The sequence below is a fragment of the Mesorhizobium sp. B2-4-6 genome, assembly GCF_006442775.1.
GTDB lineage: Bacteria > Pseudomonadota > Alphaproteobacteria > Rhizobiales > Rhizobiaceae > Mesorhizobium.
This window is the reverse complement of sequence record NZ_VFVI01000012.1, coordinates 57,672-170,273: the sequence shown is the minus strand read 5'-3', so window position 1 is coordinate 170,273 and position 112,602 is coordinate 57,672. Positions and strand designations below refer to the sequence as shown.

Annotated in this window: 110 protein-coding genes and 1 tRNA gene (1 of these 111 cut by a window edge); 43 read left to right on the top strand and 68 right to left on the bottom strand. The window is 64.0% G+C overall.

The window, feature by feature from the left end; genetic code table 11:
• A protein-coding gene (locus FJ957_RS25535; RefSeq protein WP_140835562.1) for a glycerophosphodiester phosphodiesterase family protein crosses the window boundary here: on the bottom strand, positions 1-186 show its 5' end (the start). It extends 873 nt beyond the left edge of the window; the window shows 186 of its 1,059 coding nt (coding positions 1-186); it begins with the start codon at positions 184-186; the stop codon falls past the left edge of the window.
• A 142-nt stretch (positions 187-328) separates the two neighbouring features.
• On the bottom strand, positions 329-1,543 hold the full coding sequence (locus FJ957_RS25530; protein WP_140835561.1) for an acyltransferase: 1,215 nt from the start codon (positions 1,541-1,543) through the stop codon (positions 329-331).
• A gap of 128 nt (positions 1,544-1,671) precedes the next feature.
• On the opposite strand from FJ957_RS25530, the gene speB reads away from it, so the two are divergent.
• The 4 genes from speB (at position 1,672) to FJ957_RS25510 (ending at position 4,879) form a co-directional block, all read left to right on the top strand.
• Positions 1,672-2,670, top strand: coding sequence for an agmatinase (gene speB / locus FJ957_RS25525; RefSeq protein ID WP_140835560.1), 999 nt, complete (start codon positions 1,672-1,674; stop codon positions 2,668-2,670).
• Positions 2,671-2,699: 29 nt separating this feature from the next.
• Positions 2,700-3,632 (top strand): N-acetyl-gamma-glutamyl-phosphate reductase, encoded by a 933-nt coding sequence (gene argC / locus FJ957_RS25520; RefSeq protein ID WP_140835559.1) that lies wholly within the window; start codon positions 2,700-2,702, stop codon positions 3,630-3,632.
• A 6-nt stretch (positions 3,633-3,638) separates the two neighbouring features.
• Positions 3,639-4,472 carry an aminoglycoside phosphotransferase family protein gene (locus FJ957_RS25515; RefSeq protein ID WP_140835558.1) on the top strand — a complete coding sequence of 278 codons (834 nt, stop codon included), beginning with the start codon at positions 3,639-3,641 and terminating at the stop codon, positions 4,470-4,472.
• 83 nt (positions 4,473-4,555) lie between these two features.
• Entirely contained in the window at positions 4,556-4,879 is a 324-nt protein-coding gene (locus tag FJ957_RS25510; protein ID WP_140835557.1) for a hypothetical protein, read from the top strand.
• On the opposite strand, the gene FJ957_RS25505 is transcribed toward FJ957_RS25510, so the two are convergent.
• Entirely contained in the window at positions 4,869-5,954 is a 1,086-nt protein-coding gene (locus tag FJ957_RS25505; RefSeq protein WP_140835556.1) for a COX15/CtaA family protein, read from the bottom strand. The two genes, FJ957_RS25510 and FJ957_RS25505, sit on opposite strands and share 11 nt — an antisense overlap.
• A gap of 151 nt (positions 5,955-6,105) precedes the next feature.
• Here FJ957_RS25505 and FJ957_RS25500 point away from each other — a divergent pair, with 151 nt between their 5' ends.
• Positions 6,106-6,321 carry a DUF2842 domain-containing protein gene (locus FJ957_RS25500; RefSeq protein WP_040999884.1) on the top strand — a complete coding sequence of 72 codons (216 nt, stop codon included), beginning with the start codon at positions 6,106-6,108 and terminating at the stop codon, positions 6,319-6,321.
• Between the two features lie 211 nt (positions 6,322-6,532).
• Here the strand turns inward: FJ957_RS25500 and FJ957_RS25495 are convergent, their stop codons facing one another.
• Complete coding sequence (locus FJ957_RS25495; RefSeq protein WP_140835555.1) at positions 6,533-7,591, bottom strand: polysaccharide deacetylase family protein; 1,059 nt, start codon at positions 7,589-7,591, stop codon at positions 6,533-6,535.
• A 91-nt stretch (positions 7,592-7,682) separates the two neighbouring features.
• Here FJ957_RS25495 and FJ957_RS25490 point away from each other — a divergent pair, with 91 nt between their 5' ends.
• Together FJ957_RS25490 and FJ957_RS25485 are read left to right on the top strand one after the other, a co-directional pair.
• Complete coding sequence (locus tag FJ957_RS25490; RefSeq protein WP_140835554.1) at positions 7,683-8,912, top strand: GNAT family N-acetyltransferase; 1,230 nt, start codon at positions 7,683-7,685, stop codon at positions 8,910-8,912.
• Positions 8,913-9,036: 124 nt separating this feature from the next.
• Complete coding sequence (locus FJ957_RS25485; RefSeq protein ID WP_140641497.1) at positions 9,037-9,273, top strand: hypothetical protein; 237 nt, start codon at positions 9,037-9,039, stop codon at positions 9,271-9,273.
• A gap of 93 nt (positions 9,274-9,366) precedes the next feature.
• On the opposite strand, the gene FJ957_RS25480 is transcribed toward FJ957_RS25485, so the two are convergent.
• Positions 9,367-9,801, bottom strand: a complete 435-nt coding sequence (locus tag FJ957_RS25480; protein ID WP_140641495.1) for a peptidylprolyl isomerase — start codon at positions 9,799-9,801, stop codon at positions 9,367-9,369.
• Positions 9,802-10,075: 274 nt separating this feature from the next.
• Positions 10,076-12,313, bottom strand: a complete 2,238-nt coding sequence (locus tag FJ957_RS25475; RefSeq protein ID WP_140835553.1) for an exopolysaccharide transport family protein — start codon at positions 12,311-12,313, stop codon at positions 10,076-10,078.
• A gap of 261 nt (positions 12,314-12,574) precedes the next feature.
• Here FJ957_RS25475 and FJ957_RS25470 point away from each other — a divergent pair, with 261 nt between their 5' ends.
• From FJ957_RS25470 to FJ957_RS25445, 6 genes are all read left to right on the top strand, one after another.
• Complete coding sequence (locus FJ957_RS25470) at positions 12,575-13,138, top strand: polysaccharide biosynthesis/export family protein (RefSeq protein ID WP_140541319.1); 564 nt, start codon at positions 12,575-12,577, stop codon at positions 13,136-13,138.
• A 10-nt stretch (positions 13,139-13,148) separates the two neighbouring features.
• Positions 13,149-14,279 (top strand): glycosyltransferase, encoded by a 1,131-nt coding sequence (locus FJ957_RS25465; RefSeq protein WP_140835552.1) that lies wholly within the window; start codon positions 13,149-13,151, stop codon positions 14,277-14,279.
• Between the two features lie 96 nt (positions 14,280-14,375).
• Complete coding sequence (locus tag FJ957_RS25460) at positions 14,376-15,911, top strand: undecaprenyl-phosphate glucose phosphotransferase (protein ID WP_140835551.1); 1,536 nt, start codon at positions 14,376-14,378, stop codon at positions 15,909-15,911.
• A 65-nt stretch (positions 15,912-15,976) separates the two neighbouring features.
• A complete protein-coding gene (locus FJ957_RS25455) occupies positions 15,977-17,224 on the top strand; it encodes an O-antigen ligase family protein (protein WP_140835571.1) in 1,248 nt (415 codons plus the stop codon).
• Positions 17,225-17,278: 54 nt separating this feature from the next.
• Positions 17,279-17,355: transfer RNA gene (locus tag FJ957_RS25450), tRNA-Pro, on the top strand.
• Positions 17,356-17,616: 261 nt separating this feature from the next.
• Positions 17,617-18,684, top strand: a complete 1,068-nt coding sequence (locus FJ957_RS25445) for an acyltransferase (protein ID WP_140835550.1) — start codon at positions 17,617-17,619, stop codon at positions 18,682-18,684.
• 1 nt (position 18,685) lies between these two features.
• Here FJ957_RS25445 and FJ957_RS25440 read toward each other — a convergent pair whose 3' ends face one another.
• Positions 18,686-19,699, bottom strand: coding sequence for a sugar-binding transcriptional regulator (locus tag FJ957_RS25440; RefSeq protein WP_140835549.1), 1,014 nt, complete (start codon positions 19,697-19,699; stop codon positions 18,686-18,688).
• Between the two features lie 151 nt (positions 19,700-19,850).
• On the opposite strand from FJ957_RS25440, the gene FJ957_RS25435 reads away from it, so the two are divergent.
• Positions 19,851-20,633: a hypothetical protein gene (locus tag FJ957_RS25435; RefSeq protein ID WP_140835548.1), complete on the top strand. Its 783-nt coding sequence runs from the start codon at positions 19,851-19,853 to the stop codon at positions 20,631-20,633.
• Positions 20,634-20,650: 17 nt separating this feature from the next.
• Here the strand turns inward: FJ957_RS25435 and ptsP are convergent, their stop codons facing one another.
• From ptsP to FJ957_RS25410, 5 genes are read right to left on the bottom strand one after another with little or no spacing between them, the layout of a single operon-like run.
• Positions 20,651-22,636: a phosphoenolpyruvate--protein phosphotransferase gene (ptsP, locus tag FJ957_RS25430; protein WP_140835547.1), complete on the bottom strand. Its 1,986-nt coding sequence runs from the start codon at positions 22,634-22,636 to the stop codon at positions 20,651-20,653.
• Positions 22,637-22,685: 49 nt separating this feature from the next.
• Complete coding sequence (locus FJ957_RS25425; protein ID WP_140835546.1) at positions 22,686-23,066, bottom strand: PTS glucitol/sorbitol transporter subunit IIA; 381 nt, start codon at positions 23,064-23,066, stop codon at positions 22,686-22,688.
• Positions 23,067-23,092: 26 nt separating this feature from the next.
• Entirely contained in the window at positions 23,093-24,097 is a 1,005-nt protein-coding gene (locus FJ957_RS25420) for a PTS glucitol/sorbitol transporter subunit IIB (RefSeq protein WP_140835545.1), read from the bottom strand.
• Positions 24,098-24,112: 15 nt separating this feature from the next.
• Complete coding sequence (locus FJ957_RS25415) at positions 24,113-24,880, bottom strand: PTS glucitol/sorbitol transporter subunit IIC (RefSeq protein WP_127867858.1); 768 nt, start codon at positions 24,878-24,880, stop codon at positions 24,113-24,115.
• A gap of 53 nt (positions 24,881-24,933) precedes the next feature.
• Positions 24,934-25,371, bottom strand: a complete 438-nt coding sequence (locus tag FJ957_RS25410) for a transcriptional regulator GutM (RefSeq protein WP_140641475.1) — start codon at positions 25,369-25,371, stop codon at positions 24,934-24,936.
• Positions 25,372-25,561: 190 nt separating this feature from the next.
• Between FJ957_RS25410 and FJ957_RS25405 the strand changes: the two genes are divergently transcribed.
• Entirely contained in the window at positions 25,562-26,203 is a 642-nt protein-coding gene (locus FJ957_RS25405; protein ID WP_140658570.1) for a hypothetical protein, read from the top strand.
• Between the two features lie 89 nt (positions 26,204-26,292).
• The gene (locus FJ957_RS25400; protein ID WP_140835544.1) at positions 26,293-26,967 is read left to right on the top strand and encodes an HAD family phosphatase; all 675 of its coding nucleotides are present in this window, start codon (positions 26,293-26,295) and stop codon (positions 26,965-26,967) included.
• An 84-nt stretch (positions 26,968-27,051) separates the two neighbouring features.
• On the opposite strand, the gene FJ957_RS25395 is transcribed toward FJ957_RS25400, so the two are convergent.
• The 7 genes from FJ957_RS25395 to FJ957_RS25365 all read right to left on the bottom strand — a co-directional run bounded on the left by FJ957_RS25395 (position 27,052) and on the right by FJ957_RS25365 (position 34,184).
• Complete coding sequence (locus FJ957_RS25395) at positions 27,052-28,209, bottom strand: DUF930 domain-containing protein (RefSeq protein WP_140835543.1); 1,158 nt, start codon at positions 28,207-28,209, stop codon at positions 27,052-27,054.
• Positions 28,210-28,346: 137 nt separating this feature from the next.
• A complete protein-coding gene (locus FJ957_RS25390) occupies positions 28,347-29,696 on the bottom strand; it encodes a pyruvate dehydrogenase complex dihydrolipoamide acetyltransferase (protein ID WP_140835542.1) in 1,350 nt (449 codons plus the stop codon).
• Between the two features lie 3 nt (positions 29,697-29,699).
• The gene (locus FJ957_RS25385; RefSeq protein ID WP_140641599.1) at positions 29,700-30,698 is read right to left on the bottom strand and encodes an alpha-ketoacid dehydrogenase subunit beta; all 999 of its coding nucleotides are present in this window, start codon (positions 30,696-30,698) and stop codon (positions 29,700-29,702) included.
• Positions 30,698-31,726, bottom strand: a complete 1,029-nt coding sequence (locus FJ957_RS25380) for a thiamine pyrophosphate-dependent dehydrogenase E1 component subunit alpha (protein WP_140835541.1) — start codon at positions 31,724-31,726, stop codon at positions 30,698-30,700. The genes FJ957_RS25385 and FJ957_RS25380 overlap by 1 nt, the downstream gene beginning before the upstream one ends.
• 2 nt (positions 31,727-31,728) lie before the next feature.
• Positions 31,729-33,057, bottom strand: a complete 1,329-nt coding sequence (locus tag FJ957_RS25375) for an NAD(P)H-dependent oxidoreductase (RefSeq protein WP_140835540.1) — start codon at positions 33,055-33,057, stop codon at positions 31,729-31,731.
• A 247-nt stretch (positions 33,058-33,304) separates the two neighbouring features.
• Entirely contained in the window at positions 33,305-33,763 is a 459-nt protein-coding gene (locus FJ957_RS25370; protein WP_140835539.1) for a YbaK/EbsC family protein, read from the bottom strand.
• Between the two features lie 154 nt (positions 33,764-33,917).
• Positions 33,918-34,184: a helix-turn-helix transcriptional regulator gene (locus FJ957_RS25365; protein WP_140835538.1), complete on the bottom strand. Its 267-nt coding sequence runs from the start codon at positions 34,182-34,184 to the stop codon at positions 33,918-33,920.
• Between the two features lie 294 nt (positions 34,185-34,478).
• On the opposite strand from FJ957_RS25365, the gene FJ957_RS25360 reads away from it, so the two are divergent.
• From FJ957_RS25360 to FJ957_RS25350, 3 genes are all read left to right on the top strand, one after another.
• Positions 34,479-35,087 carry a hypothetical protein gene (locus FJ957_RS25360; RefSeq protein ID WP_140835537.1) on the top strand — a complete coding sequence of 203 codons (609 nt, stop codon included), beginning with the start codon at positions 34,479-34,481 and terminating at the stop codon, positions 35,085-35,087.
• Positions 35,088-35,309: 222 nt separating this feature from the next.
• The gene (locus FJ957_RS25355; RefSeq protein WP_140835536.1) at positions 35,310-35,504 is read left to right on the top strand and encodes a hypothetical protein; all 195 of its coding nucleotides are present in this window, start codon (positions 35,310-35,312) and stop codon (positions 35,502-35,504) included.
• 609 nt (positions 35,505-36,113) lie between these two features.
• Entirely contained in the window at positions 36,114-36,374 is a 261-nt protein-coding gene (locus FJ957_RS25350) for a hypothetical protein (RefSeq protein ID WP_140835535.1), read from the top strand.
• Between the two features lie 75 nt (positions 36,375-36,449).
• Here the strand turns inward: FJ957_RS25350 and FJ957_RS25345 are convergent, their stop codons facing one another.
• The 7 genes from FJ957_RS25345 to FJ957_RS25315 form a co-directional block, all read right to left on the bottom strand.
• Entirely contained in the window at positions 36,450-36,752 is a 303-nt protein-coding gene (locus tag FJ957_RS25345) for a DUF883 family protein (RefSeq protein ID WP_140835534.1), read from the bottom strand.
• Positions 36,753-36,846: 94 nt separating this feature from the next.
• Positions 36,847-37,386 (bottom strand): MerR family transcriptional regulator, encoded by a 540-nt coding sequence (locus FJ957_RS25340; protein WP_042640150.1) that lies wholly within the window; start codon positions 37,384-37,386, stop codon positions 36,847-36,849.
• A gap of 132 nt (positions 37,387-37,518) precedes the next feature.
• Positions 37,519-37,842, bottom strand: coding sequence for an integration host factor subunit alpha (locus FJ957_RS25335; protein WP_140835533.1), 324 nt, complete (start codon positions 37,840-37,842; stop codon positions 37,519-37,521).
• 104 nt (positions 37,843-37,946) lie between these two features.
• The gene (locus tag FJ957_RS25330) at positions 37,947-38,918 is read right to left on the bottom strand and encodes a beta-ketoacyl-ACP synthase III (RefSeq protein WP_140835532.1); all 972 of its coding nucleotides are present in this window, start codon (positions 38,916-38,918) and stop codon (positions 37,947-37,949) included.
• Positions 38,919-38,927: 9 nt separating this feature from the next.
• Positions 38,928-39,995, bottom strand: a complete 1,068-nt coding sequence (plsX, locus tag FJ957_RS25325; RefSeq protein ID WP_140682547.1) for a phosphate acyltransferase PlsX — start codon at positions 39,993-39,995, stop codon at positions 38,928-38,930.
• 130 nt (positions 39,996-40,125) lie between these two features.
• Positions 40,126-40,674 (bottom strand): YceD family protein, encoded by a 549-nt coding sequence (locus FJ957_RS25320; RefSeq protein WP_140835531.1) that lies wholly within the window; start codon positions 40,672-40,674, stop codon positions 40,126-40,128.
• 11 nt (positions 40,675-40,685) lie between these two features.
• Positions 40,686-41,228 (bottom strand): ubiquinol-cytochrome C chaperone family protein, encoded by a 543-nt coding sequence (locus FJ957_RS25315; RefSeq protein ID WP_140835530.1) that lies wholly within the window; start codon positions 41,226-41,228, stop codon positions 40,686-40,688.
• Positions 41,229-41,345: 117 nt separating this feature from the next.
• On the opposite strand from FJ957_RS25315, the gene FJ957_RS25310 reads away from it, so the two are divergent.
• The 3 genes from FJ957_RS25310 (at position 41,346) to FJ957_RS25300 (ending at position 43,537) form a co-directional block, all read left to right on the top strand.
• Positions 41,346-41,870 (top strand): outer membrane protein assembly factor BamE, encoded by a 525-nt coding sequence (locus FJ957_RS25310; protein WP_140835529.1) that lies wholly within the window; start codon positions 41,346-41,348, stop codon positions 41,868-41,870.
• Positions 41,871-42,000: 130 nt separating this feature from the next.
• Positions 42,001-42,546: a dTDP-4-dehydrorhamnose 3,5-epimerase family protein gene (locus FJ957_RS25305; protein WP_246674225.1), complete on the top strand. Its 546-nt coding sequence runs from the start codon at positions 42,001-42,003 to the stop codon at positions 42,544-42,546.
• Position 42,547: 1 nt separating this feature from the next.
• Positions 42,548-43,537 (top strand): glycosyltransferase family 2 protein, encoded by a 990-nt coding sequence (locus FJ957_RS25300; protein WP_246685960.1) that lies wholly within the window; start codon positions 42,548-42,550, stop codon positions 43,535-43,537.
• A gap of 96 nt (positions 43,538-43,633) precedes the next feature.
• Here FJ957_RS25300 and FJ957_RS25295 read toward each other — a convergent pair whose 3' ends face one another.
• The 5 genes from FJ957_RS25295 to FJ957_RS25270 form a co-directional block, all read right to left on the bottom strand.
• Positions 43,634-45,775, bottom strand: coding sequence for a sodium-translocating pyrophosphatase (locus tag FJ957_RS25295; RefSeq protein ID WP_140835527.1), 2,142 nt, complete (start codon positions 45,773-45,775; stop codon positions 43,634-43,636).
• A gap of 255 nt (positions 45,776-46,030) precedes the next feature.
• Positions 46,031-46,780 carry an ABC transporter permease gene (locus FJ957_RS25290; protein ID WP_140835526.1) on the bottom strand — a complete coding sequence of 250 codons (750 nt, stop codon included), beginning with the start codon at positions 46,778-46,780 and terminating at the stop codon, positions 46,031-46,033.
• Positions 46,777-47,715 (bottom strand): ABC transporter ATP-binding protein, encoded by a 939-nt coding sequence (locus FJ957_RS25285; protein ID WP_140835525.1) that lies wholly within the window; start codon positions 47,713-47,715, stop codon positions 46,777-46,779. Before FJ957_RS25285 ends, FJ957_RS25290 begins: the two co-directional genes overlap by 4 nt.
• Positions 47,712-48,878 carry an ABC transporter permease gene (locus FJ957_RS25280; protein WP_140835524.1) on the bottom strand — a complete coding sequence of 389 codons (1,167 nt, stop codon included), beginning with the start codon at positions 48,876-48,878 and terminating at the stop codon, positions 47,712-47,714. The genes FJ957_RS25285 and FJ957_RS25280 overlap by 4 nt, the downstream gene beginning before the upstream one ends.
• 279 nt (positions 48,879-49,157) lie before the next feature.
• The gene (locus tag FJ957_RS25270; RefSeq protein ID WP_140835522.1) at positions 49,158-50,069 is read right to left on the bottom strand and encodes an ABC transporter substrate-binding protein; all 912 of its coding nucleotides are present in this window, start codon (positions 50,067-50,069) and stop codon (positions 49,158-49,160) included.
• Between the two features lie 236 nt (positions 50,070-50,305).
• Between FJ957_RS25270 and FJ957_RS25265 the strand changes: the two genes are divergently transcribed.
• Positions 50,306-50,878, top strand: coding sequence for an NADPH-dependent FMN reductase (locus tag FJ957_RS25265; protein WP_140835521.1), 573 nt, complete (start codon positions 50,306-50,308; stop codon positions 50,876-50,878).
• 165 nt (positions 50,879-51,043) lie between these two features.
• Here the strand turns inward: FJ957_RS25265 and FJ957_RS25260 are convergent, their stop codons facing one another.
• The 23 genes from FJ957_RS25260 to FJ957_RS25150 all read right to left on the bottom strand — a co-directional run bounded on the left by FJ957_RS25260 (position 51,044) and on the right by FJ957_RS25150 (position 74,205).
• Positions 51,044-52,264 carry an MFS transporter gene (locus FJ957_RS25260; protein WP_140835520.1) on the bottom strand — a complete coding sequence of 407 codons (1,221 nt, stop codon included), beginning with the start codon at positions 52,262-52,264 and terminating at the stop codon, positions 51,044-51,046.
• Positions 52,261-52,755 (bottom strand): transcription antitermination factor NusB, encoded by a 495-nt coding sequence (gene nusB / locus FJ957_RS25255; protein WP_140785261.1) that lies wholly within the window; start codon positions 52,753-52,755, stop codon positions 52,261-52,263. Before nusB ends, FJ957_RS25260 begins: the two co-directional genes overlap by 4 nt.
• On the bottom strand, positions 52,752-53,246 hold the full coding sequence (gene ribH, locus FJ957_RS25250; RefSeq protein WP_140641425.1) for a 6,7-dimethyl-8-ribityllumazine synthase: 495 nt from the start codon (positions 53,244-53,246) through the stop codon (positions 52,752-52,754). Before ribH ends, nusB begins: the two co-directional genes overlap by 4 nt.
• A 140-nt stretch (positions 53,247-53,386) precedes the next feature.
• Positions 53,387-54,205 (bottom strand): methyltransferase, encoded by an 819-nt coding sequence (locus FJ957_RS25245; RefSeq protein ID WP_246685959.1) that lies wholly within the window; start codon positions 54,203-54,205, stop codon positions 53,387-53,389.
• 265 nt (positions 54,206-54,470) lie between these two features.
• Positions 54,471-55,088, bottom strand: coding sequence for a riboflavin synthase (locus FJ957_RS25240; protein WP_112129919.1), 618 nt, complete (start codon positions 55,086-55,088; stop codon positions 54,471-54,473).
• Positions 55,088-56,218 carry a bifunctional diaminohydroxyphosphoribosylaminopyrimidine deaminase/5-amino-6-(5-phosphoribosylamino)uracil reductase RibD gene (gene ribD / locus FJ957_RS25235; RefSeq protein WP_181180706.1) on the bottom strand — a complete coding sequence of 377 codons (1,131 nt, stop codon included), beginning with the start codon at positions 56,216-56,218 and terminating at the stop codon, positions 55,088-55,090. Before ribD ends, FJ957_RS25240 begins: the two co-directional genes overlap by 1 nt.
• Before the next feature lie 2 nt (positions 56,219-56,220).
• Entirely contained in the window at positions 56,221-56,700 is a 480-nt protein-coding gene (gene nrdR, locus FJ957_RS25230; RefSeq protein WP_140835518.1) for a transcriptional regulator NrdR, read from the bottom strand.
• Between the two features lie 113 nt (positions 56,701-56,813).
• Positions 56,814-57,404, bottom strand: a complete 591-nt coding sequence (locus FJ957_RS25225) for a hypothetical protein (RefSeq protein WP_140835569.1) — start codon at positions 57,402-57,404, stop codon at positions 56,814-56,816.
• A 110-nt stretch (positions 57,405-57,514) separates the two neighbouring features.
• Positions 57,515-58,828: a serine hydroxymethyltransferase gene (glyA, locus tag FJ957_RS25220; RefSeq protein WP_140835517.1), complete on the bottom strand. Its 1,314-nt coding sequence runs from the start codon at positions 58,826-58,828 to the stop codon at positions 57,515-57,517.
• Positions 58,829-58,954: 126 nt separating this feature from the next.
• Positions 58,955-60,595 (bottom strand): Na+/H+ antiporter, encoded by a 1,641-nt coding sequence (locus FJ957_RS25215; RefSeq protein ID WP_140835516.1) that lies wholly within the window; start codon positions 60,593-60,595, stop codon positions 58,955-58,957.
• Positions 60,596-60,724: 129 nt separating this feature from the next.
• Entirely contained in the window at positions 60,725-61,663 is a 939-nt protein-coding gene (locus FJ957_RS25210) for an acetamidase/formamidase family protein (protein WP_181180705.1), read from the bottom strand.
• Entirely contained in the window at positions 61,648-62,409 is a 762-nt protein-coding gene (locus FJ957_RS25205) for an alpha/beta hydrolase (protein WP_140835514.1), read from the bottom strand. The genes FJ957_RS25210 and FJ957_RS25205 overlap by 16 nt, the downstream gene beginning before the upstream one ends.
• 1 nt (position 62,410) lies before the next feature.
• A complete protein-coding gene (locus tag FJ957_RS25200) occupies positions 62,411-63,166 on the bottom strand; it encodes a glutamine amidotransferase (protein ID WP_140835513.1) in 756 nt (251 codons plus the stop codon).
• Positions 63,163-64,122, bottom strand: coding sequence for a nucleoside hydrolase (locus FJ957_RS25195; protein ID WP_140835512.1), 960 nt, complete (start codon positions 64,120-64,122; stop codon positions 63,163-63,165). Before FJ957_RS25195 ends, FJ957_RS25200 begins: the two co-directional genes overlap by 4 nt.
• Entirely contained in the window at positions 64,119-65,036 is a 918-nt protein-coding gene (locus FJ957_RS25190) for an ABC transporter permease (protein WP_140835511.1), read from the bottom strand. The genes FJ957_RS25195 and FJ957_RS25190 overlap by 4 nt, the downstream gene beginning before the upstream one ends.
• Before the next feature lie 10 nt (positions 65,037-65,046).
• Positions 65,047-66,075 carry an ABC transporter permease gene (locus FJ957_RS25185; protein WP_140835510.1) on the bottom strand — a complete coding sequence of 343 codons (1,029 nt, stop codon included), beginning with the start codon at positions 66,073-66,075 and terminating at the stop codon, positions 65,047-65,049.
• Entirely contained in the window at positions 66,075-67,610 is a 1,536-nt protein-coding gene (locus FJ957_RS25180; protein WP_140835509.1) for an ABC transporter ATP-binding protein, read from the bottom strand. The genes FJ957_RS25185 and FJ957_RS25180 overlap by 1 nt, the downstream gene beginning before the upstream one ends.
• Before the next feature lie 68 nt (positions 67,611-67,678).
• Positions 67,679-68,668 carry a BMP family ABC transporter substrate-binding protein gene (locus FJ957_RS25175; protein ID WP_181180704.1) on the bottom strand — a complete coding sequence of 330 codons (990 nt, stop codon included), beginning with the start codon at positions 68,666-68,668 and terminating at the stop codon, positions 67,679-67,681.
• A 53-nt stretch (positions 68,669-68,721) separates the two neighbouring features.
• Positions 68,722-69,723, bottom strand: coding sequence for a LacI family DNA-binding transcriptional regulator (locus FJ957_RS25170; protein ID WP_140835507.1), 1,002 nt, complete (start codon positions 69,721-69,723; stop codon positions 68,722-68,724).
• Positions 69,724-70,187: 464 nt separating this feature from the next.
• Positions 70,188-71,441, bottom strand: coding sequence for a L,D-transpeptidase family protein (locus tag FJ957_RS25165; RefSeq protein ID WP_140835506.1), 1,254 nt, complete (start codon positions 71,439-71,441; stop codon positions 70,188-70,190).
• Positions 71,442-71,924: 483 nt separating this feature from the next.
• Positions 71,925-72,440 (bottom strand): MarR family winged helix-turn-helix transcriptional regulator, encoded by a 516-nt coding sequence (locus FJ957_RS25160; protein WP_040983294.1) that lies wholly within the window; start codon positions 72,438-72,440, stop codon positions 71,925-71,927.
• Between the two features lie 302 nt (positions 72,441-72,742).
• On the bottom strand, positions 72,743-73,165 hold the full coding sequence (locus FJ957_RS25155) for a DUF6163 family protein (protein WP_140835505.1): 423 nt from the start codon (positions 73,163-73,165) through the stop codon (positions 72,743-72,745).
• A complete protein-coding gene (locus tag FJ957_RS25150) occupies positions 73,162-74,205 on the bottom strand; it encodes an enoyl-CoA hydratase/isomerase family protein (RefSeq protein WP_140835504.1) in 1,044 nt (347 codons plus the stop codon). Before FJ957_RS25150 ends, FJ957_RS25155 begins: the two co-directional genes overlap by 4 nt.
• A 283-nt stretch (positions 74,206-74,488) precedes the next feature.
• On the opposite strand from FJ957_RS25150, the gene FJ957_RS25145 reads away from it, so the two are divergent.
• The 3 genes from FJ957_RS25145 to FJ957_RS25135 all read left to right on the top strand — a co-directional run bounded on the left by FJ957_RS25145 (position 74,489) and on the right by FJ957_RS25135 (position 77,315).
• Positions 74,489-75,310 (top strand): DUF2066 domain-containing protein, encoded by an 822-nt coding sequence (locus tag FJ957_RS25145; RefSeq protein ID WP_140835503.1) that lies wholly within the window; start codon positions 74,489-74,491, stop codon positions 75,308-75,310.
• A gap of 121 nt (positions 75,311-75,431) precedes the next feature.
• On the top strand, positions 75,432-76,463 hold the full coding sequence (gene hemB, locus FJ957_RS25140) for a porphobilinogen synthase (protein ID WP_140835502.1): 1,032 nt from the start codon (positions 75,432-75,434) through the stop codon (positions 76,461-76,463).
• A gap of 207 nt (positions 76,464-76,670) precedes the next feature.
• Positions 76,671-77,315 (top strand): dihydrofolate reductase family protein, encoded by a 645-nt coding sequence (locus FJ957_RS25135; RefSeq protein ID WP_140835501.1) that lies wholly within the window; start codon positions 76,671-76,673, stop codon positions 77,313-77,315.
• 243 nt (positions 77,316-77,558) lie between these two features.
• On the opposite strand, the gene ppk2 is transcribed toward FJ957_RS25135, so the two are convergent.
• Positions 77,559-78,479, bottom strand: coding sequence for a polyphosphate kinase 2 (gene ppk2 / locus FJ957_RS25130; RefSeq protein ID WP_140835500.1), 921 nt, complete (start codon positions 78,477-78,479; stop codon positions 77,559-77,561).
• 261 nt (positions 78,480-78,740) lie between these two features.
• Here ppk2 and FJ957_RS25125 point away from each other — a divergent pair, with 261 nt between their 5' ends.
• On the top strand, positions 78,741-79,784 hold the full coding sequence (locus tag FJ957_RS25125) for an aldo/keto reductase (protein ID WP_140835499.1): 1,044 nt from the start codon (positions 78,741-78,743) through the stop codon (positions 79,782-79,784).
• Here FJ957_RS25125 and FJ957_RS25120 read toward each other — a convergent pair.
• Entirely contained in the window at positions 79,781-80,752 is a 972-nt protein-coding gene (locus tag FJ957_RS25120; RefSeq protein ID WP_140835498.1) for a glycosyl transferase family 90, read from the bottom strand. The genes FJ957_RS25125 and FJ957_RS25120 overlap by 4 nt on opposite strands.
• Before the next feature lie 116 nt (positions 80,753-80,868).
• Entirely contained in the window at positions 80,869-81,534 is a 666-nt protein-coding gene (locus tag FJ957_RS25115; RefSeq protein WP_140835497.1) for a GntR family transcriptional regulator, read from the bottom strand.
• Positions 81,535-81,598: 64 nt separating this feature from the next.
• Here FJ957_RS25115 and FJ957_RS25110 point away from each other — a divergent pair, with 64 nt between their 5' ends.
• Both FJ957_RS25110 and FJ957_RS25105 read left to right on the top strand, forming a co-directional pair.
• Complete coding sequence (locus FJ957_RS25110) at positions 81,599-82,915, top strand: MFS transporter (protein WP_348642571.1); 1,317 nt, start codon at positions 81,599-81,601, stop codon at positions 82,913-82,915.
• Positions 82,916-82,953: 38 nt separating this feature from the next.
• The gene (locus FJ957_RS25105) at positions 82,954-83,328 is read left to right on the top strand and encodes a DUF423 domain-containing protein (protein ID WP_140835495.1); all 375 of its coding nucleotides are present in this window, start codon (positions 82,954-82,956) and stop codon (positions 83,326-83,328) included.
• Between the two features lie 18 nt (positions 83,329-83,346).
• Here the strand turns inward: FJ957_RS25105 and FJ957_RS31925 are convergent, their stop codons facing one another.
• Positions 83,347-83,484 carry a hypothetical protein gene (locus FJ957_RS31925; protein WP_181177507.1) on the bottom strand — a complete coding sequence of 46 codons (138 nt, stop codon included), beginning with the start codon at positions 83,482-83,484 and terminating at the stop codon, positions 83,347-83,349.
• A 376-nt stretch (positions 83,485-83,860) separates the two neighbouring features.
• On the opposite strand from FJ957_RS31925, the gene FJ957_RS25100 reads away from it, so the two are divergent.
• Positions 83,861-84,940 carry a LacI family DNA-binding transcriptional regulator gene (locus FJ957_RS25100; protein WP_140835494.1) on the top strand — a complete coding sequence of 360 codons (1,080 nt, stop codon included), beginning with the start codon at positions 83,861-83,863 and terminating at the stop codon, positions 84,938-84,940.
• A gap of 56 nt (positions 84,941-84,996) precedes the next feature.
• Here the strand turns inward: FJ957_RS25100 and opgC are convergent, their stop codons facing one another.
• Positions 84,997-86,214, bottom strand: a complete 1,218-nt coding sequence (gene opgC, locus FJ957_RS25095; protein ID WP_140835493.1) for an OpgC domain-containing protein — start codon at positions 86,212-86,214, stop codon at positions 84,997-84,999.
• On the opposite strand from opgC, the gene FJ957_RS25090 reads away from it, so the two are divergent.
• From FJ957_RS25090 to FJ957_RS25070, 5 genes are all read left to right on the top strand, one after another.
• Positions 86,207-87,079, top strand: a complete 873-nt coding sequence (locus tag FJ957_RS25090) for an alpha/beta hydrolase (protein ID WP_348642570.1) — start codon at positions 86,207-86,209, stop codon at positions 87,077-87,079. The genes opgC and FJ957_RS25090 overlap by 8 nt on opposite strands.
• 377 nt (positions 87,080-87,456) lie before the next feature.
• A complete protein-coding gene (locus FJ957_RS25085) occupies positions 87,457-88,536 on the top strand; it encodes a toxic anion resistance protein (protein ID WP_140835492.1) in 1,080 nt (359 codons plus the stop codon).
• Between the two features lie 8 nt (positions 88,537-88,544).
• The gene (locus tag FJ957_RS25080) at positions 88,545-90,116 is read left to right on the top strand and encodes a substrate-binding domain-containing protein (protein ID WP_140835491.1); all 1,572 of its coding nucleotides are present in this window, start codon (positions 88,545-88,547) and stop codon (positions 90,114-90,116) included.
• Positions 90,117-90,123: 7 nt separating this feature from the next.
• Positions 90,124-90,741, top strand: coding sequence for a 5-bromo-4-chloroindolyl phosphate hydrolysis family protein (locus FJ957_RS25075; RefSeq protein WP_140835490.1), 618 nt, complete (start codon positions 90,124-90,126; stop codon positions 90,739-90,741).
• The gene (locus FJ957_RS25070) at positions 90,741-91,847 is read left to right on the top strand and encodes a hypothetical protein (RefSeq protein WP_140835489.1); all 1,107 of its coding nucleotides are present in this window, start codon (positions 90,741-90,743) and stop codon (positions 91,845-91,847) included. The genes FJ957_RS25075 and FJ957_RS25070 overlap by 1 nt, the downstream gene beginning before the upstream one ends.
• A gap of 37 nt (positions 91,848-91,884) precedes the next feature.
• On the opposite strand, the gene sthA is transcribed toward FJ957_RS25070, so the two are convergent.
• Positions 91,885-93,273, bottom strand: coding sequence for a Si-specific NAD(P)(+) transhydrogenase (gene sthA / locus FJ957_RS25065; RefSeq protein WP_140541258.1), 1,389 nt, complete (start codon positions 93,271-93,273; stop codon positions 91,885-91,887).
• A 178-nt stretch (positions 93,274-93,451) separates the two neighbouring features.
• On the opposite strand from sthA, the gene FJ957_RS25060 reads away from it, so the two are divergent.
• The 4 genes from FJ957_RS25060 (at position 93,452) to FJ957_RS25045 (ending at position 96,649) form a co-directional block, all read left to right on the top strand.
• On the top strand, positions 93,452-94,135 hold the full coding sequence (locus FJ957_RS25060) for an isoprenylcysteine carboxylmethyltransferase family protein (RefSeq protein ID WP_246685958.1): 684 nt from the start codon (positions 93,452-93,454) through the stop codon (positions 94,133-94,135).
• Positions 94,136-94,243: 108 nt separating this feature from the next.
• The gene (locus FJ957_RS25055; RefSeq protein ID WP_140835487.1) at positions 94,244-94,714 is read left to right on the top strand and encodes an RDD family protein; all 471 of its coding nucleotides are present in this window, start codon (positions 94,244-94,246) and stop codon (positions 94,712-94,714) included.
• Positions 94,715-94,863: 149 nt separating this feature from the next.
• Positions 94,864-95,628, top strand: a complete 765-nt coding sequence (locus FJ957_RS25050; protein ID WP_140835486.1) for an arginyltransferase — start codon at positions 94,864-94,866, stop codon at positions 95,626-95,628.
• A 124-nt stretch (positions 95,629-95,752) separates the two neighbouring features.
• Positions 95,753-96,649, top strand: coding sequence for a DMT family transporter (locus tag FJ957_RS25045; RefSeq protein ID WP_140835485.1), 897 nt, complete (start codon positions 95,753-95,755; stop codon positions 96,647-96,649).
• Here FJ957_RS25045 and FJ957_RS25040 read toward each other — a convergent pair.
• Both FJ957_RS25040 and parC read right to left on the bottom strand, forming a co-directional pair.
• Complete coding sequence (locus tag FJ957_RS25040) at positions 96,637-97,836, bottom strand: AI-2E family transporter (protein WP_140835484.1); 1,200 nt, start codon at positions 97,834-97,836, stop codon at positions 96,637-96,639. The genes FJ957_RS25045 and FJ957_RS25040 overlap by 13 nt on opposite strands.
• Before the next feature lie 121 nt (positions 97,837-97,957).
• Positions 97,958-100,213: a DNA topoisomerase IV subunit A gene (gene parC, locus FJ957_RS25035; protein ID WP_140835483.1), complete on the bottom strand. Its 2,256-nt coding sequence runs from the start codon at positions 100,211-100,213 to the stop codon at positions 97,958-97,960.
• Positions 100,214-100,627: 414 nt separating this feature from the next.
• On the opposite strand from parC, the gene FJ957_RS25030 reads away from it, so the two are divergent.
• The gene (locus tag FJ957_RS25030; protein WP_140835482.1) at positions 100,628-101,818 is read left to right on the top strand and encodes a hypothetical protein; all 1,191 of its coding nucleotides are present in this window, start codon (positions 100,628-100,630) and stop codon (positions 101,816-101,818) included.
• 234 nt (positions 101,819-102,052) lie between these two features.
• On the opposite strand, the gene aspS is transcribed toward FJ957_RS25030, so the two are convergent.
• Both aspS and FJ957_RS25020 read right to left on the bottom strand, forming a co-directional pair.
• Complete coding sequence (gene aspS, locus FJ957_RS25025) at positions 102,053-103,840, bottom strand: aspartate--tRNA ligase (RefSeq protein ID WP_181180707.1); 1,788 nt, start codon at positions 103,838-103,840, stop codon at positions 102,053-102,055.
• Between the two features lie 120 nt (positions 103,841-103,960).
• A complete protein-coding gene (locus FJ957_RS25020) occupies positions 103,961-104,719 on the bottom strand; it encodes a DeoR/GlpR family DNA-binding transcription regulator (RefSeq protein WP_140835480.1) in 759 nt (252 codons plus the stop codon).
• A 117-nt stretch (positions 104,720-104,836) separates the two neighbouring features.
• Here FJ957_RS25020 and FJ957_RS25015 point away from each other — a divergent pair, with 117 nt between their 5' ends.
• Both FJ957_RS25015 and rnd read left to right on the top strand, forming a co-directional pair.
• Positions 104,837-106,045, top strand: coding sequence for an MFS transporter (locus tag FJ957_RS25015; RefSeq protein WP_140835479.1), 1,209 nt, complete (start codon positions 104,837-104,839; stop codon positions 106,043-106,045).
• A gap of 128 nt (positions 106,046-106,173) precedes the next feature.
• A complete protein-coding gene (gene rnd / locus FJ957_RS25010; protein ID WP_140835478.1) occupies positions 106,174-107,325 on the top strand; it encodes a ribonuclease D in 1,152 nt (383 codons plus the stop codon).
• Positions 107,326-107,420: 95 nt separating this feature from the next.
• On the opposite strand, the gene FJ957_RS25005 is transcribed toward rnd, so the two are convergent.
• The 3 genes from FJ957_RS25005 to guaB are packed head-to-tail and all read right to left on the bottom strand — an operon-like array spanning position 107,421 to position 109,954.
• The gene (locus FJ957_RS25005; RefSeq protein ID WP_140707423.1) at positions 107,421-107,840 is read right to left on the bottom strand and encodes an MAPEG family protein; all 420 of its coding nucleotides are present in this window, start codon (positions 107,838-107,840) and stop codon (positions 107,421-107,423) included.
• Between the two features lie 19 nt (positions 107,841-107,859).
• Positions 107,860-108,408: a hypothetical protein gene (locus tag FJ957_RS25000; RefSeq protein ID WP_246674232.1), complete on the bottom strand. Its 549-nt coding sequence runs from the start codon at positions 108,406-108,408 to the stop codon at positions 107,860-107,862.
• Between the two features lie 43 nt (positions 108,409-108,451).
• The gene (gene guaB, locus FJ957_RS24995) at positions 108,452-109,954 is read right to left on the bottom strand and encodes an IMP dehydrogenase (RefSeq protein WP_140835477.1); all 1,503 of its coding nucleotides are present in this window, start codon (positions 109,952-109,954) and stop codon (positions 108,452-108,454) included.
• Positions 109,955-110,430: 476 nt separating this feature from the next.
• On the opposite strand from guaB, the gene FJ957_RS24985 reads away from it, so the two are divergent.
• Complete coding sequence (locus FJ957_RS24985) at positions 110,431-111,852, top strand: MFS transporter (RefSeq protein ID WP_140835476.1); 1,422 nt, start codon at positions 110,431-110,433, stop codon at positions 111,850-111,852.
• A gap of 43 nt (positions 111,853-111,895) precedes the next feature.
• Here the strand turns inward: FJ957_RS24985 and FJ957_RS24980 are convergent, their stop codons facing one another.
• Entirely contained in the window at positions 111,896-112,591 is a 696-nt protein-coding gene (locus FJ957_RS24980; protein WP_140835475.1) for an RlmE family RNA methyltransferase, read from the bottom strand.
• Between the last annotated feature and the right edge of the window lie 11 nt (positions 112,592-112,602).

Sequence of the window (112,602 nt, the reverse complement as noted above, 5' to 3'; positions counted from 1 at the left end):
GTAAAGCGTCTTGCCGGCCTGCATGCTGCCGGCGCGATGCGCGGCGATCATCACATGATCGCGCCACTGGTTGGCATGTTCGAAGCGGTCGAGGATTTGGGCGGCGCGCGTCTCGCCGGCTAAGCTTTGGCCGGAGATTGCGGCAAGCGCGACGGACAGGATAAGGCTCAGCCAGAGTGTTCGCATCGGGGAATCGCTCCGTTCCGGGTCGGAACCCGGTTAGGCGATGCCCATGACAGGGCGGTGAACGAAGCCGGCTAGTTGTTTCCTTGTTTGGCGCAATTCCGGACGGAAAACCGCTTCACACCTTTTCCTGGAATTGCTCGGGTCAAATCCGCTTGGAAAGGCGGCGGAACCAGGCGAGCGCGGGCATCTCGACGAAACGCCAGGTGAACCACGACGCGACGATGACGGCGATCAACATGGCGATCAAAGCCGTGAAGCCGATCCAGGGCGAGCCGGCGCCGAAGCCCGTCGCATGGTCGCCGCGCAGCATCAGGTCACCGACGATGCCGAGCCCGAACTTGCGCTCGATCAGGCCGCCGGCATTGATCATGCGCGCCTGGACGAAGATGTGGACCATGTAGATCGAATAGGAGAGCGAGCCGAGCAGCAGCATCGGCCGGCTGCGCAGCAGGGCGCTGACCGATCCGCCCTCATGGGCAAAGAGATAAAGCGCCAGCGCGAAGACGACCGGCGCCGCAACACCAAGGTCGTTGGCGCCGGCAATGGAGACGAACAGCGCGATCCCAGCGATCATCGCCAACTCGGCCAGCGTCCAGGCGAGGCGCCCTGCCCCGCCGCTCAAGGCCTGTCGCGCCTCTGCAATGGAATCGTGCTGAAACCAGGCAAGCAACGCACCGAGCGAGAAGCCGTAAAGGCAGCGGATGAAGCCAAAATCGAAGGACACGTCCATATGACGCGTCGAGACCGCAAGCAGGAAAAGGGGCGCCGTCACCGCGGCGGCAACGAACCATATCCAGGCGCGCTGCCCGACAGTGAAGACGACGGCGGCAAACAGCAGATAGGTGAAGAACTCGGCCGAAATGCTCCAGCTCGGCGCATTCCAGCTCAGATGATCCTCAACGCCCATGCCCTGCAGGAGGAAAAGGTTGGCGACGAGGCTTTTCAGGTCGAAGCCTCCGGTGAAGGGCGCAGGCCCCGTTCCGTGCAGCGCCGGCAGGACGAGCCGCAGCGCCTCGAAGCCGGCGAAAGCGGCAAGCATCAGAAGATGCAGCGGATAGATGCGGCCGATGCGCACGAGCGCGAACCGTGCAAGGTCGTCCTGACCGGCGAGCCGGCCGCCGTAGGCGCTGGCGATGACGAAGCCGGAGAGCACGAAGAAGAAATCGACGAACAGATAGGAGCCGCCGACAAAAGCGCTCTGCGAAATCATCGAGGTCGTCGGGAAGTGGAACAGCGCCACCAGCAGCGCGCAGATGCCGCGCCAGGAATCCAGCACCAGGAAGCGCTCGCGGGCCGCCGTGCCGACACGGGTCGCCGCGGGCGCGGGCGCAAGGTTGAGCAGAGCCGTCTCAGCCATAATGATACAGATCCTGTGCTGGCGTGGCACTCGCCGAGCGCCGCTTCCTTTCCGCATGCTGTGACTGGCATGTTGCGTGCCGGTTCTGTAGTTGTGGCTGCCCCGATGAAAACCGAGGACCCGTAAAGGTGAATAGAGAGATCGACCATGCCTTCACCGCCCGCTCCAAGACGGGCGCGTCGTTCGAGCCGACCTATGCCGGCGCGCTGTCTTTCATGCGGCGCAAATACACGAAGGACGTGAAGGGCGCGGACGCCGTCGTGTGGGGCATTCCCTTCGACGCCGCGGTCACCAACCGGCCGGGCGCGCGCTTCGGGCCGCAGGCGATCCGCCGCGCCTCGGCGATCCTCGACAACGATCCGCAATATCCGTTCTCGCGCGATCTCTTCGAGCACCTCTCGGTGGTCGACTATGGCGATTGCCTGCTCGACAGCGGCAATCACCAGAAGACCCCTGGCACGATCGAGCGCGAGGCGGCCAAGATCCTGAAATCAGGCGCGTTCCTTTTGACGCTCGGCGGCGATCATTTCATCACCTGGCCGCTGCTCAAGGCGCATGCCGCGATCCACGGGCCGCTGGCGCTCGTGCAGTTCGACGCGCATCAGGACACCTGGCCGGATGACGGCAAGCGCATCGACCACGGCTCCTTCGTCGCCCGCGCGGTGAATGAAGGCATCATCGACCCCGATCGCTCGATCCAGATCGGCATCCGCACTCATGCACCGGACACGTTCGGCATAAAAATCCTCTATGGCCACGAGGTCGAGGAAATGCGCGCCTCCGATATCGCCTATGCGATCGTCGAGCGCACCGGCGGCAAGAAGACCTATCTCACCTTCGACATCGACTGCCTCGATCCGGCCTTCGCGCCGGGCACCGGAACGCCGGTGGCGGGCGGCCCCTCCTCGGCCAAGATGCTGTCGACGCTGCGCCAACTCGGCCAGATCGACATCGTCGGCGCCGACGTCGTCGAGGTTGCGCCGGCCTATGATCATGCCGATATAACGGCGATCGCCGGATCGATCATCGCCATGCACTATCTCGGCCTGTTGGCGGAACGAAAGGCACGGCTCGACGAACTGAGCAACGGCAATCATGCCGCGATAAATCACGCCCACGGCATATGACATTGGAATCGCGGGGAATTTAGTAAGCGATGAAACCGAAAATCTTCATTGACGGCGAACACGGCACGACGGGTTTGCAGATCAGGGCGCTGCTGGCTGACCGCGGCGACCTGGAGATCATCTCCATCCCGACGGAACGCCGCAAAGAGGCCGCCGCCCGCGCCGAATTCCTCAACGCGGCCGACGTCGCGATCCTTTGCCTGCCGGATGCGGCGGCCAAGGAAAGCGTGTCGCTGATTACGAACGACACCACGAAGGTGATCGATGCCTCGACTGCGCACCGGGTGGCCGAGGGCTGGGAATATGGCTTCGCGGAAATGGACAAGGACCAGGCGAAACGGATCGCGGACGCGAAACGCGTCGCCAATCCCGGCTGCTGGCCGCAGGGGCCGATCGCGACGCTGCGGCCGCTGGTTGCCGCCGGGCTGCTGCCCGCCGACTTCCCGATCACCGTCAACGGCATCTCCGGCTATTCCGGCGGCGGCCGGCCGATGATCGAGGACTATGTCGGCAAGGGCGAGGACGCGCCCGAATTCCTGCCCTACGGGCTGACGCTGCAGCACAAACATGTGCCGGAGCTCCGCACCTTTGCAAAGCTGTCGCACGACCCGATCATGCAGCCGGCGGTCGGCAATTTCGCGCAAGGCATGATCACGGTGGTGCCGCTTCAGCTCGGGGGTCTCGACCGGGTGCCGACAGGCGCGGAGCTTCACGCGGCGATCGCCGATCACTATGCGTCGATTGACGGCGGCGTGGTCGAGGTCGCGCCCTACACGCATATGGAGCGCGTGCCGGAAATCGATCCGGAGGTCTATAACGGCACTAACCGGATGAAGGTCTACGTCTTCGCCAATGACGAGCGGGCGCAGGCGCTGCTGATGGCTGTCTACGACAATCTCGGCAAGGGCGCGTCGGGTGCCGCGGTGCAGAATCTCGACCTGATGCTCGGCATCAAGCACTGAGCGGTCATGCAGGCATTCCCTGGGCGCTGGAAGGTCAGCGCTCCCGAACTCATTGCCGAGACGTTTTCCAGCCGGATCTGGAAGGTGACGCGCGAGGATGGTTCGCCGGCAATCGTCAAGGATCTGAAACCCTTCGACGACGTCGCGGACGAGTTGCGCGGCGAACATTACCTCGCCTGGCGGCGCGGCGAAGGCGCGGTGCGGCTGCTCGGCCGCGACGGCAATCGCATGCTGCTCGAATATGCCGGCGACAGGCTGCTTTCCGAACATCTCGCGGAGCATGGCGACGCTGCCGCGACGGCGATTGCCGCCGAGGTCATGACCAGGCTTTTCTCGCCTTCCGAGCACGCGCCTCCATCGGACCTGCAGCCGCTGCGGGAAAGGTTCGCAAGCCTTTTCAAGGCGGCAAGGGCCGACCGCGATGCCAACCGGGAGACCCTTTATGTCGAGGCGGCGGCGGTCGCCGAGCGGCTGCTTGCCGATCCGCACGCAGTCCGCCCGCTGCATGGCGACCTTCACCACGACAACATCCTGTTCGGGCCGCGCGGCTGGCTGGCGATCGACCCCAAGGGCGTGCTTGGCGATCCCGGCTTCGACGCGGCGAACATGTTCTACAATCCGCTGGACCGTGACGATCTCTGCCTCGGTCCACAGCGGATCGCGCATATGGCCGAAGTGTTTGGCAAAACGCTCGGACAGTCGCCGCGCGCTATCCTCGACCATGCGATCGCTTATGGCTGCCTGTCGGCTGCGTGGCATCGCGAGGACAAAAACGCGGTTGACGAGGACCGCGAGTTGGCCGTGGCCGAAGCCGTTCGAAAGGTTCGGTCGCAATTCTGATCACCGAGGCAGGACCGGCCACGGTAACCGCCGATTCACCATGATCGGCTATTGAGGAGTCGGCCCTCCTCAAAGGAATTCCCATGGTCAGCGCGATCTCCAGCTCCGTCCAGGCGGTGCAATACTCTTCGTCCGCCTCGTCCGACAGCGAGGCCCAGGAGGCCGACCTCGAAAAGCAGATCCAGGCTCTGGAAGATCAAGCCAAGGCGGCTCAGGATCAGGTCGACGCCGCCAGGCTGCAGCAGCAGATCGCTGCGCTTGAAGCAAAGCTCGCCACGCTCAAGGCCGCTGAAAAAGGCCGATCAGGACCAGTCGACGACGTCCGCCGCCGCTGCGCGCCAGGCGGAATTCGACAACGAGCCGACGACGCAGTCGCATTTGTTCTCGATGTGACCGTCAGCTCTTGACGGTAATCTCGGTCGGAAGCGGGTAAGCGCCCTTGGTGCCTCGCCAATGCGCGGCGGCGAAGCCGAGCAGGACCAGCGCGATCGCCTGATGCGTCAACGCCATGTGCAGCGGCACCTGCATTACGAGCGTGCCGATGCCGATCGAGGCCTGGACCACCACCAGCGCGAACAGGAGTGTAGCCCGGCGAGCATGGGTGGTGCCGGGTTGGCGCCGCCACGTCGCGATCATATGCCAGAGCGCCACGGCAAAGACCGTATAGGCGCCCAGCCGGTGGACGAACTGAACCGTCTTCGGATTTTCGAAGAAGTTCAGCCAGGCGGGCTTCAGAAGAAGCAGATCGGACGGGATCACCTTTCCATCCATCAGCGGCCATGTGTTGTAGGAAAGGCCGGCGTGCAGCCCGGCGACCAACCCACCAAGATAGATCTGGATCAGCGCCAGAAGCACGATGAAGCCGGCGAGCCGCTGCGTCGACCGGTCGGCGGCAGGTTCGGAGTGCGGCGCCAGCCCGCGCGCGACCACCATGGTGGCGGTGAAGATCAGCGCGGCAAGCGTCAGGTGCGTCGCCAGCCGGTATTGACTGACCGAGACGCGGTCGGCCAGACCGGAAGCCACCATCCACCAGCCGATTGCCCCCTGCAGTCCGCCCAGCAGAAGGATGCCGACGAGCTTCAGTCCAAGGCCTCGTTCGATGCGGCGCGTCGCCCAGAAGAACAGCAACGGCAAGGCAAAGACCGCGCCGACGCTGCGCGCCAGGATGCGATGTGCCCACTCCCACCAGAAGATCGACTTGAAGTCCTCGACGCTCATGCCCTTGTTGATCTCGGTATATTGCGGGATCTGCTGGTAGCGCTGGAACTCTTCCTGCCATTCGGCGTCGTTGAGCGGCGGGATGACGCCGTGAATCGGCTGCCACTCAGTGATCGACAGCCCCGAGCCAGTGAGCCGAGTGGAGCCGCCGACAAGCACCAGCGCGAACAGCACGAGCAGCACGACGTAAAGCCAGCCGCGCACCAAGGCGCGGTTGTGCCGATCGCGGTCGGCATAGGGGGCCGTGGCGGTGATGGCAGCCATCTCGTTTTCCCGGCGGTTGAAACGCGCGATTGGTGGACCAAGGCCGCCCAACTGGCAAGACCGGACAGCGCGGCACGCCGTCGCGCCGGGCCGCGACGGTTGCGCGCTTTCTTCATTCGGCCTAAGCGGAGCGGGTCAACGGAACCGCGACATGCCCATTCGCCTGAAAAAGCTGATCGGAACCATATTGCTGGTGGCGCTGGTCGTCATCTACGCGCTGATCGCGTCGGCCGTCGCTGTCACCAGGCTCGCCGAATACGGGCCGACGGCGCATCTCCTCTTCTTCCTGCTCAGCGGCTTTCTCTGGGTTCTGCCGGCCATGGCCATCATCAAATGGCTGATCATCGAGCCGCGCCCGAAGGGCTGAGCATCGCCGGCGCCGGGCAAGCAAAACACGAATGTGATTCAGACGCGATCGCGTGCGCGCCTACCCTGCCTCGTTCATAGCTCGGCAGGTAGGCTCGACATGCTGATGACCATGTTCGCGGGGCTGATCGTTCTGACCGGCTCGCTCGCCGCTTCGATCGCGACAGGGGAAACCATCAATGTCTCGGACGCTCACGGCGGCAGGCGCAGGCCTATATCGTAACGACCATCTTGCCCGCATTGGCGAGCGGCGTGGTGATGCCGGACAGCATCGTGCGGATATGCGCCACGCTCTGGTAGCGGCCATTGACGGAGATGCGCGGCAGCGCGTGCAGGAAGCCGGCATGCTCGGGGCGCAGCACGCCATGCCGCGTGGTCACCGCCGAGGCATAGCCTGCGTCGCGGGCAAAGCCAACCTCGCGGCAACCGACGGCGCTGGCATAGCCATAGGGGTAAGCCAGATGACGCGGCTCCTCGCCAAGCCTTTCGGCGAGGATGCGGCGGACGTCGCCGATCTCATGTCGCGCATCGGCTTCGGACAGCCGCTTCAAGTTCCGATGATTGACGGTGTGGGCGCCGATGGTCACCAGCGGGTGGGCGGCCATGATGCGAAGCTCATCCCAGTTCATCAAGGTGCATGGGCGGCCCGAGCCGAATTTGAACCCATTGGAACGGGCGAGCTCGCGCAGCGCGGCGCCCTGCTCTTCCTCGGAGACGTCCAAGGTCAGCCAGGCGTTCAGCCGCGCGACGGCCTGGATCTGCCTGCCGGCTGTCGAGCAATCGATCACCGTCGGCTTACCCGCCATAGTCAGCGTCAGGCGCGAACTGGTGTCGACGATATCCTCGATCACGTCCCACCAGAGATCGACGGCGCCGTCGATCAGGCCGGGGGCGACGTAGATGGCGATCGGCGCGGCGTGCTTTTCCAGCACCGGAAGCGCCTCGGTCATGTTGTCGCGATAGGCGTCGTCGGCGGTGATCGTGGCGAACTGGCCGCCTTTGCCACCCGTCTTGATGCGTTCGATCGCTTCATCAAGGGAAACAAAGGTATAACCCTGCCCCTTCATGTCCGAGATCAACCTGTCGAGGAAGGCGGGAGCGATGTTCAGATGCCGGTTGACGCTGTTCGGCTTCTCCGGCGTCGCCGTGACGCGGTGCAGCATCAGGATAGCGCCGATGCCGCCGACAAACGGCCGCACCAGGGGCGCGAGACCGGAGTAGCGGGCAAGGTTCAACGCCAGTTTCCGGATTGCCTCGCCCCCGTCGATCATTCCTTCACCTTTTTCGCCTAGGCTCATCCAAGCACCAATTGCGCCTATGCGAACCCCCAAGTCGGAACCAATACGTCTTAAGGATTGAGGGATGGTTGACGCCACCGCGTCATTTGACGGCAACCGGGTCGCGGCCAACGAGACTTCCGCGCGACCCATGCGAGCCGATCAGGGTCGGTGGACTGCGACCGCAAGGGACGGCGCTGGGCTTGCCGACTACGTTCAATTCTGCGCCTCGGCGCTGTTCGCGCCGGCGCAAAGTGCATCCTGGGTAAACAACTGGGCAACCGCGACCGGCGCCGACATGGTTGTCGCGACGCTGTCCTGCGATGGCCGGCCGGCGCTTTCGCTTGCGCTGGAAGTCGTACGACGCGGCCCGTTCAAGGTTGCCTGTTTCGCCGGCGGGCGCCATGCCAACGGCAATTTCGCCGCCGCCGATCCACGTTTCCTGCCTGCTATCGACGGCCAGGCGATCCGCTCGATGTTCAAGGCAATCGCGCGGACTCGGCCGGACATCGACCTGATCTCTCTGGAAAGGCTGCTGCCAGACCTCGACGGCGTAGCTAACCCGCTCGCCGCGCTGTCCGGCTTTCCAAGTCCGAACCTTGCGCTCGCGGTCGATCTCGACGGCGGGTTCGACGCGCTCTTGTCGCGCGCGAGCGGCAAGCGCAAGCGCAAGAAACATCGCTCGCAGACGCGCAAGTTCGAGGCGGTAGGCACCTTCCGCCGCATCGAGGCAGGCACCCGCGAGGAAGTCGACAGATTGCTAGACGCCTTCCTCGATATGAAGGAAGCGCGTTTCGCCAAGATGGGCATCGCCAATGTCTTCGGCGACAGGCAAGTGCGCGACTTCTTCCGGACGCTGTTTGCCGATGCGCTGACGGAGGAAAACCCGTCCTTCCTGTTGCACGGCCTGGATGTGGCGGGGAAACTGCGCGCGGTTACCGGCTCCAGCCGCTCCGGCAAGCGGCTGATCTGCGAGTTCGGCGCTATCGCCGAGGACGATCTCGCCTTCACCAGCCCCGGCGACTTCCTGTTCTTCGACAACATCCAGGAAGCCTGCGAGCTCGGCTTCAAGGTGTACGACTTCTCGGTCGGCGACGAGCCCTACAAACGGCTCTGGTGTGATCTCGAGATCCAGCATTTCGAGGTGCTTGCGCCGCTGACATTGAAAGGCTGCGCATTGGCGACGACGATGCGGCAAGGCGCGCGGGCCAAGGCCTTCATCAAGAACAACCCGACGATCTGGAAGTTGACCAAGATGCTGCGCCGCAAGGCTGCCGGACACGCTGCCCCTGCCGCAGCCGAGGACGACAGCTAGGCCTGGTAAGAGGCGCACAGTCGCCGTCGTTCCGGGGCGATGCGGCAAGCGGGCCGAGACCCTGAGGGACTCGACGGAACCTATCGAGTGCCGAGAGGTTTTCGCACCCAGAAGGAGAACGGCCATGGCTAAGTGCGACCAGTGCGGCAACGACTATGACAAGGCATTCCTAGTGAGCTTGAGCGGGCAAACCTACACGTTTGACAGCTTCGAGTGCGCGATCCAGAAGCTTGCGCCGATCTGCCCTCATTGCAGGGTGCGGATCATGGGACATGGCGTCGAGCAGGGCGATATCATCTATTGCTGCGCGCATTGCGCCGGGCAGGAAGGGGCCAACGCCCTGACCGATCGCGCACCATGACAATCGCGATTCCTCTGCCTCTCCCTTGGAGGGACACGCGGAAATAACTTTAGCGCTCTCGACCGCGATCCTGGGGCAGTTGTTCAGTTCTAACTACGCCGCCTGAACGATCTCGACCAATTCAACGTCGAACACCAGGTCCTTTCCGGCCAACGGATGATTGCCGTCGAGCTTGACGCTGGCGTCGTCCGCGCCGATGACCGTTACTTGCATGGGACGTCCCTCGCGGGTGCGGGCCTGCAATCGGGTGCCAATATCGACGTTGATGTTTTCCGGCACGCTGGCGCGGTCGATGACTACGACCGCTTCGGGGCGATGGGGGCCATAAGCGGCGTCAGCGGGAACGGTGACGGTGCTTTTCGTGCCGACCTCCATGCCTTCGACATGCGTTTCGAGACCAGGAATTACCTGTCCTTCGCCCAGTGTAAACTGCAACGGTTCACTGCCGGAAGAATCGAATTGGGTGCCGTCGACCAGACGCCCAGTGTAGTTGATACGTACAGTGTCGCCATTCTTGGCCTGTGTCATAACAGCTATCCTTTGGGAGTTTCGAGGGACCGGCCTAGGGTTCACGGTCCGCTCTTGATCATCCACGCACCAAAGTGCGCAGCGCGAAACATCAAAACTAGGTGCAATGTCGCCGATGTAAAGTGCGGGGGCCGCCGAGAAATGCCCCGGCTCGGTCTTGCACCTAAGGACTGTCATGCCCCCGACTGAGCCGGGCTCGATTCGCTGCGGTCTCGGCCTCCAGTACCTCGCGGTTATCCTTATCAAGCGCCGCGGCAGCGCACGACAGCCAGCCTTATGCAGCCGACCGGCGTCCGGACAATGGATCTCCCGGTTCGTGGCCGACCGGCGTGACCAGCGTCAGGTTGGGATAGCCGTTCTCGATCAGCTTGACCGCAGCCTGCGTCACCTGGTCGTCGGCCTCCAGCATCGACAGGAAGACTTCGGTGCCGTCGCCGACCAGGCGGCCGATGCCCTGCGCGTCGGCCGGGCCGCATTCGACCACGACAAGATCATAGGCAGTGGTGAGCGACTGCATGATGATCGGCAGCCGGTCGGCGGCGCGCATGGCGCGGACAGGGTCGGCGGTGCCGACCGGAATGACATGCGCATCCGAATAGAGATCGGGGTGGATGACGTCGCTGAACTGCGCTTCGGAAGCGAGCAGATTGGTGATGCCGGGGAAGAGGCTCGAATCCAGCATCGGCCGCGACGCCGCGCCCGATGCGGTGAGATCGAGCAGCAGCACACGCAGGCCGGCATCCGATACCTCGCGCGCCACCAGCACGGCGGACGCGGCCGCTTCATCGCCTTCCGGCGACACGAAGATCGCGCGCGCGGCGCCGGAAGCAATCAGCTTCTCCGCGGCCGTGTCGACATCGATCTCGCCCAGCCTGGATTGCGTTGGCTCCGGGGCCGATTCGCTGGGCTCGGCCTGCTTGACAGCCGCAGCGCGAACCTCCGCCAGATCGCGCTCGGCCGGCCTCGGGAGTTCCGATTCCGCAATCGAATGCCCCGCCGCAGCTTCCTCGTAAGGCGCAAAGGCCCGACCTTCGCCATGTGCTTCAGCGACCATCGGTTCCACCCTGGCCGCGGGCATCGCCACCTGCTCGATATCGGCGAAGCGGGCGCCGGCGGCCGGACGCATGGCGCGGCCCGAGAACAGCTCGCCAAGCAGCGTGCCGATCGCCATCAGCAGCAGCGAAGCAGCGGCGGCGGCGCCGGTGATGGGCCCGATCTTCGGGAAATAGGGCTGGGACGGCACCTGGGCCTGCGCGATCAGGCTCGCCGCGACAGGCGAGTATCTGCGATCCTTGCGCGAAGCCACCGCATTGTAACTTGCCATATAGGATTCAAGCTGTTGGCGCTGAACATTCGCGTCGCGCTGCAAGGCGTCCAGCTGCACCTGCTGCTCGCCGGCCCGCGCCGAGGCGGCTTTCAGCGTGTTGACGTCCGCGATCAGCTGATCCTCGCGGGCCTTGGCCGTCTGGGCCTGGGCCGACAGGCCGCGGATGATCTTTTGCGCCTCATTGCGAATCTGACCGTCGAGATCTGCCAGCTGCGATTTCAGCGCCCGGATGCGCGGATGGTTGTCGAGCAGGGTCGTGGAAAGATCGGCGATGTTGGCCCTGAGCTCCACCTGGCGCTCGCGCAGGCGCTGGATCAGATCTGAGGACAGGACTTCCGGCACGCTATCCAGCGAACCGCCATTCTGCAGCGCCCGGCGCACGCTCTCGGCGCTCGCCTCGGCGGCGGCCCGGCTGGCGCGCACGCGCGACAACTCGCTCGACAGTTCCGAGAGCTGCTGCGTCGGAAGCACCGCATTGTTGCCGCCCATCAAGAGGTCGGACTGTGCACGGAAGGCCGCGACCTTGGCCTCCGCGTCCTTGACGCGATTCTGCAGGTCGGCGATTTCCGGCGCCAGGAAGTCGGTGGCGGCGGCGTTCGATTCGAGCTTGGCGTCGCCCTTCGAAGCGATATAGGCGTTGGCGATGCCGTTCGCGATGTCGGCGGCGAGCTTGGGATCCTTCGAGGCGAACTCGATCGCGATCGCTCGCGTCTTTTCAACGGCGTAGACATTGAGCTTGTCGTGCATGGCACTCAGCACGCGTTCTTCCGGCGGGATATCGAAGGGATCGCTTTTCAAGCCGACGAGCACGAGCATGCGCCCGAGCGTCGACATCTTCAGCGTTTCGTCGAACTCCGGCAACTTGTCCAGATTGAGCTTGGTCGCCACCTGCTTGAGGATGTCGGGCGAGGAAATGATCTGGACCTGGGTCGCAACGCCCTGTTCGTCGAGCATCGGCTTTTCGTCGTCGTTGGTGCCGGGCGGCCGGGTGTATTCCGATTCGCGCGAGCCGATTTCCAGCTTGGCTGTCGCCTTATAGTAGGGAGTCGCGAGCCAGGCGAAAGCGAAGGCCAGCCCGGTGGCCAGAAGCGTCACAAAGAGAATGCGCAGCCAGTTCCTCGCCAGGCTGGCGAAGAGCTGCCTCAGATCGACATCGACGTCTGCGGCCGCGGACTGAACGGACATGCATCCTGCTCCGAACTTTGAGTCGAGGACGGACCGTAAACAACTATGGTAACTCACCCGTTAAGATCAGAACGAGAGCTTATTAGAGAGCACTCAAAGAAGATTGCGCGAAAGCAATAGAACGATTGGGCTTTTTGCCGATCTCCGCTCCCCCGGACCGATCTCCTTTACCACCCATTAACCCTAACAGGATGATAACGGTCGCACTTCCCGGGGTTGGCCGCGACTTGCGGCAAGAGCGATGAAGGTTCCTGGCCGGTCATGAAAAGCACTGCTTCCCTCTTTCGCGCTTTGCTTGCCCTGTCGCTGCTGACCGGCTGTTCGAGCTACCGCCCGACACCCGCCGCCTTCCATGAAGTGCTCGACCAGCCCTACCGACTCGGCGCCGGCGACCGCGTCCGTGTCACGGTGTTCGAGCAGGATGGGTTGACCAACACCTACAGCGTCGACCAGTCCGGCTACCTCTCCTTCCCGTTGGTCGGCGCGGTGCCGGCGCGCGGCCACACCGCGCAGCAGTTGGAAAAGGCGATCGCCGACAAGCTGCGCCAAGGCTATTTGCGCGATCCCGACGTTTCGGTCGAAATCGACCGCTACCGGCCGATCTTCGTCATGGGCGAAGTGGGTGCCGCCGGCCAGTATTCCTACGTGCCGGGACTCACCGTGCAAAAGGCGGTCGCCATCGCCGGCGGCTTCACGCCGCGCGCCAATCAGGGGAGCGTCGACATCACCCGCGACATCAACGGCAAGGTGATGACCGGACGGGTTCTGACATCCGATCCGCTCCTGCCCGGCGACACCGTCTACGTCCGCGAACGCCTGTTCTGAAAAACCCGTCGTGGCGGTGAATCTCAGGATCGTCCACTGCTTTCGCTCACCTGTCGGAGGAATCTTCCGGCACGTGCGCGACCTGACAGAGGCGCAAGTCGCCGCCGGCCATGCGGTGGGAATCGTCTGCGACTCGACCACCGGCGGCGACTATGAGGAGCGCTTGTTCGAGGCTATGAAGGACAGCCTGGCGCTCGGCATCCATCGCACGCCGATGCAGCGCCATGTCGGGCCGGGCGACCTCGCCTCGGCCTGGCGCACCTATCGAATCATCCAGGAATTGCGGCCGGACGTGCTGCACGGGCATGGCGCCAAGGGGGGCGCCTATGCCCGACTGTTCGGCTCACTGTTGCGGGTATCAAGGTTTCGCGTTGCCCGCCTCTATTCGCCGCATGGCGGCTCCCTCCACTATGACGAAACGACGGCGACGGGGAAGCTGTTCTTCGGCCTGGAGCGCTTCATGGCGCGCTTCACCGACTGCCTGCTGTTCGTTTCCGACTACGAGCGGAAAACCTATCGCCGCAAGGTCGGCGAGCCGCCGATACCCAACCGGCTGGTCTATAACGGCCTGCGCGCCGCCGAATTCGAACCGGTGACGACGGCGGCGGATGCCGCCGATTTCCTGTACATCGGGATGATGCGCGACCTGAAGGGTCCGGATATCTTCATCGATGCGCTGGCCTTGGCTGGCAACGAGGTCGGACGCCCCCTAAGCGCAGTTATGGTCGGCGACGGCGACGACCTGCCGCGCTACCACGCGCGGGTCGAGCGGCTCGGCCTGGAGAGCCACGTCCGTTTCCTGCCGCCGATGCCGGCGAAGGACGCTTTCGCGCTGGCCGATTTGATCGTCGTGCCGTCCCGCGCGGAGGCGATGCCCTATATCGTGCTCGAGGCCTTGGCCGCCGGCATGCCGATGATCGCGACCGCGGTCGGCGGCATTCCGGAAATCTTCGGCGAAAACTCCCCTGCCCTGATCCGGCCCGACGCATCCAAGCTCGCCGCCAAAATGGGGACGGCGCTCAGCGACTTCGACGGTTATCGAAAACTGATGCCGCAAGCCGATGAGCTGAAGGCCCGATTCGGCGCCGACGTCATGGCCGCCGATATCGAGAAGGCCTATTTCGCGGCACTGCACAAATAGGCCGCGAGCCGCAACAACTCCAAAACCACCGGTTGTTTCAAGGCTTTCTTAGCTCTCTTTTGCTATGCAGTTGCGCGAAGCTCGCGGACAGTTCCCATGAATGAGATCGACCCCGCGCACCGCTTTTCCATGGATGCGGTGCGCAACTACGACACTCCCGCCGGGGGCGAAAAGCCGGGCGGCATCAACGATGTGGCGCGCCAGGTCGCCTCACAATACCGGCGCGATACCATGTCGCCGATCATGGTCAGCGGCGTGCTGCGCATGGTCGAGTTCGCGATGCTGTTCCTGTCTGGGCTCTGCGTCTATTTCTACTATGTCGGCTTCTTCAGCTATCTGGCCTGGCAGTATCCGCTGGCGATCGCGGCGACGTCATTCCTGGCCGTGGTACTGCTCGACGTGACCGACTGCTACCAGATCGTGGCTTTGATGCGCCCGCTGGCCAATTTCGGCCGCGTGCTGCTGGTCTGGGCCGGCAGCTTCGCGCTGATGGCGCTCACCGCGTTCGCCATCAAGGCGTCGGAAGACTATTCGCGCCTGCTGTTCGGCATCTGGTTCGTGGTCGGCTTCATGCTGATCTTCGGCCTGAGACTCGTGATGTCCAGCCTCATCCGGCGCTGGGCGCGCGACGGCCGCATGGAGCGCCGCGCGCTCATCGTCGGCGGCGGCAAGGCGGCCGAGCAGCTGATCCGCTCGGTCGAGAAGCAGCCCTACAACGACATCCGCATCTGCGGCATCTTCGACGACCGCAATGACAAGCGTTCGCCGCCGATCGTCGCCGGCTATCCGAAGCTCGGCACCATCTCCGAGCTCATCGAATTCGCCCGCATCGCGCGCATCGACATGCTGATCGTGTCGCTGCCGCTGACCGCCGAATCGCGCGTCTTGCAGCTTCTGAAGAAACTCTGGGTGCTGCCGGTCGACATCCGGCTCTCGGCGCATTCGAACGCGCTGCAGTTCCGGCCCCGCGCCTATTCCTATATCGGCTCGGTGCCGATGCTCGACATCTTCGACAAGCCGATCAATGACTGGGATTCCGTCGCCAAGCGCGCCTTCGACATCGTCTTTTCACTCATCGGGATCATCGTCTTCTCGCCGGTGATGCTTGCCACCGCGATCGCCATCAAGCTCGACAGCAAGGGCCCCGTGCTGTTCAAACAGAAGCGGCACGGCTTCAACAACGAGATCATCGAGGTCTACAAGTTCCGCTCGATGTACACCGACCGGTCCGACCCGACCGCCAAGCAGACGGTGACCAAGAACGACCCGCGCGTCACCCGTGTCGGCCGCTTCATCCGCAAGACCTCGATCGACGAGCTGCCGCAGTTCTTCAACTCGCTGTTTGGCTCGCTGTCGCTTGTCGGGCCGCGCCCGCATGCCATCGCAGCGCAGTCGCACAACCTTCTCTATAACGAGGTGGTCGACGGCTACTTCGCCCGCCACAAGGTCAAGCCCGGCGTCACCGGCTGGGCGCAGATCAACGGCTGGCGCGGCGAGATGGACACCAACGAAAAGATCCGCATGCGCACCGAATACGACCTCTATTACATCGAGAACTGGTCGATGCTGTTCGACCTGCGCATCCTGTTCCTGACGCCGATCCGCCTGCTCAACACGGAAAACGCCTATTGAGCGCAATCGCCCATCCGTTGCAGCCGCAGGCTGTCAACAAATTGCCGGCGTCGGCGGTCAACAAGTTGCAGCCGCAGGCTGTCAACGCCAAGCTGATTTCGCTGATCGCGTCGGCAGCGATCGGTGTCGGCATCCTGCTCTCCGGCTTCGTCATCAGCGAGCCGGCGCCCTATGAAATCTACATGGCCGGGCTGATCGCGGTCTGGGCGCTGTTCGGCCTTCGAATCTCGCGCGCGATCGTTCCGTTGCTGGTGCTGCTGGTGGCGATGAACATCGGCGGCATGATCGCCATGACGCAGATGGCGGACCTCGCCAACACGCCGCTCTATCTCGCCGTCTCGCTGTTTTTGGCCTTCAGCGCGGTGTTCTTCGCCTCGGTGACCTCGGTCCAGGCCAGCCTCTACCGGCTTATCTTCGTCGCCTATGTCGTCTCGGCGGTGGCGACGTCGCTGCTTGGCATCGCCGGCTATTTCCATGCCTTCCCCGGCGCGGAGATGTTCACCAAATACGACCGAGCGGCCGGCGCCTTCCAGGATCCGAACGTGTTCGGGCCGTTCCTGGTGCTGCCCGGCACCTATCTGCTCTATCTGCTCTTGACCGGCCCGGTGTCGCGCATGCCGCTTCTGGCGGTGCCGCTGCTCATCGTCACCGCCGGCATCTTCTTCTCCTTCTCGCGCGGTGCCTGGGGCATGTTCGCCGTGTCGGCGGTGCTGCTCACCGCGTGCCTCTTTCTGCAGAGCGCCAGCGGCAGGTTCCGGCTGCGGGTCGTGGTGATGACGATCGCGGCCGTGGCGCTGCTGGTCATCGCTTTCATCGTCATCCTGCAGTTGCCCGGCGTGTCTGACATGTTCACCCAACGCGCGCAGCTGGAGCAGAGCTATGACTCAGCGCGGCTTGGCCGCTTCGCCCGCTATTCGATCGGCTTCCAGCTGGCGATGGAGCACCCGTTCGGCATCGGTCCGCTGGTCTTCGGCACGATCTATGGCGAGGACACGCACGACATCTGGCTGAAGGCGCTGATGGATTATGGCTGGCTCGGCTTCGTCTCGTTCCTGACGCTCACGCTATGGACGATCGGGGCCGGCTTCCGCATCCTTTTGCGCGACCGGCCGTGGCAGCCTTATCTGCTTTGCGCCTATGTCGCCTATCTCGGCAATATCGGCCTCGGCACCTTCATCGACATCGACCACTGGCGCCATCTCTACCTGTTGCTCGGATTGATCTGGGGCGCGATCGCGCTAGAGTACCGGCACCAGCGGGAATTGCGGCTGGCGCGACCTGAACCCCTCCTTGCAATTTCAGCTGCGCGATAGGCTTCGAATTCGGTTGACCCGCACCGCCTTATCACGATACATCGCCTCCCGGTCCGGAGTGTAGCGCAGCCCGGTAGCGCACTTGACTGGGGGTCAAGGGGTCGTCGGTTCGAATCCGGCCACTCCGACCATTTGAAACAAAGGACTTCCCCCAAGTTCTTAGGCTGAAGCCCAAGCCTTCCGCTCTTCACGCAACCGCTTACTGACAAGAGCAGCGTATCCATCACGCGACCGTGGCTTTGGCTGCCGGGTCCTGCTCGGACGAGCGCGCCGAGCGCTGCCACCGGCATAGAGTGTTAACAGGTTTGTTAATGCGGCTCGGCGTATAGAATCTTCCGGGCAGCATCGAGAGTTCCGAGCACCGCTTCACGCTCACAGCCGCGGCATTCTGCATGAAACCGAAGCCTTCTTCAGCCGGATCGAACCTGGCGCAGCTGACCAGCTTGCGGTTTTTCGCCGCTCTCTATGTGCTTGCCTATCATTCGGCAAACATCGACGGAGCGCCACACCTCGTCGCTAGTTTCGTGCAGAATGGCTATCTCGGCGTCTCGTTCTTCTTTCTGCTTTCCGGGTTCATCCTCACCCATTCCTACGTCGACAAGATGTCCGATTGGGACGACGTCCGACGATTTGCCGTAGCGAGATTTGCCAGAATTTATCCGGTTTATGTCCTTGCTCTTGTCGTGGCTTTGCCGCTGTCAAGCCTGCCTTTCGATCTCCCGCTTGCGTCACTGGCGACACTTGGCCTTATTCAAGCCTGGGGCGCACCGACGTCAATGCTCGGATTCTTCTGGAATTCTCCGAGTTGGACGCTTTCGATCGAGTTCTTTTTCTATCTCATGTTCCCATTGCTGCTTCCCGTCCTTTCGAGGCTTACAACTGGAGCCCTGTGGATCAGCCTGGCAATCGCAGTGCTGATTTTCATGGTTATGTGTCTGCCGAGTCTCGGACCGACCGGCTACCTTGCGTTCGACTGGATGGGGCTGGTGCCTCTCCCGCTGCTGACGCTGCCCGAATTCATGACCGACATCGTCTGCGCCCTGCTATTCGGCGCCGGTGCTTTCAATCGCTTCCGCAGTGACCTGGCCGCCTTTGTGGCCATGGCGTTCACGGTAACCACGCTTGTCTCGACATACACGGTGACAGGAGCGTTCGCGGTGATCGGCTTTGTTGCCCTGATTGCGACATGCGCCGTGAATGACGGCAAGACCCGACGCGCACTGTCGTACAAGCCGCTCGTGCTGCTGGGCAATGCAAGCTATGCCCTCTACATCCTGCAAATTCCGGTTCGGAAGTGGATTTCGGTGATGTTCACCGGAGAATGGGATTGGGTCGGAAGTCTTTTGTATCAGCCTTTGCTGATCATCATCTCGGTCGTCGTCTTCATTCTGGTGGAGGAACCTGCCCGCAAGCTCCTACGCTCCTCAATTCCGCAGCGGGCGGGCCCTTCCGTCGCATGATTCAAACCCCATGCGCCGCGAGCATGCGGCGCGCGCTTTCCTCGTCGGTGATCAGGATAGTCGGCGCGATCAGGTTCATGGCGCCGAGCAGCGCCTCGGTCTTCTCGGCGCCGCCGGAGGTGAGGATGCGGATCGGCGCCTTGCGCAGGCGGTCGACATCCACCGACATCACGTGGCTGTTGACGGGATGGTCGACCAGATCGCCGTTGCGGTCGTAGAAATGGAACAGAAGGTCGCCGACGGCGCCGCGCGCCAACAGGGCTTCGCGGTCCGCTTCCTTGAGAAAGCCGCCGCGCGAGAAGGTGGTGGCCGAAGCGATGCCGCCGACGCTCAGCAGAACGGCATCGAGCGCATCCGCCATCTCAAAGATCTCCTGCAGGCCGCAACGCTCGACCAGCGCTATCTTGGTCTCGACGCTGTCGACGACGGCCGGCGTCGGCATCAGATAGCCGTCGCCCTGGAATATCTGTGCAAAGCGCCAGGCGAACTCGGCCGGGTTGACCCGGCGCGCGACACCGACGCCGCCAAGCAGCGAAATCACGCTGAAATCGGTCAGCGATTTGGCGCTTATGAAGGGCAAGGTATGGAATAGCGTCACGCCCCAGCCGACGCCGACCCGCATGCCGGATTTCATCGCGTCGGACAGGAACATGCCGGTCTTGGCGGCGATTGCCGGGATTGGATCGGCGTTGGGATCTGTGAGCGGCGCGACCAGCGCCTGCTGCAGCCCAAAGGTCTTCTCCAGCGCCCGCTCCAGCCGCACGATCTCCAAAAGCTCGCTCTCGATGGTGATCTTCACCTCGTTGCGCGCCCTCGCCTCCGCCAGCATGCGCACGATGGTGACGCGGCCGACGCCGAGCACGTCGGCAATTTCGTTTTGCGTCATCTGCTCGACGAAATACATCCAGGCGGCGCGGATCCTGAGGCGGTCGGTCCGGCTTTCGCTAACGACCTGCTCGGAGGCCTCAGCCGCCGCCCTGCCGTTTTCGGATTCGCCCTGCCGCCGCCTGCCCAATTTCCCCTCCAAGCCGGCGATGATGCTGCCTCGCCGATTCTGCATGCTGGTTAAATATCGCCTATTGATCTACCAATCGAGACGAACAATCTAGAGAGGGCGACTGGCGCCCCAAGCCGTGACCGGCTTCAGCGTTTCGAGGCAATTGGCGATGCTGCGACAAATTTCCGAAGACGTCCGCGCCAACCTGAAGGACCGGCTTCGGGAACTGCGCGACGCGATCCGCCAGAACCGCCACGACAGCGCCGGCGAAGCCTCGCACGATATCGCCGGCAATTTGCCGCCCTTCCCGGGCCGCAGCCTGCTTGGCCATGCCGCGAGTGCTGTCGACGAGGCGCTGACGATCGCCGAATCCTTCGTTCCGCACTCCCGGCCGCTCAAGGTCGACGGCACGACCGTCAAAAGCCTGCGGAGCTATTTCCCGGAAGGCAATGAAGACCGGCAGATCGGCGGCGAACGCCAGTTCAGGCGTGACATGTATTATCTGACCCGCGCGGTTCTCGCCGGCTACGGCATCGACAATCCGCGCGTTCACGAGGCGAGCTTTTCCGCCGTGCACGCAGCGATGCGCAAGCGCCACGCCGATCTTCTGGCTGCCGCGACGGGCGACGCGGCATCCACGGATGAGGTCGCGGCGGCCTGCGCGGCTCTTCTCGTCGAATGCCTCAACCACCGGCCTGTTCAGCCTGGGGAGGTCGGGACCGGCCCGGCGATCGCCGGCGACCGGTCTCTCGACATCAGATGCCTTGCACCGGTGGTGCTTGCCTGCGGACTGGCGACCAAGGCCGACGGCACGCCCGAGCCCGACATTCTCGAGATCGCGGTGCTGGCGGCCGAAGTGCGGGAGGATCGCATCCGGCAGGCCTGCGCCCAGGCCAATGCCGTCCAGGAACTGACACCGGTTCTCGCCACGCTGCTCGCGCATCTGACGTAACCGCCGCGAGGGATCCGCTACCGCCCGGCCGCCATGGCCGCGATCGTCTTCTTGGCGCGCTGGATCGAGGCCGGGCTCATGCTGAGTTCGGTCAGGCCCATCCCGATGAAGGTCGGGATCAGGTCCGGACGACCGGCGGCCTCGCCGCACATGCCCACCATGATGCCGGCGGCGACACCCGCCCTGGCCGTCAGCTCGATCGCCGACATCACCGCCGGATTGGTGACGTCATTGAGCTTGGCGACCGTCGGATTGAGGCGGTCGGCGGCCATGACGTACTGGGTGAGGTCGTTGGTGCCGATCGAGAAGAACGCCACTTCCCTTGCCAGCGCCGGCGCGATCAGCACGGCGGCGGGCGTCTCGATCATCACGCCGAGGTCGAAGCTTGCATGCGCCACGCCCTCGGCCTTCAATTCCGCCGCGCATTCCTCGACCAGCGCGCGGGTGCGCGTCACCTCGGCAATCTCCGAAACCATCGGCAGCATCACCTTGATGTTGCCGTGGACGGCGGCACGCAGCAGCGCCCGCAGCTGGCGCTTGAAGATGTCGGGCCGGTCCAGGCACATGCGAATGCCGCGCCAGCCGAGGAAGGGATTTTCCTCGTCGGGAAATTCGATGCCGGCGATCGGCTTGTCGCCGCCGATGTCGAGCGTGCGCACGATGACCGAGTGCGGCGCAAAGGCCTTGGCCAAGGCGCTGTAGGTCTCGGCCTGCATGTCCTCCGATGGCAGATGCATGTGGCGCATGAAGAGCAGCTCGGTGCGGAACAGCCCGACGCCCATGGCGCCGGCTTCCTGCGCCGCCTCGATCTCCTCCAGCGAGCCGATATTGGCCGCGACCTCGATCACGGTGCCGTCGGCGCGCTTCGGGGTCACGCCCTTGAACACCTTGAGGCCCGCGCGCTCCTGCGCCGCCGCCTCGATGCGCCTGTTGAAATCAGCACGCGTGGCCTCGTCGGGGTCGACGAGAACGTGCCCCGCATTGCCGTCGATGGCGACCTCCTTGGCGGCACGCAACTCGTTGATCTTATCCCCCAGACCCAGCACCGCCGGAATGCCGTGCGAGCGGGCGATGATGGCGATGTGCGAGGTGGCGCCGCCATGGCCGCAGATCACGCCGCCGATGCGCTTCAGCGGCGCGCGCGCCAGATCCCAGGCGCCGATGTCGTCGGCAATGAGGATCGCACCCTGCGGTATCGTCTCCAGGCTGACTTCGTCCTGGCCGAGCAGAACCAGGCATATCTGCCGGCCAACGGCATGGACGTCGTCGGCCCGGGCGTTGAGATAGTGGTCGTCGACCGCGCTGAAATCGGCGGCGATGGTGGCCGCGGCCGCAATGACCGCCGAGACCGCGTCGTCACCGCCCCGGATCAGCCTTTCGACCTCGCCGGTCAGGCTGTCGTCGGCGGCTATGTCGCGCAGCGCCGCGACGATGCCACGGTCGCCGGCGGAGAGGTTGTTCTCGGCGAGCGTGCGGTCCATGCGCGCCTGGACGCTGGCGACAGCGCCGCGGAAGCGCTCGAGCTCACTGTCGATCTCATCGGCCTGCAGGCGCCGGCCAGGTCCTTCGATCTCGGGCGGGAAATGGGCAAAGGCCGGTCCGATGGCCACGCCCTCGCTGGCGGCGACACCCTGGAGTTTCGGTGCTCCATCCGGCAACGCGGCGGTCTGCGGCGTAGCCTGCGGGACGGACACGACGGCTGTGGCTTCGGAGCCTCCCTCGGCAGCCTCGCCCTCGTCGTCGAGGCCGGCGCGCGGGTTCTCCAGATAGCCTATCAGCGCCTCGATAGCCTCGATCGCGTCGGCGCCGTTGGCGCGCACGGTGACTTCCTGGTTTTCCTTGACCGCCAGCAGCATCAGCTTGACCGAGCTCTTGGCGCTGACCGCCTTGCCGTCCTTGACCAGCTCGACATCGGATTCGAAACCCTTTGCGAGTTTCACGAACCGCGTGGCGGGACGGGCGTGCAAACCTTCATGCACTCTGACGATGGTCGAGCGTTCCATGGCAATAACTCTAGGTTTGTGGCGCCGTCGACAGACAGCGCGGATATTATCAGGCGGCGATGGTGATGACAGCGCCCGGCGTAAGCGCCGCCACGAGCGCTCCGGTGTCGACCTCGGATGCGCAGACTTCGCCAGGCCTTTCGGCCTCGGTCGCTCCGTTGAAGGAGATGACGACGTGGCCCATCTCGCGAACCTTGCTCCACGCGGTGGAGCCGACCGCCGTTATCGTCGCCGAGACCGATCCGAGCGTGATCGAGGCGCCTGTCGCCGGCGCATCGTCGCTCGGACCTTCCTCCGTCTTGTGCAGCACGGAGACCTCGGCCAGTTCGGGAGGCGAGCCATCCGCGAACAGGATGACCACGCCGCCCTCGGCGAGGTCCGCCACTTCGGGTCCAATTGCCGTGACCCGTGTCTTGAGAAGAACCGACATATGGCGAACCTCGTTTTACTAGTGTTTTAGAACACGATCAGGGACACGATCCATGCGATCAGCACGGAGACCGGGCCCATGATCTGACGGCTGATGAGCACCGCCGGCACGCCGATTTCGATCGTCTTCGGCTTGGCCTCACCGAGCGCCAGACCGACAGGTACGAAGTCGCAGCCCACCTGGGTGTTGTAGGCAAACAGCGCCGGCAGCGCCATCGCGGGCGAGATGGTGCCGTTGGCGATCTGCGGCCCGATGATGGCGACGCCGATGACCTGCGCGATGACCGCGCCCGGTCCCAGGATGGGCGACAGGAACGGCAGGCCGCAGATGGCCGAGATGACCAGCAGGCCGACGATGTTGTTGGCCAGTGGACCCATCGGCTGCGCCAGCACGTCACCGATGCCGGTATAGAGGATCAGGCCGATCAGCATGGTCACGAAGGCCATGAAGGGCAGCACGTTGCGGATAACCTGATCGATGGTGCGGCGGCCGGAATTGAAGAAGATGCCGACCACCCGGCCCATGACGCGGCCGATCGAGCTGATCAGGCCGATAAGCCCGCCCTCGCTCGGCAGCGGCTCGGCCGCCCTTGATGCAGTGTTGTTGCTTGAACTCATCGATGCTGCTCCCCCCGCAGTGGTGACCGCTTCGGATCCGTCCGCCATTGTGACATTGGCCGGCTTCACGCCCGAAACGTAGATGTCTTCCGTGATGAACTGGGCGAGCGGACCCGCCTGGCCGACCGGCGTCAGATTGACGGTCGGGATACGCTTGCGCGGATAGACGCCGCAGCGCGCGGTGCCGCCGCAGTCGACGACGACGACCGCCATCTCGCTTTCGATCGGCGGCGCCTTGAAGCCGTCGACCGCCTCGGCGCCGGTCATATCGGCGATAAGCTGCGCCACCGGATGAATGCCGCCACCGGTTACCGACACGACCTTGCTGCGCTGTTCGGTCGGCTCGATGACCAGCGGACCGCCCCAGCCGGTGGACCCCTTCGAGATCTTTACTGCCTTGTATGTCTTGGCCATGGTGTCCTCCCGCCCTTAGAGCTCGACGCCCTGGCGGCGTGCCATGATGGCCGTGATGCGCTCGGTCAGCATGCCCTTGAGCAGGATGACGACGAGGCCGACGATGGCGTACCAGATGGCCACCTTGACATGGTAGCCGTTGGCGATGACGCCCCGCTTCTCGAGGTCGAGCAGCGCGACCAGCATGCCGCCCCAGACGAAATATTCGCCGGGGTTGATATGCGGGAACAGGCCGAGCGGCGGATGCACATAGGATACGGCCGCGTCGTAGAAGGCGGGCTTGTGCTTTTCTTCCAGGAAAGAACCGAAGGTGTAAGCCATCGGGTTGGTGAGGAAGAACACCGACAGGACCGGCAGCACCGTATAACGGGTCAGCGCGATGCGGCCGGCGCCGCGCGCCAGGCCGTGAACGCGCTCTTCGCCGACCAGTTCGGTGACGGCGTAGAAGGCGGTCATCAGCACCACCAGCGTCGGGATGATGCCGGTGACGAAGCCGGCGAACACTTCGCCGCCCTTCTGGAAGATGCCGATGAAATACTTGCCGATCGCGGTCAGCCAGCCGAGCTGCTCTTCCTGCTGCACGTTCTTCAGCTGTTCCTTCAGCTGATCGGCGGTGACCGGCGCGTTGTCGGTCGTCGCCTGCGCCAGGACAACAAGGTGATCGGTGGCATGCTCGACGCCGAGCTTGCCGTGCCAGGCAGCGTCCGAGACCATGGTGCCTGCGACATGCAGGTTATGCACCGCCAAGTCGGCATGCTGCGCCAATAACGAAATTACAGACATTTCTCCTCCTTATGACCCCTGCCGGTCATTCCCAGCCGGCTGCCGGCGTCCGTTTATGCCCTTGCTACGTTCAAGCCGGACAGGCCCGGCTTCTTCCCCGGCTCCGACCGCGCGCGGTCGATCTGCTCGATCGCCCGTTTCACGGCCTCGGCCACACCGGGTTCCCCCTCCCCCATGATCGCAGGGTTGGACCGGAGTCGATCGAGGGGGACACCCTCGAATTCTTCATGTCGCTTGAACTTGGTCAGCACCGAGCGGCCGCTCATGACCATCATGCGGCGCACGATCAGATCCGGCGTCACGACGATCAGCGCGATGGTGCCCTTGGCAAGCCGGCCGCGGAAATTGCCGGCGCCGACGAAGCCGTCCTTGAACTCTCCGGTGACGCCTTTGAAGACGTCCGAATAATGCCGCATCTGCAGCCAGACGCCCAGCGATTGCAGCGCCCAGACAACAAACAGCAGAAGCAGCGCCCACTGCCAGATCGCCATTCGGTACTCCTCCCGACTCTCGTTCCTCCGACGCATATTGGACGGAGGTGAGATGACCCGAAAGTGAGAACATTTGTTTCCTCGAATGTCAACATGTATTATATTAGCCGTCATAACGCTCCACAGGCGGCTGACCGATTTCGGCATCGGCAACGCCTGTGCTAGCCTGCCGTCAAACGGGAAATGAGACATGGACCTGCCTTTCAGGCACGAACTCGCGCTTATGCCGGACCTTCGCCACCGGCTGCGGCAGCTGCGCTGGTTCCGCGCCACCTTCCGCAGCAGCGCGAAGGTGGTGTCCGAAACGTTCGGCGTGCGCTTCGAGATCGACGAGGCCAAGTTGACCCGCGCTTTCCTCGACTGGATCGAAGTCATGGAAGCGCAGAAACGATTCGCTGCCGTCGACCGCGCGGACTTCATCGTCTTCGCCGCCGGGCTTGTGCTGCGCGAGCTGATCCGGCAGGCGCCGGCGCGGGAGATTTCCGGCCTCACCGACATGATCGAGACCGAGGCCAATGCCGGCACGGCGGAAATCGTGCGCTTCTGGCCGGAAGGCTTCCTCTATACCAACTATTGCGTATCGGCGATCCTGGCCGTGCACGAGCAGGAGTTCGGCACGGCGCCCAGCATCGACAAATGCGCCGACGACCTGCGAACCTGGTGGTCCTACCGCGAGAACGCAACGGAAATGCCCGCCTATGCCGTGGCCTTTCTCGACCGCTTCCTCGGCGCCGAGCCCAACTGGATCACGCCCGACCGCGCGCAGTCGCGCCAGGCCATGCAGCGCGCGCTTGGATCCACGCCGGTCAGCGAGGCGCTGCGCCAGCTTTGAAGCGTTGGGGACGTAGCCGCCCGACTATTGAACATCTGACTTTTTATCGATAGCGATGTGCGCATTGGCACAGGAGCCGGGAGAAGCGCGTGGCGCAACCTAGACTGATGATTTTCGATTGCGACGGCGTTCTCGTCGACAGCGAGCCGCTGGCCGCCAAAGCCTATGAGCGCGTCTACGAGAAACACGGCATGCCCGGCGTCCACGGCGGCATCATCGCCCAATGCATCGGCATGAAGCAGTCCGACATCATCGTCAAAATCAGGGAACTGACCGGCCATCAGTTTCCGGCCGCCGCGGACGGCGATATCTGGGCCGAGACCAAGCTGCTGTTTTCCGAGGAACTGAAGCCGACGCCGGGCATCGCGCCATTCCTGAGCGCGCTTGCCGGCGACCGCTGCGTCGCCTCGTCATCCTCGGTCGAACGCATCAACCACAGCCTGTCGGTGACCGGGCTGTCACGCTTCTTCGGCGAAGCGATCTTTTCCTCCTCGATGGTGAAGAACGGCAAGCCGGCGCCCGATATCTTCCTCTACGCCGCCGAGAAAATGGGGGCGAAGCCAGCCGACTGCATCGTGGTCGAGGATTCGCCGCTCGGCGTCCAGGGCGCGGTCGCGGCCGGCATGATCGCGATCGGCTATACCGGCGGCGGGCACACTTATCCCGAGCACGGTGCGCGGCTGAAGGCTGCCGGCGCCGATTTCATCTGCGCCGACTGGCACGAAGTCGGCCGGCAATTGGCGGGGCTTGGTGTTCCGGCCTGATGCAACTCTTTGTTGGAGCATGACCTTCTCCGAAAACCGGTTCCCACTTTTTGCATTCGCTGGCTTTCGGTTCGGGATCACGCTCTAGCGGAGACTGGGGAAACGACGCCGGGTCCACTCACCGGGCGGGACCAGTCCCCCCACACGGAAGTTGAAGGACAGGACCCTCGTTGCATCGGCGTCGACCTCGCAGCGGAAGCTCAGATCGTACCATTGCGTTGTCGTGCTGAAGGCAGCCTGCGTAGGGTTAAGAACATTGCCCTGCTTCAGGGGAATAGTCGGCAGCCATTTGGGCGAGTAATCGGCACTTTGCAATTCCTGGTTCAGAACGTTGGCGCAAAGATTGGCAACGCGCTGATCGCGCGGCACGCTTTCCATCGAGCTTGTGGCCAGTGCGTTGCCGGTCGCACCCGGCGAGTAAAGCTTTCTGACGCCCGGCAGACCGGAATAGATCGGCGATCCCGCAACCTCGGCGTCGGCGGGGTTTGACCTTCCTGGGTTACCGCTTGGCGATCTCAAGGCTCTTGCCGATTTGAACTTCATCGCCTTGGAAGGTTTAGGCTTTGCTTTTTCGGTTGACGATGGAGGTGCGGGCTTGTCGCCGGCTTCGGCCGTCAACGGCTTTGGCGCTTCGGCCGCTTGGTTCTCGGCGGGTTGCGACGCCTTGTCCGGCTGCTGCTTGTCAGTGTCCTCGGTCGCCTGCTTCTCCTCGCTTTGCGCGGGTTTTTCGTCCGGTGGGGCGGTTGCCGGCTTCTCTTGGACCTTGCTGGCCTGCTGCTCGGGCGTTGCAGCGGCTGGCTGGTCGGGCGCCGGCTTCGGTGCGACCGGCGGCTTCGCTGGTTCATTTTGGGCTGGCGACGGCGCGTTGGCTGGAGCGCTGCCTCCGTTCAGAGATTTCTCCGGGCCGGTATCCTTCTCGCCATACTGGAAAACGCGCTTCAGAACCGGAATGTCCTGCGGTTTCGGTGGCTGCGGAGGCGGCGGCTTTTGCGCGGCCTGCTCAGGCGGCTTTTCAGCCTTCTTTTCAGGCGTCGGCTCCGGCGGCTTTGGAGCGGGCTTCGGCTTGGGCTGATCGGGCGGCGGCACGATCGCGACATTGACCGGCTGTTCCTGCTGATCCGGCTGTTGGTCGGGTCTCGGCAGGCCAAAAAGCAGGAACGCTGCGATCAGGGCATGCAGGAATAGCGATGCGGCCAAGGCCCACCGCCAATTCCGAAACCATTCCCGCATCTTGCCGTTCATAGCGCCCGATGTGGAACGAAATAGCGGCGGCTTCAAGCGCTAGGCCGGGTTTCCTACGAGCTGCCGGCCTGACAAGTCGGTGATCGGAGGGTCCGCGGCGTTAAGAGCAAGCCGGATCAAGTGCCTGCAGGGTTGGCTTACACCAGCATGCCCATCGGGTTTTCGATCAAGCGCTTGAACGCGCCGAGCAATTCCGCTCCAAGCGCGCCGTCGACGGCACGATGATCGGTCGAGAGCGTCACCGACATCACTGTGGCTATTCTGATCTCGCCCTTCTTCACCACCGCCCGCTCCTCGCCGGCGCCGACCGCCAAAATCGTCGCATGCGGCGGGTTGATGACGGCGGCAAAGTCCTTGATGCCGAACATGCCCAGATTGGAAACAGCGGTGGTGCCGCCCTGATACTCTTCCGGCTTCAGCTTGCGGCTCCTGGCGCGGCTCGCCAGGTCCTTCATCTCGTTGGAGATCACCGACAGCGTCTTTTCGTCCGCATGCCGGATGATCGGCGTGATCAGGCCGCCGGGGATCGACACCGCAACGCCGACATCGGCGTGCTTGTGCTTGACCATGGCGCTCTCGGTCCACGACGCATTGGCGTCCGGCACCGCCATCAGCGCCATCGCCATCGCCTTGATGACCATGTCGTTGACGGAGAGCTTGTAGGCCGGCGCCTCGCCCTTGTCGGTCTTCCTCATCGGCGCTGCGGCATTCAACTGCGTGCGCAGCGCCAGGAGCGCGTCGAGCTCGCAGTCGAGCGTCAGGTAGAAATGCGGAATGGTGGACTTCGCCTCGACCAGGCGGCGCGCAATCGTCTTGCGCATATTGTCATGCGGCACGAGCTCGTAGGAGCCTTCGGCGAACAGCTTCAGCACCTGGTCGTCCGACATCGGCCTGGGTGCTGGGGACGGAGCGGATGGAAGTTCCGCCGGAATCTCGGCGGCCGTCTGAGCAGGGGTGGCCGCGCCTTTGCCGGCAACTGCGGCCTCAACGTCGGCGCGCACAACACGGCCGCGCGGACCGCTGCCTGCTATAGCCGAGAGGTCCAGATTTGCCTCACGGGCCAAGCGTCGAGCCAAAGGCGTGGCTCGGGCGGGCCCTTGCGATTGGCTGATCTCCCCCCTGGTGGGGGAGATGGCCGGCAGGCCAGACGGGGGCGCGACAGAGTGAGAGGTTGGCGGGACAGCGCCCCCCTCTGTCGGCTTCGCCGACATCTCCCCCACGAGGGGGGAGATTGGCGCGTAGACTTCGTCATCAGCATAAATCCACGCCACCGGCTCGCCAACGGGAATGTCGACGCGCTCCTTGCCGGTGACGTCGCGCAGCGTGCCGCTGGCCGGCGCATCGATCTCCATCGCCGCCTTGTCGGTCTCGATCTCGAAGAGCACGTCGCCCTTCTTGACCTTGGCGCCTTCTTCGGCGAACCAGCGCGAGATCTGTCCGGTCGCCATGTCCATGTCGACCTTGGGAAGAATGACTTCGGTCGGCATCGCTCAGCGGACCCCTTTCACGAGGTCGCGGGCGGCGGCGATGATGTCGGGAACCTGCGGCACCGTCGCCTTTTCCAGATCCGGATTGTAGGGGATCGGCGTCTCGGCGCCGCCGAGCCGCACGATCGGCGCGTCGAGATAGTCGAACGCCTCGCTTTCGGCGACGAGCGCGCTCACTTCCGCGCCGATGCCGAGCGTCTTCACGGCCTCATAGACGCAGAGCAGGCGCGAGGTCTTCTTCACACTGTCGATGACGGTCTGCCTGTCGAGCGGACGGATCGTGCGCAGATCGACCACTTCGATGTCGATGCCCTCGCCCTCCAGCACGGCCGCGGCATCGAGCGCCTTCTGCACCATGATCGAGGTGGCGACGATGGTGAGGTCGCGGCCTTCGCGGCGGATCTCGGCCTTGCCGATAGGAACGGTGTAATGGCCTTCCGGCACATGGCCCTTCATCTTGTAGAGCAGCTTGTGCTCGAAGATCATGACCGGGTCCGGATCGGCGACCGCGGCAAGCAGCATGCCCTTGGCATCGTGCGGCGTTGCCGGCTGGATGACTTTGAGGCCGGGTACATGGCCGAGCCAGGCCTCGAGGCTCTGGCTATGCTGGGCGGCGGCGCCCGTGCCGGAGCCGGCCGGGAAGCGCATCACCAGGGGCACCGAGACCTCGCCGCCGAGCATGAAGCGCATCTTGGCCGCCTGGTTGACGATCTGCTCCATGCCGAGCGTGGCGAAATCCGAGAACTGGAATTCGAAGATCGGCCGCATGCCGGTGACGGCGGCGCCCACCGCGACGCCGGCGCCGCCCAGTTCCGAGATCGGCGTGTCGATGACACGGTCGCTGCCGTAGCGCTCGACAAGATCGCCCGTCACCTGGAAGGCGCCGCCATAGACGCCGATGTCCTCGCCCATCAGGAAGACGCGCTCGTCCATGTCCATGGCGATGGCCATGGCTTCCTGGATCGCCTGGGCGTAGCTCAGTTCACGCACCACGGCGTCCATCACGCATGCTCCGTGTAAACGTAGTCCGCAAGGGCGGCGATCTCGGGCGCCGGGCTCGCCTTGGCGAACTCGATGCCATCGGCGATCTCCTTGGCGACCGCGTCGCGGATCGCCTGGATGCCCTGGTCGTCGATGAAGCCGAAGTCACGCAGTTCGGTCTCGAACAGCGTGATCGGATCTCGGTTCGCCATCCAATCCTCGATCTCTTCCTTGGTGCGGTAGCGGTTGCGGTCGCTCTTGGAATGGCCTCGATGGCGATAGGTCTTGGATTCGATCAGCGTCGGCCCCTCGCCCGCACGCGCCCGCTCCACTGCCTTGAAGGACGCCTCGGCCACCTCGGAGAAGATATTGCCGTTGACGATGACGCCGGGCATCGAATAGGCGGCCGCCCGCTCGGCGATGTTCTTCACCGCGGTCGAGCGCGCCGTCGAGGTCGACATGCCGTAGCCGTTGTTCTCGCACACGAAGATCACCGGCAGCTTCCAGATCGCCGCCATGTTCAGCGCCTCATGAAAGGCGCCCTCGTTGTTGGCGCCGTCGCCGAAGAAGGAGACAACGACCTTGCCGGTCTTCATCATCTTGGACGAGAGCCCAGCACCCACCGCGATCGGAATGCCGCCGGCAACGATGCCGTTGGCGCCGAGATTGCCCTTGGCGACATCGGCGATATGCATGGAGCCGCCGCGGCCCTTGCAGTAGCCGGTGGTCTTGCCGAAGAACTCGGCGAACATCCGGCTGACTTCGGCGCCCTTGGCGATGCAATGGCCATGGCCGCGATGCGTCGAGGTGATCTGGTCATCCTCGGCGAGCGGCATGCAGATGCCCATGGCGCTGGCTTCCTGGCCGATCGACAGGTGCATGGTGCCATGGATGAGGCCGCGCATGTAGCACTCTTCGGCGCCCTCTTCGAAGCGGCGGATGAGGTACATCTTATGAAGCACCTCCCTGAGCTGCTCCGGACTGTACTGGCGATAGACGAAAGGCAGGTTGGCCCGGCTGTCCACGACGGCTTTGCTGGCTCCAGCCATGATCACGCCTCCACAGCGCCGTAAACGAGCTTGTCCTGGCGGGCGCGCAGTTCGGCGATCTTCGAGCCCGGCGCGGGCGCCGCGTTGGCATAGGTGATGAGCTCGCCCTTCTTGATGGGCTGGGTGACGGAGCCGCCCTGCAGCAGGCCGCAGGGAACGGCGCGCGCCGCATGGGCCTCCGGGGCCGTCATGATCCAGGCGCGATAGCAATACTCACCGATGGCATCGAGCTTGTCGCCGGGCTTCAGATCCTTCTTGGCGACCGCGCAGACCTCGGCCACGGGCTTGGCCAGCGGCACCATGTCGGCCTTGCCGTAAAGCACGACCCGGGCGCAAGTCAGCGGCACTTCCAGCGAGGTCAGGTGATAGGGGCGATGGAAGGTGAAATACGGGCCCTTGCCCATCTTCAGGTCTTCCATGCGCTCCGAGATGCGCGGATGCGACATGTCGGCGACGACGAAGACGCCGGGCGCGACACCCTTGCCGATCGAGTAGTCGACGACGCCGACCTTCGACAGCACGCCGCCGTCCTTCTCGGGCACCAGCACCTTCGACAATTCGCCCAGCGTCGCCGCCGGACCGTGCATGCCCGGCTTGTCGGGGACCAGCCCGGTCGCGTTGGCGATCGCCGCCATCTCGACCATGGTCTTCGAACCATCGACGAATTCGACCAGCATGCGCACATTCATATGCCGGCGCTTTGCCTCCTCCTCATAATCCGGAGGCGTGGCGTCGATGTTGAGCGGGTTGTTCTTGCCCTTGCCCGCGGCAACGATCGGATGCCCCATGGCGGAGACGAATTCGATCAGTTCCATGCAGGAAGACGGCTCGTCGCCGGCGCCCAGCGAATAGGTGACGCCGAGGCGGTCGGCTTCGCTCTTGAGATAGGCGCCGATGGTGACGTCTGCCTCGACATTCATCATCACCAGATGCTTGCCATGCTCCATGGCGCGCAGGCCGATCTCGGCGCCGACGGCCGGAACGCCGGTCGCGTCGATGACGACGTCGATGAGGTCATTGCCGATGACGAGGCTGGAATCGCTGGTGACGGCGATCTTGCCGGCCTCCATGGCCGAGGTCATCGCCGAAGCGTTGGACACCTCGCGCGCATGGCCGGTTTCCTGGAAAGCGATATCGACGGCCTTGCTGGCCGCCGGCAGGTTCAGTTCCGAAATAGCGCCGATCTCGATGCCGGACATGTGGGCGACGCGGGTGACGATGTCGGTGCCCATTTCGCCGGAACCGATCAGGCCGATGCGGATGGGCTTGCCCGACTTGGCTCGTTCCTCAAGATCGCGGGCAAGGCCCGTCAACGAAATATTGGATGCCATGTATTCCTCCCATATCGCATGCTGTTCGGTTGCTTGACCGGTATTGAACATATGTATTTCTGTCAAGACTAATGTCCAGAATTTGGCCATTGGTCGACGCTTTTCCAATGGCTCGAGGCGCAACGGCTAAAGGCACGGGCAGCGGCGCCCGTACCAAACCAAATGGAGCGAGCGGTCGGCCGAACGTCGGTCAAAAACCGCGCTACGGCCCTCGACGAACCATGAAAAGATATCTAGGCGGCAATTGTTACTGGCAAACGTCGACCCATACGGCGCCGACCAGATCGGCCATGCGCTGCGGCGTGATGCGCACCGCGGCATTGGTGGCGCCGGCTGCCGGAACGACCTCGCCGAAGGCTTTGAGCGACAGATCGCAATAAACGGGCAGCGGCGCCGGCAGGCCGAACGGACAGACGCCGCCCGGCGGATGGCTGGTGGCTGCCAGCACCTCTTCGCCGCCCAGCATGCGTGGCTTGCCGCCCATCCTGTCCTTGAATTTGCGGTTGTCGAGCCTGGCGATGCCGCTGGTCACGACCAGCATGGTCTCGTCAGCGACGCGCAGGCAGATCGTCTTGGCGATCTGCGCCGGCGTGACGCCATGCGCCTCCGCCGCCAGCGCCACTGTTGCGGAACTTGCCTCGGTGACGATGACTTCGACATCGGGCGCGTGCTCGGCAAGAAAGGCGCGGACCGATTCCAAGCTCATGGTGAATCCCTCGTCAGGTCTGTCGAACAGCAGCGCTCGGCGAATCGCATGGCATGGCGGTTATTGGCAAGAGCCAGCGCCTGCGCTTTGCAGGCACTAAAAAGCCCGCCGGGCCAACCCGCGGCGGGCTCCTGGATGGACGCTTCTGGCGTCCCTATTGCTGTGTGGGCCGATTCTCTGCGGACGGCACCCTGATCAATTCCTCTTCCGGCACTTGCAGCGCGGAAGCGATGCGCCGGAGCTTGGCGGGGTCGGCGTCCTTGCCATCCTCGATGTCGACGATCTCGCCCACGGCCAGACCGCAGGTCAAGGAGAGTTCCTCGATCGTGTATCCCCTCGTTTCGCGAGCGGCTTTCAACGGATTGAGGCCGGGCGCGGCAATGATGTCGTTTGAAACAGCGTTTCGTGCGGTGTTGGGCATGGCAACTCCTTAAAGATGAAACAGGTCGGATGAAAAGCGGCGTTGCCTGAGACGGCGGGAGAATGCTCGTTAACAAATGATTTGCCAAGAGCACCGATGCGGCGTCACGCCATCGTGAAAAGCGTTTTGGCCGAATGCCTCGGGCTTCGTACATGTAAGGCCGCGCGGCGCTCAATCAAGTTCTTTTGAAGGTCGGCGGCCCGATTCGCCGGCATTTTCGACGCCTCGATTCGTTAGCTTACCCGTCACCGGCAGCCAAACCCGCGCGCCGGGCGTTTCACGGAATCGAATGCCATGAATTTGAAATCGTTCGCAATTGTGCTTGGCGCCATGTCGAGCGTCGTCGGCTCGACGGAAGCGCAGGCGGCGGACGCCACACGCGTTCGAGGCACCGTCGTCAGCGTTGCCGGATCGACGCTGACGGTGAAGGATCGCAACGGCAAGACCGATGCGATCGCGCTTGCCGACGGCTGGAAGATTTCGGGCGTCGCCAAGGCATCGGCAGCCGATATCAAGCAAGGCGATTTTCTTGGCATCGCCTCGATTTCCAAGGCCGATGGCGGCAACGGCGCGCTGGAAGTCGTGATCTTCCCGGCGGCCCTGAAGGGCACGGGCGAAGGCGACCGCGACTGGGATCTGCAGCCCAACAGCCGCATGACCAACGGCACCGTCGCCGATGTCACCGAGATCGAAGGCCGCACGGTCACGCTCACCTATGACAACGGCCAGAAGAAACAGATCGCGATTCCGCAGACGACACCGATCGTGACATTCGCCGCCGCCACGCCGGCGGATCTCACGCCGGGCATCGCGGTGTTCGTCAACGCCGAGCGCGGCGGCGACGGCAAGCTCGTGGCCAACCGGGTCGTGGTCGGGAATCACGGCATCGCGCCGCCTATGTGAGGCCAGGCGGCCGCATCCTTGGATTTCCGAGGAGCGCGCAATCTCGTCGGCCAGGGCGGGCGCGCGGCGCAAGAGGGCTCCTCAGAAACAATCCAGAAACAAAAATCTACATTTGGGAAAAATTGTCGAAAAAAACCAGGAGGATAGTCCCTATCGCGAGGCTTGGGTCACCGATTTGCTCCGGTGAATCTCGGAAGGCCCGCGTAAAAAGGAAACGAAGTCATGAAGAAGTCCCTCCTCTCCGCGCTTGGGCTGGCTCTGGCCCTGGCGTTGACCATGCCGATCCTCGGCGCCACCAGCGCCGACGCGGCTCCGATGAAGAAGCATCACCATCATCGTCATCACCACAGGCATCATCACCGCCACCATCACCACCATCATCACCACCACAAGAAGATGGCTCCGAAGAAGGCCTGATCCTTCCCTTCTGCCGATGGGAAGGCAGGCCTTCGCTGCCAGAGCGGACCAGTCTTCCCATCGGACTTTTCGGCTTAAACATCCGGTGATGTCGAACCGCGCTCCGGACTACGTCTAACGGGGGCCTGCGCCGATCTTTCGGCCAGACACTGCCTGGTGCCGGCGGTCGCCCGTGTCGTCCTCACGCTTCCGCCATCCGGCTCTCGTTGCCCGCTTCGCCGTGAAGCTCGGCTATTGGCCAAATCCCACCGCCCCGACGCGCTACAACGAGCTGATGCGGTGGCGGAAACGCTGTGGGCCGGGCGGAATCCCGAAGATATCCCTGCCGGGTTGCTTGCCGGCGGCGAAGACTCGGCCATCTCAGGCGACGGCATCGCGGAATGAGCCGCTTCTATGCCGAAGCGCTGCGTGCCAGATGCGCGATGCGGGGCACCGATAAGTTTGACGGCTGAACGCAGACGTCGCCGACCAAACGAAAAAAATCGCGCGGCATATGAACCTTTCCATTGGAGCCAACACTAAGCGGTCATGGGCACCGCGAAGGTGCTCCTCATCCCAACGGGGACGCCAGGACGGCGATCCCAACAACCGATGGAAGGAAATGCTCAAATGACCAACTTCAAGCGTATCGGCCTCGCCGCGGCTCTCGTCTTTTCGGCTTTCGGTTCGGTTTCGGCTCCGGCATTTGCCGGCACGCATCCGACCGGCGACGGCGGCGCGGTCTGTAAGGGCCATGGCTCCTGCCTGGTGCTGCAGCTGGATTGCAAAGGCACCTATACCGATGCCACCGACAAGAACGGCACCGTCTACGGCAAGTGCAGCCAGGTCATGAAGGTCGATCCGAAGGCGCGGCTCAAGCTCGCGAACTGATCGCTGTAGCCAAATGGCACGGAAATGGCGACCGTCGAGGACGGCCGCCATTTCTGTTTCAATCACGTCGATCGATCAGCGCCGGCTGATAAGAAGGCCGGCAAGCAATCCGACCACGACCAGCCCGACGGCGGCGGCCGTCGCCGGGTGATCTCGCGCCGTACGCTCGATGGCCCTGCCCTTGCGCCTTATTGCGGGCAGCGCCTCGTGGAGGCGATCGGCAAGTTGCGAATAATAATCGGACGCCGCCTCGCGGCCATCCTCGTAATAGGCGTCGCCGCGCCTGGCCAAAACCTTCTTGAGATCGTGCAATTGTCGTGAAAGCGCCGCGACCTGCTTGTCGATATCGACGTCGGAGAGGGTCGAAAACGATGCCATGCTTGTTGTCCTTCTCTTCGAGAAGGCCTAACGCATGGACGCAGAGCCAGTTCCGGCAGGTCGAGCGCGCGGCATCAAGTCGAATGACGACCGTTCAACGAACCTGGTCGAGCAGGCGCTTGCATTCCAGCAGATCGAACAGCGCCTCCTGCAGCAAGGCGCGATTGTCACGCGACAATTTCGAGGCGTCTGGTTGTACCGGACCTTCGTCGTCGCTCTTGCCGAGGCCGAAGAAACGCCGGCTGGGCTTCACCTTCGGCTGGCCGACCAGCGCGTCTTCGTCGCCGCGCGGCTGCGCGGCGGCCGTCAGCGGCACCTGCTCGGCCTGGCGGCGCTGGGCGATCGCCTCCACGGCGGCCATGTCACCATTGCCGATGGCGACCAGGAAATGGTTGCCGTTTTCGCGCAACAGTTTCTGCACGCCTTTGATCGTATAGCCCTGATCGTAGAGCATATGCCTGATGCCCTTGATCAGTTCGACATCCTGCGGCCGGTAGTAGCGCCGGCCGCCGCCACGCTTCATCGGCTTGATCTGGGTGAAGCGCGTCTCCCAGAACCGCAGCACATGCTGCGGCAGATCGAGATCTTCCGCGACTTCGCTGATGGTGCGGAAAGCGTCGGGGCTCTTGTCCATGGGCCAATCCTCCACACTGGACCGCGACCCGGCTCATAATGCCGAATCGCGCCTTATTTCAGCGATTTATGAAACGATATTCAAGCCCGACGTCAAAACGGCCGGCGGTTTTCAACCACATTCGCCAGCAAACTATTTGCCGCCCTTGCCCTTGCTGTTCTGATGCGAGCGCAGGATCCGGCTCTTGAGCACGTTCGACGATTTGAACGTCATCACCCGGCGCGGCAGGATCGGCACTTCCTCACCCGTCTTGGGGTTGCGGCCGATGCGCTCGTTCTTGGAACGGACATGGAAGGTGGCGAAGGACGACAGCTTGACCGTCTCGCCGCGGACGATTGCCTCGCAGATCTCATCGAGGACGGCCTCGACCAGCTCCGCCGATTCAGTTCGCGACAAGCCAACCTTCCGGTAAACGGCTTCAGCAAGGTCGGCACGCGTAAGTGTCTTTGCCCCCATGCGACCGTCCCATCTGCTCGCAAAAACGTAAATCGATACAGGTAAAGGCTGAGCCTAAGTAATTGATCCGGCAAGGTCAAGAACCGAACCGGCGAGTTCGGCACTTACCAGCGGAGCAATACCGCGCCCCAGGTGAAACCTCCACCCATCGCCTCGAGAAGCACGAGGTCGCCCTTCTTGATGCGGCCGTCGGCGACGGCCACCGACAAAGCGAGCGGCACCGACGCAGCCGAGGTGTTACCGTGTAAATCGACGGTGACCACCACTTTCTGCTCGGCAATCCCGAGCTTCTTGGCGGAAGCGTCAATAATCCGTTTATTGGCCTGATGCGGCACGAACCAATCGAGGTCCTCGGCCGTTATGCCGGCCTCGCCGAAGGTCGCCTCGATGACATCGGTGATCATGCCGACGGCATGCTTGAACACTTCGCGGCCTTCCATCCTCAGATGACCGACGGTTCCCGTGGTAGAAGGACCGCCGTCGACGAAGAGTTTGTCCTTGTGCGCGCCATCGGAACGCAGGCTCGCCGCCAGCACGCCGCGATCGGTAATCGCGCCGGCTCCGTCTTCCGCTTCCAGAACCAGCGCGCCGGCGCCGTCGCCGAACAGCACGCAGGTCGAGCGGTCGCTCCAGTCGAGGATGCGCGAGAATGTTTCCGAACCGATCACCAGGACGCGTTTGGCCAGGCCGCCACGGATATAAAGGTCGGCGGTGGCGATCGCATAAACGAAGCCCGAGCACACCGCCTGCATGTCGAAGGCAAAGCCGTGATGCATGCCGAGCCGGTTCTGGATTTCGACAGCGGTCGCCGGGAACGTGTTGTTGGGCGTCGAGGTCGCCAGGATGATGAGGTCGATATCGGCGGGCGTCATGCCGGCGCTGTCCAGCGCCGCGCGCGCCGCCGCCTCACCAAGCGAGGCTGTCGTCTCGTCGTCGGCCGCGACGTGGCGTTGGCGAATGCCGGTGCGCTGGGCGATCCACTCGTCGGAGGTTTCGACCATGCCTTCGAAGTCGGCATTCTTCATGATGCGGCGGGGCAGCGCGGCACCGTTGCCGCGCACGACTGATCTGATCAAGGCTCTTTCCTATTCCTCGGCGTCGGCGACGCCGGATTTCCTGTTTGCCTGCGCGGTCGGGTTGCGCGCATGGAACAGATCGAGGTCAGCCTCGATCCGGTCAAGCAGATTGTTGCGCACCATGTCGTAGCCGAGTTCGATGGCGGCCGCGAAGCCGTCCGAATCGGCGCCACCATGGCTCTTCACCACGATGCCGTTCAATCCCAGGAAGACGCCGCCGTTGGAGCGTCCGACATCCATCTTCTCGCGCAGCCTGTCGAAGGCGCCCTTGGCGAAGACGTAGCCGATCTTGGCCATGAGCGTGCGGCTCATGGCGGCGCGCAGATAGCCGGCGATCTGCCTTGCGGTGCCCTCGGCGGTCTTGAGCGCGATGTTGCCGGCAAAACCCTCCGTAACCACCACGTCGACCGTGCCCTTGCCGATATCGTCGCCCTCGACGAAGCCGCGATAATTCATTGAAGCCATGTTGGCCTCGCGCAGCATGCGGCCGGCTTCCTTGACCTCTTCCTGGCCCTTGATCTCCTCGACGCCGACATTGAGCAGGCCGACGCTCGGCCGCTCGATGCCGAACACCGAGCGCGCCATGCCGGTGCCCAGAATGGCAAAATCGATAAGCTGGTGCGCATCCGCGCCGATGGTGGCGCCGACATCGAGCACCACGCTTTCGCCGCGGGTCGTCGGCCAGAGCGCCGCGATCGCCGGGCGGTCGATGGTGGCCATGGTGCGCAGGCAGAATTTCGACATCGCCATCAGCGCGCCGGTATTGCCAGCCGAGATGCAGGCTTGCGCGCCGCCGTTCTTGACCGCCTCGACGGCCTTCCACATCGACGACTTCCAGCGGCCATGGCGCAGCGCCTGGCTCGGCTTGTCGTCCATGCGCACCGCGATCTCGCAATGGACGAACTCGCTTATCTCGGCGAGTTTCGGGAACTTGGCGAGTTCGGGACGCACCACGTCCTCGCGGCCATAGATGACGAAGCGGATGTCAGGGCGGCGGATGGCGACCGTCATCAGCGCCGGGATGACCACGCTCGGTCCGTGATCGCCGCCCATGGCATCGATGGAAATCCTGATCACGTAGTGCTTTTCTCACGGGTTGCCTGGCTTGCGGCGGACGCCTGCCAAGGTAAGGGGGCTCGCGAAGGTTCGGCGAAAATAGCGGTTTTGCGCCTACGCACAACCAACTTTTCCAAAATCCGGACCACTCTCAGGATTTTCCGAGCAGCGAACGCAGCTTTTTCTGGAATTCGCTTTCTTCGGGTTGATCGTCGCCGGCGACGTCGAGCGAGGCTCCCGGCTTGCGCGGATAAGGGTTGATCGCCAGGCCGAAAAACTGTTCGGCCAGCGCGCCGACATCGATGGTGTCGCCGGAAAATGTTTCCGGACTGTCCGGTCCGTCGGCGTCGAGGATGATCTCGCCGCCGCCCTCGAAACCCTCGCGCCCAAGCTTAGACTGCTCGGGCAGAAACAGCGCCTCGACGGGCCCGTCAATATGCGCGGTCACCGGATCGAGCGTGACGATGCAGGCCTGCGTGATGTCGGCCTCGACGCGACCGGTGACCTTGACGCCATTGCGCCTCCAGGAGGCCACGAGCAGTTCGGCGCGATAGTGCTCGACCGAAAGCAGTTCGTATTCGGCGGCAAGCGCCTCACGCTGGCGCTCATCGGCCTCGATCAGGACAGGCAGGCCCTTTTGCGGCAGCCGCGCGACATTGGCGACAAAGGATACAGGGCTGCGCAATTCGTCGCCTTTCATCTCGGCCTCCTTCACGCGGCCCCGGCGGCCGGGAACGCGGCGATGCCGGCGACGATCGATTCGGTCGGCTGCGCGGCAAGCTTCTGGCTAGCCTCGCAGACATAGTCCGCAAGCAGCGGCGCCTGCGGCCAGGGACCGGAGTCCGGCCTGACGTTGCGGGCGAGCGCCGCCGCAAGCGCCACCCGGTCGTCTTCCTTGAGCGCGTCGTCATAAGCGGCCGTACGACCGTAAAACATCTTTGCCAGCTTCTTCATGCGTTTGGGCACGCCGACATCGCTGATGCCAAGTTCGCGCAGCGAATGCTCGACATCGAGGAAGAACTCATCAATCAGCACCTGCGCGACCTCGGCGGCCACACCTTGCTCGCCACGCAGCCGGTGCTGGACGAGATACATGTGCAGCGACAGCATCTCGAAGCGGCCGAGCGGCGTATCGGGCACATTCCAGTCGGAATAAAACACCGTTTGCCGCGCCGCCGCCACGATTTGTGCGTAGAGCGCGTCGGTGATAGCGCGGTTGGCACTGCGTTCGCGGCCAAAAAGGCGCTGGAACATTGAGGGCGGTCTCCCGGGGACCTGTTGTTTGATTTGGCCTTGTTGCATCGGCATGCAAGCTGGTTTACCGGTTTTGCGGCCCAGCGCAAGTTGCGGGGATGTGATGGAGAATTGTTGTTGGGTGCGCTGAAATTCAAGTCGTTCTTTGCGCCCGCCCCTGTGGGCGTGGCTTCGCTGCTGGTAGTGGTGTCAGTGCTTTCCGCCTGCAATTCGTCCAAGATGTTCGGCGATCTCCATCCGAGCGAAACCCTGACGAAAGGCTACGTCATCGACCAGCAGGCGATCGATTCGGTGCCGGTCGGGTCGAGCCGCGAACAGGTGCTTTTGGCGCTGGGCACGCCGTCGACGACGGCGACCTTCGACAACGAGGCCTTCTACTACATCTCGCAAACGCGCAAGCGCTATGTCGCCTTCGACAACCCCCGCATCATCGACCAGCATGTGCTGGCGGTCTATTTCGGCGCCGACGGCCGCGTCACCCAGATCGCCAACTACGGCCTCAAGGACGGCAAGGTCTTCGACTTCATCTCGAGGACGACGCCGACCGGCGGCAAGGACCAGAACTTCCTCAGCCAGATCATCAGCGGCGCCAGCAAGCTGGCGCCCGGCATCCCCGGCGGCGGCAGCGGCGGTACGCCTTAAGTCTATCGACGGCCTGCGGAACAATCAAACCCGCCGCCTCGCCGGCGGGTTTTGTTTAGGTGCGGCCAAGACGCATACTTGCTTATATTCCGGCGTCCCCCTATCAATTTTCTGGGGATGGGGACCGGTCATGGGCAACAGCGATCGTACTGTGCCGCAAGGTTGGATGGCGACAGGCACGCCTGACCGGCAAACCGTGACACCTGACTGGCTTGTCGTCGAAGCGCCGACAATCGACGGCGTCGCGCTCAAGGAAATCCGACCTGTCGCGACTTCGACCGGCTACCTCACCGAGGTTTTTCGCGAGGAATGGGATCTCGACGGACTTCCGGTCGGACAGGTGTTTCAGCGCACGCTTTATCCCGGCGCGGTGACGGGATGGCATGCCCATGGCGTCACAACCGACCGGCTTTTTTGCTCGGTGGGCAGCGTTCGAATCTCGCTGTTCGACGGGCGCAAGGCCTCGCCGACATTCGGCACGGTTTGGCACAAGATTGTTGGAGCGGTCAGGCCCGCTATCGTCATCATTCCGCCCGGCGTCTGGCACGGTGTCGTCGCGCTCGGAGCGGAGACTGCTTTGGTGCTCAACCTCGTCGACAAGGCCTACGCCTATGACGCGCCCGACCATTGGCGCCTGCCGCCGGACACCGAACAGATCCCCTACAAGCTGGTGTAGCGTGGAACAGGCGGGTCAAGGCGCGCCGATCGGACCGATCGAACCGCTGGTCTCGGTCGTGATAGCGACGCACAATCGTCCGGCGGTGCTGCATCAAACGCTGAAGAGCCTCGTTGGTCAGACCCTGCAGGACTGGGAAGCCATGGTGATTGGTGATGCGTGCCGGCCGAACACAGCGACAACGGTTGCCGCTTTCGGCGACGCCCGCATCTCCTATATCGATCTTCCTGTGAACTTCGGCGAGCAGTCGGGGCCTAACAATATCGGCTTTGCCAGAGCACGCGGCCGTTTCGTTGCCATATTGAACCATGACGACCTATGGTTTCCCGACCATCTGACGTCCATGAGCGGCTGGATCGACGCCACCGGCGCCGATGTGGTGATCGCCCGGGGTGCGGTCATCGAGTCGGCCGCGAGCAAAGGTTCCAGGCATATGATCCTCGGGACGGGGCGGCACGGCTTCTATGACCCGGTCACCACAGTCGGCTTCGGCTCCGCGCAAATGGTCCGGAGAACGTCGCTGCCAAGACTTGGGCCATGGCACCCGGCCAGCCAGTGCGTCTGCGAGAGTTCCCAGGACTGGCTGTTCCGTGCATGGCGCAACGGTGCGGTGATTGCGACAATGCCGCATCTGACCGTGCTCATGCTGCATTCGGGCAAGCGCGAAGGCAGCTATGCGCGTGATACGGCGCAGGAGCAGGAAGAACTGATGAACGCGATGAGTTCGCCAGACGCGTTGCGCGTCAGGATTCTTGGCAACGCCGAGGAACCGGCTCCCCTCAAGCGCTTCCGCTACCTCAAACGCAGGCTGCTGGCTGCCCTCGGCATACATCCGCGAGCGCGTTCCTTCCGCCGCCAATTTCGCCACGGCGCGTTCATTGCCATGCTGCGCCAGACACGCGGCTTACCGCCAATGCCCGAACGCGAACCGGATGCCGAAGCGTTGCTGGCCCGCTATCGCCATGACAGCGAAAGGCCAGAGGCCGGTTGAGTGCCCCCCCGGGCGGAAAGCATGAAGGATGTCATGCCGAAAAACAAAGCCCGCGGGATCGCTCCCGCGGGCTTTGTCATGGAATAGCCGCCGCGATCAGCCGTGCGCGAGCACGGCGAGCAGGAGCAGCGCGACGATGTTGGTGATCTTGATCGCCGGGTTGACGGCCGGGCCGGCGGTGTCCTTGTAGGGATCGCCGACGGTGTCGCCGGTGACCGATGCCTTATGCGCCTCGGAGCCCTTCAGGTGCTTGACGCCGTCCTTGTCGGTGAAGCCGTCCTCGAACGACTTCTTGGCGTTGTCCCAGGCGCCGCCGCCGGAGGTCATCGAGATGGCGACGAAGAGGCCGTTGACGATGACGCCGAGCAGCGAGGCGCCGAGCGCCGCGAAGGCCGAGGCCTTGGAGCCCGAGATCAGCAGCACGCCGAAATAGACGACGAGCGGCGCCAGCACGGGCAGCAGCGACGGGATGATCATTTCCCTGATCGCCGCCCTGGTCAGGATGTCGACGGCGCGCGCATAGTTCGGCTTCGAGGTGCCGGCCATGATGCCCTTGTCCTCGCGGAACTGCTTGCGCACTTCCTCGACGATGGAGCCCGCGGCGCGACCGACGGCGGTCATCGCGATGCCGCCGAAGAGGTAGGGGATCAGGCCGCCGAAGATCAGGCCGGCGACGACATACGGGTTGGAGAGGTCGAAGGAGACCTCGCCCATGCCCTGGAAGTAAGGATACTTGTCGCCATTGGCGGCAAAGAATTTCAGGTCGTTCGAATAGGCCGCGAACAGCACCAGCGCGCCGAGGCCGGCGGAGCCGATGGCATAGCCCTTGGTGACGGCCTTGGTGGTGTTGCCGACGGCGTCGAGCGCGTCGGTGGAGTGGCGCACCTCCTTGGGCAGGCCGGCCATTTCGGCAATGCCGCCGGCATTGTCGGTGACAGGGCCGAAGGCATCGAGCGCCACGATCATGCCGGCAAGTCCGAGCATGGTGGTGACGGCGATCGCGGTGCCGAAGAGGCCGCCGAGCTGGTAGGTGGCGATGATGCCGCCGACGATGACGATGGCAGGCAGCGCGGTCGATTCCAGCGAGACCGCGAGGCCCTGGATGACGTTGGTGCCGTGGCCGGTCACGGAAGCCTGGGCGATCGAGTTGACCGGGCGCTTGTTGGTACCAGTGTAGTATTCGGTGATCACCACGATGAGGCCGGTCACCAGGAGGCCGATGAGGCCACAGATGAACAGGTTCTTGCCGGTGATGGCGATGCCGGCGACATTGCCGACCTCGCCCCAGCCGACGGTGGCCGAAGTGGCGATGGCGAGGCCGACGATCGACAAGAGCCCGGTGACGATCAGGCCCTTGTAGAGGGCGCCCATGATCGAGCCGTTCGAGCCAAGCTTGACGAAGAAGGTGCCGACGATAGAGGTCAGGATGCAGGCGCCGCAGATGGCGAGCGGATAGAGCATCGACGCACCCAGCGCGGCCGTGCCGCCGAAGAAGATGGCGGCGAGCACCATGGTGGCGACGACGGTCACCGCATAGGTTTCGAACAGGTCGGCGGCCATGCCGGCGCAGTCGCCGACATTGTCGCCGACATTGTCGGCGATGGTGGCCGGGTTGCGCGGATCGTCTTCCGGAATGCCGGCCTCGACCTTGCCGACGAGGTCGCCGCCGACGTCCGCACCCTTGGTGAAGATGCCGCCGCCGAGACGGGCGAAGATCGAGATCAGCGAAGCGCCGAAGCCGAGCGAAACCAGCGAGTCGATGACGACGCGGTCATTCGGCTGCAGGCCCATCGGGCCGGTCAATACGGCGTAGTAGATCGAGACGCCGAGCAGCGCCAGACCCGCCACCAGCATGCCGGTGATGGCGCCCGACTTGAAGGCGATGTCGAGGCCGGCAGCAAGGCTGTTCGAAGCGGCTTGCGCAGTCCGCACATTGGCGCGCACCGAGACATGCATGCCGATGAAGCCGGCGGCACCCGAGAGCACCGCGCCGATCAGGAAGCCGATAGCGGCGGTGATCGAAAGCAGCCACCAGGCAAGCAGGAGAACGACGATACCGACGACCGCGATGGTCGTGTACTGGCGCGCCAGATAGGCCTGGGCGCCTTCGCGGATGGCGGCGGAGATTTCCTGCATGCGCTGATTGCCCTGATCGGACGCAAGGACCGAACGTGTCGCCCAGATGGCGTACAGAACTGACAGCAAGCCGCAGGCGATGACGGCGGTAATGATGGTCATTGCCGGATTTTCCTCGATTGTTGGCCCAAAAGAACCCCTCCCTGGGCCGTTGGAACGGAGATGGATGCCGCGCACGGATTCCACCCCTTGGCTGGGGTGTATGCGAAACAGGGCTTGGAACGTCAAGATATTGTTCGGTTTTTGCCCGGCTTTCGCCCAAAAGAAGAGGGCAGGAATTGTTGTGCCAAGCGCAAGCCTGGAATTAGATCGATTGAAATGACGCTGGGGCACATTCGCCAATCCTAAGACGTAGCGTTATTCCGCCCCCTGCCCCATGCGTCGCGCGGCGTAGCGCTCAACCGCCGACAGGCCGTCATAGATCAGCACGGCAAGCGCCGCGACGATCAGGCCGCCCTGCAGCACGAAGGCAAGGTTGTTCGAGATCAGGCCGGCGATGATCACCTCGCCAAGCGTCTTGGCGGCAACGGTCGATCCGATGGTCGCGGTGGCGAGGCTGATGACGACCGAGAGCCGGATGCCGCCGAGGATCACCGGGGCGCTCAGCGGCAGTTCGACCTTCATCAGCCTTTGCCAACCGGTCATACCGGCGCCACGCGCCGCTTCCATGACGTTGCCGGGCAACGTGGTGAGCGCCGTCAGCGCGTTTTCGAAGATCGGCAGCAATCCGTAGAGGAAGAGTGCGATCAGCGTCGGCTTCTCGCCGAAACCGACGGCCGGCACGGCAAGCGCCAGCACGGCAACCGGCGGAAAGGTCTGGCCGATATTGACCAGGCTGCGCGACAAGGGCAGGAACTCGGCGCCGGCCGGCCTGGTGACCAGGATGGCGAGCGCCACCGCGACGATCGTCGCGGCCACCGTCGCGACCAGGACCGTCCGCAGATGCTGCAAGGTCAGCGTCAGCAGGCTGCCCTGGTTGTAGATTGCCGGCGCGCCATTCTCGGTCAGGGGCTTCAGCAGCGGCTCGAACCAGTTGGGGCTGGTGATGAAGACCACCAACAGCACCAGAACGGCCAGCCTCAGCAGCGCGGGCAGCCAGGCTTTCATTGCGGCCTCGCCGCGCGTTTCACCAAGCCTTCGACGGTGACGCGGCCAATGAGCTTGCCGTCGGCGTCCTTCACCGGCAGCGCGGGGCGGCCCGACCACAACAGCTCGGCCAGCGCGTCGCGCTGCGTGGCCTCGCCGGGGATCGCCTCGCCTTCGGCGCCGCCAGGCTCCACGGCATCGCGCACCGGCCCAAGCGACAGCAGCCGGAACGGCCTTTCGCTGGCGCCGACCAGTGTCTCGACGAAATCGCTTGCGGGCCTCGCCAGGATTTCGGCCGGCTTGGCGTATTGCACCAGCTTGCCGGCATCCATGACGGCGATCTTGTCGCCCAAGTGCACAGCCTCTTCCATGTCGTGGGTGACGAGGATGATGGTGGTGCCGAAACGCTTCTGGATCGCCAGCAGATCCTCTTGCGCCTTGGTGCGGATGATCGGGTCGAGCGCGCCGAAGGGCTCGTCCATCAAAAGCACGTTGGGCTCGGCGGCCAAAGCGCGGGCGACGCCGACGCGCTGCTGCTGGCCGCCGGAAAGCTCGTGCGGATAGCGCGGGCCGTAGGCCTGGGGGTCGAGCTGGTAGAGTGTCATCAACTCGTCGACACGCGCCTTGATGCGATCCCTGTCCCAGCCGACCAGCAATGGCACGGTAGCGATGTTCTGCGCCACCGTGCGATGCGGAAACAGGCCATGCCCCTGGATGGCGTAGCCGATGCTGCGGCGCAGCTGATAGCCGGGCACCGAGCGGTTGTCGGCGCCGTCGAGCTTGATGACCCCGGAGGTCGGCTCGACCAGCCGGTTGATCATCCTGAGCAGCGTCGTCTTGCCGGATCCCGACGTACCGACAATGGTCGCGATGGTTCGGGGTTCGATGATCATCGAAACATTGTCGACCACCGTCGTTTGGTCATAGCGCTTGGTGATGCCTTCGATCTCGATCATGCCGTCTCAACTGCCCTGCGCCTGGTGGCGGCCATTTCGATGACCGCGTCGAGGATAATGGCCGCGGCAAAGGCCAGCGCCACGGTCGGCAGCGCGCCGAGCAGCACCAGATCCATCGCCGTCTGGCCGACACCCTGGAAAACGAACACGCCGAAGCCGCCGCCGCCGATCAGCGCGGCGATGGTGGCGAGGCCGATATTCTGCACCAGCACGATACGAATACCGGTCAGGATCACCGGAAAGGCGAGCGGGAACTCGACATCGAAGAGGCGCTGGCGGTCGGTCATGCCCATGCCGCGCGCGGCATCGTTGGCCGCGCGGGGCACGCCAGCCAGCCCAACCACGGTATTGGCCACCACCGGCAGCAAGGAATAGAGAAAAAGGGCGACAAAAGCCGGCGCCGTGCCGATGCCCCTGATGCCGATCGCGGCGGCGCCTGGCACGTGCACGGCAACCCAGCCGAGCGGAGCGATCAGCAGCCCGAAGAGCGCGATCGACGGAATAGTCTGGATGATGTTGAGCACATTCAGCACGCCCGCCCGCAGTTTCTCGACGCGATGGCAAAGGACGCCGAGCGGTATGCCGACGATCACCGCGCCGGCCAGAGAACCAAGCGCCAGCGTGACGTGCTTGGAAGCTTCGGCCCAGAAACTGTCGGCGCGGCCGGTATATTCCTTGAGGATGGAAAGACTGTCCCAGCTTCCCGAGACAAGCAGCACAGCAATGGCAAGCGCTGCAAGCACGAGCACGCCGACGCGTGACCAGGGCGACAGGTTCAGCCTGGTCAGCACATCGGCCAGGAGCAAGGTGAAGGCAAAGACGAGTAGCCAGAAACCGGACGCCGGGGCGATGCGGGCGAACGTGTTGCCGGCCGGTGTCAGGAAACCGCCGGCGACGCCGATGAGGATTGCAAGAGCGACCAGCGCGACGATGCTGGCGGCCAGCCTGAGGATGAGCGGCGTCCGCAGCAAGGCAATGATGCCACCAACAATGACGATGGCGAGCAACAGCATACCAAGCGTCGGCGGCAGCGCTTCGAGGATCGGGCGCGCCTGTCCGGGCACGATGCGGTTGGCGCGGAACGTGGCAAAGGGGGCCAGGAAAGCGGCGTAGGCGACGATCGCGGCGACGACCACGCCGAGCTTGTCGAAACGCAGGGTCATGGCCTCCCCCTTGCGGCCTTGGCGGTTGGCGAAAGCCGGCGGGAGAACCGATCTCCCCCCTTGCGGGGGAGATGGCCGGCAGGCCAGAGAGGGGTGTGAAGGAACCTTGGAATACGAGCTCGTTCAAAAGGAAACCCATCGAAAGGCTTGCCTTTGATTGGCTGACAGGTCGGCGGGACAGCACCCCCCTCTGTCCTGCCGGACATCTCCCCCACAAGGGGGGAGATCAGCAGTTCCGCCAACCGCACCTCTCCAGCCCGCACTTAATTATGCCGCGATCTACTTCAAGAACCCGTTTTTCTTCAAAAAGTCCTCCGCCACGCCCTTCGCTGGCTCACCGCCCAGCTGCACGCGGCCGTTGAGCTCCTGCAGCGTGACCAGATCGAGCTTGGCGAAAACCGGCTTCAGCAGCGCCTCGATTTCCGGGTGCTGCTTCAAGACCTCTTCGCGGATGATCGGCGCCGGCTGGTAGACGGGCTGAACGCCCTTGTCGTCCTCGAGCACGACGAGGCCCGAGGGCTGGATGCCGCCATCGGTGCCGTAGACCATGGCGGCGTTGGCGCCGTTGGTCTGGTTGGCGGCGGCGGCGATGGTCGCGGCGGTATCGCCACCGGAGAGGGTGATCAACTGATCGGGCTTCAGCGTGAAGCCGTAGGTCGTCTGGAAGGCCGGAAGCGCGGCGGCCGAATTGACGAACTCGGCCGAAGCCGCGAGCACCACCTTGCCGCCGCCCGCGACGTATTTGCCGAAGTCCGAGAGCGTGACGAGCTTGTTCTCGTCGGTCATTTCCTTGCGCAGCGCGATCGCCCAAGTGTTGTTGGCCGGCGACGGCGACAGCCAGACGATCTTGTTGGCGTCGTAGTCCAGCTTCTTGGCGGTTTCGTAAGCCTTGGCGGCGTCCTTCCAGACCGGATCGTCGGCCTTCTGGAAGAAGAACGCGGCATTGCCGGTATATTCGGGATAGATGTCGATCTCGCCGGCGGTGATCGCCTTGCGCACCACTGGCGTCGCGCCGAGCTGGATGCGGTCCGTCGTCTTGATGTTGTTGGCGTTAAGCACGAGCTGGATGATGTTGCCCAGCACCCCGCCTTCCGTGTCGATCTTCGAGGAGACGACCACCTGGGCGTTGGCCGAGGCGGTGGCAAGGCCGAGCGCGATGGCCGCAACTGCGAGCTTTCCGATTGAAAACATTGTGAAAATCCCTTGCTATGAACCGAGGATCCGGTGGCCGCATATGAGCACGGCTATAACGGCCAGTCGGGGCACACGGTTTCATAAGTAGGGGGACGCGCGCAATAATTTTGTTCGGCGGGCCCAGCCTTACCACCCGGCATAACGCAATGCCGACCTAAGGTCGGCTGGCGGCCTGCGCTGTTCTGGTGAATATTAGGAACTGCGGGGTCGGCGGCCAACACGGGAGTTATGTCATGGCCAAGCACCAAGTCGGCTACCTCATCGGCAGCCTCGCCAAGGGCTCCATCAACCGCAGGCTCGCGAACGCCCTCGTAAAACTGGCGCCGCCGGAACTTGAAATGACGGAAATCCCCTTCAGGGACCTGCCGCTCTACAGCTACGACTATGACGCCAACTTTCCACCGGTCGCGCTGGAGTTCAAGAAAGCCATCGCGTCCGTCCAGGCGGTGCTTTTCGTCACGCCGGAATACAACCGCTCGATCCCCGGCGGCCTGAAGAATGCGATCGACTGGGCCAGCCGCCCATACGGCAAGAACTCCTTTGCCCGCAAACCGACTGCCGTCATCGGGACGTCACCCGGCGCGATCGCGACCGCGGTCGCCCAGCAGAGCCTGCGCAGTGTCTTGAGCTTCTGCAACGCACCCCAGATGAACTCTCCTGAAGCCTATATTCAGTTTACCCCGGGATTGATCACCGACGATGGCGAGGTGACGGTAGAGTCGACCGAAACATTCCTGCGCAACTACATGCAAGAGTTCCACATGTTCATCGCGCGGGTCCTGCAGGTACTCCCGCCGGATGCATGACACTTGCCGCTTAAAGCGCATCACGCTGAAACGGATTCAGGCGACGCGCTTTTAAGTCTTTGTTTGGATGCATGTCGTTCTCCCAGAACCGCCGCGCACTTCTGGGCGACATGCATCAGGGGCAGGCTGTTCGAGCGGGCTGGAAGAACTGATCCAGCGCCTTCTTCAAAGTTTGGGGGCGCCCACCATCTTCAACGTGCCGAGCGCGACAAAACAAAGCACTACGACCGGGAACACGATCCAGTTCAGCATGGTCCAGCCCCAGGCGTTGTAGATCGCGCCCGACATCAGCGAGGCAAAGGCGACGGAGCCGAACAGGACGAAGTCGTGGAAGCCCTGGACCTTGCTCTTCTCTGAAGGCCGGTAGCTGGCGGCGACCATCGCCGTGGCACCGATGAAACCGAAATTCCAACCGAGTCCCAGAAGGATCAGCGCCGTCCAGAACTGCCACAGCGCCAGGCCGGAAAGCGCCACGGCGCCGCAGCCGATCAGCAGGACAAGGCCGGTCGCCACGATGCGTTCGGCGCCGAAGCGGTGGACCAGCGAACCGGTGAAAAAGCTCGGCGCGAACATCGCCATGACATGCCAGGAAATGCCAAGCGTCGCATTGTCTTCCGACAGGCCGCAGCCGACCATGGCGAGCGGCGCGCCGGTCATGACGAAGCTCATCAGCGCGTAGCTGCCGACGGTGCAGAACAGCGCGGCGACGAAACGCGGCTGGGTGACGATTTCGATCAGGGGGCGGGCGTCGCTTGCAGCGATTTCAGAGACAGCGTCAGTCCGCGAGGAAACCCGCAGGAACGACAGGATGAGCGCGCCGGCCGCCGCCAGGGGCAGGATCGAGATGAAGGACCCGGCAAACATCACCGGAGCCAGCAGTTCGCGCGTGTAGATGACGATCTGCGGCCCGAGGATGGCGGTGATGATGCCGCCCGCCAGCACGAAGGAGATGGCGCGCGCCTTGAATTCGGGTGGCGCATTGTCGGCGGCGGCGAAACGGAACTGCTGGACGAAGGCGCCGCCGACACCGATGACGCAGAGGCCGAAGGCAAACAGCCAGAAGCTCGACTGATAGAGCGCGAGCGTCGCGATCAGGCCGCCGAGCGCGGTGACGATGGTGCCTATCATGAAGCCGCCGCGATGGCCGAGGCTGCGGATGATGGCGGCGGCTGGCAAGGCACCGAGCGCCACGCCGATGTTGAAGCCGGTGACCGGCGCGGTGGCCAGGGATTTGTCGGGACCGAGCAGATATTGCCCGGCCAGCGCGCCGAGCGAAATGGCGATCGGCGCGGCCGAACCGACGATTGCCTGCGCCGCGGCAAGCAGCACCGCGGTTCGACGCCCTTCCCTGCCGGCCTCGGCGACCGCGGCCGTTACGGTTGTCACGAAGCGTCCTTGCCACGGCCCTCGCCGCGAACCCGGCGCGAGACGCGATCAAGAACGGCGTTGACCAGCTTCGGCTCGTCTTCCTCGTAGAACGCCTTGGCGATGTCGACATATTCGGAGACGATGACGGCCACCGGCACATCCTCGCGCTTCATCAGTTCATAGACGCCGGCGCGCAGAATGGCGCGCAGCGTCGAATCCAGCCGCGACAGCGGCCAGTCCTCGGTCAGCGCCTGGCGGATGACGGGGTCGATGGTCTTCTGGTTCTCGACGACGCCGGTCAGGATGGCGCGGAACCATTGCGCATCGGCCTCGCGATAGAGCGCGCCGTCGACTTCCTTGCCGAGGCGAAAGGTCTCGTATTCGGCCGTGATCTCGAAGACACCGCTGCCGGCCACATCCATTTGATAGAGCGCCTGGACGGCGGCAAGACGGGCGGCGCCGCGCTTGTTGGCGTGGCGTACCGCTCCGGTCGAGGCGGGCTCGGTCACGATTGGGCTCCGAATTTCTCTTTGAGCGCGATCATGGTCAGCGCCGCGCGCGCGGCGAAGCCGCCCTTGTCGCCTTCCGTCTTTCGCGCACGCGCCCATGCCTGCGCGTCGTTTTCTGTGGTCAGAATGCCATTGCCGATCGCGATCGCCTCCTGCACCGAAAGGTCCATGAGCGCGCGGCTCGATTCATTGGCGACGATGTCGAAATGGTAGGTGTCGCCGCGGACGACGGTTCCTAGCGCGACAAAACCGTCGTAATGCGTGCCGCCTTCGGCCGCGCCATCGAGCGCGAAGGTGATGACAGCAGGTATTTCGAGCGAGCCAGGAACCGTGACGACGTCATATGTGGCGCCAGCCTCGTCGAGCGCGCCGGTCGCACCTTCGAGGAGCGCGTCGGCGAGATCGTCGTGAAAGCGCGCTTCGACAATGAGCAGATGCGCCTTCGCCTTCGGGCGAATGAACGCTTTGCCGTGTTGGGATGTGCCTGCCATAAAAGTCTCCGGGGGGTTGCCGGTGACTTAGGCCGAAGCCGGGTTTATCGCAAGCGGAAGATTGGCGGACCGACACCAACGCTGTATCTCTCGAAGGATTCAGATCCCGGGGCAGCGCGATGTTTCGGTACTTTGTTTGGCTAGGCAGGCGAAGCCTCAAGGATCGAGATCGGCGCGGTGGTGTCGATCACTCGCTCGAGCTTCAGCCCTGCGGCCTCGAACAGCCTGGCGTATTGCGCCTCGGTCCGCTCGAAGCCGCCGGTGACCGCGAGCATGACCACATCGATGGCCTTGATCTGGGCTGGTTCGTCGCCCGCAGGGACGAGCGTCTCGGCCACAAGCACCCTGCCATGCGTTTGCATAGCCTCGCGGCAACGGCGCAAGATCAACTCCGCGCGTTCATCGTCCCAATCGTGGATCACCTTCTTGATTACATAGACGTCGCCGACGGGGACGCTGTCGAAGAAGTCGCCGACGACGAAGTCGGTGCGCGACGGATCGCTCCCGGCCTCCTGGCGCGCCGCCGCCACTCCGGAGGCGAGATCGAGAAGAACCCCGCTCAAATGGGGATTGCGGGCAAGGATGGCCGAGAGAAGCTGGCCATGCCCGCCGCCGACATCGACGACCCGCGTATATCGGCTGAAATCATAGGCGTCGGCGACCGCCTCGTTACTGCCTTGGCCCTGGGCAATCATAGCTCGCTGAAACAGGGCAGCCTGTTCCGGGTGGGCCGAAAGCCAATCGAACCTCGGACTTCCGAACACCTTGTCGAAGGCCGGCTTTCCGGTGCGGACGGAATGCAGAAGCTGCTCGAACGCAAGATAGGCCTCGCCGTTGACCATCCGGATGAAGTCGCGTGGTCCGGGTCGATCGGAACGAAGCGCCGCGCCCACCTCCATCAAGGCAAAATGACGAGGGCGAACTTCAGTGAAGACCCCCTCCGGCGCCAGAAGCCGCATGACGCGATAGAGCGATTCCTCATCCGTCTTCGTGGCGGCCGCCAAATCTTCAACTGACTGCTCGCCGGAAGCCAGAAGATCAGGAATGCCGAGTTCGATGACGACGCGCAGCGCCTGTGACACGGCAAATCCGAAACCCAGCCTCATGACTTGTTGCGACGGGTTGGTCATGGCTTTCCCCTCCGGACAGGTGAAAAGCTTACGAGGGGCGCGAGCAGAAGTGAAGCGGGACGCAGTGTTGAACGGCGCGGCCTCGCGACTTTAGTCAAAGCCCTTCTTTCGCTGCCTCCGCTAGGCGCGCGGCGTAACGGGCCATGGTGTCGATCTCGATGTTGACGCGGTCGCCGGCCTGTCGCTCGCCCCAGGTGGTGACGCTCAGCGAGTGATGGATGAGCAGCACGTCGAAGCGTGTGCCTTCGACCTTGTTGACGGTGAGTGAGGTGCCGTCGAGCGCGACCGACCCTTTCGGCGCGATGAACTTCGCCAGATGCCGCGGCGCCTCCAGCGTGAAGCGCACGGCATCGCCCTCCTCCTTGCGTTCGACGATTTCGGCGGTGCCGTCGACATGGCCGGAGACGATGTGGCCGCCGAGCTCGTCGCCGATCTTCAGCGCCCGTTCGAGATTGATCCGGGTACCGGATTTCCAGCTGGATGCCGTGGTGAGCCTCAGCGCTTCCTCCCAAGCCTCGACCTCGAACCAGCGTGCGTTGGAGCCATGTTCCGGGAGCGCCGTGACGGTCAGGCAGACGCCGCCGCATGAAATCGAGGCGCCGATGGCGATGGTCTCCGGATCATAGGCCGTATCGATGCGCAAGCCGACGCCCTCGGCAAGTGGCTTCACCGCGGCCACGGTGCCGACATCGGTCACAATTCCTGTGAACATTAAAGGTCCCTCACCCATTCGGAGTAGCTGTCTTCGCCGAAGCGCATGTCACGCAGTTTGCGAAAACCTGTCGGGATATGGTCGGCGTCGATGGGCGATGCAATGCCATCCTCGCCGATCGCCTCAGGTCCCTGGAAGAGGACGATGCGGTCTACCAGGTCTTCCTCGAGGAAGGCCTTGGCCACCTTGGCGCCGCCTTCGACCAAAACGCTTGCCATGCCAAGCGCGGCAAGGTCTTCGAGCAATTCCGGCAAGGCGACGACGCCGTCATGGGTTTCAGTGCCGATGAAGCGCACGCCGGCACGCTCGAGCGCCGCCCGCCGGTGCGGGTCGGCTTCCAGACACGCGGCGACATAGAGCGGCACGCGATCTACGCCGGAAACGAGCTTGGATGTCTCCGGCAGTTGGATCTGCCGATCGAGGATGATGCGCGCCGGCGAGCGGTTCTCAAGCCCCGGCAGGCGCACGGTCAGCGCTGGGTCGTCCTCCAGCGCCGTGCCGATGCCGACGAGGATGGCGTCGGACTCGGCGCGCATCAAATAGACATCGCGCCGCGCGATCTCGCCGGTGATGGCGACCTGGCCCGCGCCTTTGCGGCCGATCTTGCCGTCGCTCGAAAGCGCAAGCTTCAGAGTTACTTCCGGGCGCTTCTTCAGAGAGCGAGTCAGATAGCCGGCCATCTGTTCGGCGGCCTCGGCGGCCAGCACTTTCTCCACCACATCGACGCCGGCGGCGCGCAGGATGGCGTAGCCCTTGCCGGAGACGCGCGGGTCGGGATCGCTCGCCGCGCCGACGACGCGCGCGATGCCGGCATTGACCAGCGCGTTGGCGCAAGGCGGCGTGCGGCCGTGATGGGCGCAAGGCTCCAAAGTAACGTAAGCCGTAGCACCACGCGCAAGCTCGCCGGCCTCGGCCAGAGCTTCGGTCTCGGCATGCGGGCGGCCGCCGACGGCCGTCACGCCGGTACCGACGATCATTGGGCCAGCGCCGCCGTCGCGCACGATGATGGTGCCGACGGAAGGGTTGGTCGAGGTGCGCCCGGCATTGCGGCGCGACAACCTGATGGCCGCGGCCATGAAACGGCGATCAAGAGCCGCCTGCGCGGCCTCGTCCAGTCGCTGTCCCGCCATGATCAGCCAGCGTCCTCTTCGGTCTTTTCCTCGTCGCCCTTCAGTTCGCCCAGCAGCTCATGAAAATCCTTGGCCTCGCGGAAATTGCGATAGACCGAGGCGAAGCGGACATAGGCGACGTCATCCAGCGATTTCAGCGCATCCATGACCAGCCGGCCGACTTCGCCCGAAGCAACCTCGGTTTCGCCGGAGCTTTCGAGCTGGCGCACGATGCCGGTGACGGCGCGGTCGATGCGCTCGGGGTCGACATTGCGCTTGCGCACGGCGATCTCGACGGAGCGCAGCAGCTTGTCACGGTCGAAAGGCACCTTGCGGCCGGACTTCTTGATGACGACGAGGTCGCGCAGTTGGACGCGCTCGAAAGTCGTGAAACGGCCGCCGCAATCGGGGCACACCCGCCGCCTGCGGATCGCCGCGCCATCCTCGGCGGGACGCGAATCCTTCACCTGCGTATCTTCGGACTGGCAATAGGGGCAGCGCATGGAGAGCCTTGGGTTCGCGATTCTGTGGGCGAAAGGCTTAGAGCCTTTTATGCCTCAGAGATAGCGAGGCATAAGCAAGATTGCCAGCGCCCCACCCCGCTGGCCGACAGGTGTCAGGGCGCGACGTCCTTGGTCGAGAAACCGCAGGACGTTCCGAGATTGCGATAGGCCTTGGTGAAGCCGTCCATCGGAATGCTGGTGACCTTCTGTTTGCCGAAGGTCACATCAAGCGAGGTGACCTTGCGCATGGCGCGCAGCAGGGCGAGGCTGGTCTTGGCCTGGTTGTCAACCATCCAGCTGGGACGACCACCCGCGGCGCCGTTGGAGGTCACGGTCGCAGCGACCTTCACGCCAGGGTCGCCGAAGGTCGCGGCGATCCTGTCGCCGGTCGGCAGGTTCCCGTTGTCGATGATGAACATGATGGCCGGATACGCGTCAGGCGGCAGCGCGTCGCCGGTCGAGATCGACAGCGTCAGGGAACCGGCGTTGCCGTTGCCGTCGAGGAAAGCCGTCGAGGCGGCACAGGTCTTGTGCGCATCCTGCCCGGTATCGAGCGTATCGATGATGGTGGTCCACTTGCCGAAGGTATTGGTGGCCGGCATGTCGGATCCGGGCTGCGCTTGTTCCTGCGCAACCGCGCCGGACAGGGCGAAAACGGCCAGCGAGCCAGACAGGGCCAGGGCGGCAAGACGGAAAGTGCGCATCATCAGGTCTCCGGTAGGCCGCGCCGCCGGATCAAGGAGCGGCGCGAAGCGCAGGGATAAAAGATGACGTATGTCGCGCGGTCAACCGACGGAGGGCAACCGACCGATGATCAACCGAGATAGGGATAGAGCGGGAAACGATCGGTAAGCGCCATGACCTTGGCCTTGACGGCGGCCTCGACCGCCGCATTGCCGTCGTCGGAATTCGCCACCTTCAGCCCGTCCAGCACCTCGGCGATCAGCTTGCCGATCTCGCGGAATTCGGCCTGGCCGAAGCCGCGCGTGGTGCCGGCCGGCGTGCCGAGGCGTACGCCCGACGTCACGAACGGCTTTTCCGGATCGAACGGGATGCCGTTCTTGTTGCAGGTGATGTTGGCGCGGCCGAGGGCTGCTTCCGCGCGCTTGCCTGTGGCGTTCTTCGGACGAAGGTCGACCAGCATCAAATGATTGTCGGTGCCGCCCGAGACGATGTCGAGGCCGGTCTCCTGCAGGCTGGAGGCCAGCGCCTTGGCATTGGCGACGATGCTTTCGGCATAGGTCTTGAAGCTCGGCTTCAGCGCTTCGCCCAGCGCCACCGCCTTGGCGGCAATGACATGCATCAGCGGGCCGCCCTGCAGGCCCGGAAACACCGCCGAGTTCATCTTCTTGGCGATGTCCTCGTCGTTGCACAGGATCATGCCTCCGCGCGGACCGCGCAGCGATTTGTGGGTCGTCGTGGTCACGACATGGGCATGAGGCAGCGGCGACGGATGCATGCCGCCGGCAACGAGGCCAGCGATATGCGCCATGTCGACCATCAGATAGGCGCCGATCGAATCGGCGATCTCGCGGAAGCGCTTCCAGTCCCAGATGCGCGAATAGGCGGTGCCGCCGGCCAGGATCAGCTTCGGCTTGGTCTCGTGCGCGGTCTTCTCGATCGCGTCCATGTCGAGCAGGTGATCGTCCTTGCGCACGCCGTAGGAGACGACCTTGAACCACTTGCCGCTCATGTTGACCGGCGAGCCGTGGGTGAGATGGCCGCCCGAATTCAGGTCGAGGCCCATGAAGGTGTCGCCGGGCTGCAGCAGCGCCAGGAACACGGCCTGGTTCATCTGGCTGCCCGAATTCGGCTGGACGTTGGCGAAGTTACAGCCAAAGAGCTTTTTCGCGCGCTCGATGGCCAGTTCCTCGGCCACGTCGACGAACTGGCAGCCGCCATAGTAGCGCTTGCCCGGATAACCCTCGGCATATTTGTTGGTCATGATCGAGCCCTGCGCTTCGAGCACGGCGCGCGACACGATGTTTTCCGACGCGATCAGCTCGATCTCGTGGCGCTGGCGGCCAAGCTCGTTGCGGATGGCACCGAAGATTTCCGGATCGGCGTCGGCAAGCGTGGTCTCGAAGAAGGATTCGAATTTGCTGGAGGCTGCCGCTGCGTTTGACATGGCTTGCTTTCCCTTGGGGCCGGAGGTCTGCGAGGTCGCCGCGCATTAACACAGTTGTTTTCGGGCCGCCACGTTTGCGGCGCGAAATTTGCTGGCCGGTTTGCGCCAAGACAAACCCGTCCAGTTCTAATCCCGCGGTTCGCGGCCCTTGAGGATCGCTTCCGAGAAGGTGATCTCGGTGAACAGCTTGCGCGCCGTATGGTCATTGATGTCGCCACGGCGAAGCATCGCCTGCAGTTCGGCCCGCTCGGCCTCGATGCCGGCAAGTCTGAATCCGAGCTCGATCCGCCCGGATTCACGAGCCTCGGCACGCGCGTCGTCGGCGCCGTCGGAGAGCGAGATGCGCCGCCGGTAGATGGATGCGACACTCTCGGCGATGGCAAGCTTGATGTCCGCCGCCTCTCCTTCGTTGCCGTCGCTGGCGAGGCCTTCGATCCTGGCGATGGCCGCGTTGGCGGCGCCGACACGGGCCCGGCGCTCTTCGGCCGCACCTGGATGCTCGCCGGGTTCGACGAGACCGCGCGCGACCGTAGGCAGGGTAAGGCTCGCAATCGCCAGCGAGCATATGATGACGCCGGCGGCGAGGAAGATCACGAGGTCGCGAGCCGGAAAGGGCGAGCCGTCCTGCAAGGTAAGCGGCAGGGACAGGATGCCGGCCAGCGTCACCGCGCCGCGCACGCCTGCGATGGAGCCGGCGAGCCTGACGCGAAAGCCAAAGGGTTCGGCCTTGCGCTTGCCGAGCCGCGCGGCAAGCACGGCGCCCATGTCGCCGATCCAGATCCAGACATAGCGCAGCCCGATCAGGCAGAGCGTGAGCAACAGCACGGTCAATGCCGGCTCGAACAGCCAATGCCGGGCCGTCAGTTCCGGCGGCACCTTGCGGATGATGTCGGGCAGTTGCAGGCCAAGCAGGATGAACAGCGAGCCGTTGAACATGAAGATCAGCATCGACCAGAGCGAGATCGTCTGGATGCGCGCCGAGACCGCCATGTGGCGGACGATGCCGGAATATCCGGTCAACAGGCCGGCGGTGACAGCCGCCAGAACGCCCGACGCGTTCAAATGCTCGGCGATCAGATAGGCGACGAAGGGCAACAGCACCATGACCAGCACCTGCGCCTCGGCCGGTGTGCTGGTGATGCGGCCGAGGATCTGCAACGACTTCGCGGCGATGAACAGCGCCGCGACGCCGGCGAGAATGCCGATCGCCACTGCCAAGAGGAAACTCAGGGATGCCGCGGCGAACGAAAAGCTGCCGGTCAGCGCCGCCGCGACCGTGAAGCGGAACATCACCAGGCCCGAGGCATCGTTGAGCAGGGATTCGCCTTCCAATATGTGCATCAGCCGCGCCGGGACGACATTGCGGTCGACGATCGAGGACACGGCGACCGCATCAGTCGGCGACAGCACGGCGGCCAGGGCGAAGGCGACCACCAGCGGAATGCTCGGCACCAGCCAGTGCAAGGCGTAACCGAAGCCGACGATGGTGAAGAAGACGAGCCCGATGGCGAGGTCGAGGATCGGGCTGCGCAGCGCTATCAGCTCGCGCTTCGGCGCCGAGAACGCATCGCCGAACAGAAGCGGCGGAATGAATACCAGGAGGAACAGCTCCGGGTCGATCTCGACATGCAGTCCGCGTGCCGGCCAGGCCAGGCCGGCGCCGATCGCGATCTGCAGTACCGGCAGCGGCACGCGCACCAGCCGCACCAGCGCACCGGAAACGGTTACGAAGGCGAGCACGACGAGAATGAAGACGGCGACGTCCATGGCGCGATTCCGGCTAGTCGACCGACCATGGCCAATTGCCGGCCCCGCGTCCAGCCGGCCGGACGTCACCTGGCGTATCATGCGGGCGACGTCCCGTTCCGCCCGGACAATTCAGGTTGATGGAACGCCCTATGGCGACAGAACCGCCTTGGGCACGGAACAAAGCGCCGTGAAGGCGGGATTCACGACATTGCCGACGCGCAGGCTGCAGGTCTGGCTGACCAGTTGATGCGCGTCCATCGTGTCCAGGCCTGCACGGCGCGCCACCCAGCGCACCAGCCCGGCGACCGCGATGCGGGCGGCGTCGTCCAGCGGCCGCGCGCAGCCGATGACGCCGATATGGCTTTCGGTCTCCAGGCGCGGCCAGTCGAAGCTCTCATCCGGCACCGCCTTCTCGGCGGACAGGGTCGTGAAGAAGGCGCCCTCGACCGCGGTGCCCGCGATCTCGCCATCACCCTGCGCGTAATGTCCGTCACCGATATAGATGTGCCCGCCATCGACATTGGCCCGCAGGTAGAGCGTCGCGCCTTCCCTCAGATCCGGGATGTCGAAATTGCCGCCGAAGTCGCCGGGAACGACGCCGAGGCGAACCTCGCCATGAGCGGGCGCGACGCCCAGCGTGCCGTGGAACGGCCGATAGCTGGCGGAAAGCGTGCGGCCGGAGGAGGTCCGTGTGGTCAATTGCGTTCGATCCGGCGAGAGGCGCCAGATCCACACCCGCTCCTCCTGCTCCCGCTGCAAGTTAGGCGAGGCGCGGGTTCCCGACAGGAAGCCGAAATTCGGTGATATCGTCGCCACGCCCCAGTCACGAGCGGGCTCCAGGCGATGCAGGCGGATCGCCATGATATCGCCGGCCCTGATGCCTTCGACGGCGATCGGACCGACCAGCGGGTTGACTTTCGGATAGGGCGCGACCTTGCGCGGCTTGCCGTCGACGCTCGTCAGCTTACCGGAAAAGCAGTCCTCGGTGAACACCGTGAATTGCTCGCCAGGCCTGACGGAAAGCCGCGGCGCATGCCCTCCCAGTTGGAAGACGAAATCGTGCCCGTCATTCAGCGGTCGAACCAAGTGCCGGCTCCCAGTTTCTCGACTATGTCGACGAATGCCTGCGTGGCGTCGCGATGTATACTGTGGCCGACATTGGGCATCACGACGACAGACCGCTCGCCGACCTCTGCCCGCAGGCGGGCGGTGTCGTCGGTCGGGACAAACCGGCTCACTTCCGGCAGGACCCAAACCGTCGGCAGCATCCGGGCAAGGCGCGCCGCCTCATCCCGCAGATCCCAGGGCGCGTTGCCGGCGAAGGCTGAACGCGCGTCATCGAACGATATCTGCTCGAGCGACACGACTTTCCAGGCAGCGTCCCGCCGCGACCAGCCTGGATTGAGTTTCAGCAGCCCCTCGATGTCGTGGGGCAGATTTGCTTCGTCCCAGTCCAGCATGCCCTTCGGCGTCGCCTTGTCGGCAAAATGCGAAACCGGGTCTTCCAGAAGCATTGCCTTCGGCCGGAACAGGCCGCGCAGCACGCCAAGCTGCGCCATTGTGCCACCGAAGGAATGGCCAAGCAGCACATCCGGCGCGGCAGGCAGGTTCCCGGCGAAATCGGAGAGCAGGCTGTCGAAGGAAAAATCGCCGTCGCCCCGCGCGCTTTCGCCGTGGCCGCGCATGTCGGGAGCGATCACCTGCCAGCCACGCGCGGCAAGCACACGCGCCGGCTCGGTCATGGCGCCTGCATTGGCGGTGATGCCGTGCAGCGCCACCATCGTCTTCGGCGCGCCGCGGTCGCCCCAGCGCATGATGTTGAGCGTCACCATGTCAGGCTCCCGCCGCCCAGCCGACGATCTGCCGCCAGAGCGTCGTGTAGCCCGGCCAATCGACAAAAGCGGGCGGCGCCCAATGCGGCCCGCAATCCGACGCGAAGGCGACCGACCGGCCCTTGCCGAATTCCGCCGCGACGATCAAGGGATCGTTGCCGACGGTCGCGACCACCGTCGCCTTCTGCCTGGCGGCAAAGCGGTTGTAGCCGAGCAGCGCCGGCCACTCCGCTTCCAGCCCGCCGACGATCGGGTGACTTGCTGCGGCAACACGCGGCTTCACGCCTTGCGGCCGCTCGGCGCGGTCATCGCCCGCCTCCATTTCCACTCCCAGCACCTCCGCGACTTCGGTGTCGCGATAGCGCGCCTTGGCGTCGATGCCCTGGAAGGTCATATAGCCGCCGACCATCACCAGACCGCCACCGCCGAGGACATAGTCGCGTATCGCTTCGAGGCGATTGGGCAGCATCTTCGACCGCACGAACGTGTCGGGATGGAGCAACAGGGTGTTGGCGCCGATGTCGCTCAGCATAACGCAGTCGAACTTCGCCAGCTCGCCGGCGCTGAAGGGGAAGTCGCGCGCGGCGACATGGGCCGGCTGGTAGACAACGTCCCAGCCACCGCCTTCGAGGGCGTCGCGCAGCCAGCGCACGCCTTCGGCGTACTCCGTCGTGGTGAAGGAATCGAAGCCCTTCTGGTGGATCGAATGAACGGTCCAGGATTCGCCCGCTATCAGGACGCGACGGCTCTTTGTCATACTTCCTCTCCTGTTCTGTAAGGCCGGCTGGCCAGCCGCTTCAGCGCGGCGATGAAAGCGGCGTGGATGCCCTCCCCGTCGAACTCGACGGCGATTTCGGCGTTCGGCTGCCCCGAGCGGCCGGTAAAGTCGATGACCGTGCGGCCATAGGTGAACTTGCCGGCGAGCTCGACCTCGACCCGAGCCGGAACGGTCCTGGCCAGGGAGGGTTCGGCCGCTACGAGCGATGCCACGGGATCGTTGAGCGGCATGGCGCCGGGCCCGAACACGCCCGGGCGGAATGTCGTGTTCAGCGAGCGTAGGAGCTCGGCAGCGAAGAGCCCGACCTTGCCGCCAATCGCCTCGGCGTCCGCGATCAATCCTTCGGTGATAATCGCCTGCGGTCCCACGTCGATCGGAAGAAGCGTCAAAGGAATGCCGGCCCCGAACACGATGGCCGCCGCCTCCGGATCGCACAGAACGTTCCACTCCGCCGCAGCTGTCTTGTTGCCGAGTCCCCAGGCCCCGCCGAGCGAGACGATGCGCCCGATCCTTTCCGCCAGGCCGGGATTGCGCCGCAGCGCCATGGCCAGATTGGTCAGCGGACCGGTGGTGACGACGGTAGCGGCGGCGCCCGAAAGGACCATCTCGGCGATGAGGTCGCTGGAGTGGCGTGGATCGAGGAGGACCGCTTCGAGATCCGGCCGCTCCGGGTCAAGCGCGCTCGCCTGGTCGAGGATGCCGGCGATCAGCCTGTCGCGCACCAATGGCCCCATGGCGCCGGCCGAAACCGGAACATCCTTGCGCCCCGTAACAGCAACGGCAATCGCGCCGTTCTGCGCCGTGCGGTCGCCGGCGAGATGACCGGCACCCGTCGTCACCGCCTTCAGGTCGAGCGCCTTATGGCCGGCGGCGACCAGGATGCCCAGGGCATCGTCATTGCCCGGATCGCAGTCGAGGATGATCGGCTTCGTCATTGGGGATTGTCCTGAATTCTGGCCGGCCGGTTGCGCACCAGGATGCGCCAGCGGGCGAAGGTCAGGCCGATTATGGCGGCGAGATAGGGCAGCATCAGCACGAACTGCGAGGGGATGGCGAACACTTGCAGGCGGTCGCCCAGCGCGCCGAAGACGCCGAACAGGAAGGACGCCGCCGCCGTCATCCAGGGCTGGCCGCCGCCGAACAGCGTCGCGGCCAGCCCGATGAAGCCGCGACCGCTGGTCATGTCCGGCAGGAAGAAATGCAGCTTGTCCATGGCAAGTTGCGCGCCGGCAAGCCCGGCCAGCAGGCCGCTGACCGCCAAGGACAGGGCTTTCATGACGGCGATGCGGATGCCGGCGGAGCGCGCGGCGTGCTCGTCCTCCCCCGCGGCCCGCAGGCTGGCGCCGAGCGGCGTCTTGTAGAGAAAGACATAGGTGAGCGGCACCGCGACAAGCGCGATGAGCACGATGATGCTCTGGCCTTCGAAGGCCGGGCCGAGCACCGGCAGCCAGGACAGCGATCCGGCGGGCACATGCCAGATGTCGGGAAAGGCGATCGGCCTCAGCCCGCCTGGACTGTTGTAGTAGCGCTCGAGGATGAACAATGTGCCGCCGGCGGCAAGCAGGTTGATGCCAAGGCCCGCCACGATGAAGTCAGCGAAGAAGCGCAAGGTCAGCAGCGCCAGAAGCTGCGAAAGCACCACCGCGGCCACCAGCGCCGACAGGAACGCAGGCCAGGCGCTGCCGCTCCAGTCGCCGACGGCGACGGCGGCGAAGGCGGCCGCCAGCATCATGCCCTCGACGGCAACATTAAGGATGTTGGCGCGCAAGGTGATCATCGCCGCCAGCGCGGCGAGAAGGATCGGGGTCGACTGTTCAAGGACGGCGGCGAGCAGCGATGTCAGGTTCATGCGCGCCTCCTCACGCTGCCTGGGCGGCGCGACGCAGCCGCGCCGTCATCAGCAGCACGAGCAGGCCCGTCAAAAGGTTGACCAGGGAGCGCGGCACATCTGTGGAAATCTGCATGTAGGCGGCGCCATTCAGCATCGCGGCGTAGAAGAGCGCGGTCGCCAGCGAACCGATCGGATGGACGCGGGCAAGCAGGGCGCAGGTCAGGCCGACCAGTCCGTAGCTCGGCGAGAAATTCTGCTCGAAGCGGTGTCCGACGCCGAGCACATAAAGCGCTCCGGCCAGCCCGGCCAATCCACCGGCAATGACCATCGCCGAGATCACCCGCCGCGCCGCCGGCACGCCCGTGGCCTCGGCAAAGCGCAGATTGGTGCCGGCCGCGCGAACCTCGGCGCCCCATTGGGTGCGGAACAGCACGACCCATGAGACGACGGCAAGCACGGCAGCGACAAGGAAGCCGCTGGTGGCGCGCGGAACGAAAGGCAAGGGCGGCAGCCAGATTGAGCTCGGCACCATCCAGCTCACTGCGCCATAGGCGGTGGTGTCGCGGATCACCTGGTTGGCCAGCCAGGAGGTGATCAGGAGAATGATGATGTTGAGCATCAATGTCGTCACCACCTCGTCGACGGCGAGACGCACCTTGAGCACGCCCGGAATCCAGCCGACCACCGCACCGGCAAGAAAACCGGCGACGATAGCGAGCGGCATCAACATAAAGGCCGGCAGCGAAGCGCCGGCGATGGCCACGACGGTGGTGGTGACCGCGCCTGCGTAAAGCTGGCCCTCCCCGCCGACATTGAAGATGCCGGCGCGAAAAGAGAAGACGACGCCGAGCGCGATCAGGGTGAGCGGCGTGGCGCGGTTCAGGAACAGGGCGAAGTTGCCGAGCGAATCGAAATTGGCGAGCAGCAGGTCGCGATAGGCGCGGACCGGCTCATCCGTGATCGACGCGACCAGCATGAAGCCGAGCGCCAGCGTGAGCAGGATCGCGGCGAGCGGCGCGCGGATGACGCGCAGGAAATTGGACAGCGCCGGCGCCATTACGCAGCCTCCTTCGATCCGCCGTTCATCAGATATCCGACGGTCTCCTCGTCGGCCTCGGCGCGGTCGAGGACGCGCATCATGCGCCCCGAATACATGACGCCGATCCTGTCGGAGAGCGCGAAGATTTCCGAGAGCTCGGACGAGATCAGGAGCACGGCGCGGCCTCGGTCGGCGGCTTGCAGGATGCGCGCGTGAACGAATTCGGACGCGCCGATGTCCAGTCCGCGCGTCGGCTGGCAGATCAGGAGCAGCGATGGGTCGCGCTCCAGCTCGCGGGCAATCACCAGTTTCTGCATGTTGCCGCCGGAGAGCCAGCCGGCCTGCGTGGCAGGTTGCGCGCCGCGCACGTCGAACTCCTTGATCTTGTCGCCCGCGAAGCTGTCCAGCTTCTGCCGGCTGATCAGGCCGCCGGACAGCAATCCGGCGCGGCTGTAGTTCGTCGCCGCGACGTTCTCGGCGACGCTCATCGTGACGCTCAGGCCACGGTCGAGGCGGTCTTCCGGCACGAAGCCGAGGCCGGCCTGCTGGCGCTCCCATAGGTCAGCGTCCGTCAAATCCCGGTCGCCGAAGCGGATCCTGCCCGCCTGCACCGGCATCAACCCGGCGATCGCCTCGGCGAGTTCGGTCTGGCCGTTGCCGTCGACGCCGGCGATGCCCAGGACCTCGCCGGCGCGTACCTGGAGAGAAATACGGTCGAGCAGGCGCCGGCCTGAATGATTGGTCATGCTGACACTGTCGAGCGCCAGGACCGGGGCGCCGAAGCTGCGCTGCCCACTGCCCTTGCGGCCGACCAGGAACACGTCGCGGCCGACCATGTCGCGGGCGATGTCGGCTTCGGTGACGTCGGCGGTATTGCGCGTCGAAATGCTGCGGCCGTGGCGAATGACGGTCACGCGGTCGGAGACGGCTTTCACCTCGCGCAGCTTGTGGGTGATGAAAAGGATGGTGCGGCCCCTGGCGCGCAAGCCGTCGACCACACCGATCAGCTCATCGACTTCCGGTGGAGTCAGCACGGCGGTCGGCTCGTCGAGGATCAAGAGATCCGCGTCGAACGCCAGCGCCTTCAGAATCTCGACGCGCTGGCGCTGGCCAACCGAAAGCGTGCGCACCGGCGCTTCCGGATCGAGGCGGAAATTGTAGCGCGCGATCAGTTCGCGGGCGCGCTCGACCATCTGCCGGCGGTCGGAGAAGATACCCAGCCTGCGTGGCTGGCGGCCGAGAAACAGGTTCTCAGCCACGCTCATGGACGGCACCAGCGTGAAGTGCTGGTGCACCATGCCGATGCCGAGGCGGCTCGCGGCAATCGGGTCGGCGATCGTCACGGTCTTGCCGTTCAGCACGATGGAGCCGGCGTTCGGCTGGTGGATGCCGGCAAGGATGTTCATCAGCGTCGATTTGCCGGCGCCGTTCTCGCCGCAGATGACATGCACCTCGCCGAGCCGGACATCGAGGTCGACATGGCTGAGCGCGGCCTTGTCGCCAAACGACTTGGCGATGCCTGCAAGGCTCAAAATGATATCTGGGTCACTCATCGGCGCGCTTCCTGGTCGGGATGCGGGACGCTGCCGGAGCAGCGTCCCGTTTCAAGGTCCTGGGAGGCTTACTTGAAAGCAGTGTCGACCTTGATCTCGCCGCTGACCACCTTGGCCTTGGCGGCGTCGACCTTGGCCTTGATGTCGGCGGGCACCAGCTTGTCGTTGTAGATCAGGCCGACGCCCTCATTGGCGAGGCCGTAGACCTTGAGCTTGCCGAACTCGGCCTTGCCGTCCTGGATCTGCTTGATGGAGTCGTAGATCGAGTTGCCGATCTGCTTGATCATCGAGGCGATCACATAATCGGGGTGCAGGCCGCTCTGGTCGGAATCGACGCCGATGGCGTATTTCTTGGAATCCGCCGCGCCTTTGAGGATACCGAGACCGGCTGGGCCGGCGACGTTGAAGACGACGTTGGCGCCGTTCTGGATCGCGGTCTTGGTCAGGTCGTAAGCCTTCTGCGCGTCGTTGAAGTTGCCGATGAAGATCACCTGCACGTCGATGTCCGGCACGACGGTCTTGGCGCCCTGCTTGAATCCGAGGATGAAGTCCTGGATGACCGGCAGGTCCATGCCGGCGACCACCGCGATCTTCGGATCGCCGGACGTGAGCGGAAAATCCTTCTTGTCGGTCGCCGCGATCGCGGCCAGCGCGCCGGCGAGATAGGAGCCTTCGTTCTGCGCGTATTTCACCGAAAGAACGTTCGGCTGCTTCAACTCGTCGTCGAAGAAGACATATTTCTGGTCGGGGTGCTGCGGCGCGACGTCGGCCAGATTGTCGTGCATGTTCGGCCCGGTGAAGACGACGCTCCATTCGCCCGAATTCGATACTGCCTCGAGATTCTGGCGCCAGAGCTGCGGGTCGGTCGGCGATGCCTGCAGCAGGCGCGACTTGACGCCTTCCTTCTCGGCGCGGGCGAAGCCGGTTGCGGCGTTGTCGTTGAAGCCCATGTCGCCGAGATTGTCCGACATCACATAGACAGCGCTGAAGTCGGCGGCGAGTGTCGGTCCGGCCACCAGGCCAAGCCCGAGAGCAGCGGCGTATGCTATTGATTTCATGATCGATCTTGTCATTTGTTTCATTCCCCTTTCTTGGTTGCGAACTGTCTGTCTCAGGAGCGTGGCGGCGCTACCGAGTTGCGCTTGACCAGCGCGACCGGGAGCCGTGTGAGTTCAGGCGGCGACGCCTTGTCGATCAGCGCCTTGAGCGTGCTGAACCCGATGCGGCCGAGTTCGGCGGTCGGCTGACGGATTGTGGTGAGGCCTGGCGCGAGGAGGTCGGCAAACGGCATGTCGTCGAAGCCTACCAGCGAAATATCCTGCGGCACGTTGAGGCCTTTGGAACGCACCGCTTCCATGATCCCGATGGCAATGAAATCGCTGCCGGCGAAAACGGCCGTCGGCCGCTGGCCGCCGGCCAGGATGTCCAGCATGGCGGCGCGGCCGAACGCGCGCGAATATTCGCCCTGGCGGATATCGCCGTCGTCGACTTCTATCCCCGCCTCGGCCATGGCGTCGCGGTACCCGGCCAGTCGTTCGATGGCGCTGAACAGCTTCGCCGGGCCGCCGATATGGGCGATGCGCCGGTGCCCGGCCTCGATGAGGTGGCGCGTCGCGGCGCGAGCGCCTTCGCGGTTCTCGACGAAGATTTTCGGAACGTTGACGCCCGGGATGTCCTCGTCGATCAGAACGATGTGGCCGTAATGGTGAAGCGTGGCGGCGAGCGAGCCGTCGTCCGGCCGATTGGTCATCATGATCAGCCCGTCGACATGGCCGTCCTTCAGCCGCCTGAGACTGGCGAGCTCGCGCTCCCGGTTGCCGCCGGTGCTGCTCATCAGGACGGAATAGCCGTGCTTTTCCGCCTCGTCCTCGACGGCGGCGGCCAGTTCGGCAAAGAACGGGTTGGCGATTTCAGGCGTCATCATGCCGATCGCCTCGGAGCGGCCGAGACTCAGGCGCTTGGCGAGAATGTTCGGGCGATAGTCGAGCGCCACGATGGCCGCGTCGATGCGGGCCGCCGTCTCCGCCGGAAGCTCGATGCGATTGTTGAGATAGCGCGACACGGTGGTGGTCGACACCCTCGCCATTATCGCGACTTCATTGATGGTGCTCATGTCCGCCCCAGCCAGCAACGAACCAAACGCTATCCCATAAAATTTGGCTAGTAAAGCGGTTGCGTAAAGTGGTTTACTGACTTTTGTGAGCTGCGCTTACATTCGACCGCGGCGACGAACTTATCATTCTTGCAAGGGGTCATCGGCAGGACGAGTTCCAGCAACCCACCGGATATCCGCGGGGCCCACATGGCCCGGGCACCGCAAAGGCCTTGCCATGCTGACGCGATTGTCTTGCTGCAGGCGGCTCCAGGATCGCTCGGAAAGCCGAAGATGCGCCCGACCGCCCCCAACGCCCAAGCTCCGTTTCACGGAAACGGCGAACCGCTCTATCTCTCTACTTTCACGCAATTCCGGACGGAAAATCGCACCCACTTTTCCTGGAATACTGTAAGGCGCGCATTGCGTCGCCCAAACAAAAAAAGGCCGCTGAGAGCGGCCTTTTTCTTTCAAGGATCAGATACTTACTGCGCGGAGCTGATCTGAAGCTCGGCGGCGCCGTCAAGGGCGTAGATATCATCGCGGAACTGCACGACGCCCGGAGCCGTCGACCATGCCGACAGATAGAGGAAGTGGACCGGCACTGGGTTGACGACCTGGATCGGCGTGTTCTCGCCGGTCTTGATCGCCGCCTCGAAATGCTGGCGGTCCCAGCCGGGCGTGTCGCGCAGGATCCAGGTGACGAGGTCGCGCACGTTCTGGACGCGCACGCAGCCCGAGGAATCGAAGCGCATCAGCTTGCCGAACAGGCTCTGCTGCGGCGTGTCGTGCATGTAGACGCCGTCCGGGCTCGGGAAGTTGATCTTGACCGAGGCCATAGCGTTGTTGTTGCCCGGATCCTGGCGGAAGCGGTATTTCGCGGCATCGTCCGTCGACCAGTCGATGGTCATCGGATCCACCTCGCTGCCGTCTGGCGCGAACAGGCGGATGTGGCTGTCCTTGAGGTAGTTCGGGTCCTTCCGCATCAGCGGAATGATGTCCTTGCGTACGATCGAGACCGGCGCGTTCCAGTACGGATTGACGATGATCTCGTTGATCTTCGAATTGACGATCGGCGTCTGGCGGTCGATCTTGCCGACGATCGCCGTGTGGCGCAGCACAACGCGGTCGTTCTCGACCGCCTCGACCTGGGCGCCGGGAATGTCGACCAGCACGTAACGGCTGCCGAGCGTGCCGGCCTTTTCCTTCAGTCGCTGCAGATTGGTCTGCAACTGGCCGAGCCGGATCTGCGCCGAGACGTTCATCGCCGTATAGGTGTATTTGCCCATGGCGCCGTCGGCCGGCAGGCCGTGACGGAGTTGGAAGCGCTTTACCGCCGAGTCGACGTAGGAATCGAAGACCGTCGAGATGCCGGCGCTCTGCGGCAGGTCGCCCGAGACCATCAGGCGCTTGCGCAGCGGAACGACATCCGGATCGTCGACGCCGAGCTGCAATTTCTTGGTCGCCGGAACCTGTTCCCAGCCGCCCTGGGAGACGATGTTCTGATACTGCGCCACCGCCTGCTCGGTGAAGGCCACCGTCTGCTGGCTGAAGATCGGCAGCGTCGAGGCGACCTTGTTGGTGTCGGTGCCGCGGGCGTCGAACTGGTCGTCCCAATTGCCGCGGGTCGAGGATTTCAGGATGTCCCCGATCACGTCCTGGGCGCTCGCATGGCCGGCGACCACGGCGGCGGCGAGCGCGGAGGCTCCGGTAAGGAAGAAACGGCGGCTGGTTCTCATGGCAGACATTCTTGCTTTATCGCTCTCGCTCAACTCGCTTGCCGGGCGGCTTTGTCCACACTCTAGGGGCGGCAAACTTAACAATTCGCCAACCATGACCTCACGTCGCTCGGCCGCCAGAGACGCGCTGCCGCCACGCAGGTTCCAAGAAGCGCAGGGCACAGGCCCGCAGCATCACCCACCACTCGCATTGCCCGCGATTATGGCGGCAACGTGGCCTCGGCCCGCGATTTGCTTGCGGTGGCAAGGTGAAGGGAGAGGCAGCGATGCTTTTTTGCATCGCAAGATGCCAGCGCGTCGCTATGAAATCTGTGCCCTGCCCTTCAGGCGAAGGGCTTTCATGCGCGGAGCGACGGTCAAGCTCCCGCAGATGCCCGCCTTCGCAAAAAAGAAAAAGACCGGCGCGCTTCGGCGCCGACCTCCTATTCTTTTCCCCGGGCCGTGCTTCTTCGGCGCGGCTTTCCCGTCCCAATTCCGAAGCCCTTACATACGATACGCGATGGTATCGTTCCAGAAGCGGTCGAGCCGCTGCAGCGCGCGGTTCATCTGCTTGAACTCGTCGGTGTTGATGCCGCCGACCGCCTCGATCGAACCGACATGGCGCTCGTAGAGCCCGGCGACGACGTCGGCCACCTCGTTGCCCTTCGGCGTCAGCGAGACGCGGACCGAACGGCGGTCGATACGCGAGCGCTGGTGGTTGATGAAGCCGAGGTCGACCAGCTTCTTGAGATTGTAGGAGACGTTCGAGCCGAGATAGTAGCCACGCGAGCGCAGCTCGCCGGCGGTCAGCTCCGAATTGCCGATGTTGAAGAGCAGCAGCGCCTGGATGGCGTTGATGTCGGAGCGGCCGTTACGGTCGAACTCGTCCTTGATCACGTCAAGCAGGCGGCGGTGCAGACGCTCCACCAGCTGCAGCGATTCCATGTACAGCGAGCGGATAGCCTCGCGGCGATCGTCGGATACGTTTGCGGTCTTCGCCGCCGGACGCGAATTGATCATTGTCTTTGCCTCTCGTTTGTCGCCTTGGTGATTTTTTGTTTTTCACCTTGATCGCGACACTATCGAATACTCATAAAATTCGACTTAAACGCCAGGGCTAACAAGAGCTTACCGGTAAGAGGTTTCGGAAGACGCTTAACGATCGGTCACCCGAGCAAGAACAATTAACCTAAAGATTTAGCCAATGGATCTTGGGGTGAAACGGGGCTGAGAAAGCGCCCCGCAGAGGCAGGCCATCGGCCGGCTTTATGGGTGGAGCATGATGTCATCCGAAAACCGCTTCACACTTTTCGGCATCATGCTCATTGGCGAAGCTGGCGCTTCTGCAGCCATATGATGACGCGAAAGACGATGTAGAGCAAGGCCACGCAGGCATGCGAGACGACGATCAGCAGCCGATGGCCGAAGAGATCGGGGAAGCCGGCATACATCACCGTCTCGGTCGCCGCGCAGATGAACCAGATCACCGGTCCCCACGACGCCAGCATCCAGAGGCCGGCGGCGGCGAAGGGGAAGAAGACGGCGAGCATGGCCGCCGCCACCTGCCAGTGCACCGGCATCAGGTCGAAGCGCCACAGTTCGCCCGGATAGATGCCGATCAGGCGGATCCAATAGAGGATGCCGAACAAAAGGCAGTAGCCGGCGATCACGCGCTGGAACCAGGCGAAGATCACCTCGGTGGTCGAGGGCTGCAGCACCACGCGCCGGGAGGTGACTTCGCTCACAGCGCGAGTTCCTTGTCCCCAAGCGGCGCGAAATAGGCATCGATCTCAGCCGCATCGACCTCATCCAGCCCCGCCGGCCGCCACTTGGGTGTCGAGCCCTTGTCGATGATGGCGGCGCGGATGCCTTCATAGAAATCGTGGCCGGCAAGCATGCGGTTCAGGATGCGGAACTCCATCCTCATGCATTCGTCCATCGACAGCGTCGAGCCGGCGCTGATCTGGCGCCAGGCGATGTTGAGACTGGTCGGCGAGCGGGTTTTCAAGGTCGCCAGCGTCTTTGCGGCAAAAGCGTCGCCGGCGGCGGCTTGTTCGAGACTGGCGACGATATCGGCCAGCGAGCCTTTTGAGAAATGGCGCGCGATCGAATCCAGGTCCTGCCGCTCCGTCTCGCGTTTTGCCGGCACGAAGAAATCGCGCAGCTCGGCATTCGGATCGTTGCTGGTCGCCAGCTCGTCGAGCAACCCCGCCTGGTCCTCCGCCTTGATCGTGTGCGTGGCAAGCCCCGACCAAAGCGCATCGCCATAGCGGATGCGATTTCCGGTCAATCCGAGATACATGCCGAAATAGCCGCCGAGATCAGGCAGCAGGTGACTGGCGCCGACATCCGGGAAGAAGCCGATGCCGACCTCCGGCATGGCGAACTGCGCGTTCTCGGTCAGCACGCGATGCGAGCCGTGGAAGGAGATGCCGACGCCGCCGCCCATGACGATGCCGTCGATCAGCGCGAGATAGGGTTTCTTGAAGCGCGCGACGCGGGCGTTGAGCCGGTACTCGTCGGCGAAGAAGTCGACCGGCGGCTTGCCGGCGCGACCGGCCTCGTAGATGTGCAGGATATCGCCGCCGGCGGAAAATGCCCTGCCCTCGGCCTTGACGACGACGACATTGATGCCCGGGTCCTGTTCCCAAGCGTCGAGCGCCTTGCCGAGCGCCTTGACCATGTCGTGCGTGACGGCGTTGAGCGCCTTGGGCCGGGTCAAGGTGACCACACCCGCCTTGCCCGGCCGCTCGAAGCGGATCTCGTCGCCTCCGCCAAAATCCATAATGAGAGAATCCTCCCCCGCGCCTGCGGGAGGAGAAGTGCTAAGCGGCGACCGGGCCAACGTCAATTGTCGAGTGCCACGGAGAAGCCAGCGTCTTTCTCGGCAAGCAGGCTACCATACGAATGGGATAAGCGCGTTCGCGCAACGCACATAGTCGGGGAATTCATCTGGAAATTGCCGCGCCGGAAGCCAGTCCTTGCTCCTTCGTTTAGCCGGCAATCAGCCTTGGCCACCGCACGCACCCGGTGCTAGACAATGGGCATCTTGAACCGGACGGCAAGCCATGCCCGGATTTTCCCGCCTCGCGGCTGCAGCGATCGGCCTGATCGCCATCCTACGGATGTCTTGCCCTGCCGAGACCGCGACTGCGGACGAGCTTTATCAATCTCAGACCATCGTCACCGGCACTGCAGACGTAAACCGGCAGATCGGCTTCAAGGATTGCCTCGACAAGGTGCTGGTCAAGGTCTCGGGCGACCAGCGCCTGTCGCAGAAGCCGGAGATGCTGGCCCTGCGCGACAAAGCGGCCGACTTCGTGCAATCCTTCCGCTATCGCGACCGGCTCGAAGGCATCCCGATCCATGACGAGCAAGGCACGCATGACCGGCCGCATGATCTCACCTGCCTCTACAAGCCGGCCGTCGTCGACAAGCTCCTGGCGCAGCTCGGCAGCAGGCCCTGGCTCGGCGAGCGGCCGACTATCGCCGTCTTCATGACCGCTGAGCAGGGTTCGCGGCATTTCGTGCTGACGGCGGATGAGGACCACGGCAAGACGATGAGGGAATCCTTCGCCAACGCCACAAGTCCACTGCTGATGCGCATTGCCTTTCCAAATGCCAGGCAGTTCGGCGGCCTCGACGAAAAGGCGGTCGCGGCGGCCAATATGGCAAAGCTCGACAAACTCGCGAAGAAAGCGGGAGCGGCCCGGGCGCTCGCCGGCAGCATCGTGTGGAGCGACAAGGACCTCGGCTGGATCGCCGACTGGCGGCTGGCCGATCGCGGCAAGACGTATCGCTGGCAGGTCCGCGGCGTCAGCTTCGACGAGGCGTTCCGGGTTGCGATCAGAGGCACAGCGCAGATCCTGTCGGGGAACGGGCAGCCCTAGGGGGTTCCTCGCCCCACAAAGTGGGGGAGAGGAACGTGTGCCACGTCGCTGGCACAATCGTGTCGCATTGGTCAGCAGCGGAAGCGCGTGGTAAAAGCCGGCGCAAAAGAGAGTTTCGGCGATGAACAAATTCACCCCCGCAAAGCCTGCCGGCGCGCGCAGCGTCGACGAGATCACCGGCAGCCGGCGGCTGCGGCGCATGCGCAAGGCCGACTGGTCGCGCCGGCTGGTGCAGGAGAACCAGCTTTCGGTGAACGACCTGATCTGGCCGATCTTCGTCGTCGACGGCTTGAACACGCGCGAGCCGATCGCCGCGATGCCGGACGTCTATCGCCTGTCCATCGACCTCGCGGTGAAGGAAGCCGAGCGCGCCGCCAAGCTCGGCATCCCGGCCATCGCCACCTTCCCCAATGTCGAGCTTGCGCTGCGCGACCAGACGGGATCGCATATCCTCGACCCCGACAATGTCATCAATCGCGCCACGCGCGCCATCAAGGACGCGGTGCCGGAGATCGGCATCATCACCGATGCCGCGCTCGACCCGTTCACCAGCCACGGCCATGACGGCATCCTGCGCGACGGCATCATCGTCAACGACGAGACGGTCGAGCAGGTCGCCGCCGCGGCCGTCATCCAGGCGGCGGCGGGCGCCGACATCATCGCGCCGTCGGACATGATGGACGGCCGCATCGGCGCCATCCGCGACGCGCTCGACGCCAACGGTTTCCAGGACGTCGCGATCATGTCCTACGCGACGAAGTTCGCCTCGGCCTTCTACGGGCCCTATCGCGAGGCGGTCGGCACCGCTGGCCTGCTCAAGGGCGACAAGAAGACCTACTATATCGACCACGCCAATTCGGACGAGGCGGTGCGCGAGGCCGAGCAGGACCTCGCCGAAGGCGCCGACATGCTGATGGTGAAGCCCGGCCTGCCCTATCTCGACATCATCCGCCGGCTGAAGGACGAACTGCAGATGCCGACCTTCGCCTATCAGGTGTCGGGCGAATACTCGATGATCAAGGCAGCCGCCGCCAATGGCTGGATCGACGGCGAGAAGGCGATGCTGGAATCGCTGCTCTCGCTGAAGCGGGCGGGCTGCGACGGCGTGCTGACCTATTTTGCGCCTGTGGTGGCGCAGATGCTGAAGGGCTAGATATCGCAGGCCCCAACGAGAGGCCGCCAAGGCGCGGCGACGCGACGTGTCAGCGCCGCTATCTTCCGTCTTGCGAACGATCGCCATAGGGCTTGGTGTCAGTAGGCTTCCGTAGCCTGCTGCGCATCGCGGAAAACCAATTACATTTTGCAATCAGAAAAGCTATTCCCTTACTGCTTGCATTTTGCAACCGATCGGGAGAAAACCGTGTCCAAGCTCCGTGTTAATTGCTTTACGCTCTCGCTCGACGGCTACGGCGCAGGTCCCGACCAGAGCCTCGCCAGCCCGCTCGGCGTCGGCGGCGAAAATCTGCACAAATGGATGATCAAGACCCGCTCCTTCCACCAGATGATCGGCAAGGAAGGCGGGACGACGGATACCGATGACGAGTTTGCCGTGCGCGGTTTTGAGAACGTCGGCGCCTGGATCCTCGGCCGCAACATGTTCGCGCCGAGCCGCGGCGAATGGCCGGACGATAACTGGAAAGGCTGGTGGGGCGACAACCCGCCCTATCATGTTCCGACCTTTATTTTGACGCATCACAAGCGCGCGGCGATCGAGATGGAAGGCGGCACGATTTTCTATTTCATCACCGACGGCATCCACTCAGCGCTCGAACAGGCGAAGGCAACCGCCGGCGGCAAGGACGTGCGCGTCGGCGGCGGCGTCTCGACCGTTCGGCAGTATCTGCAAGAGAAGCTCATCGACGAGATGCATCTGGCGATTTCGCCTGTGCTGCTCGGCTCCGGCGAGCACCTCTTCGCCGACCTCGACATACTGAAGCTGGGATACCGCTGCACCGGCCAGGTGGCCACTGCCGATGCGACGCATGTGATGATCGGGCGGGCGTAAGTACAGCTCTTTCTCCCCTTCACCATACGGGGAGAAATGCCCGGCGGGGCAATGAGGGGCGGCGCGACCTTTGAGATTAGCGGCTAGCTCGCAACGGCAGCGAATTGGCGCTCAATCGCCGACCGGCGCTGCCGCTCATCCGCCCTTCGGGCGTTCGTCGTTCGAAAAGCCAAGCAATTGGCTTTTCGCCCGCTGCGCGGACCACTCCTCACCTCCCCGTGAAAAGGGGAGAAGGAAAAGACCTCAATACTTCTCAGGCACGTAGAGCTCGCGCGGCAGCACCTGGCGCTCGTAGGACGGGTTGAAGACGCGGTCGGGCAGCGAGATGTCCTCGTGCGGAACCTCCTCATACGGCATCTGCTGCAACAGATGGTCGATGCAGTTCAGCCGGGCGCGCTTCTTGTCGTTGCCCTCGACGATGAACCAGGGGGCTTCGGGAATGTTGGTGCGTGCGAAGGTCTCTTCCTTGGCCTTGGTATACTGCTCCCAGCGCACGCGCGACTGCAGGTCCATTGGCGACAGCTTCCACTGCTTCATCGGATCGTGGATGCGCATCAGGAAGCGCATCTGCTGTTCCTCATCGGTGATCGAGAACCAGTATTTGACGAGCGTGATGCCGGAACGGACCAGCATACGCTCGAATTCCGGCACGTCGTTGAAGAATTCCTCGACTTGGTCCCCATTGGCAAAGCCCATCACCCGCTCGACGCCGGAGCGGTTGTACCAGGAGCGGTCGAACAGCACGATCTCGCCGCCCGCGGGGAGATGCGGCACGTAGCGCTGGAAATACCATTGCGATTTCTCGCGCTCGGTCGGTGCCGGCAGCGCCACGACGCGGGCGATGCGCGGGTTGAGCCGCTGCGTGATGCGCTTGATGACGCCGCCCTTGCCGGCGGAATCGCGGCCTTCGAAGACCACCACCAGCTTCTTCTTGTGGTAGGCGACCCAGGACTGCAGCTTGATCAATTCCGACTGCAGCCTGAGCAGCTCGCGGAAATAGGTCATGCGCTCCATGGAGGGCGGATGCGACTTCTTGTAGATCTTGGCGATCTCGAGCGAGAGCGCCGGCTCGGAAAGCTCAAGCTCATAGTCCTCGTCAAGCGTGTCCTCGAGTTCGGCTTCGAGCCAGTCCTTCGCCCCGGAATTTGTTTTGAGTTCGTTCATCGCGCAGCTCCTGCCTGCCAGCCATCTTCGCCCCATATGCGTACCGGCCGTGACCGCGAACGCAACTCCATAAGCCGACTGAGATACAGAGGCGCAATGACGGTTTTATTGCAATCGACCGGAAGCAGGCATCGATATCGAAGATATGTGATCGATCCGTGTCGATAGCGGGACGACAAGCGGCGGGAATTGTCCTACAAATCCCCTCGCCTCTTCCGGCGCCCTCCACGGCGCTTCTTCAAACAAATTGCGAGGACCGACATGGAATACCGCACGCTGGGCCGATCGGGCTTGAAAATCTCGACATTGACGCTTGGCACCATGACCTTCGGCGGCGCCGGTCCGTTCGCCGCCGTGGGCAATTCGGACCTTTCGGAAGCCAAACGCATCATCGACACCTGCATCGATGCCGGCATCAACCTCATCGATACCGCCAACGTCTATTCCAACGGATTGTCGGAAGAGATCATCGGCGAGGCGCTTGGCGGCAAGCGCAAGAACGACGTGCTGATCGCCTCGAAGGCGCGCATGCGCATCGGCACCGGCCCTAATGACGAAGGCCTGTCGCGCCACCATCTGATCCGCGAATGCGAGAAGAGCCTGAAGCGGCTCAGGACCGACGTCATCGACATCTACTTCGTCCACCAGTGGGACGGGCTCACGCCGCTGGAGGAGACGATCGCGGCGCTCGACACCTTGGTCAACCAGGGCAAGATCCGCTATATCGGCTGCTCCAATTATTCGGGCTGGCAGGTGATGAAGGCTCTTGCCGTCAGCGACAGCCGCCATCAGGCCCGTTTCGTCACCCAGCAGATCCACTACACGCTGGAAGCGCGCGAGGCCGAATATGAATTGCTGCCGATCTCGGTCGACCAGGGCCTGGGCGTGCTGGTCTGGAGCCCGCTGGCGGGCGGCCTGCTCTCCGGCAAATACCATCGCGACAGCCCGACCGCGCGCCAGGTCGGCGGCTGGACGGAGCCGCCGATCCGCGACGAGGACCGCCTGTGGCGCATCGTCGACGTGCTCAACGAGATCGGCAAAGCGCGCGGCGTCTCAGGGGCGCAGGTCGCGCTTGCCTGGCTGCTTGGCCGCCCGGCCGTGAGTTCGCTGGTGATCGGCGCCCGCAACGAGGCCCAACTCAAGGACAACCTCGCCGCGGCCAGCCTTTCGCTCACCGAGGAGGAGCGGCAGCGCCTCGACGTCGTCAGCCGGCCGCCGGTGCTTTATCCTTACTGGCACCAGCAGTTCACCGCCAGGGACCGTTTCGGGCCGGCCGACCGGGTGTTCGACCGCTCCCATGCCTAACCGGCGATGAAGCGCCAGACTTCCGCGTCGGGCTTTATCTGCCCGCTCAGCACGAAATATTTGTAGAGGACGAGCAGCGAGATCGCCTGCTCGTCCTGTTCATTGCCGAATTTGCGGCAATAGGCGTTGGCGGCGGCGGTTATCCGCCCAGCCTCGGCGGGGTGTTTTTCGAAATAGGCCACCTTGTCGACCAGGTCGGAAAAATCCTGCCGCAGAGGCACGTAGTGGACATTGGGCTCGACCTGGGCTTCCGCGAACCAGGTTTCGTAGGTCGGCTCCGGCATCAGGCAGAGCGAATTGGAGCTCATGATCCATTTCAGGTTTGTCGCGACATCATTGCCTTCGAGCGAGACGATGTAGCGATACTGTCGCTGCTGCTCGATGTTCAGGAACGGCTTGCGGTATCCGTCCGGCGCGTCGGCCCTGTGGGAGCCCGCATCGCAAATCGGCAGGTTGGCGGCCATTTCGACGAAGCGGGTGCGGATAGGATTGTTGAGATGACCGCGCCAGACCACCATCGGGCGCTTGTCTGCAAAAGACAGGTTGTCGGGCGGCATGTAGAAGTGGCGGAACTTGTTCAGCTTCATCAGCACGCCGTTCGCATTGTCGTCGCCGATGGGCCGGTCCTTGACGATCCTCGGAACCTCCGGAACGCCGATGACGTCGCCGAATTCGAAATCGATCCGCAGGCCGGGATCGAAATAGCGGGCGAATTCCTTGAGGTCGTAATAATACATGCTGGAAGCGGACGGCAGCTTGCCGATGGCCACGGCGTCGAGGCTTGGCGCGAACGAGTGTTCCAGCTTGTTGTAATAGGTCAGTCGCTCGCGAACCGTCTTGCCCGAAAGCCTGGCCTGCTCAACCCGGCTGGCCAGGCGGTCGCGGAACAGGGACTGCGGTGCGCGGTCGCGCGCAAAATTGCGCGCGTAGTAGAACAGCTTTGCGGCGGTTCGAGAGAGTGAAGCCATGCGTCCGCGAGTTCAGCAAGATGGTCAATGGTAGTCAGCCTTCATCCCCCTTGTCTCCTACAGCATTCTCCCGGCCATGTTGCAAGCCTGCTAATGCGAATGGCCCCACGAGAACCTTACGCTGCGACGACGGCGAACCCTCTGGCGCGCAGGCCACGCCGGTCGTCATGCAATGAGGTGACCAGCCGATCGCGGCTGCCTGCGATGTGAGCGGAAAGCAGCCGCGCCGCTGCCTCGGCATCGCCGCTCCTGAGGGCGGCGAGGATGGCATGATGTTCGGCCCAGGCACGGCCGAGCGCCTTTTCATCGCGCACCTCCAGCCAGCGCGCCCGCGACAGCCTGGTCATCGCGTCGCGAACGGCCCTGAGCAGAAACTCATTGCCGGAAAGCCTTGCCATCTCGATGTGGAAATCCATTCCGACCCGATGCCACTCCTCGCGCGGCGTCTCGGCATCGCAGGACTCAAGCATCGCCGCGATCACCTCGACCCCACCGCGGTCTTCGAGCACCGCCGTCAGGCGGACGGCCGCGACCTCGACCGCCTCGCGGTAGACGGCGATCTGCCCGAGTTCCGCGAGGTTGATCGGCGCGACCGTCCAGCCGCGACCGTCGCGGCCGATCAGCCCTTCCGTTTCCAGGCGCAGCAGCGCCGCCCGCACCGGCGTTCGCGAAGCGCCGAACCGGCTCTCGATCCAGCGCTCGGTCAGCCGCTCGCCCGGGCCGATCTCCAAACCGAGGATCATCTCGCGAAGCTGCCGTTCGACATTTTGCATCTGCGACATTGTCGTCCCGCTTTCCAAAGCCGCATTGACAGCCCCCGCATTGACAGCGGCGAGCGTCAGGTCCATGACGGATACCAGCTTGGTATCCCAAATTGGTATCCGTAACAACCCCAGCATTGGCACGCATGACATGACGACGCCGAACGAATCCGAACAGAGCGGCTACAACATCCATTGGCGGCGCAACCTTGCCGTCTGCTTCGCCGGCTCGTTCAGCACGCTTATTGCCATGACGCTGCTGCTGCCGTTCCTGCCGCTCTATGTCGAGCAGCTCGGCGCCGAAGGCCACGCGGCGATCGTGCAGTGGTCGGGCATCGCCTATGGCGCGACCTTCTTCGCGGCCGCGCTGGTCGCGCCATTGTGGGGACGGCTGGGCGACCGCTACGGCCGCAAGCTGATGCTGGTGCGCGCTTCGTTCGGCATGGCGATCTGCATGTCGCTGACCGGGATGGTTGAGAGTGTGTGGCAGCTGGTGCTGCTCCGGCTGCTGATCGGTTTTGCCGGCGGCTATTCGTCTGGTTCGACGATCCTGGTGGCGATGCAGACGCCGAAGGAGCGCTCGGGCCGGGCGCTGGGCGTGCTGGCGGCGGGCATCACGGCGGGCTCGCTGGTCGGACCGCTGCTAGGCGGTCTGCTGCCGCCGCTGATCGGCATCCGCGCGACCTTCCTGCTGTCCGGCGCCGTCATCTTCCTGGCCTTCCTGGCGACGACTTTCCTGATCAAGGAGAACCCGCCGGCGCCCAGGCCCGCCTCGATGGCGAAGCCGAAAAGCGGCTGGTCGCAGATCCCCGACAAGCGGCCGATCGTCGCCATGCTGACCACCGGCATGCTGCTCGCTTTCGCCACCATGTCGATCGAGCCGATCATCACCGTTTATGTGCAACAGCTCGTCGAGGACCAGAGCAAGGTGACCATGGTCGCTGGCGTCGTCATGTCGGCGGCGGCGCTCGGCACCATCCTGTCCTCATCCTGGTTGGGAAAACTCGCCGATCGCGTCGGCCACTGGAACGTCGTGGTCGGCGCGCTTGCCGTCTCGGCCTTGCTGCTCATTCCGCAGGCCTTCGTCACCAATGGCTGGCAGTTGATCGGCCTGCGCTTCCTGATGGGCCTGGCACTGGGCGGCCTGTTGCCCTGCATCACAAGCGTCATCCGCCACAACATCCCTGACGGGATCGGCGGCAATGTGCTTGGCCTGGCGATCTCGGCGCAATATGTCGGCCAGGTCGCGGGACCACTTTCCGGCGGTTTCGTCGGTGGGCATTTCGGCATGCGCTCGGTGTTTCTGGGTACATCGGTGCTGATGGCGCTGGGTGCTGCCTACAACTGGATTGTCCAGTCGCGGCGGGCACGGCATATGCTGCTTGAAGCCGGCGAGTCCTGAACCGGCGCACCGCCCAAGCGCAGCATGGAGCATCCAAGATGAGCCTTACGGGCCAAGCATCAGGCGGCGGGAGCCGCGTCCTCGTGCTGGCAGCCGGCCTCGTCGGCGCGGCCGGCGTGGCGCTGTCGGCGGCGGCCGCGCATCGCGGCGGCGCTTTCACCGGCACGGCGGCCAATTTCCTGCTGATGCATGCGCCGGTGTTCCTCGCCATCGGCCTTGCCGGCGGCAACCGCTGCCTCAGGATCGCCAGCCTCGTCCTGCTCGCGGGCCTGCTTCTGTTCTGCGGCGATCTGCTCGCCCGCGACTTTCTCGGCTCGCGGCTGTTCCCGATGTCGGCGCCCATCGGCGGCACCCTTCTGATCGCCGGCTGGGTGGCGATCGCCGTCTCGGCGCTGTGGCGTCCGCGACCCTGACCTGGTCCTTGGCCTGACCTATCTTTGGCCGAAACGCCGCTTGCGCTGGCGTGCAGGCGACTCGCCGACGCGGCGCCGTTCAGGCTGCTCGGTTCCGGGCGTGATGCCCCAATAGTTGCGGTAGATGTCCTGAAACAGATGACCAATCGGATGCATAACCATTTCTCCTTGGAATTGAACCGATCCAATCTATCGACGCTGAAAGTCGCTGTGGCTCAGCCGCGCTTGCGCTCCACGAGAAAGCGCGGGCGCGCCTCCATGGACTCGACCTGCCGCGCCGCTTCTCGCTGACGATGACCGAGGCGATGCCCCAATCGTTGCGGTAGATGTCCTCGAACAAATAGCCCACCGGATGCACGGCACCCTCCTGTCGAAATCCACTCCACCATGAAGCGGAAATTTGGATCGATTCAAATCATAGGCCTTATTTGCCCGACGTCAATCGAATTTGAATCGATCCAACAAAAATGTTAGATGACCGGCGACAATTCAGCGGTCATGTTCGTCGCGTTGACCGGATTCGGAGAAGGACATGGCATCACTCCTCGAAGGCCAGGCAAGACCGATCAGGTTGGCCGACATCGCCAAGGCCGCCGGCGTCTCGCATGGCACGGCCTCGAATGTTTTCAGCCGCCCCGAGATCGTGCGCGCCGAAGTGCGGGAACGGGTGAAGGCGGTCGCGGAGCAGATGGGCTATGCCGGCCCGGACCCGAAAGGCCGCCTGCTGCGCGCCGGCAAGGTCAACGCCATCGGCGTCGCCACCACCGAGCCCCTTTCCTACTTTTTCGACGATCCCTTCGCCCGCGTCATGATGGCCGGCATTTCCGAAGCCTGCGACGCCACCGGCGCGGGCATCGCGCTGGTCTCGGCAGCCAACCAGGAAAAGCTCGCCTGGAACATCCAGAGCGCGCTTGTCGACGGTTTTGTGCTGTTCTGCATCGAAGGCGGCTCGCGCCTTGTCGACCTGACGCGCGAGCGCAGGCTGCCCTTCGTTGCGCTGGAGCTCGGCTTCCAGGACGAGACCGTGTCGGCCATCGGCGTCGACAATGTCGCAGGCGCAAGGCTTGCCGCCCGCCATCTCGCCGAGCTTGGCCATCGCCGCTTCGCCGTCCTGTCGCTCGGCTTTGCCGACAACCGCACCGGCTTCGCGACGCCGGAAGCGGTGCGCAGCGCAGTCTACACCGGAACGCGCGATCGCCTTGCCGGTTACTTCGAGGAGCTTTCCCGCTTCGGCATCGATACGGCGAAAATTCCGGTCTATGAGACCGAGAACGAAGAAAAAAGCACCAGGACCGGCCTCGAGGCGATCTTTGCCAAGGGGGAGCCGCCGACCGCCATCCTGGCTATGTCGGATCGCATGGCCCTGATCGCCATCGACTGGCTGAGGGCACGCGGCCTCAATGTTCCCGGCGATGTCTCCATTGTCGGCTTTGACGGCGTGCCGGACGGCGCGCTGGCCACGCCGCCGCTGACGACGATCGCCCAGCCGATCATCGAGATCGGCCGCCGCGCCGCGCGCATGATCCTCGACCATGACGGCGCGGTGCGGCGCGAGACGATGGGCGTCGAGTTCGTCGTCAGAGGCTCGACCGGTCCGGCACCGAAAGCCTGAGCGGGTTCAGGTAATTCCGCGCGGATAGACCACCCGGCACTTTCCTTGCGCTGCGGTCAGTAGCCGCCCGCCCTCGCCGGCAGCGGCTGCACGCCGAACGTCGCCCGCGCAGGCTCCTCGCGCATCGGCTTGGCGCGGGAGGGGCTGAGGCTCGCAAGCCATTCGAGGTAGAGTGCAAGCGCGAGTTGCACGGCGATGCCTGCAGCGATCAGCAGCGTGTCGTAGGCCGGGCCGCCCGGATTGATCAGCTTCAGCACCTGCGCCGCCATGGCAAGCAGCGTGCCGGCGATGAACACCGGCAGCGAGCGCTTGCCCAGGATCGCCAGCGGATTGTCGGGCCGGACGCGGAACAGGTTCGAGATAGCCGGCAGCGCCACGATCAGGTAGCTGACCGACAGGATGTGCAGCAGCCGCGGCAGCGACAGGAAGGTCTTGTCGAAGCCGCCGATCACCACCGGCAGGTCGAACCAGGTGATCTGCCCCCAGAGCGGGCTGTGCACCCAGATCGCCGCTCCGATCACATAGATGCCGGCGGCTCCAAGCAGCCACGGATTGACCGGGATCCGCCCGCCGCGCTTCACATGCAGCATGGCGGCAAGGCCGATGTTGAACAGGAACTGCCAGGACAGCGGGTTGAGGAACCAAAGGCCCGGCTCCGGATAGTTCGGCGGCGCGACCTGCCAGATGCCGGCGACGAGCCACAGCAGGCCGGACGCGATCAGCGCCGGCACGGGCCGATAGCTGACGAACAGCACGAAAGCAGGTGCCGCCAGAAGCAGCGCCCCATAGACCGGCAGGATGTTGTTGTAGCCGAGTTGGTGGCCGAGGGTGACGATGCCGAGCAGCACCTGCGGCGTGTTCTTCATCAAGGGTTCGATGTTGATCATCGTCAGCATTTCCGGCCGGTGCGCGAACAGCGCGGCGGCGCAAAACAGCGCGATCACCACCATCGTGATGACGATGTGGGAGATGTAGAGCACGCCGGCGCGCCGCCACATCTTCAAGGTCGCGAGCAATCGGCCGCCCGGCTTGAACTTCGTGCCATAAGCCAGCGCCACCGAGATGCCGGAAATCAGCACGAAGGCCTCCGCCGCGTCGGAAAAGCCGAAATTCTTATAGGTCCAGTTCTCGAAGACCGTGCCAGGCACATGGTCGACGAAAATGGTGAGCAACGCGAGCGCGCGCAGCACGTCAATGCGCGTATCGCGCTCGACGATACGCTTGTCGCGGTCGTTGATACGCTTCTCGCGATCGTTGGAAACAGGGGTGGTCATCGACAAAAGGCCTCAAAGCTGGTTGTTCATAGCCAGCAATGCGACCCCCGGGGCGCACCGCTTCGATTTCCTCCCATGGGGAGTGTATCGGCGGAAAAACGGCCTGAATTGCGCCTGGTTCAATCAACTTTCGCGGAGCGCGAAAATATTCCGTTTTGAAGCCGGCAAATCAACGAATCTCTCATGGAATCAAGTGGATATGAGCGTGTCCGAATATAGCGACGAAAACAGCATCCTGCGCGAGGATCTGACATTTCCCTACCGTCTGCTGAAGCCGGCAAACGCCAGCGGCGACTGCCTCTTCGTGCTGCACGGGTCAGGCGTGGACGAGACGACGATGCTGCCGCTGGCGATGCAGATCGCGCCGCGTTCGGTGATCGTCGCGGCGCGCGGCCGCATTCGGCAGGAGGACGGATTTCGCTGGTTCGAGCGAATCACGCCGACCAGTTTCGAGCAGGCCAGCATCCATGCCGAGACGGCTGCCTATGCCCAGTTCACGACGGAAGCCGCGCGGCAACATGGGCTCCACCTGCAACGCGCGACCTTCCTTGGCTATTCGAACGGCGCCAATGTCGTCTCCAGCTTGATGCTGCTCCATCCCGGCCTGGTCAAGCAGGCGGCGCTGTTGAGGGCGATGCCGGTGCTCGACAATCCTCCAACGTCAGATCTTAGCGGCACACGGGTGCTGATCGTCGCCGGCGCCGCCGACCAGACCTACGGACCGTTCGCGCCCACATTGGTGACGCTGTTCAGCGAGCGCGGCGCCGAGGTCGACGCGCGCATCGTCGCCGCGGGCCATGAATTCGGCGATGCGGACGCCGCGATCGTGCGACAATGGCTGGCGGCGCCTACGCCAGTCGCCTGACCGCGCGGGCGAGGCGGGCTTCCGCGCCGGTGATCAACAGGTTGAGGCCCCGTTCTCGAACAGCGCCTCGTGGCCACCCCGCCCGGTAACGGGCCTCGTCTCGGTAGTCGGCCCACTCGTCATCGCAACGCTCTATTTTCCACACACGGAGTTTCTTTCCCGGTCTGGTTTTGATCGCTGGCGCAGCCCTTTATCTGCTCTGCCTGCCGCTACTCACAGCGGCCCGTTCGCCTGCGGCAACGCGGGCACCGGCACCTCGTGCCGGCACGAGTTGACAGGGTAAGGCATTCCACAATTCAAAGCGGCATAACGCTCTGCTGTCATATGTCTGTCACATACTGTCTATCGTGATACTGTTCACTCAGGGGGAGGTCTCAATGGCCGACGAGAACAGCATCACTCTGCTCGACGACACTTCGAAGTTGCCCGCCATTGCCGCCAGCCCGGGCGAGGTCGCCAGGATCGAAGGCGGCATCGATATTCGCGACCGCGCTGCGATTTCGGTCTTCGGCGACCGCGCCCAGCAAGCGGTCAGCGACTATGCCGACAAGGTCCTGTCGCAGATCCGCAACCGCGATCTCGGCGACACCGGCACGTTGCTCACCGACATCATCATGAAGGCCAAGAACCTCGATCCGGCTTCGCTTAAGGAAGAAGGGTTCTTGAGCAATTTGTTCTCCTCGTTCAAGGCACGGCTCGAGCGCTTCAAGGAGAAGTACGAGGACGTCGCCGGGCAGATCGACCGTATCGGCCTGGAGCTCGACCGCCACAAGGATACGCTGCGCCGCGACATCGCCGTGCTCGACGACCTGCATGAGCAGACCAAGGACTCCATCCTCAATCTCGACGCCTATGTGCAGGCTGGCAAGAAATTCGTCGACGAATACCGCGCCGACGAACTACCGAAGCTGAAGGCGGCGGCCGACGCCAAGGCCAGCGATTCCGCCGGAGCGCTGGAAGCGCAGACCTATCAGGACGCCGTGCAGGCGCTCGACCGGCTGGAAAAGCGCATTTTCTACCTGGTGCAGGCGCGCCAGCTCGGCATCCAGCAATTGCCGCAAATCCGCATCGTGCAGTCGGGCGACGAGACGCTGATCGAAAACCTGCAGGCCACCTCGGCGCTGACCGTGCCGGCCTGGAAGCAGAAGATGGTCATCCTGCTTGGGCTGACCAACCAGAAGTCGGCGCTGGACCTGCAAAAGACAGTGACAGACGCCACCAACGAGATGATCCGCCAGACATCGAAGATGATGAAGGACCAGGCCATCTCCATCGAGGAGCAAGCGCAGCGCGGCATCGTCGATGTCGAGACGCTTGCGCAGGCTAACCGCGACCTGATCGACACGGTGCAAGGCGTGCTCAAGGTGCAGGAGCAAGGCCGGCAGAAGCGAGCCGACGCCGAAAAGCAGATGGACCAGATGACCGCCGACCTCAAGAAAGCGCTCATCCAGGGCTGAGGGCCTCGATGCCAATGAAGCTTTCGTCCGTTCTGGCGTTGGCGGCCGCGCTGCTGCTGGCGGCCTGCAATTCGAGCAACGTCAAATTCTCGATCGTCTCCGGTTCCGAGAACACGGTGCTGGAGCCGATCGTGCAGGAGTTCTGCGCCAAGCAGGGCGCGACCTGCACCATCTCCTACCAAGGCTCGCTCGACATCGGCCTCGGCTTGCAGAAGGCCAGCGGGCTCGATCAGGACGCGGTCTGGCCGGCATCGAGCGTCTGGGTCGACCTGTTCGATACCGGCCGCAAGGTACGCAACCTCACCTCGATCGCGCAGATGCCGGTCATCCTGGGCGTGCGCAAATCCAAAGCCGCCGAACTCGGCTGGATCGGCAGGCAAGTCTACATGAAGGACATCCTTGCCGCGGTGAAGGACGGCAAGCTCAAATTCCTGATGACCTCGGCCACGCAGTCCAACTCCGGCGCCAGCGCCTATCTGGCGATGCTCTCCAGCGCGCTCGGCGGCAAGGAGGTGATCCAGCCCGGCGACCTCGACAACCCGTCCGTGCACGACACGGTCGGCGCCCTGTTGCAGGGCGTCGAGCGCTCTTCCGGGTCTTCAGGCTGGCTGGCCGATCTCTATGTCGATTCCGCGCGCAAGGGCACGCTCTATGACGCGATGTGGAATTACGAGGCGACGCTGAAAGAGACCAACGACAGGCTGAAGCAGATGGGCGACGAGCCGCTCTACGCGGTCTATCCGGCCGATGGCGTCGCGGTCGGCGATTCCCCGCTCGGCTTCATCGATCACAGGCGCGGCGCCGATGTCGAAAAGTTCTTCACCGACCTGCTCGCCTATCTGCAGTCGGACACGGTGCGCAAGCGCATCGCCGGCACCGGCCGGCGACTGCCGCTCGGCGGCGCCGCGGTCCAGGCGACGGCCGAGCCCGACTGGAATTTCGATCCGGGCAAGCTGGTGACGTCGATCCGCATGCCGGAACCCGCGGTGATCCGCAAGGCGCTTGATCTCTACCAGCAGGCGCTGCGCAAACCGTCATTGACGGCGCTCTGCTTCGACTTTTCGGGTTCCATGGAGAACGAGGGCGAAACGCAGTTGCAGCAGGCCGCGCAGTTCCTGTTCACGCCGGAAAAGTCGAGCGAAGTGCTGGTGCAATGGACGCCGTCCGACCACATCTTCGTGTTGCCTTTCGACAGCACAGTGCGCGACATTTTCGACGCGACCGGCGATCCGGCGGGCCAGAACCAGCTGCTCGGCGACGTGGCGCAGCAGCATGCCGGCGGCGGTACGGACATGTATGCCTGCGCCCAGCAGGCGCTGCAGAAGATCACCGCGACCGCCGACCTGTCGAAATACCTGCCGGCCATCGTCATCATGACGGACGGCCGCACCGACGGCAGCGCCGAGCCGTTCCTTGCCCAATGGCGCCAGGCGCCGGTGCGCGTGCCGGTGTTCGGCATCACCTTCGGCGATGCCGACAAGGCCCAGCTCGACAGCCTCGCCAAGGCGACCTCGGCGCGGGTCTTCGACGGCGGCGGCGATCTGGCCGGCGCCTTCCGCGCCGCGCGCGGCTATAACTAGGCGGACGATGCGCGGCTTGTTCGGCAATGACTGGAACTGGATCGTGGCGGGCCTCGTGTCGGCCGCGCTGCTGGTCGGTCTAAGCACGCTGACCCATTTTCCCTTCCTGATCTCAGCGGCGATTTCGGTGCTGGTCTTTGCCGGGCTGATCTTCGTGCTGGCGCCGCGCGCGCTGTTCGAGGGGCTCGACCTCAGCACGCTGAGCGGCAGCCGCGTCGCGTTTGCCCGCGAACTCCTGGCGCAGGCGCAGCCGGCCGCCGATCGCCTCGCTGCGGCCGCAAGCTCGATTGCCGACAAGGACATGAAGGCCAAGGTGAAGAACCTGTCGGATATCGCCGCCGACGTGATCTCCAAGGTCGAGGCCAAGCCGGAAAGCGCACCCTCGGTGCGGCGCTTCCTCACCTACTACGTGCCGCAGGCGGCGGAAGTGGCGGAAGGCTATGCGACGCTGGCCAACCGGCGGGCGCCGAGCCAGCAACGGCTCGGGAATGTCGGCACGGTCATCACCAAGCTGCAGGACGCCTTCGTGCATTATTCCGACAGCCTGGCCGACTCCGAACTCGGCACGCTCGACGTTGACCTTCGACTCATCCAGGAGTCGCTGAAAGAGGATATCGGTCGCTGATGGCCCTTTCTCGCCGCGCTTTCGGACTGGGACTGCTTGCCGCCGCCGCGGCCGGAACGGGCGGCTACCTGACGCTCAAGGACCGGCCGGAGTTCCGCGGTTATCTTGGCAACCGCGCGCATCTGTTCGGCTTCATCGGCGGCGAGAAGCAGGCTTTCCTGGCCGACCCCGATGTGGTCGGCGCGCTGGGCGGCTACGGGCTGGAGCTCGACGCCCGTGTCGCCGGTTCGGTCGAGATGGTGCGCGAGCCGGCGCTCTTGACGCAGAAGCCGCAATTCCTGTGGCCGTCCTCGTCGATCATGGTCGACCTCGCCCGCAAGAGCGGCGTCTCGATCCGCAACGATCAGGTCGTGCTCAACTCGCCGATCGTCGTCTACACCTGGGGCCCGGTGGTCGAAGGCTTGAAGAAGAGCGGCTTGGTCACCGTCGCCGCCAAGGGCGGCTACAACCAGCTCGACCTCAAGGCGCTGCTCGATGCCATCCTGGCCGGCAAGAACTGGTCGGATCTCGGCATTTCCGAACTCTACGGCCGCGCCCGCATCGTCTCCACCGATCCCAACCGCTCCAATTCCGGCTTCATGTTCGCAGGGCTCGTGCTCAGCCTGATGAGCGGCGACGTGGCGACACAGGAACTGCTTGCCCGGCATGGCGAGGAGGCGAAGTCGGTCTTCCGCGGCATGGGCCTGAAATCGTCCTCGTCGGGCAAGCTGTTCGACCAGTATATCGCCGGAGGGCTTGGCGCCGAGCCGATGGTGGTGGGCTACGAGAACCAGTTGGTGGAATGGGCGCTTGCCGATCCGGGGCGCTGGCAGCGCGTACAGGCCGGCGCCGGCGCCAAGCCGGAAATCCTTTATCCGCGCCCCACGGTCTATTCGGCGCATCCGCTGATCGTCATCGATCCGGCGGTCGATCCGCTGCTCGAAGCGCTGGCCAGCCCGAAGCTGCAGCAACTCGCCTGGTCGAAGCACGGATTTCGCGGGCCGCTCGGTACCGTGGCGGGCGATGCAGACGCCATCGCCGGCGTGCGGCCGGCCGAGATCGAGGCGGTGCTGCCGATGCCTTCGGCCGACGTGATGCTTTCGCTGCTGTCGCAGATGGAAGGCTAGCCGGCCAACCTGGCCATATTCCGCAGCGCCGAACCCCTCACCCCTGCCCCATCCGGTTCCAGGCGTCCAGGCCGGCGATCTTGTAGGCTTCGGCCAGCGTCGGGTAATTGAAGGTGTTGTTGACGAAGAAGTCGACCGTGCCGCCGAGGTTGATCACCGCCTGGCCGATATGGATGAGTTCGGTAGCGCCCTCGCCGACGATATGGGCGCCGAGCAGGCGGCGCGTCTCGACAGAGAACAACAGCTTCAGGAAGCCGCTTGAGACGCCCATGATGTGGCCGCGCGAGGTCTCGCGGAAGCGCGCCAGGCCGACCTCGTAGGCTGCGCCGCTGTCGCGCACCTGTTCTTCCGACAGGCCGACCGTGGAAATTTCCGGCACGGCGTAGATGCCATAGGGAAAGCTCTCCGGCGGCGGCGGCAGGTGGACCCCGAAGGCGTGGCAAGCCGCCACCCGGCCCTGCTCCATCGACGTCGAAGCCAGGCTCGGGAAGCCGATGACGTCGCCGGACGCGTAGATATTTGAAACCGTGGTCTGGAAGGTATGCGGATCGACCTTGATGCGGCCGCGGGCGTCGGCCTCGATGCCGACCGTGTCGAGGCCGAGGCTGGCGACATTGCCTGTGCGGCCGGCTGCGTAGAGCACCATCTCGGAGCGGATGGTGCGACCGTCGGCCAGCGTCACTTCGGCATGGTCGGGTTTCGAGGCGATCTCCTTCACCGTGCTGCCGAGGCGGATGGTCATGCCGCGGTCGCGCATCTGGTGAATGAAGTCGTCGACGATCTCGCGATCGATGAAGTCGAGGATGGTGTTGCGCGGCTCGACCAGTGTCACCGGCACGTCGAGCGCGGAAAAGATGGTGGCGTATTCGACGCCGATGACGCCGGCGCCGATCACAGTCAGCGTGCGCGGCAGATGGTGGAGTTCCAGCATCTCGTCGCTGTCGAAGACGCGCTTTTTGTCGAACGGCACGTCGGCCGGCCGGTGCGGCCTGGTGCCGACGGCGATCAGCGCGTTGGCGAAGCCAACTTCGCTGTAATCCCCATTGTCGGCGGTCAGGCTGACCTTGTTCGGCGTGAGGAACTTCACGGCGGCGCGCGCGCTCTTCACCGTGTTGCGCATGAACTGATGCTGCAGCACCTCGACCTCATGGTCGAGCGTCTTGTGCAGCCGGTCGACCAGATCTGAGATCGAAATGTCCTGCTTGACCCGGTAGCCACGCCCGTAGAAGCCGCGTTCGCGCCAGCCCGAGAGGTTGAGCACCGTTTCGCGCAGCGTCTTCGACGGGATGGTGCCGGTATGCACCGAGACGCCGCCCAGGCGCCGCCCCCTGTCGACCACCAGCACCGACTTGCCGAGCTTGGCCGATTGCACCGCGGCGCGGCGCCCCGAAGGGCCGCTGCCGATGACCAGCATGTCGTAGTCCATGTCCCGTCCCCTTTGTGCGCCGCAGCAAGCTAGACCGGGAAGAATGTCATGTTCAACAGGCAACACCATTCCCCCGGCAGCGAATCCGCCAATGCAGCCGAAAGCAGGCGAATCCTTAACTGGACGGCAAGGCTTACGTGCAATGGTCCTTGCCGAGGGGACCACCGGGGTAACAGAGTTGGCGATTTCCAAAGGCGATGCGTTGCCTGGCGCGGAGACCGGTTTTTGGTCCGGGCTGCGAAGCAGCGAGACCCTCACCGACCTTCGTGAAGGCCTGTTCCGTTTCATCGCGTTGGCGGTCGCCGCGGTCTTCGTCTATCGCGGTGCGCGTCACCTCGTCATCGATCCGGGCCGGCTGAACATCCTGCTGCTCATGATCTCCGACATTCTGACCTTTACCTGGCTGCTGCTGGCGCGGCGACCGATTGTCCGCGACTGGAGCCCTTTCACGGTATTCATCTCGCTGACGGCCGGTTTCGGCTCGGGTTTCGTATCGCTCCAGGACGGAACCGCGATCATCCCGCTCTATATCGCGGCGCCGCTGCAGTTCCTGGCGCTGTGGCTGGTGATCTGGGGCAAGATGTCGCTCGGCCGATCCTTCGCCATCCTGCCTGCCAATCGCGGCGTCGTCACCGGCGGCGCCTACCGCTTCGTGCGGCACCCGATCTATGCCGGCTACCTGGCCGGGCACATCCTGTTCCTGCTGTCGAGCTTCTCGATCTACAATTTCACCGTCTACGCGATCATCACCCTGTTCCAGGTCCATCGCATCCTGCGTGAAGAACGCATCCTAGCGCTCACGCAGGAGTATCGCGACTATCTCGGGCGGGTTCGCTACAGGCTCTGCCCCGGCATCTTCTGATATCGCGCCGGCCCGCCGGCGCGCACCTTCCTTGAATTCCGGGCCGCCCTCACCATTTGAAAAGGGCGGCAGGCATCCTCAAGCAGATGCCGCGATCGAGGAACGGATATGAACGCACGCGCATTGGACGGCGAGATCATCGCGACCAGGTTCGAGGACACTCGCGCCTATCGCGGGGTGCGGACAAGGCGCATCTTCGCCTTCCTGCTCGACTATTTCTTCGTCGCGCTGCTGACCATTCCCTTCGCCATCCTGGTCGCCATTCTCGGGCTTTTGACTTTCGGCCTCGGCTGGGCGTTGTTTTCGGTGCTGGTGCCGATGGTCGCCATTCTCTACATCTGGAACACGCTGGGCAGCCGCGACCAGGCGACGACCGGCATGAAGATCATGGGCATCCGCCTGGAGAAGCTCGACGGCAGCCGCATCGACGGCATGACCGCCGTGGTTCACTCGGTGCTGTTCTGGGCGGGCAACGTCATCCTGACGCCTCTGGTGCTCCTGGTCACGTTGTTCTCCGACCGCAAGCGCACGCTGCACGACCTGCTGCTCGGCACGGTGGTCACCCGCACCGATATCTGACGGCGTTCCACGGCCGTGTCGATCAGACCGCCGCGCCGCCTGTGCTTAAATATGAACAGGTCGAGGCCATCTCAGCCGCACAATCCTGTTGAATTTTTCGCCGACCGGGCCAAAGGTAGGGCGATTCGCAGGAGCGTTTCCAAGATTAGATGACGCAGCATCCAACCCAGTCGCCGCAGTTCTTCCTGACCGCGCCGTCGCCGTGCCCCTATCTGGAGGGACAGTTCGAGCGCAAGGTGTTCACGCACCTTGTCGGCGACAAGGCGCCGGAGATGAACGACCTGCTGACGCAAGGCGGCTTCCGGCGCTCGCAGAACATCGCCTACCGTCCGGCCTGCGAGTCGTGCCGCGCCTGTGTGTCGGTTCGCATCCTGGCACAGGAATTCAGCCCAAGCCGCAACATGCGCCGCGTCGCCCAGCACAATGCCGACCTCGTCGGCGCCATGCATGACGCGCAGCCCTCGACCGAGCAATACTCGCTCTTCCGCGGCTATCTCGACGCCCGCCACCGCCGTGGCGGCATGTCGGACATGACTGTGCTCGACTATGCGATGATGGTGGAAGACACGCATGTCGACACCAAGATCATCGAATACCGGCGGCGCGGCCCGGACACTTTCATCACCGGCAAAGGCCAGGGCGAACTGATAGCTGTCGCACTCACCGACAAGATGGCCGATGGCCTGTCGATGGTCTATTCCTACTTCAATCCCGACTTCGAGGACCGCTCGCTCGGCACTTTCATGATCCTCGATCACATCGCTCGCGCCAAGGCGATGGGTCTGCCCCACGTCTATCTCGGCTACTGGGTCAACGGCTCGCGCAAGATGAATTATAAGATGCGCTTCATGCCGCAGGAGCATCTCGGCCCGAAAGGCTGGGAACGCTACGACCACGAAGCGGTCAGTCGCTAAAACAGTTTTCCCGAACCTGCCCTTATAGTGTTTCAAGGGAGAAGACGCCGGTCTTGCTCGCCCTCGCGTGCGAGGTGTGCAATCGCGCCGGCTCTTGCTCTCGCTTTATTTCGAGAACGATCACATGTCTTCCCACACCGATCACCAGAAAGGCCTCATCGTCACCGCCATCGGCGGGCTGGTGCTGAGCATAGATATTCCGCTGATCCGGCTCGCGGATGGCGAAGCTTGGACCATCCTTTTGCTGCGCACCAGCTGCACCTTGGCGGCGGCGCTGATCATGTGGGCCGTCTGGCGCTTGTACAGCAAGGATGCGCCGCAGCTCATACCCGGCTGGTCGGGGCTGGTCGTGGCCGTGATTTACGGTCTCGGCGCGGTCGCCTTCATGATAGCCGTCTATCATACATCGACAGCCGATCTGGTCTTCATTCTGGCCTTCAACACCGTCTTCGCGGCGCTGCTGTCGTGGCTGTTCCTGAAGGAGCGGCCGCGACCGCTGACCCTCGCCGCGATGGCGCTGATGATCGTCGGCGTCGCCATCATCGTCAGCGATTCCGTCGGCACCGGATATTTATTCGGCGACCTGATGGCATTGTGTTCGGCCTTCCTGATTGCCTGCGCCATCACCATCTCGCGCGCCAGCGGCAAGGACATGGGCTTTACCGCGCTGATCGGCGTGGTCCTGCCTCTTGGGGTGGCGGCGTTCATGGTCTCCAGGAGCGGCTTTCAAGTCGAAGCGCCGTGGTGGATCATCCTGAACGGCGGCGTCGTCATGCCGATCGCATTCTTCTGCCTCGCCAACGGACCGAAATACATCTCGGGCGCGGAAGTCGCGATGTTCTATCTCTTGGAAACGGTCCTCGCGCCGGTCTGGGTGTGGATGATCTTCGCCGAGACACCGTCACGCAACAGCCTGATCGGCGGCGGCATCATGATCGTAACGCTGGTCGCGCATTCGCTCTGGCAATTGCATGAGGGCCGCAAGCGCCGTGCGGACCTCGCGGTGCATCACCCAGCCTGAATCTTCCTTGGCTCGGCGGCCGCCTCGATCCGGGGCGGCGCGCCGGCCTCGTCGGCGACAGGCGGAAGCTCGTCCATGATCTCGACCTCGCGCAGCCATTCGCGCCAGATGGCAACCAGCAACGCCATCAGCACCGGGCCGATGAACAGGCCGAGGAAGCCCATCGTCTTGACGCCGCCGATCAGGCCGAAAAAGGTCGGCAGGAAAGGCAGCTTGATCGGGCCGCCGACGAGCTTGGGCCGCAAGGTCTTGTCGACGATGAAGAGCTCGACCGCGCCCCAGATGAACAGGGCCGCGCCGGCGAAAAGCTTGCCGCTGGCGGCGAGGTAGATCGACACCAGGGTGAAGGAGAGCGGCGCACCGCCCGGGACCAGCGCCATGATGCCGGTGAGCGCGCCGAGCGTCACCGGCGACGGTACGCCGGCGAGCCAATAGGCGATGCCGAGCACCAGGCCCTCGCCGATGGCGATGATGGTCATGCCGGTGACCGTCGAGGAAATGGTTGCCGGCACGACGCGCGAGATACGCTCCCAGCGCGTCGGCAGGATGCGTTCGCCAAGGCGATCGACCTGGGCCGCGAAAGACTCGCCGTCGCGATAGGCGAAGAACAGCGCGATCATCATGAACAGAAGCGTCAGCACCAGGCCGAAGGCGCTGCCGCCGGCGGCCAAGGCGCCGCGATAGATGCTGCCGATGTTGGAGCCGCTGATCAGCTGGATCAACTCGCCGATGCCGCCGGGATGGCCGAGGTAGCCCGTCCATTGCTCGTTCAGCCACTCGCCGACGACCGGCATGGTGGCGATCCAACCGGGCGTCACCGCGCCGTGCCGATTGGTCTCGATCGCCCAGGTCACCCACTCGCGCAGCTCGTTGATGGCGTAGGTGCCGGCAAGCGCGATCGGCACCACCAGGAAGGTGAGGATGAAAAGTATGGCCAAGGTCGCGCCGATGGTGCGGTTGCCACCGACGGCGACGAGCAGCCGGCGGTAGAGCGGCCAGCTGGCGAAGGCGATGACGAGCGCGGCCAGCACCGGGAACAGGAAACCGTGGAAGAAATAGACGCCGGCGGCGGCGATCAGCACCAGGAGCCAGCGCGCCGCCGACAGCGGCGGGATGACGGCCGCCCTGAGCGGCGTCGACAGGCCGAACAGGCGCTGTCCCGGTTTCTGGATCTCAGCCCGCTTCAAGCGTGCGTTTCTCCCCTGCCGATGATTCAATGGATGCTTATGCACCATCATAGTGCAGCAATCGTGACGATAGTCCAAATGATTGACTGATCTCCCCTCTCGTGGGGGAGATCAGCTAACTTCACCCGAACTTGCCCGTCCTGGGGAAACCCTTCGGCACCATGCGGCCGGCGGCGGCACGCGCTCCGATCCACTCGGCAAGCTCCTCGCGCGACTTGGTGAAGGTGCGATCGGCCGAATCCTGCCAGGAGAGCCCCGTCTCGAGGGTGAAGGTCTTCAGGTCCAGCACGCCGCCATCCTTGTATTTCTGCAGGCGCACGCCCTTGCCGCGCGCCATTTCCGGGATTTCGGCCAGCGGGAAGACCAGCATCTTGCGGTTCTCGCCGACAATGGCGAGATGGTCGCCCGACACCGGGATGCAGCGCTTGGCCTCGTCCGGCGCCTTGACGTTCATCACTTGCTTGCCCTTGCGGGTGTTGGCGACGACCTCTTCCTCCGCAACGACGAAACCGTTGGCGTCGTAGGAGACGAGCAGCAGCTTGCGTTTGGGATCATGGACAAAGGCGGTGACGATGTCCTGATCGTTCTCCATGTCGACGATGATGCGGATCGGCTCGCCATGGCCGCGTCCGCCCGGCAGCCGGTCGGCGCCGATGGTGTAGAACTTGCCGCCGGTGGTGAAGACCAGGATCTTGTCCGTGGTCTGGGCATGGAAGGCGAGCTTCAGGCTGTCGCCTTCCTTGAAGGCGAGCTGCGAATGGTCGGTCAGGTGGCCCTTCATGGCGCGCAGCCAGCCCTTTTCCGACACAACGACGGTGACCGGCTCGCGCTCGATCATGGCGTGCGCGATGTCGGTCAGGTCATGCTCGGGCGCATCGGCGAACTGGGTGCGGCGCTTGCCGAGTTCGGTCTCCGGACCGAACGTGTCGCGGATCTTGGTGACTTCCCACTTGATCGTCGACCATTGCTTGGCGTCGGAAGCCAGCAGGGCCTCGATCTGCTTCTTCTCGGCGGTGAGGCCGTCGAATTCCTTGCGAATCTCGATCTCTTCGAGCTTGCGCAACGCGCGCAGGCGCATGTTGAGGATCGCTTCGGCCTGGTTGTCGGTGAGCGACCAGCGGGCCATCATCACCTGCTTGGGCTCATCCTCCTCGCGGATGATCCTGATGACCTCGTCGATGTTGAGATAGGCGATCAGATAGCCGGCGAGGATTTCCAGCCGCTTCTCGATCTCGCCGAGCCGGTATTTCGAGCGGCGGATCAAAACCTCGCGGCGATGGTCGAGCCACTCCTTCAGCACGCCCTTCAGCGACAGGACGTTCGGCACCTTGCCGCGCGACAAAACGTTCATGTTGAGCGGGAAGCGGCTTTCGAGCTCGGTGAGCTTGAACAGCGATTCCATCAGGATGCCGGGATCCACGGTGCGACTCTTCGGCACAAGGACGACGCGGATGTCTTCCGCACTCTCGTCGCGGACGTCTTCGAGCAGCGGCAGCTTGCGCGCCATCAACAGCTCGGCGATCTTCTCGATCAGCCTGGCCTTCTGGACGCCGTAGGGGATTTCGGTGACGACGATGCTCCAGGTGCCCCTGCCCTGGTCTTCCTGATTCCATTTCGAGCGCACGCGAAAACCGCCGCGGCCTGTTTCATAGGCTTCGAGGATCGAGGCGCGGCTGTCGACGATGATGCCGCCGGTCGGGAAATCCGGACCCTGGACGAAATCCATCAGTTTCGCCACCGGCGCGTCCCGATGCTCGATCAGGTGAAGTGCTGCGTCGCAAAGCTCGGCCGCGTTATGCGGCGGGATCGAGGTGGCCATGCCGACGGCAATACCCGACGAGCCGTTGGCAAGCAGGTTCGGAAAGGCGCCCGGGAGAACCGACGGCTCCTCGTCCTCTTCATTGTAGGTCGGCCGGAAATCGACTGCGTCCTCGGTGATGCCGGCAAGCAGCTCGCTCGCCACCTCTGTCATGCGCGCTTCGGTGTAACGCATGGCGGCGGCGTTATCGCCGTCGATATTGCCGAAATTGCCCTGCCCGTCGACCAGCGGGTAGCGCATCGAGAAATCCTGCGCCAGGCGCACCAGGGCGTCGTAGATCGACTGGTCGCCATGCGGATGGAACTTGCCCATCACGTCGCCGACGATGCGGGCGCATTTGGCAAAGCCCTGATCGGGGTTGAGCCGGAGCAGCCGCATGGCGTGCATGATGCGGCGATGGACCGGCTTCAGTCCGTCGCGCACATCCGGCAGCGCCCGGTGCATGATGGTCGACAGCGCGTAAGCGAGATAGCGCCGCTCGAGCGCTTCCTTCAGATCGACCGGTTCGATTTTGTCGCCGCCGCCATTGTCATCAGGCGGCAAAAGCCTCTTTCCCATGGATTTGGACTAGCCGAGCGGGTGATTCGCGGCAAGCGCCGCGTGAACATCGGCGGATTCGTCGCGGCCGTGGACGCGCACCGGCGGTGTGAAGGATTTCACGGAAGCACCAAGGCGGCGGCGGCAATTTGCCACCGACCTGCAACAGGCCGCGGCGGCGTCATGACTCCGGCCAACATCAATCCGTTACACGCGGCCTCTATCTCGCATGCAACACGCTGGCGGAAGGGGCCGCGGCCTTCATGACAAATTTACCGCATCAAGCAATGGCTGCCGGCCGGCGTTTGCCTTTCATCGCCATTTTCGACAAATGTGCCGGGAAATGCCTTTTTCCCGTCCCGTTCGTCACGGAATGGTGATGGAGCAGGTTTCAAAACAATTTCATCATAGCCAAATCAGGACAGGGAACTCGCCATGACAATCCAACGCTCAACGCTCAAGAAACTGGCTTTTTCGACCTTTCTGCTGACGCTGCCGCTCAACGCGGCCTTCGCCGCCGATCCGGCGGTGGCCGAGCGCGTCAAGGCAGCCCTTGCCGCCCAGGGCGTCGACATTTCCTGGACCGGCGTCTCCGGCGACGATTCGAACGCCGTGCTGCAGGGCGTTTCCATCAAGCCGGCGGCCGAGAAGGAAGCGCTGCCGATCGGCGACGTGAAGCTTGAAGGGGTCAGCGAAGCCAATGGCGGCTATGAGATCGCCACCGTCTCGACCTCGGCTTTCGAGCACAGCAAGGACGGCGTGACACTCAACCTCAGCCCGGTGGTCATCCACGACATGAAGGTCCCCGCCGAAGGCGGCACCGATCCGCTCGGCTCGCTGATGATGTACAAGTCGGCGGAGCTCTCCAACATGACGGTCAAGGTCGGCGACAAGACGGCGTTCGCGATGGACGGGCTTGCCGTCCAGATCACCCCGCCGGCCGACGGCAAGGCGATGGACTTCACCGCCAACACCGAAAAATTCACCGCCGACCTGTCGCTGGTCGACGATCCGAAGTCGAAGGAAGCCATCGAGGCGCTCGGCTACCAGAACATCTCGGGCAACATCGCGATGGCCGGCACCTGGCAGCCGAGCGACGGCAAGATGGAGCTGTCGAAATATGACGTCTCGGTCGAGAATGCCGGCACGCTCGGCATGACCTTCAACCTCGGCGGCTACACGGTCGACTTCATCAAGTCGATGCAGGAGATGCAGAAGAAGCTCGCCGCCCAGCCGGAAGGCGCCGACAACTCCGCGCAAGGGATGGCCATGCTCGGCCTGATGCAGCAGCTTTCCTTCAACGGCGCCTCGGTGCGCTTCGAGGACGATTCGCTCACCGGCAAGGTGCTCGACTATGTCGGCAAGCAGCAGGGCATGTCGGCCAAGGACGTCGCGAACCAGGCCAAGGCGATCGTGCCGTTCGGCATGGCGCAGCTCAACAATCCCGAGCTGACGGCCGAGGTGTCGGCTGCCGTCAACACCTTCCTCGACGACCCGAAGAGCCTGGAAATCTCGGCCGAGCCGCCGTCGTCGGTGCCCTTCGCGCTGATCATGGCCGGCGCCATGTCCAACCCGCTCGACCTGCCGAAGACGCTGGGCGTCAAGGTCAAGGCGAACCAGGACTGATCGAAGTCAGTTCCCTTCTCCCCGTCTCCATACGGGGAGAAGGTGCCGGCAGGCGGATGAGGGCAGCGCCGACGCTTGCGAATATGTAATTCGGTGCTGAACCGACTGCCTGTCAGAAGGCCCCAGCTGTTACGACCGCGTGCAAATCGCCAGCATCCGCGCTGCCCCTCATTGTCCTGCCGGACATTTCTCCCCGTATAGTGACGGGGAGAAAGGGCAGTTGCTAGGCTGCCTTTAGTCCTTCTTCGTCACCGCGACGCGCAGCGACAGCTCGCGCAGCTGTTGCGGGGTGGCTTCGGAAGGCGCGCTCATCAGCAGGTCGTAGGCCTGCTGGTTCATCGGGAACATGGTGATTTCGCGGAGGTTCTTGGCGCCCACGAGCAGCATGACGATGCGGTCGACGCCCGCCGCCATGCCGCCATGCGGCGGCGCGCCATACTGGAAAGCGCGGTAAAGGCCGCCGAAGCGCTCCTCCACCGTCGCGCGGTCGAGACCGCGAATCTCAAAAGCCTTAACCATGGTTTCGGGCAGATGGTTGCGGATGCCACCGGATGCGATCTCGAAGCCGTTGCAGACCATGTCGTATTGGAACGCCTTGATTTCTAGCGGATCCTTGGTCGTCAGGGCTTCGATGCCTCCTTGCGGCATCGAGAACGGGTTATGGGCGAAATCGATCGCCTTCGCCTCTTCGTCCCATTCATAGAAGGGGAAGTCTATAATCCAGCACAGCTCGAAGCGCTCGCGATCGACGAGGTTCAGTTCCTCGCCGGCGCGGGTGCGCGCGGCGCCCGCGAAGGTGACGAATTTCTTCGGGTCGCCGGCGACGAAGAACGCGGCATCGCCATCGGCGAGGCCGAGCTGCTGGCGGATCGCCTCGGTGCGCTCTTCGCCGATGTTCTTGGCGATCGGGCCGGCGCCTTCGAGTTTTTCACCTTCCTTGCGCCAGAAGATGTAGCCGAGCCCCGGCTGGCCCTCGCCCTGCGCCCAGGAATTCATGCGGTCGCAGAAGGCGCGGCTGCCGCCGGTCTTGGCCGGAATGGCCCACACCTCGGCCTTCGGATCGTTGGCGAGGATGTTGGCGAACACCTTGAAGCCGGAGTCGCGAAAATGATCCGAGACGGCCTGCATCTCGATCGGATTGCGCAGGTCCGGCTTGTCGGTGCCATAGGTGCGCATTGCCTCGTCATAGGCAATGCGGCGGAATTTCTGCGTCACCGGCTTGCCGGCGGCGAACGTCTCGAAGACCGCGCGGAGGACAGGCTCCATCGTGCTGAGCACGTCGTCCTGCTCGACGAAGCTCATTTCGAGGTCGAGCTGGTAGAACTCGCCCGGCAGGCGGTCGGCGCGCGGATCCTCGTCGCGGAAGCAGGGCGCGATCTGGAAATAGCGGTCGAAGCCGGAGACCATGATCAGCTGCTTATACTGCTGCGGCGCCTGCGGCAGCGCGTAGAAGGTGCCGGGATGGATGCGCGACGGCACCAGGAAGTCGCGCGCCCCTTCCGGCGACGAGGCGGTGAGGATCGGCGTCGAGAACTCGGTGAAACCCACCTCACCCATGCGCTTGCGCATCTCGGCGATGATCTTGGTGCGCGCCACGATATTCCGGTGCAGCGTCTCGCGACGCAGGTCGAGGAAGCGGTATTTCAGGCGGATGTCTTCGGGATATTCAGGTTCGCCGAACACCGGCAGCGGCAGCTCCTTGGCGGCCGACAGCACTTCGATCTCGCGCGCAAAAATCTCGATCTCGCCGGTCGGCAGGTTCGGATTGACGGTCTCCGGCAGGCGCGCCTTGACCTCACCGTCGACGCGGATCACCCATTCGCCGCGCAGTGTCTCGGCCACCTTGAAGGCCGGCGAATCCGGATCGGCGACGATCTGGGTCAGGCCGTAATGGTCGCGCAGGTCGATGAAAAGCAGGCCGCCATGGTCGCGCACGCGATGCACCCAGCCCGACAGGCGGACGGAATTGCCGACGTCGCTCTTTCTCAGCTGGGCACAGGTGTGGCTGCGGTAACGATGCATGGTCATGGGTAAAGTCCGGAAATTGCGGGCATCGGCCCGGCTCGAAAATTGGCGCGAAAAGCGCATGAGAGGCCGGCTTTGTCAAGGCAAGCGGTCACACAGGCGCACTGCCGCGGACGTTCAAGCAAAGTGGACCTGGACACCCTGGCTTTGGAAAGCGGCGAGGGTGGCGGGAGGCGCGCTCTTTTCCACCACGAGATGGCGGATCGCATCCGCCCCCGTCACGCGATAGGGCGCGGCGGTGGCAAGCTTGTCGTTGGTGACGGCAATGACGACACCAGCGCTGTTTTTCGCCATGGCGCGCTTCACCTCGGCTTCGGCCGAATCGAAGGCGGTGACGCCGCGCGCGACATCCAGCCCGCAGGAGCCCAGAAAGAACAGATCGGCGCCGAGTTGCGCCACGGCGGCGAGCGTATCGGCGCCGACGCAAGTCCCGAGATCCGGCACATAGCGGCCGCCGAGCATGATCAGCTTGACCAGGGGAAGGTCCGCCAGAGCCGAGGCGACGCCCAGCGAATTGGTGGCGACGGTCAGTTGGATATCGCGCGGAAGCGCCCTGGCGATAGCCTCATTGGTCGTGCCGCCGTCGATGAACAGCGACTGCCCCGCGCTCAACAGGCCAACGGCCGCCCTGGCGAGCCGCGTTTTTTCCTCGACCGCATGACGGCTGCGCTGGCTGAGCGTCGCGGCGGCAAAGGGCGCAGAGGCGACCGCGCCGCCATAGACGCGGCGCAACTGCCCGGCCTTCGCCAATTCCCTGAGATCGCGGCGCACCGTGTCTTCCGACACGCCGAAACGGCTGGCGAGCTCTCCCGCCAGCACCTTTCCGTCCGCCGCAAGCCGGTCGCGAATGAGTTGGTGGCGTTCTTCGGTGAGCATGCACGATCCCATTTATTTGTGCACGTTATTGCATGTTTTGCCTGTTTATGCAAGAAACGGAGTCGCCGGCGGCCCCCCAAGACGCCCGCGCTAAAATCTCCTTGTTGGATTGCCGTGATGACCCTTGGCCTGAAACTCGCTCCGCAGCACCGCGTCTATGCCGGCTTCGCGATCTACTCCTTCGCCATGGGCAACATCTTCCCGCGCCTGCCCGATATCAAGCATGCCATGCAGATCGAGGACGGCACGCTGGGACTCGCCCTGATCGGAACGCCAATCGGCACGCTGATCGCGCTGACGCTGGCGACGCCGATCCTGGAGCGCGTGGGCTTTCGCCGCGCGCTGCTGTGGCTGGTGCCGCTGCTGGCGCTCGCCTATGCCGTCGCGGTGCATGCGCCTGGCCCGACCGCGTTGTTCCTGATGCTGCTTCCGGTCGGACTGATGATCGGCAGCATCGAGATCATTTTGAATGTCGAGGCCGACAGGACGGAGTTCCTGCTCCAGCGCCGCATCATGAACAGGGCGCATTCGTTCTGGAGCATCGGCTTCTTCGGCGCCGGACTGTTCGGCGGCGCGCTGGCGCATCTCGGCCTGTCGCCGCAACTGCATCTGGCGCTGGTGATGCCGATGGTGGCGGTTGCGGTGGCGCTGTTCCTCGGCGGCTTCCAACCGGCACCCGCCCGCTTCGTCACGTCCGGCGACAAAGCGCCGATGTTCGCCCGGCCGACACTGCCGATCCTCATCCTCGTCGCGGTGACGCTGTCGGCAATGCTGATGGAAGGCGCCAGCATGGACTGGTCGGCGATCTATATGCGCACCGTGTTCGACTCAGGGCCCTTCATTGCCGGGATCACCGTGGCGCTGTTCGCCTTCTCGCAGGCGACGACACGCTTCTTCGCCGACAGCGTCGTCGACCGCCACTCGCCGAGCAGCGTGGCGCGCGTGTTGTTGGCAACGATGGCTGCCGGCGTGTTCATTGTCTTCTTCTCGCCCCTGCCCTTCGTCTCGATGCTGGGCTTCGCGCTCATGGGCATCGGCTGCAGCGCGATCTTTCCGCTGGCGATTTCGGCGGCCGCGCAGATGACGGACCGCTCCGCCGCGATCAACGTTGCCGCATTGTCGCAGATCTCCTTCGTCGCCTTCCTGCTCGGCCCGCCGCTGCTCGGCTTCGTCTCGGACCACTGGGGCATCCGCTCGGCCTATGGCATCGGCATACCGTTCATCGTGCTCAGCCTGGCGGCAGCGGGCGCGCTCGGGCGGCGACCACCGGCCGAAGCCGCGGATATTGCAAGGCAAAGAGTGGAGGCGCAGGCCGGCGAGGCCTGAACCGCCACGCCGGGCCATCGCATATCGCCATCGCGCGAACTAGCGGTGCGTGACGACGTCGCGGCGCTTGACGAAAGCGCGCGCGGCTGAAATTGAAAGAGGCCTAATATTGTGCCAAAAGCGATTTGATGCAGGTCATCACCACACAGGAAGAACTCGAGAGCGTTGTCGCGGCGTTCGAAAAGTCGGAATTCGTTACCGTCGATACCGAATTCATCCGCGAGACGACCTTCTGGCCTATCCTCTGCCTGATCCAGATCGCCGCGCCTGGGATTGAGGCGCTTATCGATCCGTTGTCGCCCGGCATCGACCTGAAACCGTTTTTCCGGCTCATGGCCAACGAAGCGGTGCTCAAGGTTTTCCACGCGGCGCGGCAGGACATCGAAATCATCGTCCATCTCGGCGATCTGGTGCCGCATCCGGTGTTCGACACGCAGGTCGCGGCGATGGTCTGCGGCTTCGGCGACAGCGTTTCCTATGACCAGCTCGTCCAGAAGGTCACCGGAGCCCGGCTCGACAAGTCCTCGCGCTTCACCGACTGGCGGCACCGGCCGCTCTCCGACAAGCAGCTCGAATACGCGCTCGCCGACGTCACCCATCTGATCGAGGTCTACCAGCATCTCAGCGCCGAGCTGAAGCGCGAGGACCGCGCACATTGGCTGAACGAGGAGATGGATGTCCTCACCTCGCGCGAGACCTACGATCCGCATCCCGAGGATGCCTGGAAGCGGCTGAAGATGCGGCTGCGCAAGCCGCAGGAACTGGCGATCGTGCAGGCGGTGGCCGCCTGGCGCGAGCGCGAGGCGCGCGAGCGCGACGTGCCGCGCGGCCGCGTGCTCAAGGATGATGCGATCTACGAGATCGCGCAGCAGGCGCCGCGCGACGCGGCAGCGCTCGGCAAGCTGCGCACCACGCCGAAAGGCTGGGAGCGCTCCGCGACGGCAACCGCGCTGCTTGGCGCGGTCAATACCGCCCTTGCCCTGCCCAAGGATGCGATGCCGAAACTGCCGAAAAGCGTCCAGCCGCCGGAAGGATCGAGCGCGGCGTCGGAGCTGCTCAAGGTGTTGCTCAGGATCGTCGCGGAGAAGGAAGGCGTCGCCACCAAGGTGCTTGCCTCCAGCGACGATATCGACCGCATAGCCGCCGAGGGCGACGAAGCCGACGTGGCGGCGCTGCAGGGCTGGCGGCGCGCCGTTTTCGGCGAGCAGGCGCTGAGGCTGGTGCGCGGCGAGATCGGCATCAAGTTCGACAAACGCAGGATCGCGGTGTTCGACCTTTAGAGCAATTCCAAGAAAAGTGTGAGCGGTTTTCCGCCCGGAATTGCGTAAGAACAAGAGATAGACCCGTTTCACCGTTTTCGTGAAACGGTCTAGCGTCACACCACCGCGAGCAGGTGCAGCGCGAACCAGAACCACGCGATAAGAAGTATACCCGCGCCAAGGAAGAAGGCGCGGCTGCGGTGCAGCACATAGTTTCTGTCGAGATGCACCCAGGCGTGCACATAGCGCGTGACTATGAAGAGCCACATCAACGCCAGCGTCAGGTAGTTCACGCCGTTGGTGACGAATAACGCCAGGCAAAGCACGTGGAAGAGAACCGGCAGCTCGAACTGGTTGATCAGGTTGTTGGCGACTGTGACGCTCGAGGCCGGCTCGGTGGAGCGGACCTTGTACTGGCCGACCTTCGCTTCACCGGACTTCACGGCGAGATAGCGCCGCTTCAACATCACCAGATAGACGATGTAGACCAGGAGCACATGCGCCAGCATCGGCCAGAAGATGGCAGTCTGGTGCATTTGTCCGCCCTCTCCCCCGTCAGCGCCGCCGCTGCCCGGCCAGCGCGAAGAATGCGACGACAAAGAATGGAATGGCCAGCAGCGCGAATTTGGTGACGGTCAGCGAAGAGGCGAAGGCCAGCGAATCGGGGTTGGCCAGCTGGAAATCGGAGAGCAGCCGCGCCAGGGCAAAATTCTGAGCATAGTCGGCGACCGTATAGGGCAGCACCAGCACGAGCGCGAACAGGGCCTGCAACTGCGCCGGCATGGCGCGGAAGGTGCTGAGCCGCCGCCCGAAGGCAAGGATGAGGCTGACCAGCGTCAGCGACAGCAGCGCCGGGAACAAAAGGTCGAAGGTCAAATAGTGCCAGACGATGATGATCTCGCCGCCGCGACGGCCGAGTGCTGTGAGCCACGCCATGCCTTCGTCGGGCGTGAAGCCGGCGACACGTATGTCGAGCGCGGCCAAGCCGCCACTCAAGCGCTGGAAATAGAGAAACTCCAGCGCCGTCATGACGAGGAAAAGCGCGATCGAGGCTATGGACAGCGCCGCCGCGTGCCGCGACAGCCGCAGCACCGCCACGCTCAAGCCACGCCACAGCCTCTGGCGGTCGGGCCGATTGGCCTCTCGATCAAAGTCCGCCCGGGTAATTGGGGCTTTCGCGGGTGATCGTGACGTCATGGGCGTGGCTTTCACGAAGTCCGGCATTGGATATGCGCACAAAAGTGGCGCGCTCGCGGAAATCTGCAAGGTCACGTCCACCCACATAACCCATAGCGGCTTTCAAGCCGCCTGCAAGCTGGTGCAGCACGCCAGCCACAGGTCCTTTGTAGGGAACCTGCCCTTCAATGCCCTCCGGAACCAGTTTGAGGGTGTCGCGGACCTCGGCCTGGAAGTAGCGATCGGCCGAGCCGCGCGCCATGGCGCCGACCGAACCCATGCCGCGATACGCCTTGAAGGAACGGCCCTGGTGCAGATAGACCTCGCCTGGGCTCTCGTCGGTGCCGGCAAGCAGCGAACCGATCATGGCGGCGCTTGCCCCCGCGGCGAGCGCCTTGGCGAGATCGCCCGAATATTTGATGCCGCCATCGGCAATGACGCTCACGCCGGCCTTGCTGGCCGTCTCGACCGCCGACATGATCGCCGACAGCTGCGGGACGCCGACACCGGCGACGATTCTGGTCGTGCAGATCGAACCCGGGCCGATGCCGACCTTGACGGCGTCGGCGCCGGCATCGATCAGCGCCAGCGTGCCATCGGCGGTGGCGACATTGCCGGCCAGGATGCGTACCGAGTTCGACAGTTTCTTCGCCCGCGTCACCGCATCCAGCACGCGCTGCGAGTGGCCATGCGCGGTGTCGATGACCAAAAGGTCGACGCCGGCGTCGATCAGGCGCTCGGCGCGCTCGAAGCCGTCATCGCCAACGCTGGTGGCGGCGGCGGCGCGCAGGCGGCCTTGCGCATCCTTGGTGGCGTGCGGGTTGAGCTGCGACTTCTCGATGTCCTTGACGGTGATCAGGCCGACGCAATTGCCATTCCTGTCGACCACCACCAGCTTCTCGATGCGGTGTTTGTGGAGGAGACGCTTGGCTTCGTCCTGGTCGACATTCTCCTTGACCGTGATCAGGTTCTCACGCGTCATCAGCTCGTAGACCTTCTGCGCCGGATCGGAAGCGAAGCGCACGTCGCGGTTGGTGAGGATGCCGACGAGCCGGCCGACCGTGTGGCCGCCGGTGCCGCCATTCTCGACCACTGGAATGCCCGAAATCGAATAAGTGCGCATCAGCGCCAGCGCGTCGGCCAGCGTGGCGTCGGGGCCGATGGTGACCGGGTTCACCACCATGCCGGACTCGAATTTCTTCACCTGCCTGACCTGCTCGGCCTGCTCGGCCGGCGAGAAATTGCGGTGGATGACGCCGATGCCGCCCGCCTGCGCCATGGCGATCGCCAGCCGCGCCTCGGTGACCGTGTCCATCGCCGCCGACAGGATCGGCACGTTGAGATCGATGTCGCCGGCAATGCGGGTGCGGATGTCGGTCTCGCCCGGCATGACTTCGGAATGGCCGGGCTGCAAGAGCACGTCGTCGAAGGTCAGCGCCAGCGCGCCAGTGGACGTTTCGATGATTTTTGCCATGGCCAGTCCTTTTGAATGCGGAAAAGGCGCTGGGCCGATTGGCCAGCGCCGACTCTCATCTTCCCTTTCAGGATTGGCGCTGGCTGGTAACACGTCCTGTCGCGGTTGAAAAGCCGATCGTTGCGCGAGGTGACGGCACCCGTTTCGAGCCAAAGCCGTCATCGCTAGCGTTCGTAAGTATCGTCGCGTGTCCAGTTTTCGACCGCGACGACCGGCTGTTGGTCAAGCCGCGACAACGACGCTGCGCGCGAGTGGGGCAATAGTTCCTGCGTATCGGCGGGAACGATCCGCGCCACAGGCGGCTCATTGCTGACCGCGACATAGCTCTGTCCTTCACTGGCTCCACGTGGTTGCGCTCCCGCAAAAGTGACAGCAATTTAATGCGACATCCGGACCGAGGCGTGATAACCGCCCGGTCGCACCGGTTCGCCCCCAAGCCGGGCCTAGAATAGCGAAGACAAATCAGGGCGTTTCCCTTGAACCGCATCATCCCGCTCATCCTGGCGGTCGCACTTTTCATGGAGAACATGGATTCGACCGTGATCGCGACGTCGCTGCCGGCGATCGCCGTCGACATCCACACCAGCCCGATCGCGCTGAAGCTGGCGCTGACCGCCTATCTGGTGTCGCTGGCGATCTTCATTCCGATCAGCGGCTGGATGGCGGACCGGTTCGGCGCCAAGAACGTGTTTCGCGCCGCGATCGGCGTCTTCATCGCCGGCTCGGTCGCCTGCGCGTTTGCCAATTCGCTGCCGGCTTTCGTTGTGTCGCGCTTCCTGCAGGGCATGGGCGGCGCGATGATGACGCCGGTCGGGCGGCTGGTGCTGGTGCGCGCCACGCCGAAGAACGAGCTCGTCTCGGCAATGTCCTGGCTGACCGTGCCGGCGCTGGTCGGCCCGCTGGTCGGCCCACCGATCGGCGGTTTCATCACCACCTATTTCACCTGGCACTGGATCTTTCTCATCAATGTGCCGATCGGCCTGATCGGCATGTGGCTCGCCACGCGCTATCTGCCAGAAACGGAGCCTGCCCAGACGCCGCCGCTCGATTTCCCCGGCTTCGTGCTCTCGGGGCTTGCCGCTTCCGGCGTCGTGTTCGGCCTTTCCGTCGTCAGCCTGCCGGCGCTGCCGCCGATGGCGGGCTTCATCACCGTCGCCGTCGGCGTGGTCTCGGGCGTGCTCTATCTCCTCCATGCCCGGCGCGCCAGGAACCCGCTCTTGGCGCTGGAGCTGTTCCGCAACCAGGTGTTCCGATCCTCCGTGCTCGGCGGCTCGCTGTTTCGCATCGGCATCGGCGCGGTGCCGTTCCTTTTGCCGCTGATGTTCCAGATCGGCTTCGGGCTCACGCCCTTCCAGTCGGGCATGATCACTTTCGTCTCGGCGATCGGCGCCATCGGCATGAAGTTCGTCACGGCACTGCTTTTCCGCCTCGCCGGCTTCCGTCGGGTGCTGATCTGGGGCTCGCTTGTCGCGGCCGCCTCGATCGCGATCTACGGCTTGTTCACGCCGCAGACGCCTTATGCGCTGATGCTGGCGATACTTCTGGTCGGCGGCTTCATCCGCTCGATGTTCTTCACCGGCGTCAATGCGCTCTCCTATGCGGAGATCACGCCCGCCGACACCAGCAAGGCGACGCCGATCACGGCGGTTTTCCAGCAATTGTCGATCGCGCTCGGCGTTGCGCTGGCCGGCGGCATCCTCGAAGTATCGACGTCCATCCATGGCGGGCCGCTGACCCTGAACGACTTCCACATCGCCTTCTTCATCGTGGCGGCCGTTTCGGCAGCGGCATCGATCACCTTCATGCGGCTGGCGCCGGACGCCGGCAACGCCGTCTCGGGCCATGGCCGCCTGACCACGCCGAAGACGCTGGAAACGGTGGGGACAGCGGGGAAGTAGGCGCTCCTTCCTTCTCCCCTTGCGGGAGAAGGAAGCGTCGGCGCTACCCCTTAAACTCCTTCGCCAGCAAATAAAGCTCCACCGATTCGTCCCGCGAGGCCGGCGGCTTGACGTGATGGACGGAGCGGAAATTCTGCTTCAGCAGCGACAAAAGCTCGTTCTCGGCGCCACCCTGAAAGGTCTTTGCGAGGAAATGCCCACCGGGCTTGAGGACGTGCAGGGCGAAATCGGCCGCGACTTCGCACAGATGCATGGTTCGCAGATGATCGGTGCGGCGGTGCCCGGTCGTAGGTGCCGCCATATCGGACAGCACCACATCCGGCTGGCCGCCCAGCGCCTCGGCCAGTTTTTGCGGCGCGTCCGGATCGAGAAAATCCATCTGCAGGATGACGGCTCCCGGAACCGCGTCCATTTCGAGATAGTCGATGCCGACGACATGCGGATTTTCCGCCCTTGACTTCGTCCGCGCGGCCGCTACCTGGCACCACCCGCCGGGGGCCGCGCCGAGGTCGATGACCTTCATGCCGGGCTTCAGCAGATGATGCTTGTCGTCGATCTCGATCAGCTTGTAGGCGGCGCGCGAGCGGTAGCCATCGGCCTTGGAGCGCTGCACATAAGGGTCGTTCATGTGGCGCTCAAGCCAGCGGCGCGAAGACTCCTTCAAGCCGCTCTTCTTCTTGATCCTGGTCTTGAGGACGCGAATGCCGGCAGATCCTGGCTTTTCGGGTTTCTTGGTCATTGCCTGATTTC

Excerpts from the sequence above, each read along its gene's own strand:
- nrdR (WP_140835518.1), bottom strand. The coding sequence starts at position 56,700 with ATGCGCTGCCCCTATTGCCAGTCCGAAGATACGCAGGTGAAGGATTCG.
- FJ957_RS25005 (WP_140707423.1), bottom strand. The coding sequence starts at position 107,840 with ATGCACCAGACTGCCATCTTCTGGCCGATGCTGGCGCATGTGCTCCTG.
- FJ957_RS25490 (WP_140835554.1), top strand. The coding sequence starts at position 7,683 with ATGGTTGACGCCACCGCGTCATTTGACGGCAACCGGGTCGCGGCCAAC.
- FJ957_RS25340 (WP_042640150.1), bottom strand. The coding sequence starts at position 37,386 with ATGGACAAGAGCCCCGACGCTTTCCGCACCATCAGCGAAGTCGCGGAA.
- FJ957_RS25505 (WP_140835556.1), bottom strand. The coding sequence starts at position 5,954 with ATGGCTGCCATCACCGCCACGGCCCCCTATGCCGACCGCGATCGGCAC.
- FJ957_RS25515 (WP_140835558.1), top strand. The coding sequence starts at position 3,639 with ATGCAGGCATTCCCTGGGCGCTGGAAGGTCAGCGCTCCCGAACTCATT.
- rnd (WP_140835478.1), top strand. The coding sequence starts at position 106,174 with ATGCAGGTCATCACCACACAGGAAGAACTCGAGAGCGTTGTCGCGGCG.
- ppk2 (WP_140835500.1), bottom strand. The coding sequence starts at position 78,479 with ATGAACGAACTCAAAACAAATTCCGGGGCGAAGGACTGGCTCGAAGCC.
- FJ957_RS25195 (WP_140835512.1), bottom strand. The coding sequence starts at position 64,122 with ATGACGAAGCCGATCATCCTCGACTGCGATCCGGGCAATGACGATGCC.
- FJ957_RS25370 (WP_140835539.1), bottom strand. The coding sequence starts at position 33,763 with ATGAGCTTGGAATCGGTCCGCGCCTTTCTTGCCGAGCACGCGCCCGAT.
- guaB (WP_140835477.1), bottom strand. The coding sequence starts at position 109,954 with ATGGCAAAAATCATCGAAACGTCCACTGGCGCGCTGGCGCTGACCTTC.
- FJ957_RS25030 (WP_140835482.1), top strand. The coding sequence starts at position 100,628 with ATGACAATCCAACGCTCAACGCTCAAGAAACTGGCTTTTTCGACCTTT.
- FJ957_RS25225 (WP_140835569.1), bottom strand. The coding sequence starts at position 57,404 with ATGCGCACTTTCCGTCTTGCCGCCCTGGCCCTGTCTGGCTCGCTGGCC.
- FJ957_RS25420 (WP_140835545.1), bottom strand. The coding sequence starts at position 24,097 with ATGGCCAAGACATACAAGGCAGTAAAGATCTCGAAGGGGTCCACCGGC.
- FJ957_RS25165 (WP_140835506.1), bottom strand. The coding sequence starts at position 71,441 with ATGAGAACCAGCCGCCGTTTCTTCCTTACCGGAGCCTCCGCGCTCGCC.
- FJ957_RS31925 (WP_181177507.1), bottom strand. The coding sequence starts at position 83,484 with ATGCATCCGATTGGTCATCTGTTTCAGGACATCTACCGCAACTATTGG.
- FJ957_RS25265 (WP_140835521.1), top strand. The coding sequence starts at position 50,306 with ATGGCCAAGCACCAAGTCGGCTACCTCATCGGCAGCCTCGCCAAGGGC.
- FJ957_RS25350 (WP_140835535.1), top strand. The coding sequence starts at position 36,114 with ATGACCAACTTCAAGCGTATCGGCCTCGCCGCGGCTCTCGTCTTTTCG.
- parC (WP_140835483.1), bottom strand. The coding sequence starts at position 100,213 with ATGGGAAAGAGGCTTTTGCCGCCTGATGACAATGGCGGCGGCGACAAA.
- FJ957_RS25305 (WP_246674225.1), top strand. The coding sequence starts at position 42,001 with ATGGGCAACAGCGATCGTACTGTGCCGCAAGGTTGGATGGCGACAGGC.
- FJ957_RS25500 (WP_040999884.1), top strand. The coding sequence starts at position 6,106 with ATGCCCATTCGCCTGAAAAAGCTGATCGGAACCATATTGCTGGTGGCG.
- FJ957_RS25410 (WP_140641475.1), bottom strand. The coding sequence starts at position 25,371 with ATGGCGATCTGGCAGTGGGCGCTGCTTCTGCTGTTTGTTGTCTGGGCG.
- FJ957_RS25285 (WP_140835525.1), bottom strand. The coding sequence starts at position 47,715 with ATGATCGAGATCGAAGGCATCACCAAGCGCTATGACCAAACGACGGTG.
- FJ957_RS25405 (WP_140658570.1), top strand. The coding sequence starts at position 25,562 with ATGGACCTGCCTTTCAGGCACGAACTCGCGCTTATGCCGGACCTTCGC.
- FJ957_RS25070 (WP_140835489.1), top strand. The coding sequence starts at position 90,741 with ATGGCCCTTTCTCGCCGCGCTTTCGGACTGGGACTGCTTGCCGCCGCC.
- FJ957_RS25055 (WP_140835487.1), top strand. The coding sequence starts at position 94,244 with ATGAACGCACGCGCATTGGACGGCGAGATCATCGCGACCAGGTTCGAG.
- FJ957_RS25380 (WP_140835541.1), bottom strand. The coding sequence starts at position 31,726 with ATGGCTGGAGCCAGCAAAGCCGTCGTGGACAGCCGGGCCAACCTGCCT.
- FJ957_RS25425 (WP_140835546.1), bottom strand. The coding sequence starts at position 23,066 with ATGTCGGTTCTTCTCAAGACACGGGTCACGGCAATTGGACCCGAAGTG.
- FJ957_RS25215 (WP_140835516.1), bottom strand. The coding sequence starts at position 60,595 with ATGGACGTCGCCGTCTTCATTCTCGTCGTGCTCGCCTTCGTAACCGTT.
- FJ957_RS25085 (WP_140835492.1), top strand. The coding sequence starts at position 87,457 with ATGGCCGACGAGAACAGCATCACTCTGCTCGACGACACTTCGAAGTTG.
- FJ957_RS24980 (WP_140835475.1), bottom strand. The coding sequence starts at position 112,591 with ATGACCAAGAAACCCGAAAAGCCAGGATCTGCCGGCATTCGCGTCCTC.
- FJ957_RS25395 (WP_140835543.1), bottom strand. The coding sequence starts at position 28,209 with ATGAACGGCAAGATGCGGGAATGGTTTCGGAATTGGCGGTGGGCCTTG.
- FJ957_RS25320 (WP_140835531.1), bottom strand. The coding sequence starts at position 40,674 with ATGAAAGGCGACGAATTGCGCAGCCCTGTATCCTTTGTCGCCAATGTC.
- FJ957_RS25240 (WP_112129919.1), bottom strand. The coding sequence starts at position 55,088 with ATGTTCACAGGAATTGTGACCGATGTCGGCACCGTGGCCGCGGTGAAG.
- FJ957_RS25295 (WP_140835527.1), bottom strand. The coding sequence starts at position 45,775 with ATGACCATCATTACCGCCGTCATCGCCTGCGGCTTGCTGTCAGTTCTG.
- FJ957_RS25485 (WP_140641497.1), top strand. The coding sequence starts at position 9,037 with ATGGCTAAGTGCGACCAGTGCGGCAACGACTATGACAAGGCATTCCTA.
- FJ957_RS25510 (WP_140835557.1), top strand. The coding sequence starts at position 4,556 with ATGGTCAGCGCGATCTCCAGCTCCGTCCAGGCGGTGCAATACTCTTCG.
- FJ957_RS25415 (WP_127867858.1), bottom strand. The coding sequence starts at position 24,880 with ATGTCTGTAATTTCGTTATTGGCGCAGCATGCCGACTTGGCGGTGCAT.
- FJ957_RS25245 (WP_246685959.1), bottom strand. The coding sequence starts at position 54,205 with ATGCGGCTTCTGGCGCCGGAGGGGGTCTTCACTGAAGTTCGCCCTCGT.
- hemB (WP_140835502.1), top strand. The coding sequence starts at position 75,432 with ATGAACAAATTCACCCCCGCAAAGCCTGCCGGCGCGCGCAGCGTCGAC.
- FJ957_RS25375 (WP_140835540.1), bottom strand. The coding sequence starts at position 33,057 with ATGGCATCCAATATTTCGTTGACGGGCCTTGCCCGCGATCTTGAGGAA.
- FJ957_RS25015 (WP_140835479.1), top strand. The coding sequence starts at position 104,837 with ATGACCCTTGGCCTGAAACTCGCTCCGCAGCACCGCGTCTATGCCGGC.
- FJ957_RS25160 (WP_040983294.1), bottom strand. The coding sequence starts at position 72,440 with ATGATCAATTCGCGTCCGGCGGCGAAGACCGCAAACGTATCCGACGAT.
- FJ957_RS25075 (WP_140835490.1), top strand. The coding sequence starts at position 90,124 with ATGCGCGGCTTGTTCGGCAATGACTGGAACTGGATCGTGGCGGGCCTC.
- FJ957_RS25105 (WP_140835495.1), top strand. The coding sequence starts at position 82,954 with ATGAGCCTTACGGGCCAAGCATCAGGCGGCGGGAGCCGCGTCCTCGTG.
- FJ957_RS25050 (WP_140835486.1), top strand. The coding sequence starts at position 94,864 with ATGACGCAGCATCCAACCCAGTCGCCGCAGTTCTTCCTGACCGCGCCG.
- FJ957_RS25045 (WP_140835485.1), top strand. The coding sequence starts at position 95,753 with ATGTCTTCCCACACCGATCACCAGAAAGGCCTCATCGTCACCGCCATC.
- FJ957_RS25290 (WP_140835526.1), bottom strand. The coding sequence starts at position 46,780 with ATGAAAGCCTGGCTGCCCGCGCTGCTGAGGCTGGCCGTTCTGGTGCTG.
- FJ957_RS25475 (WP_140835553.1), bottom strand. The coding sequence starts at position 12,313 with ATGTCCGTTCAGTCCGCGGCCGCAGACGTCGATGTCGATCTGAGGCAG.
- FJ957_RS25150 (WP_140835504.1), bottom strand. The coding sequence starts at position 74,205 with ATGGATTTTGGCGGAGGCGACGAGATCCGCTTCGAGCGGCCGGGCAAG.
- FJ957_RS25270 (WP_140835522.1), bottom strand. The coding sequence starts at position 50,069 with ATGTTTTCAATCGGAAAGCTCGCAGTTGCGGCCATCGCGCTCGGCCTT.
- FJ957_RS25530 (WP_140835561.1), bottom strand. The coding sequence starts at position 1,543 with ATGGCTGAGACGGCTCTGCTCAACCTTGCGCCCGCGCCCGCGGCGACC.
- FJ957_RS25280 (WP_140835524.1), bottom strand. The coding sequence starts at position 48,878 with ATGACCCTGCGTTTCGACAAGCTCGGCGTGGTCGTCGCCGCGATCGTC.
- ribH (WP_140641425.1), bottom strand. The coding sequence starts at position 53,246 with ATGGCAGGCACATCCCAACACGGCAAAGCGTTCATTCGCCCGAAGGCG.
- FJ957_RS25355 (WP_140835536.1), top strand. The coding sequence starts at position 35,310 with ATGAAGAAGTCCCTCCTCTCCGCGCTTGGGCTGGCTCTGGCCCTGGCG.
- FJ957_RS25435 (WP_140835548.1), top strand. The coding sequence starts at position 19,851 with ATGCTGCGACAAATTTCCGAAGACGTCCGCGCCAACCTGAAGGACCGG.
- ribD (WP_181180706.1), bottom strand. The coding sequence starts at position 56,218 with ATGGCGGGACAGCGACTGGACGAGGCCGCGCAGGCGGCTCTTGATCGC.
- glyA (WP_140835517.1), bottom strand. The coding sequence starts at position 58,828 with ATGTCAAACGCAGCGGCAGCCTCCAGCAAATTCGAATCCTTCTTCGAG.
- FJ957_RS25185 (WP_140835510.1), bottom strand. The coding sequence starts at position 66,075 with ATGGCGCCGGCGCTGTCCAATTTCCTGCGCGTCATCCGCGCGCCGCTC.
- FJ957_RS25460 (WP_140835551.1), top strand. The coding sequence starts at position 14,376 with ATGAATGAGATCGACCCCGCGCACCGCTTTTCCATGGATGCGGTGCGC.
- sthA (WP_140541258.1), bottom strand. The coding sequence starts at position 93,273 with ATGGACTACGACATGCTGGTCATCGGCAGCGGCCCTTCGGGGCGCCGC.
- FJ957_RS25145 (WP_140835503.1), top strand. The coding sequence starts at position 74,489 with ATGCCCGGATTTTCCCGCCTCGCGGCTGCAGCGATCGGCCTGATCGCC.
- FJ957_RS25170 (WP_140835507.1), bottom strand. The coding sequence starts at position 69,723 with ATGAGCACCATCAATGAAGTCGCGATAATGGCGAGGGTGTCGACCACC.
- FJ957_RS25390 (WP_140835542.1), bottom strand. The coding sequence starts at position 29,696 with ATGCCGACCGAAGTCATTCTTCCCAAGGTCGACATGGACATGGCGACC.
- FJ957_RS25110 (WP_348642571.1), top strand. The coding sequence starts at position 81,599 with ATGACGGATACCAGCTTGGTATCCCAAATTGGTATCCGTAACAACCCC.
- FJ957_RS25180 (WP_140835509.1), bottom strand. The coding sequence starts at position 67,610 with ATGAGTGACCCAGATATCATTTTGAGCCTTGCAGGCATCGCCAAGTCG.
- FJ957_RS25175 (WP_181180704.1), bottom strand. The coding sequence starts at position 68,668 with ATGAAATCAATAGCATACGCCGCTGCTCTCGGGCTTGGCCTGGTGGCC.
- FJ957_RS25190 (WP_140835511.1), bottom strand. The coding sequence starts at position 65,036 with ATGAACCTGACATCGCTGCTCGCCGCCGTCCTTGAACAGTCGACCCCG.
- opgC (WP_140835493.1), bottom strand. The coding sequence starts at position 86,214 with ATGACCACCCCTGTTTCCAACGATCGCGAGAAGCGTATCAACGACCGC.
- FJ957_RS25125 (WP_140835499.1), top strand. The coding sequence starts at position 78,741 with ATGGAATACCGCACGCTGGGCCGATCGGGCTTGAAAATCTCGACATTG.
- FJ957_RS25100 (WP_140835494.1), top strand. The coding sequence starts at position 83,861 with ATGGCATCACTCCTCGAAGGCCAGGCAAGACCGATCAGGTTGGCCGAC.
- FJ957_RS25480 (WP_140641495.1), bottom strand. The coding sequence starts at position 9,801 with ATGACACAGGCCAAGAATGGCGACACTGTACGTATCAACTACACTGGG.
- FJ957_RS25080 (WP_140835491.1), top strand. The coding sequence starts at position 88,545 with ATGCCAATGAAGCTTTCGTCCGTTCTGGCGTTGGCGGCCGCGCTGCTG.
- FJ957_RS25495 (WP_140835555.1), bottom strand. The coding sequence starts at position 7,591 with ATGATCGACGGGGGCGAGGCAATCCGGAAACTGGCGTTGAACCTTGCC.
- FJ957_RS25120 (WP_140835498.1), bottom strand. The coding sequence starts at position 80,752 with ATGGCTTCACTCTCTCGAACCGCCGCAAAGCTGTTCTACTACGCGCGC.
- FJ957_RS25365 (WP_140835538.1), bottom strand. The coding sequence starts at position 34,184 with ATGCCCAACACCGCACGAAACGCTGTTTCAAACGACATCATTGCCGCG.
- FJ957_RS25335 (WP_140835533.1), bottom strand. The coding sequence starts at position 37,842 with ATGGGGGCAAAGACACTTACGCGTGCCGACCTTGCTGAAGCCGTTTAC.
- FJ957_RS25360 (WP_140835537.1), top strand. The coding sequence starts at position 34,479 with ATGAATTTGAAATCGTTCGCAATTGTGCTTGGCGCCATGTCGAGCGTC.
- FJ957_RS25315 (WP_140835530.1), bottom strand. The coding sequence starts at position 41,228 with ATGTTCCAGCGCCTTTTTGGCCGCGAACGCAGTGCCAACCGCGCTATC.
- FJ957_RS25115 (WP_140835497.1), bottom strand. The coding sequence starts at position 81,534 with ATGTCGCAGATGCAAAATGTCGAACGGCAGCTTCGCGAGATGATCCTC.
- argC (WP_140835559.1), top strand. The coding sequence starts at position 2,700 with ATGAAACCGAAAATCTTCATTGACGGCGAACACGGCACGACGGGTTTG.
- FJ957_RS25470 (WP_140541319.1), top strand. The coding sequence starts at position 12,575 with ATGAAAAGCACTGCTTCCCTCTTTCGCGCTTTGCTTGCCCTGTCGCTG.
- FJ957_RS25205 (WP_140835514.1), bottom strand. The coding sequence starts at position 62,409 with ATGGTGACGCTCAACATCATGCGCTGGGGCGACCGCGGCGCGCCGAAG.
- FJ957_RS25020 (WP_140835480.1), bottom strand. The coding sequence starts at position 104,719 with ATGCTCACCGAAGAACGCCACCAACTCATTCGCGACCGGCTTGCGGCG.
- FJ957_RS25200 (WP_140835513.1), bottom strand. The coding sequence starts at position 63,166 with ATGACAAAGAGCCGTCGCGTCCTGATAGCGGGCGAATCCTGGACCGTT.
- FJ957_RS25385 (WP_140641599.1), bottom strand. The coding sequence starts at position 30,698 with ATGGACGCCGTGGTGCGTGAACTGAGCTACGCCCAGGCGATCCAGGAA.
- aspS (WP_181180707.1), bottom strand. The coding sequence starts at position 103,840 with ATGCATCGTTACCGCAGCCACACCTGTGCCCAGCTGAGAAAGAGCGAC.
- ptsP (WP_140835547.1), bottom strand. The coding sequence starts at position 22,636 with ATGGAACGCTCGACCATCGTCAGAGTGCATGAAGGTTTGCACGCCCGT.
- FJ957_RS25345 (WP_140835534.1), bottom strand. The coding sequence starts at position 36,752 with ATGGCATCGTTTTCGACCCTCTCCGACGTCGATATCGACAAGCAGGTC.
- FJ957_RS25445 (WP_140835550.1), top strand. The coding sequence starts at position 17,617 with ATGAAACCGAAGCCTTCTTCAGCCGGATCGAACCTGGCGCAGCTGACC.